Raw genomic sequence first — 115343 nt, 5'->3', positions numbered from 1 at the left:
GGCGGCCGCACGGCAGGCGGCCGAACGCGCGGCGGGCCAGGCCAGGGCGGAGTCGGCCGCGGCCGAGGCGGCCGTGCGCCGCACCGCCGAGGTCAGGGACGAGCACACGGAGCAGTTGGAGATCACCCGGGAGCAACTGGACCGGCTCGCCGCCCGGGCCGCCCGCGACCAGCGGGCCAGGAACGCGCTCGCGCGCTGGACCGAGGCGCGCCGCGGGGGCGCGCCTCGCCGCGCCGCGCCGCCCGGACCGCCGGACCACAACGGGGACGCCGAACGCTCCCGAGACGCCGGGAACGCCGGGGACACCGGTGACGCCGAGCGAGAAGGGCTCGCCGAGCACGAGGGGTTCGCCGCGGCGGAGCCGGCCGGTGACCCGGCCGCGCGGCGGGCGCGCTGGGAGGGTGCCACCAGCGAGTCCGCCATGTCCCGGTGGGGCACCGTGGCCCTGCTGGTCTGCCTGGCCCTGGTCGAACTGCCCATCTACTGGAGCGTCTTCCGCCGTCTGCACGGCGTGGGCGACGCGACCAGCAACCTCCTGACCGCCACCTTCACCTTCGCCGTCGGCACGATCATGATCGTCGTCCCGCACGTGCTGGGCCGCCTCCTCAACCGGATCCCCGCCACCGGCGCGCCCCGGCTGCTGGCCCTGCCGGGTCTGGCGTTGCTCGGCGCCTGGGCCTACGCCTGCTGGGTGCTGGGCGACCTGCGCACCAGCCTCCTCGCCGAGGAGCCCGAACCCTACGTGGCCGACCCCGAGTACCAGGACGCGATCGACCAGGAGCAGCTGGGCCGGGAGAGCGTGTTGGCCGAACTCGACGTCGGCGAACAGACGATGAGCCTGATGTTCGTGGCGCTGCTGCTGCTCTCCGGCGGCGTCGCCTTCCTGCTCGGCATCGGCCGCGCCCACCCGTTCCTCGCCGCCTACCGGGACACGTTCCGGCGGCGGGAGCGCCTGGACGCGGCGGAGCGCGAGGCGGTGCTGGCCGCCCGGCGGACCGGCCAGCTGGCCGACGGCCATCCGGCCGAGTCCGAGGCCCGGCAGGAGGCACACGACGCGGCGCTGCTCGAGGTGATCGACCTGTACGAGGCGGCGGCGCACGCCTACGTGGACGGGGTGGCGTCGGGTTCGGGCGATCCGGCGGTGACCGAGGCCGCGATGCGGCTGTCGGGCAGGTGGCCGCTTCTGCCGCTGCCCGCCCGCCGTCTGAGCGACTGGCGGAACGGGTAGGACCAGCCGAGGGGATGCCGTGACCGACGACAGCGTCAGCAGCGAGGGGACCGACGCGGTCCCGTCCGGGATACGGGACTGGGCCGCCGTGGCCACCAGCCAGGCCGACGTGCTGCTGCGCGGCGGGGGCGAGGGACTGGACCAGGTCGTCGACCAACTCGCCACCATCGAGCGGCTGCTGCCCGCGGACGACCGGGCGCGGGCGGCGGTCGTGCCGCGCCTCGGCGGGCTCCTCGCCCTGCGCGGTCACCGGGGCGACCACGAGGCGGCCCTGCCGCACCTGCGCTGGACCCATCGGAACGGCGCCGACACCGACCCGCTGGCGGTACACGCCCGCCTCCAACTGCTCCAGTTCCTGCGCCCCACCATGCCGGACGGGGCGAGCCTCACCGGCGAGATCGGCGAGGCCGCGCTGTTCGGCGGAGGCACGGGAGGGCTCGAAGACTCCCTGCGCCGCCACACCGCCGAGGTCCTGGAGATCCTGGACCGCCTCGACGCCGCCCCGCTCCCCGAACCGACGCGGCAGCGGCTGGCGTATCTCCGACGCGTCTCCGAAGGACTCGCCCCGGACAACCCGGACTTCGCCGGCACCATGCGCGACCTGGCCGGCGCCGCGCCCGACGGCACCCATCCGGCGTTCCGCATGCTGATGTGGCTGTTCGGCGGCGAGTCCGGGCCCGACGCGGCGGAGGAGCTCGCCAGGTGGGGCGTGACCGGCCCGGACGCCGGCCGGATGGCCGACCTGCTGACGCGGATCCGCGCGGGCGGGGAGGACGACGCCCGGCAGCCCGACGCCCTGCGCGCCGTCGTCGAAGGGCTGGACGAGATGCTGGACGGGCTGCCCCGGAACACCCCGGCACGAGCCGAGTTCGCCAAGATGCGGTCCTACCTGCGGATGATGCTGGGCGTGCTGGACCCCGGTTCCACGGACTGGAACGAGACGGACGCGGCCGCGGCCGAACCGGTGACCGAGGACGCCGAGAGCCCTTCGTGGCCCGGGCGAGCGGCCCAGGAACGGAGCCTCGTCGCCCAGGGCGACATGCTCCGCGCCCTGCGCGAGGGCGATCCCGAGCTGCTCGAACGCGCCGCCGCCCGGATCATCGAGACGATCGACGTGCTCCCCGAGGACAGCCGCGAGGCGCAGTCCGCCCGCGCCGACCTCGCCAGCCTGCTCTCCCACGCGGAGATGCTCTCCGGCAGCCTCCAGGACGCCGACGCCTCGGTGGCGATGACCCGGGCCATCCGCGGCATCCTCGACCGGGACCTGCGCGGCCCGTTGCCGAACGACGCCCTGATGAACCTCCAGTTGACGGTCAGCGGCGCCTTCCGCGAGATGGACCTCGCGAACCGCACCGGCGACCCGTCCGTGCACCCGCGGCTGATCGCCGAACTGACCGGCCTGTACGAGGGCCTGCCGCCGGACGACGAATGGCGGTTCTCGATCGCCCTGGCCCTCGGCAGCGCCCACCGGGAGCACGGCCTGCGACAGCGCGGGCCCGACCGCGCCGACCACCTGCGACGGGCCCGCCGCTACCTGCGGGAGGCGGCCGACCCCGAGCACGCTCCGCCGCTGCTCGCCGCCTACCGCCCCGTCCAGCGCGCCGTCGTGCTGGCCAACGTGGCGACCATGGAGCCCGACCGGGAGGCCTCGGGCGAGGCGATCGCCGCGCTGCGCCAGGCGCTGGAGGGCCCCCGGTTCGTCAGCCACCAGGAGGCGGTGCTGCGGTACTTCCTCGGCCGGACGCTGCTCCAGGCCGCCCTACTGCACGAGGACGTCGGCATGCTCGACGAGGGCGTCACCGAACTGGAGCGGGTCCACGAGCTGGCCGCCGCCGGCCGCGGGGCGGTGCGCGACGCCATGGCGCTGGCCGGGCTGTCCGACGCCTACTTCCTCCGCCACCACATCGGCCGACACATCGGCGCGGACCCCGAACGGGTCGCCGCCGACCACGCCGCCGCGCTGGCCGCCGGGCGCGCCGCGCTGGCCGAACATGCCGCCGACGTGCTGCTGCAGCTCGGCACCGAACACGCCCTGGCCACCGCGCGCAGCGGCGCCAGCCACGCGCTGCGGGTGGCCCACGAGGCCGCGCACGCCGGCCGGGCGGCCACCGCCGTCGAGGCGTTGGAGCTGGGCCGGGCGATGGTGCTGCGGGCCGCGGCCGCGTCCCGGGACGTGCCCGGGCTGCTGGCGGACGCCGGCCACCCGGAGCTGGCCGAGGAGTGGCGCGGCGCCGTGCCCGAGGACCTGCTGCGGCCCGAGGCCGCGCAGGTGTTCCTGCGGCAGGCCGCCGACCAGTCGGGGCCCACGGTGCCGAGCGCGTTGCGGCGCCGGGCGCTCGACGCCTTGGGCGGCCAGGCGCCGCTGGGCACGCCGGGGGTGTCGGAGCTGACCGCGGGCCTGGCGGCGTGCGCCGCGGACGCGCTGGTCTACCTGCTGCCCGCGCTGGGCGAGAACGCCGCCGGCTACGCCCTGCTGCTCCGCCCCGACCGCCCCGAGTCCGGCGAGCCCACGGCGCTGCGGCTGCCGGAGCTCACCCTCGCCAACCCGGTGCTGCGGGCGTACCTCGACGCCGCCGCGGAGCGGTCCCGGCGGAAGGGGGACGCCGAGGCGGAGGCCGCGTGGCGCGCGGCGTTGGACGAGCTGTGCGACTGGGCCGGACCCGCCGTCATGGGCCCGGTGCTCGCCGCGCTCCCGCCGCGCGGGGCCCTCACCGACGACGCGGCGGAGCCTCCCAGGCTGGTGCTGGTGCCGTGCGGCCCGCTCGGCGCCGTCGCCTGGCACGCGGCCCGGGTGCCCGACGGCGCGGAACGGCGTTACGCCTGCGAGCGGGCCGTGATCAGCTACGCCCCCTCCGGCGGCGAGGCGCTGCGGGCCGCGGCCCGGCGGCGACTGCCGGTCGATGACGGGCAGGTGCTGGTCGCCGATCCCTCGCTCACCCTGGTCTGGTCCGAGATCGAGGCCGAGGCGCTGCGCGCCGCGCACTACCCGGACGCGCTGCGGTACGGGGAGTTCCCGTCGGCCGCGGACGGCGACGACCCGCCCGACGCGGCGGGCACCCCCGACGATCTGCTCGCCGTCCTCCCCGGCGGGGCGGGCGGCACGGGCGCCGACGCCGTCACGCCCGCCGTGGTGCACGTCGCCTGCCACGCGGTCGCCGGACTCCGCCCGACCCGTTCCGCGCTCCAGCTGGCCGGCGGCGAGGACGGGTTGACCGTGGCCCGGATGCTGGACCGGGCCGCCGCGCTGCCGCCGGAGGCCGCCGGGCCGCTCGTCGTGCTCAGCGCCTGCGAGACCGACCTCAGCACCCGGGACCACGACGAGGCCCTCACCCTCGCCACCGCCCTGGTGGCCCGGGGCGCCGCGGACGTCGTCGGCTCCCGCTGGGCCGTCCGCGAGGGCGCCACCGCCGTGTTGATGGCCGTCTTCCACCATTTCCTCGCCGACCGCGGCCTCCCCCCGGCGGACGCGCTGCACGCCGCCCAGCGCTGGATGCTCGACCGGGACCGCCGCCCGCCGCCCTCCCTGCGCGACCCGCTGCTCCGCGAGGCCGGGCACCCGGACCTGCACCACGTCCACCACTGGGCGGCCTTCACCCACCAGGGCAACCCGTCGGGCGGCCCCGTCGCACCCGCGGACCCACGGCACCGTTGAGCGGTCGGGCCAACCCCCTAGAGTGACGCCGGCTTGGTTCCGACGCCGGCAGGAGCGGTGATGGGCGGGCGCCCGCCGCGGCGACGCCACCCTGCCGCCGATCACCGAAAGCCACACGGTGACCTTCGACGAGGGCGACGCCGCGGATCTGGAGGTCACCGGGTCCGACCGCGAGGACCGCGACTACTCCGACCACCGCGCCGTCGCCGCCCGCGTCTCCTACTGACCTCCCGCCGGTCGGCTACGGGCCGGTGACCGCCAGGACGAACGGGTAGCCGTCCCGGTTCGGGTTCCGGGCCGGCAGGTCGATCTCGATCCCGGCGTCGGTGCGCCGGAAGTCGAGCGGTCGCTCGTCGCCGCTGCCGAGCAGCCGGATCCGCGCGTCGCTCGCGACCGGCAGGTCGGCCGGCACCGTCACCGTGGGCCCCGCGGGCCAGTTCAGCCCCACGATGTTGAACGCCTCGTCGAACGCCTCCCCGCTGATCGTGTAGCGGAGGTCCGGGTCCTCGGCGCGGGTCCACGTCGTGCTGTCGTGGATGGCGGCGCCGTTCGTGTCGAGCCAGTGGCCGACCTCCAGCAGCCGCTCGGCCTGCCACTCCGGGATCGTGCCGTCGGCGCGCGGGCCGACGTTGAACAGCAGGTTGCCGTTCTTGCTGACGATGTCGACCAGCAGCCGCACGATGTCGGTCCCGGTCTTGGTGGCGCCGGGCACGTCGTTCGTGTCGTAGCCCCACGACCGGCCGAACGTCAGGCACGCCTCCCACGGGTCGGGGCGCAGCGTGTAGCCGGTCTTGTCGCTCTCCAGGACGGCGTGGTCCCGGTGGTCGGCCTCGAACCGGTCGTTGACCAGGACCTCCTTGGGGCGCGGGCGGTTGGCCGCGTTGTTGTAGAAGTAGGCGAGGATCTCGTTGCCGCGCCAGTCCATGTCCTGCGGTTTGAAGATCTCCCCCGCGCCGAGGTCCACGTGCCAGTGCTGGCCGTCACCCCACAGCAGGTCGGGGTCGTAGCGTTCGACCAGGGTCCTGATCATGACGTGCAGGTACTGGGAGACGTAGTCGTCGACGTGCTTGTAGCCGGTGTACGGGATCGGTTCGAGGGTGTAGGCGTCCCACGGCGGGGCGGCGAGCGCCGGATTGTAGAACTCGCCGAGCGAGTGGTAGAGCCCGCGCTTGAGCCGGGAGTGGCGGGCGGCGTCGAAGAGTTCGCCGACCAGGTCGCGGCGCGGGCCCATCATCACGGAGTTGCGGTTGGAGGCCCGGTTGGGGAAGAGCTGGAAGCCGTCGTGGTGCTTCGACGTCAGCACGAAGTAGCGGGCGCCGGCGCGTTCGAAGAGGTCGACCCAGGCGTCCGGGTCGTACCGTTCGGCGGTGAACCGCGGGATGAAGGAGTCGTACTGGTACGCGGTGCCCCACGCGTCCCGGTGGTGCTCGTGCGTGCCGCCCGGGGTCTCGGCGATGCGCATGCCGTACATGTACCATTCGGCGCCCTGGTACGACATCGGGGCGCCCCAGGCCGGGACCGCGTAGGGGCCCCAGTGGATGAAGATGCCGAACTTCGCGGCCTTCCACCACTGCGGGGTGGGGTGGGTCGAGAGGGACTCGTCCGTCGGCAGGTAGGGGCCGGGCGAGCCGCCGGCGGCTCGGGCTCCCGTTGGCAGGGAGGCGGCCCCGACGCCCAGCGCGGTGGCCGTGGTCACGAACGAACGTCGGGTGATGCTGCTGCGGTGCATGTCTCACCTCACGTCGAATCAGATCGACCGGGCGGCCCGATCCGCACCCAAGCCATCCGATCAATTGTCGTCAGATCATGGTGGAAAATCGTTTTAACTCTGTCAACAGCGAGGTAGAGATCTGATCTTTACGCTCGATACACACCAACGAGCCGCCGGCCCTGGTCCGGTGGGGCTTCGCGGGCGCGGCCCACGAGGCCGGCGCCGCCTGCCCCTCCCGGCCGAACGCGACCGTCAGACCGTGACCCTGGTGCGCCCTCCGGACATCGCCGCGCCGATAGCCCATCTCCACCGTGACGAGCCGCTCGCCCGCCTCGGCCCCCACCCGGTGGGCGGCGTCCGGGCGGCGCCTGGTCAGCGCCGGCCCGGGGCTCCCGCCGCGCGCCGAGCCGGGCAGCCGCGGCCGACCGGCCTCCTCTGCCGACGCACGGATCTCCCCGCATCGTCGCCGGTCGGGACGGCCCCGCAACACCCCCCAGGACCCTGGGCCTTCATCCGACGGCCATCTGGGGAGCGGGCTGGCGTCAGCTTCACTCCACAGCATCGGCCGGGGCCACCTGCCCTTTCACCGATGGAGGATGTTCATGGCCAGATCCGCTCGATCGTTGTCCCGCCGTCAGACGCTCTCGCTCGGCGGCGCCAGCGCCGCCGCCGTGCTCGTGGGGACCGGGGCGTGGAACGCCTCGGTCGCCGCCGCCGCACCCCTCAAGGCCGGCAACCCCTTCACCCTCGGCGTCGCCTCGGGCGACCCGCTCCCCGACGGCGTGGTGCTGTGGACCCGCCTGGCGCCCGACCCGTTCGCGGTGGACGGCACCGGCGGCATGCCGGCGCGGCCGGTGCGGGTCGAGTACGAGGTCGCGCGCGACGAACGGTTCCGCTCCGTCGTCAAGCGCGGGAGCGTTCTGGCCACGCCGGAACTCGGCCACTCGGTGCACCCGGAGATCCACGGACTCGAGTCGGACCACGCCTACTTCTACCGGTTCCGCGCGGCCGGCGAGATCTCGCCGGTCGGCCGGACCCGCACCGCGCCCGCGACCCACGCCAACCCCCGCGAGCTGAACTTCGCCTTCGCGTCCTGCCAGGCCTGGCAGGACGGCTACTACACGGCCTACGAGCACATGGCCGCCGAGGACCTCGACCTCGTCGTGCACCTCGGCGACTACCTCTACGAGTCGGGCGTCGGCACCAACCGGCGCGGCGTCACCGTCGACCCCCGCTTCCACGGCGAGACGTTCGACCTGGCCCGCTACCGGCTGCAGTACGCGCTGTACAAGTCCGAGGCGCCGCTCCAGGCCGCCCACGCCAGCTTCCCGTGGGTCATGACCATCGACGACCACGAGGTGGAGAACAACTGGGCGGGTGACCTCTCCCAGGCCGACACCGAACCCGACCAGGACCCCGCGGTGTTCCGCCAGCGCCGGGCCATGGCCTTCCAGGCCATGTACGAGAACATGCCGTTGCGCCGGGCGCAGATGCCCGCGGGACCCGACGTGCGGCTGCACCGGCGGCTGACCTACGGACGCCTCGCCGACCTCACCATGCTCGACACCCGCCAGTACCGGGACGACCAGCCGTGCGGGGACGGCGAGTCGGCCGACTGCGTCGACCGCTTCGACCCGCGGCGCAGCATCCTCGGCGAGGAGCAACGCGGCTGGCTGCTCGACGGGTTCCGTCGTTCGTCGGCCCGCTGGCAGATCCTCGGCAACCAGGCCCCGATGGGCCAGACCGACAAGGACGCCAGCGACGAGACCACCCTGGTCTGGCTCGACCCGTGGGACGGCTACGTCGCCGACCGCGACCGGGTGCTGGCGGCCGCCGCGGACCAGGACGTGCGCAACCTGGTGGTGATCACCGGCGACCGGCACCAGAACTACGCCTGGGACCTCAAGCGGGACTTCTCCGACCCCGACTCCCCCACGGTGGCCAGCGAGTTCGTCGGCACCTCGATCAGCAGCGGCGGCGACGGCTCCGACATGACCACGGACGGGGAGACCTTCCTGGCCGCCAACCCGCACATGAAGTTCTTCAACTCGCAGCGCGGCTACGTCCGGGTCAACGTCACCAGGGAGCGCTGGCGCAGCGACTTCCGCGTGCTGCCCTACGTCACCCGCCCCGGCGCGCCGATCTCCACCCGCGCCAGCTACGTCGTGGAGGACCGCCGCCCCGGCGTCCAGGCCGGCTGACCGCCCGCTGACGAACGACGGATCCCTCCTCAGGAGGCCGATGAAGCGCCCGCCGAAACCCCTCGGCCGAGGCGGGCGCTCCGGCCGTCCCCCCGCGCCGCGCCCACGGCCACAGCCGCGCGGCGCCGAGCAGCGCGACGCCCGCGGCGGCGGGCAGCCACAGGCCCCACGAGGTCGGCGAGCTCGCCGAGGCGCCGGCCAGCACCCAGGCGGCGTTGCCGGGAAGAGTCCCGACGCACGTGGCCAGGGCGAACGGCGGCCACCGCATCCGCGACAGGGCCGCGGCCAGGTTGACCGCCGCGAACGGCAGCACCGGCACCAGACGCAGCATCAGCACGCTGCCGAAGGCCCGGTCGGACAGCCGCCGGTCGAGCGTCCGCAGCCGCCCCCAGCGCAACGCCACAGGACGCAACGCGTCGCTCCCGAGCAGGCGCCCGGCCGCGAAGCCGAGCAACGCGCCCACCGTGGTGCCGACCACGGCCACCAGCAGGCCGAACCCGGCCCCGAAGAGCGCCCCCGCGCCCGCGCTCAACGCCGGCTTGGGCAGCAGGGCGAAGGTGCCCACCGCGTAGACGCCCACGCACAGGAGCCCGACGCCCACGCCGGGAGCCTCGTCGCCGGACCGCCGGTCCAGCACGTCGCCCACCCCCGTGCCGAGCACCACGCCCGCGACCCCCGCCACGACCAGCCCCAGCAACACCAGCCGCCCCCAGGGCGAAACGACGGCCCGCGCGGCGCGGCCCGCCAGCCCCGGCGGGCGCGCCGCGGACGGCGAGACGTGGTCGACCATGATGCGGGCCAGTCTCTCCCGAGACGCCCGAGCCGTCGCGACAGGGGTGACCGCGCGGCTACGCGCGGAAGCGCTCCCGGTACCGGGCCGGGCTGAGGCCGAAGTGCTGGCGGAATCGACGGCTGGCGTAGTTGGGGTCCGGCCAGCCCACCCGGCGCCCGATCGCCGCGACCGGCAGCTCCGTCTCGATCAGCAACGCCGCCGCACGCTCCGCCCGCAGCCGCCCCAGATAGGCCATCGGCGGCACCCCCATCCGGCGCGTGAAAAGCCGCGCCAGCCGCCCCGGGGACAACCCGGCCGCGGCGGCGAGCCGTTCGACCGTCCACGCGCCCGCCAGGTCCGCCTCCAGCAGCCGCGCCGCGGCCGTCACCGCCGGGTCCGGCCGCGCGACCTCCGCGCCGCCCGCTGGCAGGGCCCCGCCGAGCACGGCCAGCAGCAGCCCCACCCGCACCTCCCGGGCCGCCCCGCCCGCGGCCAGCGCGGCCAGACACGACTCCGCCAGGGCCAGCCCGGCGCCGGTCAGCCGCGGCAGCGCGGCCGCGCCGTGCAACGCCGCGGCGAACCGGGGGTCGGCCCGCAGCCAGGCGAGCTCGTGGCCCAGCACCTCCGAGCCGATGTAGACGTTGTGGACGGCGAGGCCCGCGCAGGCGACGTAGCCGTGCCAGTCGCCGGGGCGCAGCAGCACCACCGAGCCGCGCCTCAGCGGCCGTTCGCCCGCCGCCGAGACGTGCACCGCGCTGCCGCCCGTGACCACCGCGAGCTCGAGGAAGTCGTGGCTGTGCGGCGCGGCGGCCCGCGTCAGGAGGAGTCCCTCGGCCACCACGTGCTGCTCGCCCGGCGGGAAGACGTCCGCCCTGCGCACCCGATGCACGACAGGATTGTGCTACAGAACGGGCGGTTTCGTACTGTGCAGACCCACGGGCACCCCGCGACCGTGGGACGCATGACATCCACCTCGGACACCTCAGAACGCCCCCGCACCACCCCTGACACGCTCACCGACGAACAGGTCGCCCGCTACCGCCGCGACGGTTTCGTGCACCTGCCCGGGGTCATCTCCCGGACCGACGCCGCCCGCTACGCCGAGGCCGCGGGCGCCGCCCGCGACCGGCTGAGCGACATCCACTCGGGCGCCGCCTTCACGCAGCTGCTGCAGCTCTGGCAGCACAGCGACGCGCTCCGCGAGCTGACGCTCGACCCGGGCCTGGCCGGCCTCGCCACCCGGCTGGCCGGCACCCCGTTGCGGCTGTGGCACGACCAACTGCTCATCAAGGAGCCGCACAACGGCGCCGCCACGGAGTTCCACCAGGACCAGCCGTACTGGCCGCACGCCGGCTCCCGGCACGCGCTGTCCGCCTGGGTGGCGCTGGTCGACGTGCCGGCGGAACGCGGCTGCATGACGTTCATCCCCGGCAGCCAGCACCTGGCGGGCCTGCGCGCCCAGGACCTCACCGACCACGACGACCTGATGAACCTCGTCCCCGACCTGCGCTACCGGCCGCGGGTCACCGTCCCGCTGCGGGCCGGCGACTGCACCTTCCACCACTCCCGGCTGGCGCACACCGCCACCCCGAACCACACCGACGACCCGCGCATCGCGCACGTCGTCATCTACATCGACGCCGACACCCGCCTCGCGGCCGAACCGGCGCACCCGGTCACCGACCCGCTCGGCCTGGCGCCCGGCGCCCCGCTGCCGGACGAGCACTTCCCGCCCTTCGAGCCGCCGTCCCACGCGGCACAGTCCGACGCGGCACCGGGCGGCGACCGCTAGAAACGCCGCGGTCGTCGCCCGGGCCACGCCGAGTCCGGCCCGCCCGGCGGCGCGTGGCGGCTGCCGAGGGCGGCTACCGCGCGCCGCCGGGCGGGTGACGGACGGTGGTCCGGTTCATTCGGCCACGAAGGTGGTCACGCTCTGCGCGGGCAGCTGGGCGGTGAACGCGCCGCCCGACACGCCGATCGCGCTCTGCGGCGCGAGGTTGCTGCCGGAGTTCGTCATCCAGGACGACGCCCGGGTCGCGCCGCTGCCGGTCAGGACGAACCGCTGACTGACCGACGAGCCGTTCTTGTTGACGGCGACGATGACGATCCGGGAGCCGCTCTTGTACGCCGAGGTGTAGACGTTCGACGCCGGGTTGGCGGTCGCGTCGACCCGCACGTGTCCCGGGCGGACGAACTTCGAGAAGTGCGCCATGTTCGCGCCGCGCTTGCTGATCTGCCCGTCCTCCCGCATGGGGCCGTAGCCGCGCCGGATGTACCACCACACGTACGCCTGGAACTGCCCGTCCACCAGGGCCCGGTGGATGTGCTCGCCCACGTCGAGCGCCTGCGGCCACAGGTCGGCGGAATCGCTGCTGTTGGGGTAGTACAGCTCGGTCATCCACAGTTCCTTGCCCGCGCCCCGCTGCTGGAAGAGGGGGTAGGAGAAGTTCCCGAACGAGGTGCCGTACAGGTGGGCCCCGAGGATGTCCATGTTGGCCAGGGCCGCGGAGTCGTTGAGGATCGGGTCCGAGAAGCTCTTCACGTACTGGAAGGACTCCGGTGCGATGACCCGGGTGCTGATCGATCCGGCGTTCTCCTTGAGGAACCGGATCATCTCGGTCGGGGTCCACGCGGTCCAGTCGTGCGCGTAGTCGGGCTCGTTCTGCACCGAGACGCCGTACAGCTCGACGCCGTTGCTCCGCATGAAGGAGACGAAGTCGTTCAGGTGCTGGGCGTAGGCGCCGTACTGGTCGTAGCGCAGTCGGCGGCCGCCCGAGAAGTTCTCGATCATCGACGCGGGCGGGTTCCACGGCGACGCGATGACGGTGGCCCCCAGTTCGACCGCGCGCCGGGCCGTGGCGACCTCGCGGCTCCAGTTGTTCCGGTCCTCGTGCACCGGGACGCGCAGCACGGTGAAGCCCAGCTGCCCCGTGCCGTTCCCGAAGGCGGTGTCCCGCTGGGCGGAGGTCAGGTCGCTGATCCACACCGTGTGGTTCATGCCGCCGAAGCCCCGGATCGTCTGCCGTTCCGCCGACGGGTTGACGACCACGTCGGCCAGCGCCGCCGCGGCCGGCGTTCTGGCCGAGGCCACGGCCGGCGTCCCGGCCGCGAGGACCGGCAGGGCGCCCATCGCCCCCAGCACCGCCCTCCGACTCGGCGACTCCGGCCCGGACGCCCCGGATCCGTTGGTCTCGCGGACTCCGTCGGCTCCGTGGGCTCCGTGGGCTCCCTGCGATTCGTGCGATTCGTTCCGGCGTAGCGTCATTGCTCCTCCTGATCACGCCTCGATGGACTCTCCGAATGGGAGCGCTCCCATCTGTGGCATGACCAGGGACTCGCCGTGGTGCGGAGGATGGGGGGCGGGGCGCTCACATCATGCAACTGTTCGAGCATGCGAACTCTGTGCAGAATGCTGAATCGTTGGGCACGCTAACGACCCAACCCACCACCGTCAACCCATCGGCGACGAGTTCCCGCCGCCCGCCCGGCGATCGCGGGGCGGGCCACGCATGTGAGAGGTCGGTGACCGCCACCACGTCGCTGGTGCACATGTCATGGACATTGTCGGGGCGATGCGTGCGGACCGCCGCCGGGTGGGACGCTCTCCCAATGCTGCTGCCTGTCCAGTGATGTGATGCCTCCTCCTCGCGGGGTCCCAAGGACCCGAGGGGGCACAGACTCGGGAGAGTTCATGAGAAGCAGGTCACGTTTCCCGTCGTCCCTGGTCGCGTTCGCGGCCCTCGCCTCGCTGCTGTCCTGGGCGGGCCCGCAGCCCGCGGCCGGCGCAACGTCCGACGCCGGAGTGTGGACCGTCGAGGAGCCGCCCGGCGGCCCGGACTCCGGGCTGTCGGCCACGGTCGAACTGACCGCGGACGGCGCGCTCTCGCTGTCCGTCCAGCGCGGCGAGACCTCCGTCCTCGGCTCCTCGCCGCTGGGCCTGACCACCACCGAGGCCGACTTCACCACGGGCCTGACGCTCCTGTCCGAGGAGACCGCCACCGTCCAGGAGACGTACGCGACGCCGGCCGGCAAGCGGCAGCAGCACGACTCCGAACTGCGCGAGCTGACCCTGGCGTTCGCCACCGCGGACGGCGCCCGGATGGACCTCGTCGTCCGGGTCGCCGACGACGGGGTGGCCTACCGGTACGTCGTCCCCGCCGAGGGCGCCGACGACGAGGTGTCGGTGACCGGCGAGGCGTCCGCCTTCCGGGTCGCGCCGGAGTCGCCCGCCTGGCTGCACACCTACCCCGGCACCTCGAACTACGAGACGCCGGGCGTCGAGACCACGGTGGGCGAGGCCGCCGGGACCGAGTACGCCTATCCCGCGCTGCTCCAGGTCGGCGACGACGACTGGTTGATGCTGACCGAGTCCGACCTCCTCGACCAGTACGGCGGCACCCGGCTCGCCCTCGACGGCGCGACGGACACCTTCCGCGTCACGCTGCCGGAGGAGGCGGCGACGTCGGCGGGCACGATGCACACGCCGTGGCGGGTGGCGATCGTCGGCGACCTGGCCCAGGTCGTGGAGTCGGACCTGGTCACCGACCTCGCCACGGACTCCAGGGTCGACGACGCCTCGTGGGTCGAGCCGGGGGCGGTGGCCTGGTCCTGGTGGTCGGACTCGCAGAGCCCGACCAGCCCGGAGGCCCAGCGGAGCTTCGTGGACCACGCCGCCGAGGTCGGCTGGCCGTACGTGCTCGTCGACGAGGGCTGGAACGCCGACTGGGTGCCGGAGCTCGTCGACTACGCGGCCGACCGCGGCGTCCGGATCATCCTCTGGACCCGCTGGGACGCCCTGGAGACCGAGGAACAGCGCCAGACCGCCCTCACCCAGTGGAAGGACTGGGGCGTGGCCGGCGTGAAGATCGACTTCATGGACTCCGACAGCCAGGCGCGGATGGCCTGGTACCAGGAGGTGCTGGCCGACACCGCCGCGTTGGAACTCATGGTGAACTTCCACGGCTCGACGCTGCCGCGCGGCATCCAGCGGACCTGGCCGCACGTGCTGACCATGGAGTCGGTCCGTGGCGCCGAGTACTACAAATGGGACGACGCGGGCGGCCCGGTCCACAACGTGATCCTGCCGTTCACCCGCAACGTCGTCGGGTCGATGGACTACACGCCGGTGACGTTCTCCACGGACGCCCGGAGCACCTCGGACGGCCACGAGCTGGCGCTCTCCGTGGTGTACGAGTCGGGCTGGCAGCACTTCGCCGACAGTCCCGAGTCCTACCGCGAACACCCGCTGGCCCAGGAGTTCCTGGCCGGGATGCCGACCACCTGGGACGAGACCCGGCTCGTGGCCGGGCAGCCAGGGGAGCTGGCCGTGGTCGCGCGCCAGCACGGCAGCGACTGGTTCCTCGGCGGGATCGCGGCCGGCGGGGCCCGGACGGTCCCGGCCCCGCTGGACTTCCTGGGCGAGGGAGAGTACGTCGCCGAGATCGTCCACGACGACGGGAACGGCGGACTGGCCAGCGAGACCCGGACGGTGACCCGGGACGACACCCTCGACATCACGACGGCGGAGAACGGCGGTTTCGCGGTGCGCCTCTCCCCGGAGCCGGCTGAGCCGGAGTCCGGTCAGGCCGGGTAGGCGTGCGTCTGGGCGGCGGCGACCGTCGCCCAGACGTCGAGGCCGGGACGCAGCCGCAGTTCTGCGGCGGCGACGGTGGTGACCTCGGCGGTGAGCCGGAGGTCGCCGGTGAGGTCGGCGCGGATCCGGTCCCCGTGGGTTTCCAGTCCGGCGACCCGGCAGCGCCAGAGATTGGCCGCGACGCCCCCGGCGCCGGTGCCGGTGCCGGGGGCGTCGGGGCGGTCGTGGTGCAGGGTGACGGCGCTGGGCGGGAAGGCCACGAAGGCGGGTCCGGTGAGGTGTTCGGCGGTGGCGATCGCGGCGCCGCCGTCGGTGGGGTCGGTGTGGACGGCGTGGCCGTCGGCCCGGCCCCGGTAGAGGTTGAGGCCGACGAGGCGGGCGATGTAGTCGGTGCGGGGGCGGCGGGCGATGTCGGCGGGCGCGCCCTGCTGGACGGTGTGCCCGTCCTCGATGACGACGAGGCGGTCGGCGAGCACCATGGCGTCCAGCGGATCGTGCGTGACCAGCACGGCGACGGCGTCGAAGTCCGCGAGGTGGTCCCGCAGGTGGCCGCGGACGTCCAGCCGGGTGCGGGCGTCGAGCGCGGCCAGCGGCTCGTCGAGGAGCAGCAGGCGGGGGCGAACGGCCAGGGCCCGGGCGAGCGCGACGCGCTGGGCCTGGCCGCCGGAGAGCCGGCGCGGTTTGGCGGCGGCGTGGTCGGCGAGGCCCATGCGGTCCAGCCAGTCGGCGGCCAGGGCGCGGGCCGCGGCCTTGGGCGTGCCCTGGCAGCGGGGGCCGAAGGCGACGTTGTCGAGGGCCGACAGGTGCGGGAAGAGCAGGTAGTCCTGGAAGACGACGCCGACGGGGCGGGCCTCGGGTGGCGTGCGGTCCAGGTCGGCGCTGTCCAGGCGCAGATGGCCCGCGGTGAGCGGGGTCAGTCCCGCGAGGGCGCGGAGTGCGGTGGTCTTGCCGGCGCCGTTGGGGCCGAGGAGGGCGACGACGTCGCCGGGGGCGGCGGCGAGCCTGAGGTCGAGGTGGAAGGCGCCCCGCCGGACCACGAGGTGGGCGTCCAGCCCACCCGGATCCGGCCGGGGGACGGCCCGCGCCGTGCCGGTGTCGTCGGGGCGGACGGAGTGGCTGGTCATGGCGTGGTCAGCCAGCGGTCGCGCAGGGCGGCCAGGACCGCGACGGAGACGGCGAGGAGGACGAGGCTGAGCACCATGGCGGCGGCCGGATCGCTCTGCAGGGCCAGGTAGACGGCGAGCGGCATTGTCTGGGTCCGGCCGGGGAAGTTGCCGGCGAAGGTGATGGTGGCGCCGAACTCGCCCAGCGCCCGGGCCCAGGCCAGCACGGCGCCCGCGGCGACACCCGGGGCGATCAACGGCAGCGTGACCCGGCGGAAGGCGGTGAGCCGGGAGGCGCCGAGGGTGGTGGCGGCCTCCTCGTAACGGGGGTCGGCGGCGCGCAGCGTGCCCTCGACGCTGATGACCAGGAACGGCATGGCGACGAACGCCTCGGCCACGACGACGCCGGTCGTCGTGAAGGGCAGGGTGATCCCGAACCAGGCGTCCAGCCACTGCCCGACGACCCCGTTGCGGCCGAAGGCCAGCAGCAGCGCCACGCCGCCCACCACCGGGGGCAGCACCAGCGGCAGGGTGACCAGGGCGCGCACCACGCCGCGCCCGGGGAAGTCGGTGCGGGCCAGTAGCCACGCCAGCGGCACGCCGAGGAGCAGGCTGACGGCGGTGGCGGCGGTGGCGGTGAGCAGCGACAGCCGCAGGGCCTCCCAGACGTGGGAGCTGCCGAGCTGCTCCGGCAGGCTGTGCCACGGCGCCCGGACGAGCAGGGCGACCAGCGGCAGCAGCAGGAACGCCAGGCCGACCAGCGCGGGCACCAGCAGCGGCACCGGGACCCGGCCCCGCGCGCCGGCGGCGGGGCGGTCGCGGGGTTCTCCGGTGCGGGTGCGTAGGGCGGCGCCGGGCTGGTCGGTCCGCGTCACGGCGCGAGGAACCCCGCGTCGGTGAGCACCCGCTGGCCCTCGGCGGAGGTGGTGACCAGGTCGATGAACGCCCGGGCGGCGTCGGCGTTCGGCGCGTCCTGGAGCTCGACGATCGGGTAGTCGTTGACGGCCTCGGCGGACTCGGGGAACGCCACGCCGTGCACCGCGTCGCCGGCGGCGTTCACGTCCGTCCGGTAGACCAGCGCGGCGTCGGCCTCCCGCAGTTCCACCTTGGTCAGGGCGCTCTTGACGTCCTGCTCGTAGGAGACGGGGGTGAGCTCGATCCCGGCGGCGTCCAGGACCCGCTGTGCGGCGGCGCCGCAGGGCACCTCGGCGTCACACAGCACGACCTGCAGCTCGTCATCGGCCAGGTCCCGCAGCGAGGCGATGTCGTGGGGGTTGCCCGGCAGGGTCGCGATCTGGAGCTGGTTGCGCACGAAGACGGTCGGTTCGCCGGCGGCGCGGTCCGCCTCGGTGACGATCTCCATCGTGGCGGGGCTGGCCGAGGCGAAGACGTCCGCCGGGGCGCCGCCGGTGATGCCGGCGGCGAGGCTGTCGCTGCCGCCGAAGCTGAACTCGACCTCCGTGCCGGGGTGGGCCTCCTCGAAGTCCTCGCCCAGCGCGGTGAACGTCTCCTCCAACGAGGCCGCGGCGAAGACCGTCACCGTGCCGGACGGCCCACCCGCCGCGTCGGACGACGACGCGTCGGAGCCGGAACCGGAGTCGGAGCAGGCGCTCAGCGCCAGCAGCACGGCGGCGCAGGCGGCGGTCAGCCGCACCATCCGGGGCGCGTGACGGAACTTCTCTCGGCCGTTCACCCGCTCATCATAGAGCCGCATCTGCGAGGCAGAACATCCCCGTCTCCTCGCACAGGCAAGGTGAATCGGGAGTTCGGTTCGCCGGTGCGGTGTCGGCTGGCGCGGCCGTCAGGTCCGGTCGATGTGCACGCTGGTGGCCTTCACCCGGGCCGTCGCCTCCACGCCGACCGCCAGGCCGAGTTCCTCCACCGCCTCGCGGGTCAGCAGCGACACCAGCCGGTGCGGCCCCGCCTGGATCTCCACCTGGGCCGCCACATCGCCCAGTTCGACGGCGGTGACGATGCCGGGGAACGCGTTCCGCGCGGAGGTGTAGGGGACCTCCTCGCCACCCGCGCCGCCGGTCCTGGCGACCTCGACGCAGAAGGCGGCCAGGTCCCGGCCCTCGATGACCCGGCGGCCGCCGTCGTCGCGGTGGGTCGCCACCCGGCCGGCGTCGGCCCACCGGCGCGCGGTGTCGGCGCTCACGCCCAGCAGCCGCGCCGCCTGGCCGATGGTGTAGTACGGCATCTCCCGCATCCCTCCCGGATCAGGCCGCACAATACCGGCGGCCGGCCGCCCGCGAACGGCGCCGGGCGGCGCGTCAGCCCCGCGGCCCCGCCGGCGTCCTGGCGCAGAGGTACCGCCGCGCGAGCAGCAGTCCGGTGCCGGTCAGCGCGATGCCGACGTAGACCGGCGCGAGGTGGACGAGGTCGGTGTAGCGGATCGCGCCGTGCACCGTCACGGCCGGCAGGAAGCCGGCGGCCGCCGCCGCGGCCAGGGTCCAGAACACCCAGGCCTCGCCGCGCCGCCAGCCCCACGCGCTGAGCAGGACGATCGCTACACCGGCGGCCATCAGCGCGCCGCCGAACCCCGCGCGGTCGTGCGCGATGAAGGGCACGAGCCGGGGGTTCACGGCCTCCAGCGACCGCGCGCTGGTGCCCAGGAAGGTCAGGTCGGTCGGCACGAAAACCCCGGTCAGGCCGACCACCGAGATCACCGCTCCGCCGACGAACAGCCCGGCTCCGGTGACGATCAGCAGCAGCTGGCCGGTCAGCGCCCGGCGGCGCTCCGGCTCCGGCCCCTCGGGCGCCAGGCGCCACCGCGGCGCGTGCGGGGTCCGGCGGACCGCGAGCACGAACATCGGGAACAGCACGAGGGCGGTGGCCGTGTGCAGGGGTTCCACGAAGCCGGTGGCCAGGAAGTAGAGGAGGGTGGGGAAGGCGATCGCCCCGGAGAGCAGGTAGACGTCGCGGGCCCAGGGCCAGCCGCGCCTGATCCCGCCCACGGCGAGGCCCGTGTAGAGGGCGCCGAGCGCCACCATCGTGCCGGCCATGGTGATCCGGTCGTGCTGGAGGAAGTGCACGACGTGGTGGTTGGCGGCGCGCAGGTCGTGCGGCGTCATGCCGAGGTAGTCGCGGTCGTACCAGAGCAGCACCGGGCCGAGCGTGATCGCCGCGGCGCCGAGCCCGGCGACCGTCATGCCGAGCCCGACGAGCAGCGCCCACCACCAGGCGGGCCACCGGCGCGGATCGCGGCCGACGTCCCGTAACGCCGGGGCGGACGCGGTGGGCGTCGCGGCCTCGGCGACCCGGGCGAACCAGGCGGGTCCGGCCGCGACGAGCACCGCGGGCCTGGCCAGCACGACGGCGCCCGGCTCCCCGAGCGCGGCGGCCGCGGGGGTGATCGACGGGTCGGTGACGGGGACCAGACGCGGGTCGTCGCCGCTGGTGAACCCGTCGACATGCGGCCGGAGGGCGGCCTCGGCCGCCGCGTCCCGGGCGCGCACCACCACCGGGATCGAACGGCCGGCGGCGGCCTCGCGCACGGTATCGGCGTCGGCCGCCGAGACGGGCGCCACCTCGACGAAGCCCGCCCCGAGCGGCGGCATGGCGCGTACCGCCTGGTGGGCGAGCGACGGCGGGACGGACAGGCCGAGGCGGGCGGCCACGGGCACGCCGGCGACCTCGCCGGCCAGCCGCTCGGGCGGGTGGCGGTGGCCGAACCCCCGGGCGATGAGCCGCGCGCCGGCGGGCCGGGAGCCGATGGCGGCCAGCAGCCGGAGTGCCGTTCGCCGCGACCGGCGCCGGCCGAGGACGGCGGCGGCCGCGCCGCGCAGCGGGTGGTACGTCCAGTCCGGCATCAGCGACCCCCGCTCTCCGTCGTGGTCACCAGGATCCCCGTCGGGTCACCGACTCGGGTCACCGGGTGGCGTCCAGTCAAGCACCGACGCCATGGAACGCAGCGTCGCCCGCCTCGGCGTCAGCCGGGCGGCCGCGTCGCGCAGCAACACCGCGGGCGGCCACGCCAGTTGACCGATCGCGCCGAGCCGGGCGGAGCGGCGCGTGACGGCCCGGGTCCTCGGGCGGCGCAGCCGGTCGTACGAGCGGAGCGCGGCGGCCACGTCCGGGGTGCGGTCGAGGCAGTGGGCGAGGGTGACCGCGTCCTCCAGCGCCTGGCAGGCGCCCTGGCCCAGGTTGGGGGTCATGGCGTGGGCCGCGTCGCCGAGCAGCGCGACCCGGCCGCGGACGAAGGAGGACAGCGGCGGCAGCTCGTACAGGTCGTGGCGGAGCACCGCGTCCGCGGGGACGGCGGCCAGCAGGGCGGGGACGGGATCCGGCCAGGACCCGAACCGGCGCAGCAGTTCGGCGTGCTCGGACGCGCTCGCGCCCGTTCCCCCGCCCGCCGGCAGCGACGCCGTGGCGAAGCAGTACATCCGCCCGCCCGGCAGCGCCGTGTAGCCGAACCGGGCGCCGCGGCCCCAGGTCGCCGCGCCCTCCGCGGGCGGCTCGGCGAGCGGCTCGGTGACCATGCGCCAGCCGGTGTAACCGGCGTACCGGGGGCCGGCCGCGTCGGGCCACAGCGCGCGGCGGACCGTGCTGCGCAGCCCGTCGGCGCCGACCACGAGGTCCGCCCCCGACTCTCCCCCAGCGTGCTCGACGACCGGGCCGTGGCTCCCGTCGCCGGCGTCGCGGACCGCGGACACCCCGCTGCCCGGCCGCAGGCTGTCGGCGGGCAACGCCTGGGCGAGCACCCGCAGCAGCTCCGCGCGGTGCAGGACCACCAGGGGATGGCCGAAACGGCGCACCAGCTCCGCGTTGTCCGTGCGGGACAGCCAGCGGCCACGCCGGTCGCGTAGCCCGCCGGCGACCTCGACGGCACCGAGTGTCCGGACCGCGTCGGCCAGGCCGAGCGCGTCGAGGGCGCGCAGCGCGTTCGGCCACAGCGAGATGCCGGCGCCGATCTCGGTGAACCGCCCGGCTCGTTCCAGCACCTCGACGCGCCAGCCGCGGCGCCGCAGGGCGACGGCCGCCGCGAGGCCGCCGATGCCACCGCCGACGACGGTCGCGGCGCGCTGCGGCATGGGGGCCTCGCTCTGCTTGCTGAGGGCTTCCTGGGGCGCGGCACGGGACATCGGGCCGGGCACCGAGCCGGTCACGTGGCCGGCGATCCGGTCCCCGGGTGGTGAGCCCGGCCGAACGGCCGCGACGCCCGGCTTCCGGGACGTTCAGTCGTCGATGCTCCACGGCATGGCGATGCCGAACTTCCACAGGTAGATCGACAGCAGCACGGCGCAGATCACGAGGCCGACCGAGGTCAGGATGATGTTGCGGCGGCGGACCCTGGGGTCGAGGGCGCGCTGCGCGAAGTCCGAGACCTTGCGCTTGGTCCACCGGAGCACCAGCTGCGCCCAGACGAACTCGGTCCCCCAGATCGCCATGCCGGCGAATATCACCAGCCAGCCGGGTCCGGGCAGCGGCAGCATGATCACGCCGGCGACGACCACCACCAGACCGACCAGGAACACCCCGACCTGCCAGCCCAGGTGGAGGGCGCGGGAACTCTTCACGAACCGCGGAGCGCGGGAGCCGAGCGGCTTCTCCTTCTTCACGGGCTCTCCGACCGTGCTCGGACCTTCCGGGACCGGCACGGCACCGTCATCCGGCGCGGACTCGACGTCGCGTCCCTGACCACGGGCGATCCCGTCGGGACTCTGCAGATCCATGTGGCCCATCCGAAAGGTCAACCCCCTTAGTGGCAGCCGGCACCGCCAACCCCGAGCCTGTCACTAAGTGACAGTGGAGGCAAGTAGCTGGAGCTCACATCGACACGCGTCACATCCGCCCCAGGCGCACTCCCGGAACGTGACGGGCGCGACACTCAGGAGGCGATCGGATCCCCCACGGCCCCTCCGGTGGCCTCGCGGACGGCGTGCGCGACCCGTTCCGGGGCGTCGGCGAACTCCCCGAGGTCGGCTCCGCCCAGGATGGCGGCGCCGATGTCCTCGTTGATGACCCGCAGGGCGGCCGAGGCCGCCGCGGCGTGCAGCCGCACCCGGAGGTCCTCGGCCGGGATCCCCAGCCGGCCCGCGATGATCCCGGCCAGCTCGCGCTCCACCTGGTCGCAGGCCATCAGCCAGGCGGTGCGGAGCGCCGGCTCCCGGTCGGCCAGCAGGATCATCCGCATCGCGAGCCTGATGTCCGCCAACTCGACGTCACTGGCCTCACGGCGGTGCCTGGCGCTCTCCGCGGCGAAATGCTGTTCGAGGGAGAGGGCCGGCGGCCAGCTGCGCAACGTGGCCATCTCCCATTCCACGCCCTGCGTCACGATGGGCTCGGCGCAGCTCTCCTTGCTGCGGAAATGCCGCCAGATGGTGCGCGTCGACAGGCCCACGGCCTCGGCGATCTGGTCGCCGCTGGTCGCGTCCACGCCCTGCTCCCAGAACAGCCGGGACGCCTCCCGCGAGATCTCCAGGCGCAGGCGATGGCGGCGCTGCTCACTCATCCCGCCTCCGCCGCGCTTGGCCGATGCCATGCCGGTCGCTCCGCTCACGCTCGGGTCGAATCACGCTCGGGCTGAATCACGCTGGGATCGAATCACCAAGTGTCATATTGACAGTAAGTGACGCACATGACCAGCTCGGTGCGCCAGCCGACGATCACGCGCGCCGGCGGCTCCGCCCGCACAACCCGGGCGCGCCGCCCGGCCGTCCCGTGGTGGCCGGCGCGCGCGCTCGTGCAACCGCTCCCGGGGTGTGCGCGTCCCTCGTGGTACCGCGTACCGCGCGGTGTGGACGGCGGACCCGAGCTCTCGGAGGCGGTGCGGTGATGTGGGGGCGACGCGAGGAGACGCCGAGGGCGCGGCGGCCCGCCACCTGGCGGCGGGGGCTGGCCTGGCTGCTGGACTTCTCGCTGGTGGTGGCGGCGGCGGTGGGTCTGGGGATCTTCACCTTCCACCGGATCAGCGCGATGGTGACCGACGTGCCGGGGCTGGTCGGCACCGGCGCCTGGGAGTTGCTCACCTCGGGCGGTGACCCGACCGGCGCGGGCGAGGACTTCGGCCGGTCGGTGTGGAACAGCGCCATCGGGGCCGTGCAACAGGCCTTCGGCGCCCTGGTGTTGGCCACCTTTCTCTACCAGTGGCTGGCGCTGGCGTTCACCGGTAGCACACTGGGCAAGGCGCTGCTCGGCCTGCGCGTGGTGACGCGCGGCCAGGAGGGCGGCCGGCTGAGCCCGGGGCGGGCGGCGCGCCGGGCGGCGGTGACGACGGTCGCCGACGTGGGGGTGTTCTCGCTGGCCTGCTGCCTGCTGCTGAGCGGCGGGTTCGCGGCCTCGGCGGTGGTGTGGTTCGCGGCGATCGTGCTGTTCTGGGCCAACGCGCTGCCGAGCGCGGTCGGTTCCGGCCGGTCGCTGGCCGACGGCGTGGCGGGCAGCGCGGTCACCGGCGGCATGCTCCGCGCCGCCGCGACGGCCACCGTCAACGGCACCCGCGCCGTCATCGCCTCCGGCCGCGCCGTCCGCTTCCGGCGCGGCGACGTCCCCGAGGAGACCGCCGGTTCCCCCGGGCCCTGACGGCCCCGACCGCGCCGGCCGGCGCGGTGGTCACCGCCCCAGAACGCGGTCCAGCGCGGCGCCCAGTTCGGCCGCGCCGGTGCACCGGATCGCGGTGATCCCCACCTCCTCGGCGCCCGCCACGTTCGCGGCCCTGTCGTCGACGAACACGGCCTCGTTCGCGGCGCAGCCCATCGCGTCGAGGGCCTGCCGGAACACGTCCGCGGCGGGCTTGGTGGCGCCGAACCGGCAGGAGAAGAGCAGGGCGTCGAACCGGGACGCGACCTCGGGCAGCTCCGTCGGCAGCGCGTCCAGGAGCAGTTGGTCGTTGTTGGTGAGCAGGGCCGTGCGCAGCGGGCGCACGCCGTCCACCAGCGCCAGCACCCGCGGATCGGGTTCGAACGCGCGGCACCACAGCTCCCGGAGGGCCGCGAGATCCCCCGGATAGCCCAGCCGTTCCCGCACCGTGCGGTGGATCTCCGCGGCCGAGCCGAGGCCGCGGTCCCAGCGTTCGACGAGCCCGGACGCGTACAGGGCGCGCTCCACCCGTTCGGCGCTCACCCCGCACGCCTCACCCAGCGCCTCGGTCCGCCGCCGCGGACGGAACCGGCAGACCACGTCCCCGAGATCGAAGAAGACCACCTTCGGCTGCATGCGTGGACGATACGCCGACCCACCGGGCGGGAACCGAGGAGGGCCGGACCCGCCCGGGGATGCGGCGCCGGTCGACGCGCCGGCGAAAACCCCTACCGCGGTGGGCCGAAACGGCGGAGACTCGACCCATGACCGACATGGGGGCGTTCCGGGAGGCGGTCACCGCGTGGGCGGCCGGCGGCCCCGGCGAGCTTGGTGAGACGGCACGCGCGTGGGCGGCGCGGCTGCCCGTCCGGACGGCCGTCCTGCTGGAGGGCCCGAGCGACGTCGCGGCGGTCAACGCGCTCGCCGCGAGCCGCGGTCGGGACCTGGCGGCCGAGGGCGTCTGCGTCCTGTCCATGGGCGGCGCGATGAGCGTCGGACGCTTCGCCCACCTCCTCGGACCGCCCGGCCTGGGCCTGCGCCTCACCGGACTCTGCGACGAGGCGGAGCTCGGCTACTACGCCCGCGGCTGGGAGCGGGCCAGGGTCGCGCAGCAGGGCATCTTCGTCTGCGCGGCCGATCTGGAGGACGAGCTCATCCGGGCGCTCGGCGTGACCCGGGTGGCGGAGCTCGTCCGCGCGGAGGGCGACCTGCGCGCCCTGCGGACCTTCCTGCGCCAGCCCGCACAGCGGGAGCGCACCTCACAGCAGCAGCTGCGGCGCTTCCTCGGCACGAAGAAGGGCCGCAAGATCCACTACGGCCGCGTCCTCGTCGAGGCCCTCGACCCCGCCGACGCACCCGCTCCCCTCGACGATCTGCTCGCCACCCTCTGACCACCGGGGCGAGCAGGAGACCCTCCCGACCAGCCGCGGCGGCCGGGTCGCGGCGTGCCCGTCAGTCCTGGGCCTCGCCCGTGGGGGCGCCGCCCACCCCGTCGTTGACCTCCCACCGGTCGTTGTAGCCCAGCGGATAGTCGTACGCCGGCCGCCCCTCGTTGGCGCTCAGCCGGAACGGCTCCCCCTCGTCGTCGATCCGCACCGTCCCGCGCTGGCCGCCGCTGGACCACTCCAGCTCCAGGTACCAGCTCACGTCGTACGCCTGCGTGCCCGCGGCCACGTAGTAGACCTCGGGGTCGTTCTCGCTCACCGAGTACGGGAAGTCCCGTTCGCCGCCCTCGGGGGTCACCTCCGGCCGCCCGGCGTCGAGGTCGACGCCGAAGTGCCTCGTCTCCACCGGGCCGCCACACCCGTCGGTGCCCATGACGTAGTCGTTCCAGGTCAGCGGCGTGTCCTTGCCCACCACCCACACGTTCAGCCCTTCCAGGACGACGGTGTCCTCCCCCGTGCCCTGCACGGTCAGCCGCACCCACTGTTCCCCGGCGGCGACCCCGCCCAGCGCGGTGACCCACCCCCGCGCGTTGTCCTCGGACGGCGGCGGGGGCACCTGGGCCGGTTCCTGGTCCACCAGATAGTGCGCCTCGCACTGGCTGGGCCAGTCGTACGGCTCGACGACGACGGTGGGCGCGGTGGCATCGCCGGCCTCCGCACCACCCGATCCGCCCGCGGCGGCCGAATCCGACGCGTCGGGGTCGGGGGAGGCCGAGGAGGGGGACTCCGAGGAGCCGCCGCCCGACGAGGCGCCGGAACCCGTCTCGGTGTCGGACTCCGGGTCGGCGCCGCCCGCGGAGGCGTCGCCCGCGGGTCGCCGCTCGGCCCCGCCGTCGCCGACAGCCGCCTCGTCGCCGTTGCCGCCGGCGTCGGCGTCGCCGGGGAGGAGGCTCGCGATCAGCGCGGCCGACAGGGCGACCGCGGCCACGCTTCCCCCCGCCAGCACGGCGACGCGCCGACGCCGCCCGGTCACGGACGCGCCCTTCGACTCCGCGTCCGGCACCGAAACGGGCTCCGACTCCGACTGCGGCTCCGGCCGCGGCTGCGGCTCCGGCTCCGGCTGCGGGTCCTCGTCCGTGGCCTCGGCCCGCTCCTCACGCGCCACGGTCGCCTTCTGCCGTCGTCGGGCATCGGCCAGCACCCATCTCCGGTGCAGCTCGACCAGTTCCTCGGGAGTCGCCCGGCACACCCGCGCGAACCGCTCCACGGGCGCGTAGTCGACCGGAACGGCCTCCCCGCTGACGTACCGGTGCAACGCCGACGCGCTCACGTGCAGCCGCTTCCCGAGCACGCCGTAGCTGAGCCCGGACCGCTCCTTCAACTGCCCGAGGAGCTCCGAAAAGCTGTCCCCCGCCATCGCTTCCCCTGCCCTCCACATCCCGGATCCGCGTCCCAGGGGCACCGCGTTCCCCCAGGTCAGGGCCACCACGGGCGTCCCAGCCGTCCCGAAGGCCCCGGCAACCGTGGAGGCCGGGACGGAACACCCCACAGGCTGGGGTCAATCCAAACACGCCGCTCCCGGCACCCGGTTGAGCGGCCCACGACAACACCCGTACCGACACCAGGGGGACCACCATGCCCGCACGCACCGGCCTGCTCGCCACCACCGCGATCGCCCTCGCCACGCTGTTGCTGACGGCCTGCAACGGGGCCGACGCCCAGGACGAGGGAGCGTCCACAACCACGACCGGCGGCACGAACGAGAGCGAGGAGTCGACCACGGGCGGCGACCCGGAAGACGGCGGCGACGAGTCCGCCGAGTCCACCGGGTCGACCGGCACCACGGGCTCCACCGGCTCGCAGGACTCCGACTCCGACTCCGGCTCGGACGACGGCGCCGACGCCGACACCGACGCCGACACCAGCCGGAACGATCCGTGCGACGGCTCGAACACCGAGACCACCGTCACCGAGGTCTCCAGGCCCATCAACCACATGCTCGTCACCGTCACCAACACGGGCTCGGAGAGCTGCGACCTGCTCGACTACCCGGTCCTGCGCTTCGAGGGCGCCCAGTCGGTCCCGCCGGTCTTCGAGGACTCCCAGCCGCAGGCGGTGGTCACCCTGGCCCCGGGCGAGTCGGGCTACGCGGGCGTGCTCCTAGCCGCCGCCGACGGCAGCGGCCAGGAGCACTACACGGCCACCACCCTCGAGGTCATCTTCGAGACCGGCGGCGCCGACGGCGAGAGCGCCAACCCGGCCCTGCCCGAGGACGGCATCTCCTACGACGACACGCTGACGGTCACGTACTGGCAGCGCGACATGGCCGACGCCCTCACCTGGTGACCCCCGCGCGGCAGAAACCTCACACGGCGACGAACCAAAGCCCTCTTCCGACTGTCAAACCCTCTCGTTGGAGCAGAACCGTGATCCGTAACCATCTCGTGGGAGGACAACCGTGATCCGCAGGAGCATCGTGAGGACATCCGGGGCGATCGCGCTGGTCTGCGCCGTGGCCGGAGTGGGGCTCGTCGGCTGTGAGGATCCGGAGCTGGACGGGGACGCGGGATCGTCCACCGGTTCTCCCTCGCCGGAAGGCGACGGGGACCTGCTCACGGGGACCGAGCAGATCACGGTCGGAGACCACTCGGTCAACGTCTCCTGCTCCGGCAGCCCGGCCGACGACCGGCCGGTCATCGTCCTGCTGCACGGCGGGGGCGACGATCTGACCACCATGGCCGACCTCCAGGAGACGCTGAGCGGGAACGGCCGGGTCTGCTCCTACGACCGACTCGGCGCGGGCGCCAGCGACCAGCCGGACGGCTCCCAGGACATGGACGACATCGGGGAGACCCTGACCGGGGTGCTCGACCGGGTCGCCGGGGACGACCCGGTCGTCCTGGCAGGGCATTCCATGGGCGGGCTGATGGCCGCCCGGTACGCCCCCGACCACCAGGACAGGGTCGCCGGACTGGTCCTCCTGGACGCCACCTCGCCGACCGCGGTCGGCGACCTCGAGAACCGGATCCCCGAGTCCACCACCGGCCCGGCGGGCGATCTGCGCGCCCAGGCCCTCACGGTGTTCGAGGGGGAGAACCCGGAGCTCTTCGTCTTCACCGACGGGGAGGTCCGCTCCGCCGGCGACATCCCGGTGCAGGTGGTCAAGCACGGCCAGTCGCAGTTCGCGGAGGTTCCCGAATACGGTCCCGGCCTCGAGGAGGACTGGGTCGCGGGCCAGGAGGCCTGGCTGGCGGTCTCCACCAACAGCGAACTGAGCACCGCCGAGAACAGCGGGCACTACATCCACGTCGACGAGCCCGAGATCGCCGTCGAGGCCATCGAGACCGTCACCTCCCAGGCCGCCGACGCCGGCTGACGACGGGACACCCGGGGCCGCGCCCGGCCGGCGGTCCTCGCGACCGCCGGCCGCGTCTGCGAGAGGGAACCGGGAGAGTGAACGGGGCCGCCGTGCCCGGCCGGCGGACGACCGCCGCGAGGCGCGTCATCCGCGGTCGGCGGCCACCCGCGTCTCCCGGCTGTGCCAGGCGGCGTACTCCTGCCGCACATAAGCCCGGGACCCGCCCGGCTGGTCCCACACGATCGATCCCGGCACCAACGGGCCCGCCACGTACCGCCCACCGAGGTCGTGGTCGAGCCCGCGCAGCACCGCCGCCGCGACCCCGGCGCGCAAGGCGACGTCCTCCACGGCGGCCAGGTCGAGGACGCCGCGGAACCAGTCCAGTTCGAGGTCCCGGGCCTGCCGGTCCAGCACGGCCGCCTGGCGCAGCAGCCCCAGCCGGCGCCCGCCACCGTCCACCGGCCGCCCCGCCCGGTCCCGGGCGGCGGCGCCCCCGGCCGTCAGCGCCACCAGACCGGCCCGCTCCTCGGCCAGCGGCGGCGCGGCGCCGTAGGCCTGGCGGTAGTCGGGCGCCGCCCGAAGATGCGGCACCTCCCACACGGGCCAGGTGATCCGGCACAGCACGCACCGCAGGCGGGCCGCCTCGATCGGGTCGCCTCCGCCGACCAGATCGACCTCGGTACTGGGGCACTCCGGACAACAGATCGCACTCGGCACAGGCCAAGCCCTCCCCCGTTCCGGCCGGGCCGAGCGGCCCGGCTGTTCGCGGGCGATGTCTTCCCGCCGCGCCTCGCCCTCATCCCGGGCGGGCGGCAGGACCACCCTCGGACCCGTCCGCGCGCCGCGGCGGCGGACTTCCGGCGAGCCGTCGGCCGACTGGGCATCGTCGCAGGTCAGCGACGTGTTATCGGGGTTGACAACGGTCACCAGTACCGCCTTTGACGCGGCGCGCGTGCCGGCCTCACCATGCACGTGTGAACAGTCATTCAGACGACCTCGTCGCCGCGGACGGATGCGCCGTTCGCGTCGTCGACGCCGACCGGGTCCACGCCGTCCGCGCCCGGATGCCGGCCGAGGACGAACTGACCGACACGGCCGACGTCTTCGACCTGATGTCCGACCCCGGGCGGCTGCGCCTGCTGATCGCGCTGCTGGAGGGCGAGTTGTGCGTGTGCGATCTGGCCGCGGTCACCGGGCTGAGCGAGTCGGCCACCTCCCACGCGCTGCGGTTGCTGCGCGCCCACCGCGTCGTCACCGCCCGCCGTTCCGGCCGGATGGCCTACTACCGGCTGGCCGACGCCCACGTGCGCATGCTGCTCGACCTGGCCGTCGCGCACACCGAGCACACCGAGGCCATCCACCCCGAACGCACCGGAGACCGCTGATGGGCCACGGGCACGGACATGGGCACGGACACGGGCACAGCCACGGCCCCGGAGCCGCCTCCGCCACCGGCCGCCACCGAGGGCGACTCGCCGCGTCCTTCGCCCTGATCGCCAGCTACTTCGTCGTCGAACTCGCCTACGGGCTCATCTCCGGCTCCCTGGCCCTGCTCTCCGACGCCGGACACATGGCCGCCGACGTCGTCACCCTCGCCGCCGCCCTGACGGCCACCCGCATCGCCGCCCGCCGCGACACCACCGGACGGCGCACCTACGGCTCCTACCGCGCCGAGGTCTTCGCCTCGGGACTGGCCGTGCTGCTCATGCTCGGAGTGGCCGCCTACATCGTCGTCGAGGCCATCGGCCGTATCGGGACCACCGCCGAGGTCGAGACCGGGCCGATGCTCGTCGTCGGCGCCCTCGGCCTGGCCGTCAACGTCGCGGCCCTGCTCCTGCTGCGCGCCGGCGCCTCCGAGAGCCTCAACGTCAAGGGCGCCTACCTCGAGGTCGTCGCCGACACCGCCGGGTCGGTCGGCGTCATCGCCGCCGGCTGGCTGGTCGCCGCCACCGGCCAACCGGTCTGGGACACCCTGATCGCCCTGGCCATCGGCGCCTTCGTCGTCGTCCGCGCCCTGATACTCGGCCGCCAGGTCCTCGCCGTCCTGGGCCAGCACTCCCCCGAGGGCATGAACGTCGACACGATCGCCAACGACCTCGCCACCATCGACGGCGTCGCCGACGTCCACGACCTGCACCTGTGGACCCTGACCTCCGGCATGCCCGTGGCCACCGCGCACCTGGTCACCCACGACGACACCGAGAGCCACGCCGTCCTGGACCGGGCCCGCGACGTCCTGCGCCAACGCCACGGCGTCGCCCACGCGACCCTCCAGGTCGAGCCCGCCGACCACCGCGGCTGCGACGAACTCGGCTGGTGAGCCTCGACGCCCGTGCGGCGGAGCGGAGGGAACGCGGAAGCGGGGGGAACGCGGAAGAAAGTGGAAGAAAGTGGAGAATGTTACCCTGCCGCCCGGCTATCAGCCTCTGATAACTTCGGCTGAGTATTCGTCTTCGCCCACCGGTAGTTGAGGTTCTGGAGCGTCCCAGTGCCCAAGACCGCCCCGCCGCAGCCCGTCCCCGTCGCCGCGACCAGCGTCCGGGGCGTGCTGGTGTGCCTGGTCGCCGTCGTGGCGGCGTTGGCCGCGGGCGTGTTCGCCTCCGAGTGTGCGGCGGCCCTGGTCGCCACCCACCCGGGCACGCCGCCGGGGTTCTCGACATCCTCGACGTCCTCGACCATGACGACCACGGACGCGGGCACGCACGCCGGGACGCACGCCGCCGAGGGGCAGCTGCCCCGGGCGGTCTGCTCGGACACCCACGACCCGGCCCACTGCGACCGGCTGGACGTCGAGACCGTGGCCGTCTCGCCCGACACCGCGGCCTGGCGGCTGCCGGCCGACGACCGGTCGGCCCGCACCTCGTTCCACATCGCGGCGACGCCCGGCCCCCGCGCCGGCCCCGACCTCGGCTCTCCCGACCTGCACCAGCTGCAGTTGCTGCGCGTGTAGTGCGGCCGGCGAGGCCGCGCCCATGCCGCCTCGCCCTCTCGCCCACGACCGCTCACTCAGCCCGCGCGTGCCACCACGACGGGTGACGAACCCCGGAGAGGGACAGATCCCATGGCTTCCAAGACGTCCAAGTCCGCCGAACGCCGCGCCCGCGTCGAGGAGATGCGCCAGGCCGAACGCGCCCGCGACCGGCGCAACCGAATACTCACGATCACCGCCGTCGCCGCGGTGGTCGCGGCCACCATCGGCGGCGGCTACCTGGTCGTGTCCACCACCCAGGACGACGAGCAGACCCAGGTCGACGAACAGGCACAGAACGACGACCAGTCCGAGGACGGCGAACAGTCGGAGGAGGAGCTGGCCCAGAAGGACGCGGCCGCGCCGGAGGGGGTGGTGAGGGGCGAGCAGACCTGGGGGGACCTGGGCCGGGACCACACGGAGGAGGACGTGGACTACCCGATGAGCCCGGCCGCGGGCGGCGACCACAGCTCGGTGTGGGTCGACTGCCAGGGCAGCGTCTACGACGAGGAGATCCCCGAGGAGAACGCCGTACACGCCCTGGAACACGGCGCGGTCTGGATCACCTACAGCGACGAGGCCGCCGAGGCGGACGTCACGTCGCTCGGCGACCGCGTCTCCCAGACCCCCTACACGTTGCTCAGCCCCTACTCCGACCAGTCCTCGCCGATCACGCTGACCGCCTGGGGCCACCAACTCGGCGTCGACCGGGCCTCGGACCCGCGGGTCAACGAGTTCCTGGAGGAGTACGTCCAGGGTGAGCAGACCCCCGAGCCGGGCGCCACATGCGCCAGTGAGCTGGCTCCGTGAGCCGGCGCCGGTGGCTGGCCTTCGGCGGCGCCGTCGCCGGCGTGTGGCTGGTGCTGCTCTCCGTGCTGGCGCTGCGCGGCCTGCCGGAGGACGAGGCCTGGCCGACCCCGGTGCCAGCCCCGGCGCCGGCCCCCGCCGAGGACTCGGTGGACGCGGGCTTCGCCCGGGACATGGCCGTGCACCACCAACAGGCGGTCGAGCTGTCGTTCATCGTGCGCGACCGCACCGACGACGCCGACGTCCGCCGCCTCGCCTACGACATCATCAACACCCAGGCCAACCAGCGCGGAATGCTGCTGGGCCGGCTGGACGCCTGGGACCTGCCCACCATCTCCGAGGAACCGCCCATGGCGTGGATGGACCACGCGATGAGCCACGAACCGCACGACGGTTCCCTCATGCCAGGGATGGCCACCAACACCGAGCTGGACCGGCTGCGCCGGGCGGAGGGCGAGGCGGCGGAGGTGCGCTACCTCCAGCTGATGACCGCGCACCACCAGGGCGGCGTCCACATGGCGGAGGCCGCCGCCAACCAGGCCGAGGACCCCACCATCGCCAGACTGGCCGAGGGCATGGTCAGCGGCCAGCAGTCCGAGATCGACCTCATGGCCGACATGCTCACCGAACGCGGCGCCGAGCCTCTGCCGTAGCGCGCACGGCGCCCACGACCCGCCCGGGCCGTGGGCGCCCGCACGGCCGGTACGGTGAGCGGCGTCCCGTCCCGTCCCGACCGAGGATTCTCCCAACGGTGAGCACTTCCCAGACCCGTGTGGACGCCGGACCGGGCGCCGCGGTCATCCTGATCACCGGCGTGATGGCGGCGGGCAAGTCCACCGTGGCCGAGCTGCTGGCCCGGCGGCTGCCCCGGGCCGCCCATGTGCGCGGTGACGTCTTCCGGCGGATGGTGACGTCCGGCCGGGCGGAACCGCTGCCCGAGGAGACCGCCGAGGCCAGGGCCCAACTGGAGTTGCGCCACCACCTGTCGGCGCTGGTGGCCGACGAGTACGCGCACCACGGCTGGACCGCGGTGGTCCAGGACATCGTCCTGGGAGCGGACCTGAGCCGGTACGTCACCAGGGTGCGCACCCGCCCCCTGTACGTCGTCGTGCTGGCTCCCTCCGCCGCGGCGGTGCGGAGCAGGGAGGCCCGGCGCCCGAAGACCGGATACGGCGCCGGCTGGACGGTCGACGCTCTCGACCACACCCTGCGCGAGGAGACCCCGCGCCTCGGGCTCTGGCTGGACACCTCGGCCCAGACCCCGGACCAGACGGCCTCGACGATCCTCGCCGACCTCCCCGCCGCCCGGGTCCAGCCCGGCTGACCCGGGTCCGTCACCGCCCTCCGGTCGCGTCGCCGTCGGTGGCCTCGGCGAAGGCCAGCCCCAGCAGGGCGAGGCCGGCCGTCTCGTAGCGGCCCTCGGTCGTGGCCTCAACGTCGAACCCGTGCGCGACCACGGGCGGGTAGCCGATGAGTTCGAGCGCCCGGCTGGGCAGCGCCTGGCGGGATGCCTCCTCCGACTCCCACAGCAGCACGGCTCCCCATCGGTTGGTGCCGGGGTCGGAGAGCCACATCTTGAAGCGGAGCCCGGGCACCTCGGAGAACGCGGCGACGGATTCCGCGCGCAGGTACTCGCGCAGGGACGCGATGGTCTGGCCGGAGGCGGACAGGTCCCACCAGACGATGTCGGCACGCATGCTGGTCCTTCCCTTCAGGAGCCGGGGCTGTCGCGCGGGCCGGGGTCAGGCCGCGGTGGCGGATGGGGTGGCCAGGGCCCGAGGGCGGGCAGCCCGTCCGCCGCCACCGGCGGCACCGCGGGCGGGCGTCCGGCCAGCCAGGCGGCCAGGTCACGGACCCGCCCGGTGACCACCCGGCCCGGAGCGTGACCGACGGTCCACTGGCGGCGTACGTCCTCGGCGCGCACGCGCGTCCCCGCGGGCAGGCGGCAGCGGAGGAAGTCGACGGCGTGGCAGGCCAGCGCCTCGGGCCAGTCGTCCGGCCGCACGCCGAGATCCAGGTCGACCAGGTGGATCCACACCTCGCGCCAGCGCGCCCATACGGTCGCCGCGAGCTCCGCGTCGCGAAAGGTGACCGGACGGCGCCAGTCCGCGTCGCCCGCGCGTGCCCACGCCGCCTGGAGCCGGGCCGTGTGGCGGGCGAGTTCGCGGCGGTGCTCGTCGGCGCCGCGACCGGCGGTCGACTCGATGATCGCGTCGCGCTCGTCCGTGCCGCCGTCGTAGGTCGCCACGAGTTCCCCGCGCAGGGCGTGCTCGGCCAGCCGGGCGAACATCCTGGCGTTGTCGGTGAGGTGGGCGAGCACGTGGCCGCGCGACCAGCCGGGGAGGGCGGACGCCTCGGCGACCTGCCGGTCGTCCAGCCTGGCGACGAACTCGGCGAGCGTGCCGTGCGCCTCGACCACCGCGGCGACGGGTGGTTCCATGAACGGTCCCTCCACGAACTGGTCAGCGTCGCAGGGCGGCGATGGTCTCGGCGGCGCGGTCGAGTTCGGGTTCGGTGTTGTAGTAGTGCGGTGAGAGCCGGACCATCGGGTGGGCGCCGCGGGCCTCGGCGTCGAACTGGGTGTGCTCGGGGTTGGTCGTGCTCACGTTGATCCCGTGCCGGGCGAGTGCGGCGGCCACCCGGTCGGCGGGCACGCCGTCGACCGTGGCCGTGACGATGGCGCAGCGGTGCTCTCCCCGGTCGTGGACGGTGACCCCGGGCAGCTCCGCCAGCCGCGTCCGCAGCGCGGCGCCGAGCGACAGCGCGCGTTCGCCGATGGCGGTCAGGCCCAGGTCGAGGGCCTGGCGCACGGCGGAGCCCAGGCCGAGGACGGCCGCGTAGTTCCGCTCCCAGGTCTCGAACCGGCGGGCGCCGTCCTGCCAGGTGAAGCCGCGGTGGCCGTCCCAGGTGGCGGACGCGATCTCGGTGACGAACGGGTCGAGCCGCTCCAGCAGCTCCGGGCGCACCCACAGGAAGCCGGTGCCGCGCGGCCCGCGCAGGAACTTGCGGCCGGTGGCGGTGAGCAGATCGCAGCCGATCCGTCGCACGTCGACCGGGAACTGGCCGACCGACTGGGTGGCGTCCAGCAGGAACGGCACCCCCGCGGCCCTGGCGATGCGGCCGACCTCGGCGGCCGGGTTGATCAGGCCGCCGCCGGTGGGGACGTGGGTGACGCCGATCAGCCGGGTCCGGTCGTCGATCAGCCCGGCCAGCGCGGTGGTGTCCAGCTGCCCGCTGGCGTCGTCGGGGACCACCACGATCTCGGCGCCGGTGCGCCGCGCGGCCTGCAGGAAGGTCAGCACGTTGCTGCCGTACTCGGCGCGGCCGGTCAGGATGCGGTCGCCCGGCCGGAAGGTGAGGGAGTGGAACGCGGCCTGCCAGGCGTGCGTGGAGTTGTCGAACAGGGCGATCTCGGCGGGGCGGCCGCCGACCAGCTCGGCGAGGTCGACGTAGACCCGGTCGACGCGGTCGCCCTCGCGTTCGGCCGCCTCGTAGCCGCCGATCTCCGACTCCAGTTCCAGGTAGCCGGTCATCGTGCGCAGCGTCTCCCGGGAGAGCAGTCCCGCACCCGCGTTGTTCAGATGCACCCGATGCGCCACTCCGGGGGTGCCGCGGCGCAGGGCCTCGATATCCATGCGGGCCACGCTGCCCCATTCCTCCACGTCAGTAAAGTGAATCTTTCCGAGCCTTACTGATCACACGAGCTGATGAATCTGGCTGACGAATCCGAAGAGGGGGCGACCACATGTACCAGCTACGCCGGCTGCAGATCCTGCGGGAGTTGAAGCACCGCGGCACGCTGGCGGCCGTCGCGACGGCCCTGTCCCTCAGCCCGTCCGCCGTCTCGCAACAGCTGTCCGCGCTGGAGGACGAGGTCGGCGCGCCGCTGCTCCAGCCGCACGGCCGCCGGGTGCGGCTGACCCCGCAGGCCGAGATCCTCGTCGCCCACACCGAGGCGGTGCTGCGCCGGCTGGACCAGGCCGCGGCCGACATCGCCGCGTCGTTGGCCGAGGTGACCGGAACGCTGCGGGTGGCCGGGTTCCAGACGGCGGCGCTCGCGCTGCTGCCCCGCGCGCTGACCTGGTTGCGGGACACCCACCCGGGCGTGCGGGTGACGTTCGCCCAGGCCGAGCCGGACAGCGCGTTGCCCGCCCTGCTCGCCCGCGACTGCGACCTCGTCGTCGACGAGGTCTTCCCCGGCCGGCCGCAGGCCCGCGCCGCGGAGGTCGAGCACCGGCTGCTGTGGCGCGATCCGATGCGGCTGGCCGCGGCCGATCCGGCCGATCCGGCCGAACTGGCGGAGCTGGCGGAGCTGGCCGGGCGGTCGTGGGTGATGGAGCCGGTGGGCACCCCGGCTCGGCAGTGGACGACGGCGGTGTGCCGGGAGGCCGGGTTCGAACCGCGCGTGGCCTTCGAGACCGCCGACATGCTGGTGCACGCCGAACTGGTGGCGGCCGGGCACGCGGCGGCGTTCCTGCCCGACCTGCTGTGGTACGACCGCCGGCCGCCCGTCGCGCTGCGCCAGCTGTCCGCCGACCATCACCGGGAGGTCCTGGTCACCGTCCGCAGCGGGTCGGCCGACCACCCGCTCACCCGCGCCCTGCTGGCCGCGCTGTCCGCCGCGGCGGACGACGCCCGCGCCGCCGCCCGCCGCCACCTCGCCGACCGCGGTGAGCGACCGTGACCCCGCTCAGCTGACGGTCACCGGGCGGTCCTCCCGCAGTTCCTCGAAGAGCCGTTCCGCGCGCTCCGCGTCCCACCGCACGGCGCTGCCCTTCCGCGTCCGCAGGCCCGTGTCCGCGACCGGAACGTTGATCCGCGTGCCGTCCCCGCCCGACACGCCCCGCAGCGCCTGGAACATCGACGCGAGATCCGGCAGGCTCATGCCCTCGTCGACGATGAGCATCTCCAGGCCCGCGCGGACGGCCGGGACGAGCCGCAGCGGGTTGAGCAGGGTGCCGGGCGCGGCGGCGCGTTCCGCCAGCGCGGCCAGGAACCGCTGTTGGTTCCTGGTGCGCCCGAGGTCGCCCTGCGCCTCCTGGTGCCGCTGCCGGACGAACGCCAGCGCGTCGGCGCCGTCCAGCGTCTGGCAGCCGCGCTCCAGGTCGGCGCCGGAACTCTCGTCCCTGACGGCCTGGTCCAGGCACATCTCGACGCCGCCGACCGAGTCGACGATGTCCACGAAGCCCCCGAAGCCGCTCTCGGCGTAGTGGTCGATCCGCACGCCGGTGTTGAACTCGATGGTGCGTACCAGCAGTTCGGGGCCGCCCAGGGAGAACGCCGCGTTCAGCTTGTTGCGTGCCGGACTGTGGCGTTTGCCGGTGTCGGGGTCGAGGTACCCCGGGATGGTCACCCACGAGTCGCGCGGCAGGCTCACCATCGTGGTGCCGTGCGCGCCGGTGTGCAGCAGGATCATCGAGTCGGTGCGGCGGCCCTCGACCGCGCCGGTGTGCAGTTCCTCGGTGTCCTCCTCGGACAGGCCCTCGCGGCTGTCCGAGCCGACGACGAGGTAGGTGGTGCCCCGGCCGTCCGGGGGGCGGTCCCCGATCTCGCCGAGGTCGACGTCGCGGTTGAGCGTGGTGTCGGCCCACAGGTAGGTGCCGGCGGACGCGACGAGCAGCGCCACGACCAGCACGGCCGTCGCCCGCACAAGCCTCCGGGGCCGGGAGCCGACGCCGTTCCCGCCGTCCCGGCCGTGGCCGCCGCGGTAGCCGTGGCCGCGGTCGTCGCGGGCGGGTCGCCGGTCGTCGTCGTCGGTCCAGGAGTCCATGCGCCTACTCCGTCACTCGGTTGCTCAGCTGCTCAGCTGCTCGGTCGCTCCGCTATCTCGCCAGCACCCGCCGCCGCGGCGTCCGGGCCCGGCCGTCCAACTGCGCCCCGGCCGACCCGGAACGCTGCATCCGGTGCCACGTCAGCCGGGTCCCGAGCAGGGCGCTGACCAGGGACTGGATGATCGCCAGATACATCAGCTGCCGGTACACCAGGATCTGCACCGGCATCGCCCACAACGTCCGCAGCCGCTCCCTGTCCAGCCTCAGCGCGTATCCGGCCCCGATCAGCTGGACGACGAGGAAGGCGAGCCACACGGCGAGCGCCTCCACCGGATCGCGGAAGAGCACCCCGTACAGGGCGACCACGTCGACGATCGGCGCCAGCAGCGGCAGGGCGACCTGGAAGAGGGTGAGATACGACAGCGCGCGGCGCCCGAAACGCCCGGCCGGGCCGACCTCCAGGACGCACCGGCGGTGCTTCCAGATCGCCTGCAGCGTGCCGTAGCACCAGCGGTACCGCTGCCGCCACAGCTGGCGCAGCCTGGTGGGCACCTCGGTCCAGGCGATCGCGGACTCCTCGTAGACCACGCGCCAGCCCGCCCGCCACAGGGCCATCGTCAGGTCGGTGTCCTCGGCCAGCGTGTCGTCGCTGACGCCGCCGACGCCCATCAGCGCGTCCCGGCGGAACGCGCCGATGGCGCCGGGGACGGTCGGCATGCACTCCAGGACCTCGAACATCCGGCGGTCGAGATTGAAGCCGGTGACGTACTCCAGATGCTGCCATCGGCCCAGCAGCCGCCGCCGGTTGCCGACCTTCGTGTTGCCGCTGACCGCACCGACGGCCGGGTGCGCCAGCCGCTGGATGAGCCGGTGGATGGCCTCCGGTTCGACGACGGTGTCGGCGTCGACCATCACCACGACGTCGCAGGTCGCGTAGCCCAGGCCGGTGTTGAGGGCCTCGGCCTTGCCGGCGTTGGGTCGGCGCACCACCGACACGCGCGGGTCGTCGATCCGGGAGGCGATGTCCGCCGTCCGGTCGATCGATCCGTCGTCGATCACGATGATCTGCAGGAACGGATGGGTGGAGGCGAGGAGGGAACGGATGGTGGCCTCGATCCCCGCCTCCTCGTTGTACGCGGGGATCAGGACGGTCACCGGCTCGTTGACCTCGCGCAACCAGGGCGCGCCCGGCCGGAAGCGGTTCTGGCGCCGCACGTGGGCGCGGGCGAAGAGCATGAGCAGCAGCAGCCGCAGCGTGGTGAGCACGCCCGCTATGCCGAGCGTCCACGCCATGGTCTGGACGAGGACGTGCCCGACGCGCTGGGACCAGATCAGGGCCTGGCCCTGTGCGTGCTGGACCGGGGACGCCCGCGTGGTGGCCGGGGGCAGGTCGAGCGCCTCCGTCACCCTGGTGAACTCCTCGACGCCCGGGTTGTCGAGGAGCTTCGCCGACTCCTCGTAGCCGGCCTGCGAGTCGCTGTACTGGCGCACCAGGCCGCCGGCCGGCTTCCGGTACGGGCCGTCCGCGCCGACCAGCAGATAGCCGTCGGCCGCGGCCCGCCGGGCCGCGGTCCACTCCCCGCCGCACATCGTGTCGACCTGGGTGGTGTTCGGCAGCCGCAGCAGGCTCGTGTTGACGCCCGCGGTCCCGGCCAGCGCCGCCTGCGTCAGCGACAGCTCGAACCGTGCCCGGGTGGCCGAGACCGAGCCGAGGTCGGCGCCGGTATAGGTGTACGAGCCGATCTCGTGACCCTCGTCACGGATGCGCCGCACCAGCTCCGGGTGCCGGACCGCCTGGGCGCCGGAGAGGAAGAAGGTGGCGTGCGCGTCGTGCTCGCGCAGCAGGTCGAGCAGGCGCGGCGTCCACTCCGTGTCGGGCCCTCCGTCGAAGGTGAGCGCGACCGTACGGGCGGGCATGTCGAGGGTCTCCACCCGGTCCCCCGCGATGCGCAGCACCGGATCGCCGGTGTCCGCCGCCTTCGGTATGGGCCGCGTACAGTCCTGCTTCGTCTGGGCGGCGGCGACCTCGTGGGTGGTCCAGCCCTCGAAGAGCAGCGCCGCGGCGACCGCGGCGAGTACGAGGAAGAGCAGCAGCCAGTGCCCTCGGGGATCGCGGCGCTTGGCGTGCCGACTCACCAGACGGTGCCTCCACGCACGGCCGTGCCGGAGACCGTGTCGGACAGCTTCCCCTCGCTGCGCTCCTCCAGGGTCCCGGAGAACGCGGCGGCCAGCATCAGCAGGTACCCGACGCTCGCCAGGCCCACCACCATCGCCGCGTACCGAATGACCCGTCTCCGCCGACGCGACGCGTCGACGAATATCCGACGCCCCTGCCCCTCCCGCCTACGACTGCTCCGACCTGTCTTCACCATACGGCGGGAGTGTAGTCATACGGGTAGGGCCCCGTGGCGGCACCTGGAACCCGCTCCTCCGGTTCACCGGGGCGCGGGGCCATGCTCCTGTGGCCCATGTCACATGCGGCTCCTGTCAGCGATCGGCGCGCTGTTCCGCTCAAACGACCGGGAGCACACCACCGACAGGAGCGACACATGAAGCACCGCATCCTCGTCCTCGGCGCCGGCTATGCCGGGGCGTACACGGCCGGGAACCTGGCCCGCCGGCTGTCCCCGGCGGACGTCGAGATCACCGTGATCAACGCCATGCCGGACTTCGTCCAGCGGCAGCGGCTGAACCAACTGGCGGCCGGCCGGGAGATCAAGGCCCCGCAGCTCAGCGACGTCTTCGCGGGCACGGGCATACACCTCCGCGTGGCCCGGGTCACCGCCGTCGACCCCGAGCGCCGGATCGTCGCCGTGGCCGACGCCGACGGTGGCGGCGAGGTCGGCTACGACACGCTCGTGTACGCACTCGGCAGCCACGTCGACGACCACGACGTCCCCGGCGTGGCCGAGCACGCCTTCGACGTCGCCGGCCGGCCCTCGGCACTGCGCCTGCGCGAGCGCCTGGACCGGCTGGACGAGCGGGGCGCGGGAGGGAGTGTGCTGGTCGTCGGCGACGGGTTCACGGGCATCGAGACGGCCACCGAGATCGCCGAGTTCCGGCACGGCCTGTCGGTGACGCTGGTCGCCCGCGGCGAGGTGGGCGCGCGGCTCTCCGCCCGAGCCCGCGACCACCTGCGCCGGGCCTGTGACCGGCTGGGCATCACCGTCCTGGAGCACACCAGCGTCGAGGCCGTCGAAGCGAGGCGGGTGCTGTGCGCCGACGGCACCGCCCTGGCGTCCGACGCGACCGTGTGGACGGCCGGGTTCGCGGTCAGCCCCATCGCCGCCGCCGGCGGGCTGGAGGTCACCGAACACGGTCAGATCGTCGTCGATCGCACCATGCGGTCGATCTCGCACCCGAACGTCTACGCCATCGGCGACAGCGTCCACACCCTCGGCGACAACGGCCGGCCGCTACCGATGAACTGCGGCTCGGCCGGTTTCACCGGCCGGCAGGCCATCGAGGCGATCGTGGGGCGCCTGACCGGCCGCAGGATCGCGAACGTCAAACTGGTTCACCAGTACAACGCCATCAGCCTCGGGCGACGGGACGGGATTGTGCATCTGATCGACGGCGAGGCGCAGCCCAAGCCGACGCACCTGGGCGGCCGGAAGGCCGTGCGGATCAAGGCGGGCATTCAACGGGGGGCGCTGTGGGGCACCTCGCACCCGACCTTCGGCCTGCCCAAGCGCAAGCGCCGCCTGACCGCCGCGCCGGATGCGACCGCCGAGAAGTCGGCCACCTAGCCGCCTGGGGGGTGGTCCGCGTGGACAGCACCGCCGCTGACCCTTTCGGCACCAGTCGGTTCGAGGCCAGCCGGAACCGGCTGGCCTCGCTGGCGTACCGGCTGCTGGGCTCCGCCGCCGACGCCGAGGACGCCGTGCAGGACGCGTTCCTGCAGTGGCAGGCCGCCGACCGGCAGCGGATCAGGGTGCCGGAGGCATGGCTGACCAGGGTCGTCACCAACCTGTGCCTCGACCGGCTCCGCTCGGCACAGGCCCGCCGGGAACGCACGGTCGGCGCCTGGCTGCCCGAACCGCTCCTCGACGGCGACCCGATGCTCGGCCCGGCCGACACCTTCGAACAGCGCGAATCCGTCTCCCTCGCCGTGCTGACGCTGCTGGAGCGCCTGGCGCCCGTCGAACGGGCCGTCTACCTGCTGCGCGAGGCGTTCTCCCACAGCCACACCGAGATCGCCGAGATCCTCGACATCACCGAGTCCGCGAGCCAGCAGCACCTCCACCGGGCCCGGCGCCGCGTCACCGCCACGCGCCGCCGCGGCGGCGAGGTCGACCCCGCGTCCGCCCGCGGGATCGTCGAGGAGTTCCTCGCCGCCGCCGCCTCGGGCCGCACGGAACGGCTGGTGGCGCTGCTCACCGACGACGCGACCGCGATCTCCGACGGTGCCGGCCTGACCGAGAAGCTGCTGCGGTACGACACCGCGCGGCGCGTCGCCGCCGTCGCCCGGGCCGGTTTCACGCCCGCAGCCGCGAAACGGCGATTCGCCGGCGGCTCGCCCGCCATCCACTACGCGCTCGTCAACGGCGCCCCCGCCATCCTCTTCGTGCTCGGCGGCCAGGTCATCGGCGCCGTGACGTTCGACCTCACGGGCGGCAGGATCGCGACCGTCCGCGGCATCGCCGCCCCCGTCCGCCTCGCCCGCCTCACGGAGGCCTGGCGGCGGCGGGAACCGGACACGCCGCTCGTCGCCCGCTGGTGAACCGCCGTCAACGGCGATCCGCCCCGGTCCCGTTCCCGTTCCCGTTCCCGTTCCCGCGAGTATTCAAATTTGACTAGACTCGGGGGCATGCCCGAGAAGACCATCCCGATCCTGCCGTGCCGGACCCTCCAGCCCGTTCTCGACTTCTACGCCGCCCTGGGGTTCGAGGTGACCTTCCAGCAGCGGAGCCCCAACCCGTACGCCGTCGTGCGGCGCGGCGGCATCGAGCTGCAGTTCTTCGGGATGAAGCGGTACGAGCCCACGGAGTCGGTCAGCACGTGCTACGTCCAGACCGACGACGTGGACGGGCTGTACGCCGCCTTCCGGGCCGGGCTCAGGGCGGCGTACGGGAGGCTCCCGACCCGGGGTCTGCCCCGCATCGGGCCGCTCAAGGACATGTCCTACGGCGTGCGGCAGTTCCTGATGACCGATCCGGGCGGCAACTGCGTCCGGATCGGGCAGCCGACGAGCGAGGACCAGCACCACCGGACCGCCCCCACGGAGACGTTCGCCCGGGCGCTGCACCGCGCCTCCCTGTTCGCCGACTCGAAGGAGGACCCGACGGGCGCGGCGCGGATCATCGACCGGGTGCTGCGGCTGGAGGACGAGCGGCCCACGCCCGTGCAGCTGTTCCGCCTCCTCGTGCTGCGCGCGGACGTCGCCGGACGCCTCGACGACGAGGAGACCGCGACGTCCGCGCTCGCCCGGGCCGCCGCGATCCGGCTCACCGCGGCGGAGCGCGAGCGGATACCCGAGGACCTCGAACGACTCGAGGAGCTCCGGACCCACCGCACCGACGCGCCGCCGACCGACTGATCGGGGCCACCTGCCACCCCGACCGCGCGGCCGCTACGCGCGGGCGCGGCGCAGCAGCCAGAGGAAGTACGGCGTGCCGATGACGGCCGTGAGCAGTCCCGCGGGGAGTTGGTCGGGGGCGATGACGGTCCGTCCGAGCAGGTCCGCCAGGACGACGAGCGCGCCGCCGAGCAGCGCCGCGACGGGGAGCACCCACCGGTGGCGCCGGCCGAGCAGGGTGCGCGCGGCGTGCGGGGCGACGAGTCCGACGAAGCCGATGGCGCCGACCGCGGCCACGGCCGTTCCGGTCAGCACGACGCCGCAGCTCAGCAGGGCGAACCGGACCAGGGGCACGTTCAGGCCCAGCACCCGGGGGGTGTCCTCGTCGAGCGAGACGAGGTCCAGGTACCGATGGCCGGCCCAGGCGAGGGGCAGGACGACGAGGCAGACGACGGCCAGCGGCACCAGATGCTCGTAGGAACGCCCGTACGTCGACCCCGACAACCACGTCAGCGCCTTGGCCGCGCTGAACGGGTCGGTGGCCACGATCACCATGGTGACCAGGGCCGTCGTCATGTAGGACACCCCAACGCCGACGAGGACGAGCCGGTCGGAGGCGAAACCGCCGCGCGCCGACAGCGCGAAGATGACGGCGGCGGCCACCGCGGCCCCCACCCCGGCGCTTCCGGTGATCGCCCAGAAGCCGGCGAGCGGGGTGATCGTCACCACCAGAACGGCGCCGAGGGACGCGCCTCCGGTGACGCCGATGATGCTCGGATCGGCGAGCGGGTTGCGGGTGACCGCCTGGATCGTGGTGCCCGCCACGGCGAGCGCCACGCCCGCGAGAAGCGCCGCGGCGAGCCGGGGCACCCGGGTGCTCAGCACGGTGCTGACGAGCGGGCCCGCCTCACCGCGCGCCCACAGCACGAGGTCGCCGAGCAGGAAGGTCCGGTCACCGACGAGCGCGGCCACCACGACGACGCCGACCAGACCCGCGGCCAACGCCCCGACCAGCGCCGCCCGGTGGCGGACGCCGGTGCCCGAGACCTCCAGCGTCGACGCCGAGCCGCCGATCGGGCTGGCACGCAGCCGCAGCGCGAGCGCGACCATGACCAGCCCGCCGAGCAGGGACGTGACGACGCCGGTCGGCACGCGGACCGCGCTCTGCGCCCCCATGACGGCGCGCAGCAGGACGTCCGCGCCGAGGATCACCCCCACGCCGGTCAGCGCCGAGATCGGAACGAGCGCCCGGTGCCGGTGCAGCCCCGGCACGTGGGGGACGAGGAGGCGGACGAGCGCCGGGGCGGCCAGGCCGACGAAGCCGATCGGGCCGGTGGCGGCGACCGCCGCGGCGGACAGCAACACGGCGACCAGGAGAACGCCGAGTTGGGTGCGGCGCACGGGGATGCCGAGCGACCGGGCCTCGTCGTCGCCGAGCATCATGACGTCGAGCCGCCGGCCGAGGAGCAGCAGGACGGTGACGCCGGCGAGAACGACCGGGGCCATCACCCGCACGGTGCCCAGGCCGTTCTGGCTCAGGGAGCCCGCCGCCCACGCGTACAGGCCGACGCCCTCCTCCGGGAAGAGGATGAGCAGGGACGTGGTCAGGGAGGCCAGGGCGAGGGAGACCGCGGTGCCGCCGAGGACCAGCCGCACCGTGCCGTACTCGCCGCCGGTCAGCGCGAGCACCACGGCCGAGGCCAGGAGCCCGCCCGCGAACGCGAGTCCGATGTCGCCGGCGAGGGGCAGGGACAGGCCCGTGGCGGCGCCGACGACGAGTACGAGGTGCGCGCCGCCGTTGACCGCGAGGACGTCGGGTGAGGCCACCGGGTTGCGGGAGATCGACTGGAGGGCGCAGCCCGCGGCGCCGAGCGCGACACCGACCGCGAGCCCCGCCGCCAGCCGCGGCACGCGTGACTCCACGACGACGGCGGTCTCCAGGCTCGCCGCGCCGGATTCGCGGCCCAGCGCCCAGGACACCAGGTCGGCGAGGCCCACCGTGGCCGTTCCCTGCACCAGGTGCACCGCCGACAGCAGCACCAGGACGAGCAGCAGGGCCGCGGTCAGCGCGACCAGCCGGCCGCGCGGGGGCCGGGTGCCGGCCGGAGTCGACGCCTCGGGCAGGGAGGTCCGGGCGGCGAGCGTGCCGGTCGTCGTCACCCGGGTCAGCCGGCGGCGTCGACCGTCGCGTCGATGAACTGGATCATCGACGCCGGGCCACCGAACATCCAGATGGCGTCCGGGAACCGGACGGCCTCCGCGGCGAACGGCAGCGAGTTCCACAGGGAGTTGTCAGCCAGCGTCTCCTGGAAGACGTCGGTCTCGCTCGCGCTGGCGATGTACCAGAACGCGGTGTCCTCGGGTAGCGCGGTGAGCCCTTCGACATCCGTCTGGCCGAGCCCGTAGACCGGGTCGAACTCCAGCCCGTCGACCTCGTTCCAGGCGTTGGCGAAGCCGAGTTCGCCGAGGACCGCCCCGAGCAGGGAGCCCTCGCCGTACGGCCGGATCGAGACGGCCCCGCCGGCCTGGTAGCCGTCGCTGAACGCCACGGTCGCGCCCTCGTCGCCGGCCTCCGCGATCGCGGACCGGCCGTCGGCCAGGGCGGTGTCGAACTCCTCGCGCAGCCGCGGGACCTGGTCCTCGGTGCCGGTGGCCGCGGCGACCAGCTCGATGTTCTCGAACATCGAGCCGATCGGGTCCTCCGCGTCGCCGCCGGGCATGACGATGACCGGGATGCTCTCCTCGATCTGCTCGACGGCACCCTCGACGAGCTGGTCGGTGACGAGGACCGCGTCGAGGTCCAGCGTCGCGAGGGTGTCCAGGCTGGGTTCGCCACGGGTGCCTATGTCCGTCGCCTCGCTGTCGAGTTCGACGGAGCTGTTCCACGTCTCGAAGCCCTCGATGTCGGAGACGCCGACGGGCTGGACCCCGAGCGAGATCAGGTACTCGACGGCGTTCCACTCCGTGACGGCGACGCGAGCGGCCGGGCCGTCCAGGGTGATCTCCTCGCCGCGGGCGTCCGTGAGGGTGACGGGCTCGGCGGACCCCTCGGGGGCACCGCCCTCAGAAGGGTCCTCGGCCGGGTCCTCGGTGGTGCCGCACGCGGTCAGGGTGCCCGCGAGGGCGAGGACGGCGAGGGCGGATGCGGCTGACTGTCTCATCAGGTGTTCCTTTGGGATGGCGCGGAGTCTCGCGAAGGGTCCAGGCGGTCGTGGTGGCGTGCCCGGGCCCGGGTGTGGATGAGGCCGGAGACGGGGTCGTGGCTGACATCGACGTCGATGCCGTAGGCGGGGGTGAGGAGGCCGCGGGTCATCACCTCGGCCGGCGGCCCGGCGGCGACCACCCGGCCCTCGACCAGCAGCACGACGTGGTCCGCCACCGCGGCGGCCTGGTCGAGGTCGTGCAGCACGAGGCCCACCGCGATGCCGTCGCGGTCGGCCAGGTCGCGGACGATGTCCAGGAGTTCGACCTGGTAGCGCAGGTCGAGGAAGGTCGTCGGCTCGTCGAGCAACAGCACGGGCGTGTCCTGGGCGAGGCAGCTCGCCAGCCAGACCCGTTGGAGCTGGCCGCCGGACAGGCTGTCCACGGGCCGGAGCGCGAGCTCGGCGACGCCGGTCATCGCCATCACCCGACGGACGACCTCCGGGCCCTCGGCGTCCCCCGAGCCCCTCCGCAGCCGGTGCGGATGGCGGCCGTACTCGACGACCTCCCGCACGGTCACCCCGCCGGGCGTGGGTCGCGCCTGCGACAGCAGGGTGACCCGGCGGGCGAGTTCCCGGGGCGAGAGGTCGCGGATGGACGTGCCACCGTCGCCGCTGCCGAGATCGATCCTGCCCGCCATCGCGGGGTGCAGCGCGGCCATGGTGCGCAGCAGCGTTGACTTCCCGCTGCCGTTGGGCCCGATGAGCGCGGTCACCCGCCCGGCGGTCAGCCGGACCGAGGCGTCGTCCACCACGGCCGTGCCCCGGTAGCCCGCCCGGACCCCCTGGGCCCGCATGGCCGCCGGGCCGGCCTCCGCTGCGTTCACTGTCACGCCCACTAAGGTAAGGCATACCTAAGCTCGGCTCGCCTCGGGCCTCCGGCGGACGCCCTCGACCAGGCGATCACTCGTTCGGGTGAATTTTTGTTCTCCGCGGCAGCCCGGGCGGCTCCCTGTCACAGCGTGGGCGGCAGGCTGACGGCGCCGACCACCTTCTTCCCCCGAGGGAGCCTCGATGGCGAACATCCCGCAAGATCTCCGGTACACCCGGGACCACGAATGGGTGCGCACCGAAGGCGCCACCGCCCGGGTCGGCATCACCGACTACGCCCAGCGGCAGCTCGGCGACATCGTGTTCGTCGAGCTGCCGGGGGCGGGTGACAGGTTCGAGGCGTCGGAGCCGTTCGGCAGCGTGGAATCGGTGAAGTCGGTGACCGAGATCTACGCCCCGGTGGCCGGCAGCGTCCGCACCGTGAACGAGACGCTGAGCGAGTCGCCGGAGGACGTCAACTCGGACCCGTACGGCGACGGATGGCTGATCGAGATCGAGATGGCCGACCCGAAGCGCCTCGACGACCTGCTCGACGCCAAGGCGTACCACGACTTCTGCGCCCAGGAGGAAGCCGACTGAACGCCCGAACCCGCTGCCGCGCCGGACTTGTTGCAGGCATGCCAATCGGCTGGCTACAGTCCCACCGGGGCTGGGGCCGTCCTCAGCAAGGAGATCACCCGTGCGTCTCTTACGGACCCGTGTCCTGGGCCGGTCATGTGTCGCGGCAGCGGCCGGGGCGGTGCTCGTCGTGCCGCTCGCGTCGGCGGCCGGCGCCGCCGACGGCGGCGCTCCGTCCACACCGGCCGTCCTGCCCCTCCCCGCCCTGGAGCCCGGCGAGTACGTCACCCTCGACGGCACCTTCCAGGCCCCCGCGCTCACCACCACGGTCTCGGGCCGGGAGGACCCCGGACTGCTGCTGACCACCCCGGCCGGTCCGGACGGCGTCGCGGCCGCCGCGCTCTACGACAACGCCGGCCAGGTCGTCTGGCAACAGGACGGCGTCTACCTCAACCTGGAGCAGGTCACGTACCGGGACCGGCCCGCGCTCGTCCTCTACGACTCGATGCGGGCCGCGCACCTGGTGCTGGACGAGTCGTACACCGAGGTCGCCGCCATCCGGTTGCAGGGCGGCCCGCCGACGGACGGCCACGACATCGCGTTCAGCCCGGACGGCTCCCGCGTCCTGGTGCAGGGCTGGGTCGAGGTGGAGATGGACCTCAGCCCGTGGGGCGGCTCCGCCCAGGGCACGGTCATGAACACGATCATTCAGGAACAGGACGTCGAGACCGGCGAGGTCACCCTCGAGTGGCGCGCGCTGGACCATCTGTCGCCCGGCGAGACGCAGGAGCCGCTGGTCGGCCCCGACCTCTTCCATCTGAACTCCCTGGCCTACGACGACGACGGCGACATCCTCGCCGGCTTCCGGCACACCAGCACGGTCTACAAGATCGACAGCGACAGCGGCGAGATCATCTGGCGGTTCGGCGGCGAGAACAGCGACTTCGCCTTCCCGGGCGGCGCGGCCGACATGCCCAGCTACCAGCACGACGCGCGGCGGCTGCCGGACGGCTCGCTCTCGGTCTTCGACAACGGCAACAGGCACAGCACGCGGGAGTCGCGCGGCGCCGTCTACACCCTCGACGAATCGTCGATGACGGCCACGCTCACCCAGGACCTGCGGGCCGACCCACCGGTCTTCAGCGGGATCATGGGCAGCAACCGGCAGGCGCCCAACGGCAACCAGCTCGTCAGCTACGGCGGCACCGGCCTGATGGTCGAGTTCGCCGACGGCCAGGCGGTCTTCAGCGCCCAGTTCGACAACTACGCCTCGACCTACCGGGCCGAACGCACCACCGCCGACTGGACGGGCACCCCGGCCACCGCGCCCGAGGTCGTCGTCGGCGAGGCGGCCGAGGACGGCAGCCGCACGGTGAACGTCAGCTGGAACGGCTCAAGCGAGGTCGAGAGCTGGCGGATCCAGGCCGGACCGACCGAGGACCGGCTGACCACCCTGGGCACCACGCCGAAGACCGGCCTGGAGACGGCCGCCGAGGTCACCGCCCCCGAGCACGCCGACGTCCTCCGCGTCACCGCCCTCGACCGGAACGGCACCCCGCTCGACAGCCGCACCCTCACCGTCACCCCCACCTGACGCCAACCGCCGCACCGTCGGGGGCCCGCGGCTACCGCTGGGGCACCAGGTCGCGTCGGTACCAGGTGCCCGTCCTGCCGCCGAGGTCGGCCGGGGCGGCCGGGCCCACCGGGACGAACCCGGCCTTCGTCAGCACCCTCCGGGACGCCACGTTCTCGCTGGCCGTGGCCGCCCGCAGGACGCGCAGCCCGTGCCGCGACGCCGCCAGGGCGCACAGCTCCCGGACGGTCGCGGTGGCCACGCCGCGGCCCGCGACGCGCTGCGCGACCCGGTAGCCGAGTTCGGCGCCGCCGTCCTCGAGGTCGTACAGGTTGAACCGGCCCAGCACGGAGCCGTCCTCGGCGACCAGCACGTGGAAGGCACAGACGCCGGCTTCCTGCTCGGCCAGCAGGGCGCTGTACCGGTCGGCGAACCGGTCGAAGTACTCGTCGCCGCGGTCGGGGACCGCGGCGGCGAAGTAGGCGCGGTTCGCCAACTCGAAGGCCAGGACCGCCGAGGCATGGTCGGGCCGCAGCCGCTTCAGCTCGGGCACCGCACGACACTATCCGGACGGCGCGCCGAGGCCACCCGAATTTCGGCTGGTCAGTCGTCATCCGACGCGGACACTGCCTGGGTGACGTGTCCGTACCGTGGACGGCCCGGCCGAGCCCTCCAGGTGCGCTGACGGGCGGGACGCGGACACCGGACCCGCCCGGACCCGGACCCGGACCCGGACGGGGCTCCAACGGAGGCGATCGCTCAGGAGCGCGGCGCCGTGGCCCGGATGCCGGCGAGCACCACGCCGACGATGCGATCCGCGTCCGCGCGGGCGAACCGGCGCATGCCGCGGTTGACGATGAGGTGCACCGGGCCGGAGATCATCTCGCCGAGGAAGGCGCTGTCGACCGGGGGGAGCTCGCCCCGGTCGACGGCGGCGTCCACCCGTCGCCGCATGGCGGCCACCCGCTGGTCGAGGATCCTGGTCAGCGCCTGGACGGCGGGGCGTTGGCGGGCGGGCTGGAGTGCCTGTTCGAGCGTCTGGCCGAACGGCGTTTCCAGGCCACCGGCGAGGGCCACCAGGAAGTCCACGAGGTCCCGGTGGATGTCACCGGTGTCGGCGACCGAGGCGAGGTCCTCGGCGTAGCGCAGCAGGGCCTCGACCACCAGTTCCTCGCGGTCGGGCCAGTTGCGGTAGACGCTGGTCTTGTGCACGCCGGCGAACTCGGCGACCTCCTCGTAGCGGAAGCCCGCGATGCCGTCGCGCGCCACGAGTTCGACGGTCGCGGCGAGGATCTGCGCTCGCACCCGCGCGTTGCGGCCACCGGGGCGCCGGGCGGGCGGCCCGTCGGCGGTCCCGTCTGCCATCGCCGCGCTCACCTCCCGTTCTCCGCTCGGGTGCCGATTGTTGCCAGGCGCGCGTTGCGGTGCAAGCCGGTGGTAGGTAACCTCGCTAAAAGCGACAGTTTGTTTCTTTAACAGTCGCCCTCCCACGCGGCGAACACCTCAGCGAAACCTGGAGCGCACACGTGAACATCCTTGTCTCCGGAGCCGGCATCGCCGGGCTCGCCTGCGCACGCGAGCTCGGCACCCGCGGCCACGACGTCACCGTGGTCGAGTACGCCCCCCACCTCAGGATCACCGGCACACCCATCGACATCCGCGGCGACGCGATCGAGGCCGTGGACCGGATGGGGCTCCTCGCGAGGATCAGGAAACAACGGATCCGGATGTCCGAACACACCCAGTTCGTCGACAGCGAGGGCGAGCCCGTGGCCCGGATCCCGATGGCGGAGATCAGCGACTCCGACGACGACATCGAGCTCCTCCGCGAGGACCTCGTGCGGATCCTCGCCGACGCGCTCCCGGACACCGCGACGATCCGCTTCGGCGACTCCGTCGAGACCCTCGCCGACGCCGACGCCGACGGCGCGGACCGCGGCGGCGTCGACGTGCGTTTCGCCTCGGGCCGCACCGGGCGGTACGACCTGGTGCTCGGCGCCGACGGCCAGCACTCCGCGGTACGCGGGCTGGTGTTCGGACCCGAGGCGGACTACCTCCGGCACCTCGGTGTCTACCTCGCCCTCGCCGACCTCCCCGGCGAGGCGGGATCCGAGGGCGCCAACTCGATCTACAACGTCCCCAGCCGGATGGCCGGCGTCTTCCGGTACCGGGGCAAGGCCGTCGCGGTGTTCCAGTTCCGCTCGGAACCGATCGACCACGACCACCGCGACCTGGACGCGCAGCGGAGGATCCTCGTCGACGCCTTCGCCGGCCACCGGTCGTGGCGGATCCCGGAGCTGCTCGACGCGGCCCTCGCCGATCCGGGTCTCTTCCTCACCTCCGCGAGCCAGATCCACCTGCCGTCCTGGTACCGCGGCCGCGTCGCCCTCGTCGGGGACGCCGGATACAGCCCGGCCTTCCTGTCCGGCCGGGGCACCTCACTCGCGCTCACCGGCGCCCGCTTCCTCGCCGAAGCACTCGAACGGTGCGGCGACGACCACACCGCCGCGTTCGCACGGTACGAGGCCCGGCAGCGCCCCTACGTCGCCTTCGCCCAGGACCGCGTCTACAGCGGTCGCGACCGCATGCTGCCCACCACCTGGGACGCCATCGCCGCCCGCAACGAGGCGCTGCGGGCCCTCGACGCCGGCGCGCCCTGAACCCGGCGGGCCGCTCGCCGGGACCTCACCACCAACGCGCTGGAGAGCACGCACCGTGACAGACACGCTGGAAGAGCCCACACTGGAAAAGCCCGCCCCCGGCGTCCAGGAGCACCGCTGGAGCAAGCGGCTCGTTCTCTGGGCGGCCGTTCTCACCCTCGCCAACGTCCTGGCCGACGTGGCCATCGGCTCGCCGATGATGGTCCTGCCCCAGTTACTGGAACACCTCGACACCGACCAGGTCGCGTGGCTGAACGCGAGCGCGATGCTGGCCGGGGCCATCTGGTCGCCGCTGCTCGCGAAGAGTTCCGACCTCTTCGGCACGCGCCGGATACTCGTCGGCACGCTGCTCGTCGCCTGTGCGGGAGCGCTGGTCTGCCTCGTCGCCCCCAACGTCTGGATCTTCCTGGTGGGGCGCTTCCTCCAGGGCGCCGCCTTCGCCGCGGTCTTCATCACGGTGGCCCTCGCCCGCCAGATCTGCACCCCGCGGGTGGCGATGGCCCTGGTCGGGCTCGTGACGTCCGGCTCGTCGATCGTCGGGGTCATCGAGCCGTACCTGATGCAGCCGGTCATCGAGGAGCTCGGCTACCGGAGCGTCTTCCTCACGGCGGCGGTACTCGCCGCGGCCGCCGCGCTCTGCGTGCGGGCCTTCATCCCGGAGTCGCCGATCCGCGGCGCCGGCCGGATCGACCTGGGCGGGGCGTTCCTGCTCGGCGGCGGCCTCGGCGCGGTGCTCGCCTACATCAGCCTCGGCAGGGATCTCGGATGGCTGTCCGGGGGCATGATCGCGCTGCTCGCGGCCGGTGCCGCCGCGTTGACCGGTTGGGCGTTCCGCGCGCTGCGACTCGACGAGCCCATCATCGACATCCGGGCCCTCAGCCGCCCGATCCTGCTGACGCTGCTGGCCCTGGTGCTGGCGGCGGGCTCCTTCCGGAGCATGCTGCAACTGACGGGCCTCGTCGCGCAGGTGCCCCCCGACCTGGGGCTCGGTTACGGGCTGGGCGACGGAGAGTCGGTCGCGGTGCTGCTCGCCACGCCCAACGCCGGCATCGTGGTCGGCGGCATATGCGCCGGCTGGCTGGCGGGACGGTTCGGTCCCACACCGCCCCTCCTCGGCGGCATCGCCGTCGGGACCGTGGGAACCTTCGCGATGCTGGCGGGCGTGTCGGCACTCCCGCTGGCGATCGCCTGCGGCGCCGTGGTCGGCATGGCCGCCGGCGCGATCGGCGCCTCCGGCTACAACCTGGCCACCAGCCTCGAAGCACCCGAGCGGCAGGGCACGATCGCCGGCCTGGTGTCGGTCGTGCTCGCCCTCGGCTCGGTCGTCTTCACCTTCGCCGGGGGCGAGGTGCTCAGAGCGACCCTGGTTCCCGAGACGCACGCCGACGGCGCCGCGGTGAGCTCGGCGACCGGCGTGTACCTCTACGTCGCGATGGCGGGGGTCCTCTTCCTCCTCGCCGCGATCCCCGCGATCCTGCTGATCCGCACCCGGCCTCCCACGCCGCCCCTGCCCGGGGCACCGCGGCGACCGGCCTCGCCCGCGGCCGGCCGGCGGCCCGGCGGCGCCGTGGCCGACCCGGCCGGGTCGACCCGCTGGGAGAGCCCGGGGGCGCCTCAGGCCCGCAGATAGGTGAGGGCGGCGAGGACGCGCCGGTGTCCAGGGCCGTCCAGACGGAGGTCGAGCTTCTGGAGGATGCTGCTGACGTGTTTGTTGACCGCGGCCTCGGTGACGTACAGGTCGCCGGCGATCTCGGCGTTGGAGCGTCCCTGGGCCACGAGGGCGAGCACCTCGAGCTCCCGTGGAGTGAGCCGCCGCAGGGGATCGTGCCGTCGGCCCAGGAGTTGGCGTACGACCTCGGAGTCCATGACGGTCGCGCCCGCGGCCACGCGTGCCACGGCGTCGGCGAACTCGGCGACCGCGCTCACCCGGTCCTTGAGCAGGTAACCGATGCCGCTCTCGCTGCCGAGGTCGAGGAGGTGGGTGGCGTAGGACCGCTCGATGTACTGGCTGAGCACCAGAACGGGCAGGGCAGGCCGGTGGGTACGCAGGGCGATGGCGGCGCGGAGCCCGTCGTCGCCGTGGCCCGGCGGCATCCGCACGTCGGTGATGACGATGTCGGGGGCGTGCTCGTGGGTCGCGGCGATCAGCGCGTCGGCGTCGCCGACGGCCGCCGAAACGTGGTGGCCGAAGCGGGTCAGCACGCCGATCAGGCCGTCCCGCAGCAGGGCCGAGTCCTCGGCGAGCACGACGTTCAACGGCACGGGAGCTCCACGTGCAGCAGGGTAGCGCCGCCCACCGGGCTGGATATCCGCAGCCTGCCGTCGGCGGCGGCGACGCGGTCGGCCAGGCCGACCAGCCCGGTGCCCGCGGCCGCGTCGGCCCCGCCCACGCCGTTGTCGCGGATCGTCAACGTCAGTACGTCCGCGCGCACCCGGGCGTACACCTCCGCCGCCGTGGCCCGGCTGTGCTTGGTGACGTTGGCCAGGGCCTCGGCGACGACGAAGTACCCGGTGCTCTCCACGGCCACGGGCAGCCGGTGCGGCAGCTCGACGTCGACCGTCACCGGCACCGCGGAGCGCGCGGTGAGGTTGTCGACGGCCGCGGCCAACCCGTGGTCGGCGAGGGCCTTGGGGTGGACACCGCGGCTGAGCTCGCGGAGCTCGTGCACCGCCGAGGACAGCTCGCCCTGGGCGAGGGCGAGCCGCTCGGCCACCGGCGAGCCGGGCTCCGCGTCCAGGAGCGCCATGCCGAGCATGACGTTGATCGACACCAGCCGCTGCTGGGCGCCGTCGTGCAGGTCCCGTTCGATCCTGCGGCGCTCCGCGTCGAAGGCGTCCACCAGCCGGGCCCGGGAGGCTCGGATCTCGTTCAGCTGCCGGCCCGGTTCGCCGTCCCTCGGTTCGAGGAGCAGCCGGGTCAGCGCCGCTCGGGCGCCCGCCCAGGCGGTCACCGTGTAGGGCGCCGCGGGCAGCAGGCACAGCCCGACCACCACCCACGGCCAGGCGCCCGGATCGTCCACCGGCGACGTCATGAGCAGCACCGGCAGCCCCAGGGCGAAGCCGAGGACGAGCAGATCCATCCACCACAGGGCCGTCGACGACACCGCGGTGAAGCCCAGCTCCCGCCAGGTCGCGGGCTCCCGCAGCCGGGTCTCCAGCCAGGACCGCACCCCGGGACGCTCGGGCCGGCGGTGCGGGTCAGGTGCCGGATCCAGGTCCACCAGCCGCAGCCGCCAGCGTTCGATCCGGGAGACGAGGATGCCGGACAGCGCCACCGCCAGCAGGATCACGGCTCCCACGACCACGATCAGGGACACCAGCCCGGCCACGGCGAGGACCAGCAGCACGGTCAGCGCGGTCGCGCCGAAGGCGACCCCGGACACCAGGTACGCGAGCGCGCGCCACGGCCACGCCGAGGTCAGGAACCTCAGGGGACGCTGGGCGAGAGCCTGCCAGGCCGTTCGGGAACGCACCCGGCGAACATACCCGGACGTCCCGCCCGGGTCGGTAGTGCCGGCACTACCTCCGGACTCCCGTGCACGCCAGTGCCGTGCCGGCCCGTCTCGGCTGCGATGGGAACATGCGAACCAGCACAGACGACAGCGCCGGCAGCAGCGCCGACCGCAGCACCGACCACAGCACCGACAGCACATCCCGCGGGACGGGCGGGCCGGGCCGGTGGCGCCCGCCGCGGCTCGGGCGTGCCCGCCGCGACGGCAGGCGACGCGGGACGGGCAGGCTGGTGGCGGCGGCACTGGCGCTGGCCACGGCGGCGTGGTGGTGCCCCTCGGCCACCTCGGCGGCCGCCTCCTCGCCCACCCCCACGTTGGACGGCGCCTCGATCGACCGCTACGTGCACGCCTACCTGGAACGGACCGACCTGCCCGGCGCGGCGGTGGCGGTCACCAGGGGCGACCAGGTCATCAGGGCGGCCGGCTACGGGCACACCGCGGCCGGAGACGCCATGACCGCGCGGACCCCCGTGCCCGTGTCCTCGCTCTCCAAGTCCATGACCGCGCTGGCCGTCATGCAACTGGTCGAACGAGGCGCCGTCGACCTGGACCAGCCGGTCCGGCGCTACCTGCCCGAGTTCACGATGGACGACGCCCGGGCCGCCGAGATCACCGTCCGGCAGCTCCTCACCCAGACGTCGGGCATGGCCGACTCGGCCCACCCCGACCTGACCCGCCCCCAACCGGACACCCTGGCCGAAGCGGTCGCCGCCCTGCGGGACGCGGGTCTCGCCGCGGACCCGGGGACCGCGTGGAACTACCACAACACGAACTACGCCGTCGCGGCACGGCTGGTCGAGGTCGTCGGCGGACGGCCCTTCGCGGACTATCTGGCGGCCAACGTGTTCCGGCCGCTGGGCATGTCCCACACCGCATCGGTCGACACCACCGACGACATGCCGGAGCACGCCCGTGGCTACGTCCGCGCCTACGGGATGCTCTTCTCCCGCGCCCACCCGCGCTGGTTCGCCGCCGGAGCCTTCGGCGTCGTCAGCACCGCCGCCGACCTCGCCGACTGGCTGATCGCGCAGCACAACCACGGCACCTCCGCGGCCGGCCACCGGGTCGTCTCCGCGGCGAGCATCGACGCCATGCACACCCCGCCCGAGGGCCGGGAGTACGCGATGGGGTGGTCCGTGAGCCCGTCGGGCGAGGAGCCCCGGCGGATCCAGCACACGGGCCAGCTCCTGACCCAGAACTCGATCCAGACCCTGCTGCCCGACAGCGGCATCGGCATCGCGATCACGACCAACACCGCGATGGTCTCCGGGGACGACGCCGCCGTCATGCTGGAGGGGCTGATCGACCTGGCGGAGGGCAGGTCCCCCAGCGTGGGGACGCCGTTCAGCATGCGGGCCGACTACGTCCTCGCCGCGCTCACCCTGCTGGCGCTCGCCCTCGGCACGCTCGGGGTCGTCCGGGCGTCCCGCTGGGCGCGGCGCACCGCGGACCGCCCGCTGTGGCGGGCGGCCCTGCGCACCCTGCCCCATCTCCTTCCCCTCCTCCTCTTCGTCGAGCTCACCAGCCTGGTCGGCCTGTTGACGAACCGGCAGGGGACGCTGGCCCAGCTCATGTACATATGGCCCGCCCTCGTGATCCTCACGGGCACGGCCGCCCTCGCCTCCACCGCACTGGTCACCGCGCGCACCCTCGCCGTACTCCACGTCCGGCGACGCGGCCGGCTCGGTAGGGACCGCGCGGGTCTCGGCGGCTGGGGCAGGCCCCGGTTGTCGGTGACGGGCGGTAACTTGTCTGGTGGCACGGCAGGTCGGTCGACATCGGGGGATTCCTGTGCGGTACCGCTTCACGTCCTACCATCCGGCGAGTGACGCCGAGGCAGCCGTCACGGACGGCACCAGGCTGGGCGGCCTACCGCACTGGCTGGAGGAGCCGCGGTGGCCGGTCGACCCGTACGAGAACGAACTCGCCTCGTTCATGGGACAGTTCCGGGTCCCGGCGGCGGACGGCGGCGGGTACGGGGACCGGATGGTGTACCTGTTCGCCATCGGGTTCTCGGGCGAACACGCCACCGTCGTCCAGCCGGGCGGGCAGGTCACCGAGTCCTTCGAGACGCGGCCGGCGGCCACCGGCCCAACCGAGCTGGAACGGGCCCACCTGCTGCGGGTGGAGGAGGAGATCGACTTCTCCCAGGTCGAGCGGGACATGGAGTCGGTCGAGGACGAGGATGAGGACGACCGGGAGGAGCGGCTGGAGGAGCTGCTCACGGAGCGCCGGAAGGACGCCGAAGGCAGCATCCGGATGAACCAGCTGGGCGGCCCCGACGTGGTGCCGGTCTGGTTGCAGGGCGACGACCCGCCGGGCGAGGACTGGCAGTTGGTCGCCCAGCTCGACTCCTACCAGCTGCCCTTCGAGGTCAACTTCGGTGACAACGGAGTCGGCTACCTGTTCCTCTCACCGGACGGCAAGAACGCCGAGTTCCTCTTCCAGAGCTGCTGACGACCGCTCGTCAGATCAGGGCCCGGTGGCCGCCGCCGCGAGGAGGCGGGCGAGTTCGTCGGGTCGGGTCAGCATGGGCCAGTGGCCCGAGCTGATGTCGGCGTACTCGACCTGCGTGGCCCTGGCGAGCTCGGGCACGTCACCCGCGTCGACGCACTCCTTCGCCTGGGCGGGTGTGTACTCGGGGCACACGAGGACGACCGGCACGTCGAACCGGCGCGCGTCCGTCAGCCGCACCACGCCCTTGGCCACGCCCGCGGGCACGGGGACCGCGGCGGCCTCGAACGCCCGCCTGGCCTCCGCGTCGAGATCGGCGGCGTCCGGCCCCTCGAACGGGCCCCAGCCCGGGAACGGCATGGCGCCGTCCACCAGCTCGAAGAAGTCGGCGTACGACTCCCCCTCGGCGGACGGGAAACCGCCGACCAGGGCGACCCGGGCAACGCGCTCCGGTCGGCGGTCAGCCGCCAGCCAGGCCAGGGTGCAGGCCGCGGAATGCCCCACCACCAGGGGCTTCTCCGGCGCCGCGTCCACCGCCGCGAGGACGGTCGCCACCTGGTCGTCGAGTGTCGCGGAGACGGAGCCGTCCCCCTGGCCCGGGAGCGTGAGCGGCACGGGGCGGTGGCCGAGCGCCGTGAGCGCCGACGCGACGTCGTCCCAGACGGATCCGGCGAGCCACAGCCCGCCGATGAGCAGGATGTCCATGGCGTCACCCTAGGACCGGTTCCGGACGATCGGCTGCCGGAATTCCCGGTGGCCGACTACCCTGCCCGAGTGCCGAACGACCTCAGCCCCACCGCCCGTGCGCTGCGCACCCTCGACATCCTCCAGAGCCGCCCGGGTACCACGGCCGGCGAACTCGCCCGCGGGCTGGGCGTCACGGAGCGGGCCGCGCGCCGGTACGTCGGGATCCTCCGGGAGGCCGGCATCCCCGTCGAGTCGGCCCGGGGACCCCATGGCGGCTACCGGCTCGGGCGCGGGACGAGACTGCCGCCGGTCCACTTCACTCAGTCCGAGGCACTGGCGCTGGTCATGGCGGTGCTCGACGGCCAGCCGGCGGCGGCCGACCCCGACGCCGACCCCGACGACCGTGTCGGTGCCGCCCTGAGCAAGGTCATCAGGGCGCTGCCCGAGAGCATCGGCCGCGAGGCGGCCGCTCTGCGCGCGTACGCGGCGGCCGCGCCCGACCGTCATTCGGCGGCCCGTCCGGATCCGGCCACCACCAGCACACTCGTCGCCGCCGTCGCCGCCCGGCGGCGCGTGGTGGTCGCGTATCGCGGCGAGTCCGGCGCCGAGTGGGAGGCCGAGGTGGATCCCTGGGCGGTCGTCGTCCGCCACGCGCGCTGGTACCTGCTGTGCCACTCCCACCGCGCGGACGCGATCCGCACCTACCGCGTCGACCGGATCCGCTCGGTCCAGCAGACCCCGCACGGCTTCCAACCGCCCGAGGGCCTCGACCCGGTGGCGGTGCTGGAGGAGAACCTGGGACTCGGATGGCAGTTCCCCACCCGGGTGGCGTTCGACGCTCCCCTGGCCGAGGTCGCTCCCTGGATCCGCCCTCCCATGGGACGACTGGAACCGTCCGCGGACGGAGCCGGGTGCGTGCTCGTCGGCAGCACACGCAATCCGACCATGTACGCGCAGGAGTGGCTGGCGACCGTACCGTTCGCCTTCCGCGTGGACGGCGGCCAGGAACTCCGCGCCGCGGTCACGACACTCGCGGCACGGCTCACCGCCGCGACCGAGTAGCCAAGCCGTGGTTCGTTCAGCGCTGGGCGGTGATGCGTGCGGTGATGCGGTCGGTGTCGGTGCGTTCGGCGGGTGGTAGGGGCCGGATCGCGTGGGCCTGGGCGAGGAGGCGCGCCGCCTCCTGGGGGTCTCCCGCCAGCGATGCCGCGCCCGCCAGTCCCTCGGTGGCCAGCGCCACCGCCCGCGGGTCGCCGGTCTCGCGGGCCAGCGCCAGGCTTTCCTCGTGTCGGGTCCGTGCCACGTCGGCGTCGCCGCGTAGCTCCGCGGTGTAGCCCAGCTCGGCCAGGACGTACGCCAGGCCCGAGCGGTAGCCGTCCTGGCGGTGGGCGGTCTCGGCGGCGCGCAGGTGTTCCTCGGCGGCGTCCAGTCGGCCCTGTCTGCGGGCCGAGGCGCCCAGGCCCACGCGTGCGTGGACGACGCCGTGGTGGAAGCCGTGTTCGCGGGCCACCCGCAGGGCGTGCCGGTAGTGGGTGTCGGCCTGTCCGTAGTCCGCCGCGAGCGCGGCGATCCTGCCGAGCTGCGACGTCTCCTCGACCACGACGGGCCAGAGCTGGAGTTCCTCGGCCGACGCCAGGCCGGCGCGGTGGAGTTGGCCGGCGTGCTCGTAGTCGCCGTCCACCTCGGCGAGCACGCCGAGGAGTTGGAGGGCGCGGGCCTGGCCCCAGCGGTCGCCCGTCTCGCGGAACAGCGCCAGCGCTTCCTCGCCCTCGCGGCGCGCGGCGTCCAGCGTGCCCTGGCGTAGCGACTCCCAGCCCAGGACGCTCAGGGCCGCCGCCGTGCCCCAGGGGTCGTCGAGGCGGCGGAAGTCCGCCAGCGCGGCGCTCACCAGGGCGATGGCGGCGGGGAGTTCGCCGCCGTCGGACCGCGCGAAGCCCAGTAGCCAGCGCTCACGCGGTGACAGCTGGTCGCCGGGTGGCTCCACGGGACGGTCCGGCATCCGCTCCCACGCCTGCAGCGCGGCGCGCCACACCAGGGCACCGGCCCGATCCCGGCCTGCCGTCCCGGCCGCGTCGAGGGCGGCGCCGAACGAGCGGTGCGCCTCGCGATACCGTCCGCGCAGGAACCAGTACCAGCCCAACGCGCCGCACAGCCGCAGCGCCGTCGGCCCGTCGCCTCGTTCGAGGGTTCGGTCCAGGGCGGCGCGCAGGTTGGCGGTCTCGGCGTCGAGTCGGGCCAGCCACTCCCGTTGCCCGGGGCCGCGCAGCTGGCCGTCGGCCTCTTCCGCGAGCCGCACGAAGTGCCGGGCGTGGCGTTCGGCGCACTCGGCGGCCTCGCCCGCCTCGGTCAGGCGCTCGCGCGCGTACGCCGCGACGCTCTCCAGCATCCCGAACCGCCGCGGCCCGCCGGCCCGCGGCGGCAGCGTGACGAGGGAGCGGTCCGCCAGGTCGGCCACCGTGCCCGCCACCTCGCCCGGGGTCACCCCGGCCCCCGCCGCGACGGCCTCGGCCGTGGCGAGGTCGAACCCGCCCGCGCAGGTCGCCAGGCGGCGCAGGACGGCACGCTCGCGGCCGTCCAGCAGGTCCCAGCTCCAGTCGAAGGCGGCGCGCAGGGTGCGGGTGCCCGAGCCCAGCAGGTGGAAGCGGTCGTCGAGGCGGGCCGCCACCTCGGGCAGGCCGAGGGTACGGGCCCGGGCGGCGGCCAGCTCGATCGCCAGCGGCAGCCCGTCCAGCGCGCGGCACACCGCCGCGATCGCGTCGGCCTCCTCCTCGCCGCCCACCCCGGCGTCGGCGTCGGCGTCCGACATCCGCTGCCGGAAGAGCCGGACCGACGCCTGCGGCGGTAGCGGCGGCACCGGCCACAGCCGTTCGCCCGGCACCGCCAGCGGCTCCCGACCGGTCGCCAGGATCCTCAGCCCGGGCACGCTGCCCAGCAGCGCCACCACCAGCCTGGCCGCCGGCGTGGCGAGGTGCTCGACGGTGTCCAGCACCAGCAGCAGCCGGCCCCGGGTGCGCAGCGCCCGCCCCAGATCGCCCCGGACGCCGAGGGTCACGGCGATGCGCTCGGTCAGCACAGCGGCGTCCCAGCGAGCCCCGGCGGCGTCGACGCCGGCCAACTCGACCAGCCACGCACTCTCCTGCCCGGCGGCGGCCTCCAGCGCCAGCCGGGTCTTGCCCACCCCGACCGGGCCCGTCAGCGTCACCAGCCGGTGGGACCGCAGCAACGCCCGGACCTCGCCGACCGCCTCGTCCCGCCCGACCAGCGCGTTCAGCGGCGCGGGCAGGTGGGAGGCGAGCGGTTCGACGGGCTCCGGCTCCGGCGCCCGGGGCGGAGCCGCCGGCCCGGCCAGCGCCGGGTCCTGACGCAGGACGGCCTGGTGCAGCGCGGCCAGCTCCGGCCCGGGGTCCACGCCCAGTTCCTCGGCGAGCCGGTCCCTGATCAGGCGGTACGCGGCCAGCGCCTCGGCCTGGCGCCCGTCCCGGTAGAGCGCGTGGATACGGACGGCGTGGAGGCGCTCGCGCAGCGGGTGGGCCTGGAGCATCGCCGAGAGTTCGCCGGCCAGCGCCTGGTGCTCGCCGCGCGCGACGCGCTGCTCCGCGAGCCCCTCGAACGCCGTGACGCGCTGTTCCTCCAGGCGTTCGGCCGCGGCCCGGGCGAACGGCGCGTCGGCGTAGCCGGCGAAGGCGGGGCCGCGCCACAGGGCCAGGGCCTCCTCGTAGCGGCCCTCGGCGGCCAGCGCGCCGAACGCCGCCGCGTCCACCCGCTCCGGCCCGGCCCGCAGCCGGTACCCGTGCGGCGCGGTCTCCACCAGCGCGCGGGCGCCCGGCTCCGCGTTCTCCAGCGCGCGCCGCAGCAGCGCCACCTTCGACTGCAGCGCCCCGGCGGCGTTCGCCGGCGGCAGACCCTCCCACAGATCGTCGACGAGGGCCTCGGCCGGGACCGCGCGCCCGTGATGGGCCAGCAGGTCGGCCAGCAGCGCACGCACCTTGGCGCCCGGCACGGCGACCTGGCTGCCGGCGTCGGTCCAGACGGCCAGCGGGCCCAGCACCCCGAAACGCACGGGGTGATCGTAAGCAGACGGTAAGTCGGTCACAAGCGGTCCCACCTAGCGTCATGGATGTCCCCAACGGCACACCATCCAGGGAGAACGCCATGCCGGCCACGTCCACACCCGCACAGTCCGTCGTGATCTACCCGCGCCCGGGCGCCGACCCGCACAAGGACCGCATCGTGTTCGCGGGCGGGGGGCGCCGCGTGACGCTGGTCGCCGTGCCCGACGAGGAGGAGGCCGCCCCGGTGGTCGCCGGTCTGGTCGCCGAGGGAGCCGGGCTGGTGGAGCTGTGCGGCGGGTTCGGACCGGTCGGCGCGGCGCGGGTGATCGCCGAGGTCGGTGACCGGGTTCCGGTCGGGGCCATCGGCTACGGCAGCGAGTCGCTGGCGGAGATCTCCCGCTTCCACCTGACGTTCCTGACCGGCCAGGTGCAGTCGGAGCTGTTCCTGGTGCTGGTGCCGGGCGCCGACCCGGACCGCGACCGGGCCGTCCTCGACAACGGCGGCGGCGCCACGTTCACCGTGGTGGCGGTGCCGGACATCGAGGCCGCCGAGCGGGTCGCGGCGAGTACGCGGGCCGGACTCATCGAGATGTACGGGGGCCTCGGCGCCGACGCCACGGCCCGCGTCCACGCCGCCGCCGGGGGAACACCGGTCGGCTCGATCACCTACGGCATCGAGTCGATGGACGCGGCCGCCGCCTTCCGCGCCACCACCGACGTCGAACGCCACCCCTGAGACCAACGGCCTTGCACCGGGGATCAGTCACGCCCGGGGCGCGTCACCAGCGGCGAGAGCGCGGCGGCCGCGCACATCGGCCAACCGCGGACGATCCCCGCCTCCCGCCCCCTCCCGCGGCCACCGGGCACCCGGCATTCCCGGCGCCCGTCTTCCGCCTGCATCGTCGTGCCCGTCGTGCCCGTCGTGCGTCCGCGGTACGCGGCTACGGCGCCGCCGCCTCCCCGTAGCGGCGGGCCAGGTGCGCGAAGGCCTCCCTGAGTTCGGCGGGCCGTACTCCGTGGATGTCCGCGTCGAACCGGCCGATGGCCGCCGCCAGGCCGATCCACGACCAGGAGCCGAGGACCAGCCGGCAGCGGCCAGGGCCCAGCTCCTCCACCACCCCCTCGTGGGCGTACGGCGCGACGTCGGCGGCGGCCAGGTCGAGGATCACCTCGCCGCGGCAGGGCCAGTCGGCCACTCGCTCGGCGCCCTGGAACCTGCTGGTGATGAACGCCGCGACGTCGCCGCCAGGCACCTCGCGCGGGGTGAAGCGGGGGCCGGTGGGGCGCGCGGGCGCGATGCGGTCGACGCGGAAGGTGCGCCAGTCCTCGCGGTCGAGGTCCCAGGCGAGGAGGAACCAGCGGCCCGACCAGGTGACCAGGTGGTGGGGCTCGGCGCGGCGCCGCCCGGTCGGGGTGGGACCGACGGGGGTGTAGTCGAAGCGCAGTACCTCGCCGGCGTGGATGGCGGCACCGAGCGCGGCGAGCACCTGGCCGTCGGCCTGGGCGGGGCGGGCCCCGGGCGGCAGGACCGCCGTGACCTGAACGGTGGCGATGCGGTGCCGCAGCCGGGCGGGCAGCACCTGCCGGAGGGTGGCGAGGGCGCGCGCCGCCGCGTCACCGATGCCGGCGGTCTGCAGCGCGACGGCGAGGGCGACGGCCTGGTCGTCGTCGAACAGCAGCGGAGGCAGCCGGGATCCGGCGTCCAGCCGGTAGCCGCCGCCCGGCCCCTTCGCGACGGTGATCGGGTAGCCCAGCTCCCGGAGACGGTCCACGTCGCGTCGGACCGTGCGCGGACTGACGCCCAGCCGCGCGGCCAGGTCCGCGCCCGGCCAGTCGCGGCGGGTCTGCAGCAGCGAGAGCAGCACGAGCAGTCGTGCGGACGTCTTCGGCACGCGCTTCATCCTGCCGCAGGTAGCGGACACATCCTGACCGCTACCGCTGCGATGGTGGGGTCACCGATCCCCGTACGCGCCGAAGGAGCCGACCGCCATGCCCGTCACGACCACCACCCACCTGAACTACCCCGGCGAGGCCCGCGCGGCGCTCGACCGCGCCGAGGAGATCACCGCGCTGTGGGAGAAGCCGTCGGCCGGCGCCACCGTCGTGCGGCCGCTGCGGCCCGCCGGGTGGGCGCCGCTCCACGGCATGCTCACCGACCGCTTCGGCGTCACCTGGGTCCTGGACGTCACGGCGTGACCGCCGTCCTCACCACCCGCGCCCTGGGCCGCGCCACGCTCGCCCGGCAGTTCCTGCTCGCCCGCACCGACGCCCCGCCCCTCGCCGTCGTCCGGCAGCTGTGCGGCCTCCAGGCCCAGGAGCCGCAGGAACCGTTCACCGGGCTGTGGTCGCGGGTGCGGGACTTCGCACCATCGACGCTGAACACCCTGCTGACCAGCCGGGACGTCGTCCGCACCCACCTGATGCGGCGCACCGTCCACCTCGTCGCCGCCGACGACGCGCTGGCCTGGCGCGCCCGCCACGACGCGATGCTGCGCCAGCGGGTGGTGTCGACCTACCGCCAGGAGCTCGCCGGGATCGACCTCGCCGAGCTGGCGGCGGCCGGGCGCGCGGTGATGGCCGACGGCCGACCCCGCACCATGGCGGAGCTGGTCGGCGCGCTCGCCGACCGCTGGCCGGGGCCGCCGCGCCGGGCGCTGGGCGAACTGCTGGTCTCGGCGCTCGTCCCGATGGTCCAACTGCCGCCACGCGGGCTGTGGCGGGCGAAGGGCGGCGTACGCAACGTCCCGCTCGCGACGTGGCTGGGGCGCGAGGTCGACCCGCTCCGCCCCGACGACCCCGCCGACGCGACCGGCCAGGCGCTGGTACGCCGCTACCTCGCGGCGTACGGGCCCGCCGCCACCGCCGACCTGCGCGCCTGGTGCGGGCTGGCGGGGCTGCCGGCGGCGGTCAAGGCGATGCGCGAGGAGCTCGTCGCCTTCCGCGACGAGCGGGGCCGCGAGCTGCTCGACCTGCCCGACGCCCCGCGCCCGGACCCGGACACACCCGCCCCCGTGACGTTCCTGCCGGCATTCGACAACGCGATACTCGGCTACGCCGACCGCACCCGCATCATCGACGACGCCCACCGCGGCCTGTCGGTCGCCGGCGAACGCGCCGTCCTGGTCGACGGCCGCGTCGCCGCCACCTGGACGCTCCACGCGGCCGCCCTCACCGTCACGCCGCTGCGCCCCCTGTCCGCGGCGGACCGCACGGCCGTCATCGAGGAGGGCCGGGCGCTGGCCGCCTTCCTGACCGACGACGCCCACGACCGCGTGCGCCTGCTCTCCGTTCGTGGCGGCAACGGGGCCGAACCCGGTGGCGGCGTCATGGGTCCCCCGGCATCCACGCCACGCGGGGACTGACAGCTTCGCACGAGCCGACCCGCGCCCGACGCGGAAGCGGAAGCGGAAAACGAGGAGACTGCCGGCGGCCGGTGTGCCAGGGTTCGAGAATGGAGACGTCCGACGTTACGCGTGCGATGGCGGCTGCGACGTCGGTCGTCGCATCGCTCGGCCTGCCGGTCAGCGACGCGATCGTGCTCCACAACTCGAACAAGCTGGCACTGCGACTGACGCCATGCGACGTCTTCGCCCGGGTCGCGCCCGTGGGACAGGAGGTCGCCCGGTTCGAAGTCGAGCTCGCCCAGCGGCTCGTCGAGGTCGGATGCCCGATGTGTCCGTTGGAGCCTCGGGCGGAACCGCGCGTGTACACGCGCGATGGCTTCGCCGTGACGCTGTGGACCTACTACGAGCCCGTGACACCTCGCGTCTCACCGGCCGACTGCGCCAAGGCGCTGGAACTGCTGCACGTCGGCATGCGCAAGGTCGATATGCCGAGCCCACGGTTCACGGACCGGATCACGGACGCGGAAGAAATCGTCGCCGACCCGGATCGCTCGCCGGAGCTCGCCGACGTGGAGCGCGTCTTCCTCAGCGGCAGACTGGCAAGCCTGCGACGAGCGATCGAGGCGCGCGGCGCGGCGGAGCAACTGCTCCACGGCGAGCCGCATCCGGGCAACGTGCTCGGCACGAAGGACGGCCCGTTGTTCATCGACCTTGAGACGTGCTGCCGTGGACCCGTCGAGTTCGACCTCGCCCATGTTCCCGAGGCGGTCTGCGAGCACTACCCGAACATCGACCAAGGGCTGCTGGACGAGTGCCGACAGCTCGTCCTCGCGATGGTCGCGGCGTGGCGTTGGGACCGTGGCGACGAGTTTCCGAACGGGAGGCTGTTCGGAGAAGAACTCCTGCGCGCGCTGCACGACGGTCCTCCCTGGCCGACACTGGACACGATGAACAAGCGACTGGGCGGCCCGTAGAAGTCGACGAAGGTCACGTGAAAGTGGCAGGGACCAAACGGCGAGGCGGCAACCGACGGGAACCGCCCGCCCGAGTGGATCAGCGACGCCATGCGCGCGGGCCCCCGGCATCAGTACCTTCGCCGCCAAGCCTCGCATGACGCTGCTACACCACCACGCGGGAATCGCGCAGGAGCCTATTCGGAATCATCGAAGGAGAGCGGCTCGTAGGCGTGGGCGTACTCGGCGAGGAATTCCACCGCCGAGGCCGGGAGCGGGAGATCGATGTCGACCGAATACTCCAGGACCCGCTTCCTGGGGTAGTAGCTCCAGAACTGATAGTCGGGGGATCCGTTCTCCAGCATGCCGGGATACCGCCCGCGGCTGCCGAGGAGGTCGAGCAGCTCCGGCAGCGTCGCCGATTCGATGTCCGGGCCGGGGTCCTCGGGGAGGGCGACCCGCTCACCGCCTTCCGCGACGCGGGCCGGATCTCCCTGGCCGAGAGCGCGGAGTTGCTCCGGGCCGAAGGTGACCCAGGAAGCCTGTGCGGTGAGCACGAGCCAGCTGTCCGTGGTGGTGTTCCGGTGGATGGCGCAGTCGGCGTCCCGGTGAAGCTCCTCACCGTAGTAGAGGCCGGGCTGCTCCAGCGTGTGCTCGGCCCCCTCGCCTCCCTCGGCTGCCACGGTGATGGGGCGGCCCCGGCCGGTGAGGATGCCGGCCAGCTCCTGCCGGAAGGCCTCGCGATGTTCCCACCGCTCAAGGCAGGAGAAGTGCAGCGGGCCGTGGAAGAACTGGTGGCTGGGGTTCCAGGTGGTCCGCAGCAGCCAGTAGCTGTGGACGATGCCGGTCCATCCCGGGATCTGCAGGACGAACTCTCCACAGAGCCGACACGATGTCGTGTCATCGTCCATGGCGGGGAACACCTCCTTCATTCGATCTCAGGCTATCAGTCAGCCAATTCTGGGGACGGGAACGATGAATCCGCGGTCGTTCACCGGACCGCCCGACGGGAATGATCCGGGTGGCAGGTCGAGAATTCCGCCGCCGTCGAAGAAGCGGAGGTTCCCGTCCCTGCTGACCACCACCTCGACATGGTCGGAAACCTTGTTCGCAAGGTCCCGACTCATACTGTTCGCGATACCACACGCCCGCTCGATATCGGTGGGTGGCCCGGGCATGCGGTCCTCCGGGTGAGTGTGGGCGATGAAGTCGTAACCCTGGCCGCGCAGTTCCCGGGGAATCGCCGAAGTGCGTTCGGCGCCGCGGAACAGGCGCAACTCACCGTCCCGGTTCTGGATGATCGCGTGCTCGACCCCGCTGAACTTCTGGAGCTCCGTCAGGTGCGAGACGTTGATCTCTCCGGTGCGAATGCCGACATGGCCGTGCGACTCCAGCCCTCGGACCAGGTTCTTGGCCTTCGGGGACAGGTCCCGGTACGGGATCTGTCCGCCCGGCATGCGGGCCGAGCCGCGGATCGCGTCGCTCATGCCGCGGGCGTCGACCGGCGGGACCCCCGGGCCGGGCCGGCCGCCGGGTTCCGGCGGTGGCTCGGCCGCGGCGGGCGGCGCCGGCGGGGGTGCCGGGGGCGGCATCGGTGGCGAGGCGCCGGCGCCCGCCGGCTGCAGGGCCGGCGGAATGACCATGGCCGAAGGACGGCCACCGGCCCAGTAGTTGTACAGGGTCCAGCCGGCCCAGCCGAGGCCGGCGGCGCCGCCCAGACCGGCGGCGCCGACCCAGGGGGCCGAGGAGTGACACCCCGGGTCGGACAGGTCTTCCAGGTCCTCGATGATCCCGGTGAGGCCGTCCCCGTCGTCGGCGCGCGGGGCCTGTTGTCGCTCCGCGTAGGTGAGCCCGCCGCAGGCCGCCTGGGCGGGCCCGGCGCTCAGCAGCAGCGGCACCGCGGTCCAGCAGGCCAGGGCCGCGAGCTTCGCCAGCGCGGCGACGGCGCGGCGCCTCACGGGGCCACCCCGACGTTCGGCCTGGGGAACGGCACCGCGCCCTCCGCCTTCAGCCGCAGCACGCGCTCACGCAGCTGCGCCTCGTTACGCGTGTCGTAGGGGTCGACCTCGTCGCGCGAGGTGTGCCACTGGAGCATGCCGAGGTCGAACTGGGCGGCGTGCAGCCGGGCCAGGCGGCGGTAGGCGCGCAACCCGCCGCCGCGCCGCAGCGCGTCGACCTTGATCCGGAACCGGCGTGCCGGGTTGAGCAGCGCCGGCAACTCGTCCCAGGTGACCGCGCCGTGGCCACGCGCCGCCTCGACGGACAACTCGACCGCGAGCCCGGCGGCCTGACCGCGCAGCCCGCGCCGCAGCAGCAACAGGTAGAGCAGCAGCAGCGGCCCCTGGAGGAGGAGGATCGCGACGGGGAACACCACCAGCACCCAGACCGCGTCGCTCGCGTCGGGGAACCAGTCGCCCACCTCGTGCTGGAAGTAGCGGAGCAGCAGGTTGTTGGTCGCGTGGGTGCCGATGGCGGCCAGGAAGCCGCAGGCGATGACCGCCCGGCGCGCGCCGGGCGTCCGCAGCTGGCGGGCTATGCCGAAGCCGGCACCGATGGCCGCGGTGAACGCCGTGTGCGCGGCCATCAGGCCCAGGGACTGCCGCAACCAGTACTGGAGGTTGGCGTAGACGCCGTCACCGGAGGTGATGTAGAGGACGCTCTCCATGTAGTTGAAGCCGAGCCCGGCTGCGGCCCCGATCACGACCCCGGAGACCACGCCGTCGAAGTGGCGACGGAACAGCAGGAACAGCACCGCGATGGCCGCGCCCTTGCCCAACTCCTCGAACACTCCGGCGCCGACGTACATCGCGGTGGTCACGGTGTGGTCCAGCTGCGCGGCGCCCATCTCCTGCGTCACCAGGTAGTTGGGAAGATAGGCGCCCAGCCAGATGCCCATCGTGGCGCCGAAGCCGCCGCCCATGAACAGCCCTCCGCCAAAGGCCGCCAGCGGCAGCCACAGCGGCATCCTGCGGTACCGCTGCGCTCCATGGATGGCCAGGACGCCGAGCACGGTGCTCGGCAGGCACCCCAGGAGGGCCAGCGTGGTGAGACCGGGCGAGACGAAGATGTTGGTCAACGCCACCGCGACGGCCGCGAACGGCAGCAGCAGCAACGCGCCGACGGCTGCCTGGCAGCCCCGGGTGAAACGCCGCGAGCGGCCGGCGCCCGCCAGGGCGACCAGGCCCACCACGGCGGCGGCCGACCAGCAGGCCGGGAAGCCGTGCACCATCAGTCTGCCGAACGGCCACGCGACGACGTTCTCGTTGAGCACGCTGAACGCCCCGTCGCCCAGGAGCGGGAGGGCGGGGCGGTTCAGGTCGATCAGCATCTCGATGCCCACCCCCACATGCATCAGCACGAGGATGAGCAGCACGGCGCGGGCCCGGGTGTCCCGGGGCCCGGCCGTGGCGGGCACGGTGGGCCATGCGGGCGGTGGCCACGGTGGTGGGTGGGACGGGACTGGCGGCGGGCGGAAGGGGGGCGGCGCCGGCGCGTTCGCGGGCACGGTCACGGCGCCTCCGGTGACTCGCCGAGGAGCTCGGTCGGCAGCGTCCACTCGTCCGTCGGGAAGTCGGAGAAGAACGACGGGTCGATGGTCGGGAAATCCGTGGGGAAGTCCGTGGGGAAGCCGGACGGATAGTCCGTCGGGTAGGTCGGAAACCCGGTCGGCAGCTCGGTCGGCAGGGCGGTCATCCAGTCCGTCGAGAAGTCCGTCGAGAAGTCCGTCGGCAGCTCCGTGAGGAAGTCGGTCGGAACTCCCGAGGGCCAGGCCGTCGGCATGGGCGTGTCGGGCTGGCCGTTCAGGTCGGGCTCGGAGTCGATCACCAGCGCGAACAGCAACGCGACGCACGTCGTCACGGTCCCGACGAGCAGGCCGTAGATGGCGAAGAAGCGTACGTGCGGCCGTCGTTCGTACCCGGGCCGCTCGGCTCCGTCCGCCCCAGCCTCCGGCTGCGTCGGCGGCTGCGCTGGCGACGGGAAGGCGGGCGGCGCGGGCGGCCCCGGGCGCTCTCCGGGCGCGTGCGCCCCGCCCTTCCCGCCCTTGATGTTGACCACCAGTCTTACCTCCCGCAAGCAAACGCACAGCATAACGAGGAGAGTTGGCGGCCTGAAGACCCCGGTCGTCTCCCCAGCATCCGCGTGGTCGGCCGGCTTCACGTGATTCCCGACCTCGGATGGACCCGTAACCAGCGAACTGCTTCGGGATGGGTCTCGGGAGGAGGCTGACCGCGGTGTCGAGTCAGTGCCGTTCCGGGTCGAATTCCATCACCTGCGTGAGCCGGATGTTGTTGCCCGAGGGGTCCCGGAACGACGTGTCGATTCCGTACGGCTGCGCCGTCGGTGGGTCGTTGAACTCGACGCCACGGGCGGACAGCTCGTCGTACGCGGCCTTGCAGTCGTCGGTTTCCAGAAACAGTGTGCCGCCCGCGCCCTTGGCCACAAGATCCGACAGCTGGGCCCTGCTCGCCTCGTCCAGCATCGGCTGGCCCGGTACCGGCATCAGCACCAGCGCCGGACCGTCCGCGCCGGGCGGGGCGACGCAGAGCCACCGGAAGCTCCATGCCTCCATCGTCACGTCCGCCCGGACCTCCCAGCCGAGTCTCCCGGTGTAGAAGTCGAGCGCCTTGTCCTGGTCGTGCACCCAGAACTGCGCGTTGGCGATCCTGATCCTCGTCATGGCCGCTCCCTGGTCGGTCGTTCGTTCAAGAACGACGCTAACCAGCCGGTACGCCCGCGTCTTCTCGAAACGTGCGGTTTCGCGGCCGCCCGTAAGCCATCGCGACACACCGCGGGATACGGACATGCCGTGCGGCGGGCGGGTGTGCCACCCGGTAGGCCTGCGGCGTCATCCCGTACACCCTGCCGAAGGTCGTCGTGAACGAACCGATGCTCCGTACGCCGACAGCGACGCCGACCTCGGCCACCGTCCAGTCGGTCGCGAGAAGCAGAGCCGCGGCCCGCTCCAGCCGGCGGGTCAGCAGGTACTGGTGCGGCGACTCCCCGAACGCGGCCTTGAAGCAGCGGCTGAAGTGGGCCGGGGACAACGCAGCGGCCGCGGCCAGGTCGGCCACCGTGAGCCCATCGGAGTAACGGGCGTCCGCGAGATCCCTGGCGCGGAGCAGATGACGAGCGATCGGAACGTGGCCCACGGGCCCCATTCTGCGGTCCCCCGTCTCATGCGGTGAGCCGTCAGACTCGGGCTTTCACGCGGCGCGCCATCCGCGGCTTGGTAGGACGGCGGCGGAGTCGTCTCGCAGACACGCGACGCTTCCACCGGCGAACGAGGCGCTGTTATGGTGCGGTGCCGCGGGGGGGGCGGAGTACGGCGGGGAGCCAGGTTGAACATTCGGTCCAGGATCGGACAGGTCGCGGACCTGCCGCCCGTGCTGGCGGCGGTCCTCGGGATCTTCGTGCTCGCCCTGATCGTCGGACTGGTGTGGGCGCTGCTGTGGCTGCCGGACCACACGAAGCTCAGGAGCCCGGCAGCCCGCGAGCGCGCGCGGCGTCGCAAGGAGAGCCAGAAGCGGCAGAAGAAGCTGCGTTCGCGTCGGGAGTCCCTGCAACGCAAGGCAGACCGAGGCTGATCGGTGCCCGCCACGCCGCGACGAGCCCGCCCTCTTCCACAACGCCGCACAGAACCAGATCTGGCTGGCGCCGGCTCACCGGCGACTGAACGCCGCGTCGTCAACGACCCTCCCCGGGCGGCCGTGCGGCACATCAGCCCCCAGCGTCATCTCCCGGTGCGGTACGCTCTCGCGGCCCACGGCCGGCGACGGCGTCCGCGAGGGGCGCAGCCAGGTCTCCGTGGTCTGTAGTGTGCGGAAATGACAAGAAGCGAGCGGCTCGCGGAGCAGCTGGACCGGCACTGGCGCAGGAACCTGCGGCCGCGGCTGGACGGTCTTACCGATGAGGAGTACTTCTGGGAGCCGGTGCGCGGCTGCTGGAGCATCCGCCCACGTGACACGTCGGCCGCACCGGTGTCGGCAGGTTCGGGGGAATGGACGATGGACTTCGCGTCCCCTGACCCGGTGCCGGCGCCGGTGACCACGATTGCCTGGCGGCTGGCGCACGTCATCGTCTCGTGCCTGGGCTATCGGGTCGGATGGCACTTCGGCGGCCAGGACGTCGACTCCCAGACGTTCGCCTACGCGGGGACCGCTGACGAGGCGCTGAAACAGCTCGACGAGATCTACGGGAGATGGAACGCGGGGGTCCGCGAGCTCTCGGACGCTGACCTGGAGAATCCGCCCACGGTGGGTCCCGAGCGGTCTCCCATGGAGGGCATCGTCCTGCACGTCAACAGGGAGTTGATCCATCACGGCGCCGAGGTTTCCCTGCTGCGCGACCTCTACCACTGGCAGGACGGAGCCGTACCGCGCCGAACATGACTTCTCGGTTGGCGGGCCCTGGCATGAGCATCCCGCACAGGCGTCCATGCTCATGCTGTTCGTGGGCGGCTGTCCGCGGCCCGAGGAGTTGTTCGTTGACGCCTCTCTGGTGCACGAATCTCTGGTGCACGAAGTCCGCCGAGGCTGGATCTGCCCGAACAGCGCAAACCTTGCCGCCGGAATGTGTCGTTCGAGGCCTGGCGGCAAGGTATGCGTTGGGGAATGGCTCCGGCGTTCGTCTCCATGCGCGGACGGAGTGCACCGTCCCGTCGCGCGCATTGCCGCTAGATGCTTGACCCGCCGCCCGAGGTGTTGCTCCACCAGGCGCTGTAGGAGTTCAGCGAGTACCGCTTCTGCACGCCGCTGGTCGAGGTGATCTCGATGCCGAACTGCATCGTGTCGAAGGTGGTGTTGCGCAGGAGGTTCTGCGACGCGGCCCATCGCCAGACCGCCGAGGCGTCGATGCTGCCGGTGTTGCTCTGCTGGGCGGGGATGAGCTGCAGGACGTTCCAACCGGGATCGGCCTGCCAGACCGACGCGTACAGGACGCCGCCGATGGTCACGTTGGACGCGATCTGCCTTCCCCAGCCGCCTGCCGACCCCCCGGACCAGCTGGTGAAGACCATGATCTCGTCCTGGTTGCCGGCCGACCAGATGTCGCTCGTCCAGTTCCACCAGTCTTCGCCGGAGACGGGAGCCGACGACGTGTTGTACCAGAAGCCCGCCGAGTTCAACTCCGACAGCGGCGTCTGGGGCCGGACCGAGGTGTTCGGGTAGGACTTGATCCCGCCGCCGGAGTGGTTCGCATCGACGTACCAGGACTTGATGCTGTTGACGGTCAGGCACTGCGTGCCGTGGTTTTCGCCCCAGATGTTGTTGTAGATCGTCCAGGTGCCCTCGGTGTGCTGACCCCACCGGTCGCAGGTGGAGGATGCCTGGGCCTGCGCCGGAGACGTGAAGCTCAGGAACCCGGCGATCACGGCGACGATCAGGGCCAGCCGACCGAACCCGGCCGACATGCTACTGACGGATTTCATCTGGATCCTTCCGCGACATGTTGACTATTGACATGGGCATGTTGGATTTCGATGACAACGTTGTCAATACGACGCCCATGTTTTGATCGATTCAATCGACACAGCAGGACCTGGTGTAAAGAGTCCGAGCCGATCAGAACGCGGCGATCCCTGCGGGCGACTTCACGGCTGGGTGCGTCGCTCGGCGGCGTCGAACGCGGGCGCGAGCGGGGACAGCGCCGCGCGGAGTTGGTCGGGCAGTGAGCCGGAGGGCACGACCAGTCCCCCGGCGCCGAAACTCCCGGCGGCCCCCGCGTTCCCGGCCGGCTGGAGCCAGCCTTCCAACGCGATGCGAACCGCCGCGGCCACGCTCGCCGCGAGAACGCGGGCCGTACGCGCTCCGGCGTCACCCAGGCGTTCGGCGATCACCGCCGCGAGAGAGGGCTCGATGCCGGCGGTGGTAGCGAGGAACGCGTCGCGCAGCGCGGTCCGGGTGGTGATCAGCAGCAGCGCCTCGCGTTCGCGCTCACCGGTGTTCGTGTACTGCTCGACCACTGCTTCGGTGACAGCGTCGGCCAGGCGCACCGCCGCGGGCCGGGCCGCGACGGCCGCCGCGATCCGGGCCTCCCGGTCCGCGGTGACAGCGGAGACGATCGCCTGCTCGCGGCTGGCGAAGTAGTTGTTGTAGGTGCGCGGCGAGACCCCGGCCGCCTCGGCGATGTCCTCCACCCGCACCTGGTCGGGTCCGCGCTCCACGGCCAGCCGCAGGGCCGCCTCGCGTAGTGCCTCGCGCGTGGCCTGCTTCTTCCGCTCCCGAAGCCCTGGTGGTGGTGTCGTCACGGCGTCAGCGTCCCACACGAAGATGCGCGCACGCAAACTTGCGTGCACGCATTTTTCCTGTCAGCCTCGACCCGCCCGAGACCGACAGAAGGGACGCCACCATGCGAGCAAGAGGAATGACCTACGACACCGGATTCGTCGTGCACGGCCGGACATCCCGCGAGCACTTCGACCCCGCGGTGGTCCGGCGCGAGCTCGCCATCATCCGCGACGACCTGCACTGCAACGCGGTCCAGATCATCGGCGGCGACCCGGACCGACTGGAGTTGGCCGCCGGTGCCGCCGCCGAGCTCGGCCTGGAGGTCTGGTTCTCGCCCTATCCGCTGGAGCTGGATCCGGAGCAGATCCTCACGCTCTTCCGCGACTGCGCCGAGCGAGCGGAACGGCTCCGTCGGCGGGGGGCCACGGTCGTGTTCGTCGCAGGGGTCGAGCTGAGCGTGATGAACCGCGCGTTCCTGCCCGGAGAGAGCCCCGAGGAGCGGGTCGAGCAGCTGATGAGCCAACCCGAGCGGCGGGCCGAAGCGATACGCGAGCTCGGCGTGCGCATCAACGCGTTCCTCCGCGACGCCGCGGCCACGGTCCGCGAGCGCTTCCAGGGCAGGCTCACCTACGCGTCCATCCAGTTCGAGCAGGTCGACTGGGCTCCCTTCGACATCGTGACGTTCGAGCTGATCCGCTCCGCCGAGGTCGCCGACCGGTTCCGGGACGCGGTGCGCACCCTGGCCCAGGGCCCGAAGCCGCTCGCGATCACCGGGTTCGGCACCGCGGCCTACCGCGGCGCGGGAGACCGCGGTGGGCGGGTGCTGGAAGTGGTCGAGCACGACCCGGAGACCAGGGCCCCGGTACGGCTGAACGGCACGTACGAGCGTGACGAGGCCGGCCAGGCCGCGTATCTGAGCGAACTGCTGGAGATCTTCGAGACCGAGGGCGTGGACAGCGCGTTCGTGTTCCTGTTCGCCTTGTCCGGCTATCCGCACCGCCCGGACGGCGACCCCAGAGACGATCTGGACCGGGCCGGCCTGGGCATCGTCAAACTCCTCGAAGGGCGCCGGGGGCGGACCTACCCCGACATGGAATGGGAACCCAAGACCGCCTTCGCAGCAGTGGCCCAGCGGTATCGGAGGTGACAGGCCGCGAGGTGGGTGGTGGGTTCCTTGTCCGAACAGTTCTCCCAGGTCGCTGCCACGGAACGGGGACGGATCGACCAACACCGTGCGGAACCTTTCGCGGCTGCCCCGCCCGACCCCGAGTCTGACGCCCTGCCGCGGCTGAGGGTCCGCCGCGGAGAAAGCGGAGGGAAAGCCATGCGTACGAGTCTCAGCCCCTGACTCAACAAGGCCTGTGGCGCGGAGCGGGTCGCCGCGCTGCGCTGCGGGGAACGAAAGGGACAGCGGTGAAGCTACGACGTCGCGCGGCACGGGGCACGATCGCGGGGGGCCTCGCGGCAGTGCTGCTCGCGGGGATCAACGGATGCGGTGGCGAGGATGGGTCGGGGCCGCCCGAGAACTCCTTCGGTGAGGGCGGCTCGGCGGCCGGGCCCTCCGAGAGCTCGATCATCGCCGGATGGGACGACGCCTGCGCGGTGCACGATGTCGAGGCGATCAAGGAGTTCATGGGCATCCGCGCGTTCGGCGTCACGCCGGGCGAGGGCGAGGCGGGCGGCGGCTTCACCACCGACGTCGCGGACTGCGACGTCCCCGCCTTCGACATGCCGCTGTGGGAGCAACGCCTGGCGACGGGCGAAACGGAGACCGAGGATTTCCTCGCCGGGTTCATGTACCTGCGCGTCAACTACTACGAGACGGCCGACACGTGGGATGAGGCGTACCGCGCCGCCCACGACGCCTGGGCGGAGGACACCACCACCGTCGACGGCCGCCTGGTGATGGACGAGCGGACCCTGACCGGCGACTGGGACGAGGGAATGCTCTTCCTCGGCGGCACCGTTCCCGACTCCTTCGGCACGCAGCGCATCGTGCGCGCCGTGATCTTCGACGGCGTGTGGTCGATCACCGCCGAGATCAACTACGACGCCGACCCCGTCATCTGGTGGGACGAACAGGCGGAGCAGGTCTATCCGTTCACGGACGAGGAACTGGCGTCCTGGGTCGGCGAGACCTACCTCCCGCAGGTCCACGCGGCCGTGGTGGCGGCGATCGAGGAGGGCACGGGCGCCTGACGCGTCGCTGCCCCGCGCGGCCACCCTCCGGGCAGGTGGGGCGGGGTGGGGTGCCGGTGGACACCCACTCCAGCCACTCCGTCCACTCCCGCGCCAGGTCCGGGTCGGTCGTCGACGGCACAACGTCCTCGACGGCCCCAACCCGTGCCTCCTGGCGTACGCACACTCGCCTGCCCGGAGCACGTCAGCGCCGCGTGGTTGAGCCCGGACGGCCGCCGCGCGGTGACCGGCGTGCTCGGACCACACGGTGCGAGTCTGGGACTTGGACACCTGGTACCGCGCCCCCGGCCTCCTCGGAGCCGAGGACGAAGCCCGCCGGGGACCGTTCCCTCTCCTTCGCCCTCGTCCCACAAGGACGTAGGTGACGCTTTCGTCTCACTTTGCCGGCGGACGAAGCCGCCGCCACCGGCCGCGTGACCCGTTACGTCAGACTGGGTCGAACGGTGGTGGGTGGAGGAGACGAGGCCATGGACTTCCTGGTGTTGGGGCCTCTGGAGATCCGGCGGGACGCGCGGCGTGACACGGTCCCCGGGCGGCTGCGGCGGAGCCTGCTGGGTGTGTTGTTGGCGCGGGCGAACCAGGCGGTGCCGGCGGACGTGCTGGTCGACGCGTTGTGGGGGGAGCGTCCCGAGGAGCGGGCCCGGCAGCGGCTGCACCTTCATGTGCACCGGTTGCGGACGGTGATCGGCGACGGGGATCGGCTGCGCTTCGACGAGAACGGCTACCGGCTGCGGGTGTTGCCCGGGGAGCTGGACGCGGAGCGTTTCGAGACGCTGGTCGCGGAAGGGTTGGAGGTCGCGGGTGGGGATCCGCGGCGGGCGGCCGGCGTGTTGCGGGAGGCGTTGGGGCTGTGGCGGGACACGCCCTTCGCGGATCTGGACGTGCCGCTCCTCGCGGACTGGGCACGCGCGTTGGCCGAGCGTCGGCTGGTCGCCTGTGAGGCGTTGTTCGAGGCGGAGGTGGCGTGCGGGCGGAGCGCCGCGGTGGCCGGGGAGTTGGCCACCTTGGTGCGGGAGCATCCGTTGCGGGAGCGGTTGCACGGGTTGCTGATGATCGCGTTGTACCGGTCGGGCCGGCAGGGCGCGGCACTGGAGGCGTATCGCTCTGCGCGGGACACGCTGGTGGCCGAGCTGGGTCTGGAGCCGGGTCCCGAACTGCGTGACCTGGAGGCCCGGATACTGGTCGGGGAGCCGGTGGAGGTCGGCGCCGAACAGGAAGAGGAACCGCGCACCGCCGTGCCCGCCCAGCTTCCCGGCGACGTGACGGGGTTCGTGGGCCGGGAGGTCGAGCTGGCGGAGCTGGACGGGTTGTTGTCCCCCGACGCCGCGGGCGCGCGGGGTGTGGTGATCTCGGCGGTCGCCGGCACCGCCGGGGTGGGGAAGACCGCTTTGGCGTTGCGCTGGGCGCACCAAGTGCGCGAACGGTTCCCCGACGGGCAGTTGTACGTCGACCTGCGCGGCTACGGCCCCGACCAGCCCGTCACGCCGCAGGACGCGCTGGCCGGGTTCCTGCGCGCGTTGGGCCTGGAGGGCGCGGCGATCCCGCAGGACGAGGCGGAACGAGCGGCGCGGTTCCGCACCCTGCTGGACGGGCGGCGGATGCTCGTCGTCCTGGACAACGCGCACAGCGTCACGCAGGTACGGCCCCTGCTGCCGGGCAGCCCGACCTGCTTCGCGCTGGTCACCAGCCGCGACGCGCTGGCCGGACTGGTCGCCCGCGACGGCGCCCACCGACTCAACCTCGACCGCCTGCCGTTGCCCGACGCCCGCGCCCTCCTCCACGCAACACTCGGCGACCGGGCGGCGACCGACCCCGCCGCGACGGACGCGCTGATCGAACGCTGCGCTCGCCTACCCCTCGCCCTGCGCATCACCGCCGAACTGGCCAGATCCCAACCCACCCGGCCGTTGGCCGACCTGGTCGAGGAACTCGCCGACCAACAGGGCGCGCTGGACCTGCTGGACATCGACGGCGACCCCCACACCGCCGTACGCGCGGTGTTCTCCTGGTCCTACCAACGCCTCGACCCGCCCGTGGCCCGAGCGTTCCGACTGCTGGGCGTGCATCCGGGGCACGATGTCGACGCGCACGCCATCGCCGCCATGGTCGGCGCCGGGCCGCGGGAGACCCGCCGCGCCCTGGACGCCCTCCTCCGCGCTCATCTCGTCGACCAGATCGGCGGCAGCCGCTACCAACCCCACGACCTGCTGCGCGCCTACGCCGCCGAACTCGCCGCCGACACCGACGGACCCGTGGAGCGGGAGGCGGCCCTGGGCCGGCTGCTGGAGTACTACCTGGCCACCGCCTCCGCCGCCATGGACGTCCTCGTGCCGCACGAGACCTACCGCCGGCCCAAGGTGCCCGCCTGGAACGGTGAGGCGCCCCCGCTCACCTCCCACGACCACGCCCGGCGCTGGCTGGACGCCGAACGGGCCAACCTACTGGAGACCACCCGACACGGCGACGACGCCTACACCATCGCCGCCGCGCAGACCATCTGGCGCTATCTCGTGATCAGTGGCCACTCCCACGAGATGCTTGCCCTGTGGAACCGGGAGCTTCGGGCGGCCGAGACCCTCGGCGACCCGCTCGCCGAGGCCCACGCCCGCACCCACCTCGCCCTCTCCCTGAGCGCGACGGGCCGGGGCCGGGGCGACGAGCGCGTGACCGCCCATCTCCAGGCGGCCATCGACGCCTATGAACGGGCCGGGGAGCCGGAGCTGCAGGCCGTGTCGACGAACAACCTGGGGACCGTCGTACTCCGGAAAGGAGAGCTGACCGAGGCCACACGGCAGTTCGAGCGGGCGCTGGAGCTGATCGGCCCGACCGGACGGTGGACGGTTCGCCGCGCCGCCCGGGTCAACCTCGCCCTCTGTCTCCAGGGCCTCGGACGCTATGAGGAGGCGCTGAGCACCCAGGAGGCCGCCCTCGTGCTCTGCCAGGAGCACGGCGACGAGACCAACGAGGCCAACGTGCTCGTCGGCCTCGCCGAGACGCACTACCTGCTGGGGCAGCAGGACCAGGCACGCGAGCGGGCCCTCCGCAGCTTGGCGCTGGCCCGGAAGACGGGGTATCGGGGCGTGGAACCGGAGGCCCTGCGGCTCCTCGGCGTGCTGTGCCGCGACCAGGGGGACCATGAGCAGGCGATCCGCCATCAGACCGAGGCGCTGGAGATGGCCCGGTCCGTGGGCATCGTGAACTCCCTCGTGGAATGCCTGATCGAACTCGCGGCCACCCACGTGGCGGTCGGGGACTCCGCGCGCGCCCTAGCTGTGTACGACGAGGCGGTGGCCACCGCGACCGAGGCCGGCCACCGGAAATGGATCGCCCAGGCGCACGCCGGCGCCGCCGCCGTCCACGCCGGACTCGGCGACCACGAACGGGCACGCGAACACTGGCACCAGGCACTCGACCACTACGAGGCGCTCGACCTGCCCCAGGCGGACGAAGTACGGCGCCGGCTCACCGGCGACCCTGCCCGGGCGGGCGCCGACACCAGTAGGTAGTGAGCCTGGAGGCCCGCGCCAGAACGGTTGGGCTGACCGGGAAGACACGAGCACCGCACCGAGCGCCGCCGCCCGCGCGGAGCGGGGCGGCGGCCAGGTGCCCCGCGATCGGTAGACGGCGCCACCAGAGGGACGGGCGATCGGCCGGCTACACCAGGCGCGCCTGTATGCGGGTCTGAGCGGTATCGGTATGTGTGTCTGCCTGGGGGTGGGGGTTTCCCCCGTCTCGGTTCTCCTGCCAGCCGGATCGTGGTGCTGAGCTGGAATTTCTAGCGTGTGGGCATGACTTCGGCTAATAACAGGGCTCGACGGCGTCCCAAGCTCTTGCTCGTGGCGGCGGTGGCCACCGCGTTCACGCTGTCCGCGGTGACGGCGTCCGCGATCAATGCTCGTTCGGCGGACGGTCAGCGGCAGGATGAGCAGCGGCTGCAGGACGGTCTGGACGCTTTGACGGCTCTCGGCATCACCGGGGCGCAGGCCCGGCTCATCGATGAGGATGGTGGCCATGCCGTTGCCACCAGCGGTGTCGCCGACCTCGACACCGGTGGGCCGGTCTCTCCCGAGGGACACTTCCGGATGGGCAGCACGACGAAGACCTTCACCGCCACCGTCGTTCTACAACTGGTGGGGGAAGGCAGGCTTTCACTCGATGACACCGTGGACCGCTGGCTGCCTGGCGTGGTTCAGGGCAACGGTAACGACGGTAGCCGGATCACCCTGCGGCATCTGCTGCAGCACACCAGCGGCATCGACGACTCTTCCTACCCGTATCCCAGGGCCGCTCAGGAGTACTACGACACCCGCTTCAACCCGACTCCGCCGGAGCAGATCGTGGCCGACGCAATGACCCACCAACCGCTGTTCGAGCCCGGCGAGGGGTGGAGCTACGCCAACACCGGCTATGTCATCCTCGGCATGGTCATCGAGGCGGCCACGGGCGATCCCTGGTATGAGGAGGTCGAGGCACGCGTCATCGAACCGCTCGGTCTCACCGGCACCGGCTGGCCCGGCCGCTCGCCCGACCTGCCCGACCCGCATGCGACCGCATACATGCGCTTCGCCGCTGACGAGCCGCTGATCGACGTCACCCGGCTGATCAACGTCGACGCGTCCGGAGGACTGATCACCACCACGGACGATCTCAACCGGTTCTTCCGCGCCCTGCTCGGCGGAGACCTGCTCCCGCCGCAGCAACTGCGGCAGATGAAGGACACCGTCGACACCGACGAATCGGTCCAGAGCATCTGGCCCGGGGCCACCTACGGCCTGGGCATCATGAACATCCCCCTGGAATGCGGCGGAAGCTACTGGGGGAACAGCGGATCCGACCCGGGGTGGGGCAACGACAACGGCGTCACCGAGAACGGCCGGCGCAGCGTCGTGGCCTCCTGGTCCACCGAGGACGTCACCGACCCCGATCAGGCCCGGCAACAGGCCGAGGCCTTCGTCGCCCTGACCAACGATGCCCTGTGCTCCACCACGTGATCTCAGGACGCCGAGCCCGGGAGCCTCGGCGGAGGTTGGCGCCGGGCCGGGAGGAGCGTGAACGTGGGCGGGTGTTAGCTTCCTTCCCGTGGTGGATCACCAGGACGAGACCAGGTCGGCCTACGACGGGGTCGTCGAGCTGTACGTGTCGAAGTTCGCCAATCGCCTGGAGACGCAACCGTTCTCGCGGGCCATGATCGGCACCTTCGCCGAGTTGGTGCGCGAGACGGGGAACCCGCGAGCAGCCGACGTCGGATGCGGTCCCGGGCATCTGACGGCCATGCTGCACGACATGGGGCTGGACGCCTTCGGGCTCGACCTCTCCCCCGCCATGATCGACCACGCGCGGCGGGCCCATCCGGCACTGCGGTTCGACGAGGCGCGGATGGAGGCCCTGCCGGTCGAGGACCGCGCGCTCGGCGGCGTGCTGGCCCACTACTCGCTGATCCACACCCCACCCGGCGAGTTGCCCGCGCTGCTCACCGAGCTGGTGCGCACTCTGTCACCAGGCGGCCTGCTCCTGGCCTCGTTCTTCGCGACCGACGGGGGACCGGAGCCGGTCCGTTTCGATCACAAGGTGACGCCCGCCTACAGCTGGCCCGTCGACGCGTTCGCCGAGCTGCTCATCGGGGCTGGACTCGTCCCGTTCGCCCGGCTGCTCCACGACCCGGCCTCCGAACGCGGCTTCCTCGACGCCCACGTGCTCGCCCGCCTCCCCGAGGGCGTCTGACCCGCTCGAAGTGACCCAGCCGTCTCACGCGGGAGCCGTCCCCGGCGTCACGCGCGAGGCGGACCGGGGGCGAGGAGCAGCGCGTCCTCCGGCGGAGTGACGTCGACGCGCAGCACGTGAGTCCCGTACGGGTGGAAGAGGGCGATCTCGCCGGGCGAGAGCGAGGCGGTGGTCCGGGCCTCCTCGGCGCCGAGGAGGCGGTCGGCCGCCTCGGCGAGCCGGCGATCGAGCACGATCACGGCATCGGGCGCGACCCAGAAGCCGGAACGCGGCGGTGCGGCGTTGGCGACATGTACGACGGTGCGCCAGGGCCCGTTCGCGGTCGCGCGGCTCGGGGGGCGGCGCAGGTCGCTGACGAGGGCCTGCGGGCCGTCGTCCACGGTGGGCGGCGCGGGGGTGCGGCCAGGCCAGGCGGGGACGGATGCGGCGACGTCGAGGCGGCCGCCCGCGGCCTGGACGAGGCCGGCCCAGGGCTCGGGCGTCCGGGTGGCGGCGGTGACGCGAGCGCCGACGGCCAGCAGCCGCAGCGCCAGGAGCCGGGCGAACAGGGCATCGCCCAGCACCCCGATGCGGGTGCCGGCGGGGCCGGGGGCGGGCAGCGCGACGGCGCGGCCGGTGGCGTCGGTGCCCAGGTGCAGCCCGGGGGCCGGGGCGAGCCGGAAGGACCGGAAGGACCGGAAGGAGGAGCCGAGGGGGTCGCTCCAGGGGGTGCCAGGGATGGCCGCCAGGTCCGGGGCGGTGCTCGGGGCGGTGTTCGGGGCGGTCATCGTCTCGCTCCTGTCGTGCCGGTCATGGCGAAGCCGGTCACGTCGGCCAGCGGATGTGACGGGTAGGCCAGGGGCAGGGTGGCCAGCAGCCCGGCGGCCTGGTCGGCGACGGGCGGGCCGACGGCCCCCGAGCGCAGCAGCCGGTCGCACTCGTCGGCGGCGTGCCGCGTGGCGGTGCTGACGATCCGTACGGCGGTCCGCACGCGGATCCCGCTGGGGGTGGGGGCGGCACCTCCAGGACCCCCAGAGGGAGGGCCGTCCCGGTCGATCGTGGCCGCGATCACCACGCGGTCGGCGGCGCAGCTGGCGAGGGTGCCCAACAGCCTGGACCACGCCGCCTGTCCGCCGATCTCCGCGGTGACCGTGCGGTGTGTGGCGGCACCCGCCCAGCTTCCCGCGAGGGCCCTGCCCTCGCCCGAGGCGTCGCCGAGCTGCCGTAGCAGGTCCCGTACGCCCGCCGCGCCGAGCGGAACGCCGGGAACGCCCGCGGCGGCGAGCCGGGCTCGCAGCCTCGCCAGGGCCGACGCCACGGCCGCGTGTGCCCCGGCCGCGCCGCCGCCGCGCCGTTCGGCGGCCTCGGGCGCCGCGAACGACTCGTAGCGCAACGCCAGCCAGGAACGCACCACGATCGGACGGCCCCCGGTGGGCAACTGGCGGTAGGCGGCGGTTGGCCGGTACCCGACGTGCAGGTCCCAGGGCGGCAGGCCGATCTGCTCGATGAGGAGCTGTGCGGCGGCGGGGCGGGCCGGATCCTCCTCCAGCCACGTGGCGACGATGCCGGCCGGCAGCTCGGGCAGGGCGCCGCCGGGAAGCTCGATGACGGCGACGTAGCCGCGGCCGTCCGCCATGACACCGAGATCCGGGCCGTTGCGGTCGGCCACCTCGGTGATGTCGAGGGCGGGCAGCAGCGTGTGCGCGAGTCCCAGGCTGCCGTCCGCCCCGGTGCCGGCCGGGGTCAGGGCCTGCCGGCGGAGGCGGTCGAGCAGGCGCCGGTCCGCCCAGCCGTCGCCGTGCCGCAGCAGCGCGCCGGCCAGGATCGCGAACGCGGCGCAGGCGAGGACGTATCGCCAGGGCCCGGTGACGGCGACGGCGCATGCGGCAACGCCCAGGCCGGTCTCCAGGGCCACGAGCCGGCCGCGTCCGAAGCCGGCGCGGCGCCCGGCGTTCATCGCTCCTCCTCGGCGACCGTGCCGCCGGTCTGTTCCCGGGCCGCCGCCTCCGGGTCCAGCAGTGGGCCCGTGGGCAGCAGGCGGGCGAAGCCGCTGGGCAGCGACGGCGCGTCCGTGGGCCGGTATCCGAGGCGTTCGACCGCGTCGGGGGAGGCGATGGGATAGGCGATGCCGCTGTCGGTGATCAGGGTGTAGGTGCCGCCCGTGCCCGACGAGGTGGTGGCTCGGACCAGGGCGCCCGAGCCGACGGGCAGGTAGATCTCGTCGACCGTGCCGAGTCGGTCGCCGCTCGTGGCGCGCACGGGGGTCAGGCCGTCCGGCTGCGGCATCGTCTCCGGCAGGTGGACCGTGGCCTGCCACGGGGTGTCGCCGGGCGGGCTGCCGGGCGGGGTGCTGACGCAGACGGGCTGGTTGCGGCCCGGTTCGTCGGCGACCGGGGACGTCTCGGGCCAGGCCGGGTCGCCGGGTGGACGTCCGTCCGAGCGGGGGGCCCGGGCGGCGTCCGAGGCGCTGACCTCGTGATCGTCGACGTCGGTCGCGCCCAGCAGCGTGTGGACCAGCTCGGAGACCGGGACCAGGCCCGCCGGGCGCACCACGTAGTACTGGGGAGACCGCGGGTTCTGATCCCCGACGCCGGTCGAGACCAGGTCGCCGACGCCGGCCTCGAACGGCAGGGCGGTGTCCGGGGTGCTGCCCACGCCGCCGCCCTGGTCCGGGATGACGATCTCCGGTCCTTCGGGCACGGTGGCGAGGATGCTCCGGGGCAGGCGCACCGGCTCCACGCCCTGGAGACCGAGGATGTCGCCGATGGCGGGCTCGACGGCGTAGCGGCGGCCGGCGGTGAGCAGCCACAGCTGGCCGTCCTCCGCCTGGGTCAGCACGGTGGCCCCGCCCGCCGGGGCATCGGCGCGGGGAGCAGGTGCGATGTCGGGGACTGAGACGTACAGCACGGTCTGGGTCGGGTCGCCGCCGGTCTCGGAGGGGGCTGCGCACACGGTCCAGTCGGCGACGGCCAGGTCGTCCTCGCCGGGCAGCGCGTCGGGGGCGCCGGGGATGCCGACGGGGAGTCCGCGGGGCGCGTCGTCGATGGTGCCCTGCTTGACGGTGGTGGCCTCGCCGCCGCCCACCAGGAGGGCGGAGGCGAGGTTGAGCGCGGGATGTACCACCCCGTCGCTGACGACGTAGCGGTCGCCGCTGCCGCTGGCCAGCACCGCGCCGGAGCCCGGCAGGTCGGGACCGCTGCCGCCGCCGAGCCAGCCGGCGATGCCGAACCCGGCCATGATCAGGATGCCGATCGCGATGCCGCCGCCGAGGGCCCGGTTGAGCCGGCGGCGGGGGTCGAGGGTCGCCTCGTCGGCGCCCCGGACCAGGCTGGTGATCCTGCGGCGGTTCTCGTAGGCGTACGCCTCTGCCTGTTCGCGTGTGGTCGCCATCAGCGGGGTGTCCCTGTCCGGGAGGGGGAGAAGGGGGATGTGGGCCGGGGCAGGGGCCCGGGCCGGTCGGTGGTGCCGTCGAGCACGCCGGGGCGGGGCTGCGGCGGCCCGGCGGGTGGCGACTCGCACGGGTCGGGGCCCGTCCGCCAGCCGCGCCGGGCGGCGCGGCGGATGGCCGGGCTGGCGGCCAGGCCGAGCACGACGGCCAGGACCAGACCACCGCTCCAGGCCAGTGCCGCGGCGGCGGTTCCGGAGAGCAGCGGCTGGCCGGCCGGCATGGCCTGGACGGGGACGTCGCTGACCGTCGCCCCGTCGCCGTTTCCTCCGCCGCCCAGGTCGGTGAGGGCGCCGAAGGGGTCCACGATGCCCGCGCCCGTGTGGTCGTTGCGGCCGCCGCCGACGGCCGTGGCCGAGTCGATCATGCGCCGTACGACCTCGGTGGCGGGCATGTCGGGGAACCGGGCGCGTACCAGCGCCGCCACACCGGACACCTGGGCGGCGGCGAAGCTGGTGCCGGACTCGACGCGGTAGCCGGAGCCGCCGGGGGCGGCCACGACGAGGTCCTCGCCGTAGCCGGCGAGATCGACCCAGGGGCCGGCGTTGGAGGAGTCGAGCGGCTGGCCGTCGTTGCCGACCGCGCCCACGGCCACCACGCCGTCGTAGGCGGCGGGGTACATCCTGCCCTGTGAGACGCCCGCGTTGCCCTCGTTGCCGGCCGCGGCGACCACGACCACGTCGTTGGCGACGGCGTTGGCGACGGCCTCGCGGATGGGCTCGTGATCGACGGGGATGGCGAGGGAGAGGTTGATGACGCGGGCCCCGTAGTACACCGCGTCGTCGATCATCGCCGCGAGCATGCCAGGGGTGGCCCGCTCGACGCCGTCCGCGCTGCGCACCGAGTAGATGTAGGCGTCGGGGGCGACCCCCGCCATCCGGTCGCCCTCGGTGCGCTCGGACACGATCAGCCCGGCCACCGCCGTGCCGTGGCCGAGGCAGTCCTGGGTCGGCATCGGCGTGGTGCGGACGAACTCGCGCTCGTCCGCCACGACCGTGTAGGTGCTGGCGTCGGGCAGGACATGCATGACCAGGTCGGGGTGGTCGCCGTCGACACCCGAGTCGATGACGGCGACCCTGACGTCGTAGCCCGTCGACAGGTCCCACGCCTGCCGCAGCCCGAGCTGGTCGATCAGCGGGTAGGGACCGGCGTTCTCCGGCAGCGGCTCGCCGGTCACCTCGGTGCGGCACTCCTCGGCGGCGGCGCGGGGCGCGACGCCCGGGACCGCCAGCGGAGCGAGCACGCCGAGGGCGACAGCGAGGACGGCTGCGGCGGCGAGTGCGGGACGGCCAAGCGGCCGTGGTGAAGGTCGCTGCGCTACGACGTACCCCCGCACGGGCCCGGGGCTGTGTCGATATGCGGCTCCGCCGCGTGGGCGCGACCAGCCACGACGCCGACGCAGCCGCAACCGGCCCGTGGCGGCACTTCCCGCGGAGCGCTGGGCGGCGGTGAGGGGCCTCATGTCACACCTTCAGGTCGAGAAGGGCCGCGTAGACCCCCCACACGGCGAGGACGAGCGGCACGACGGCCAGCAGGAGCCCGGTCTCGACGAGGTCGAGCGCCCGGGAGAGCCGCGGGTTGATCCGCTGCCGGCCGGCGAGGAGGCCGGAGCCGCCGCACACCAGGGCGATCAGCAGCCCGGCCGGCAGCATGACGCCCAGCAGCGGCACGGTCGTGTCCACCCGGTCCACGACCGTGACCGCCCCGGCCCCCGCCGCCGTCACCAGGGCGGTGATCAGCGGCACCGCGGTCTGTGACGCCTCCCTGAACAGCCGGCAGCGCAGCAGCGTCAGCAGCACGAGCACGCCTCCCACGACGGAGGGCCAGAGCTCGGTGGAGGCGAAGAGCACCAGCGTGCCGGCCGCGACCACCAGATGGCTGCCGACCAACATGCCGGTCAGCAACCGGCGGGCCGCTGCCACCCGGCCCCGCAGCCGGTCGTGTTCGAGCTGGCTCGGCAGCTCCTCCAGGTCCTCGGCGGAGGCGGCGATCCTGGGGGCGGGCATGCGGGCGACGCGCAGCGCCAGGGTGGGCCACACCGTGGTCAGCACCAGGGCCAGCGGGGCGGCGATCGTGGCTCCCTCCGCGGGCGTCGCGCCGTCCCAGATCGCGCACGCCAACGCCCCGACGGCGCCCAGGAGTCCGCCGGTGACCAGCGCGGTGAAGGTGCCGTCGCCGCCTCCCACGAGGGCGGGGCCCAGCGCGCCGACGCAGGCGAGCACCGCGCAGGCCAGCACCAGGTGGGCGGCGGTGAAGCCGTCGACGAGGCCAGGCTCGGTGCCCAGGAGCCGGCAGGCGCCCACCATCGCGGCCGGGGCGGCGAGCACGGCGGCGAAGGTGCCTGCCCCGGTGTCGCCGAACGCGCGGGACATCAGCACCGCGGTGCCGAGCGCGAAGAGCGCGACTGCCAGACCCAGCCAGCCGGGCAGCCGGCCGGGGGCGGAGGCCAGCGCGCCGCAGACGGCGAGCACGGCGATGGCGGCGAGCGCGCCGGACGCCCGGCGGGTGGCCTGGGCGGGCCAGCCGCCGCGTACCCCGTGCTCGCCGATGACCTCGACGACGTCGTCGTACACCGGTGGCGTGGCGTCGTCCACGCCGTGGCCGAGGAAGAGCAGATCGCCCTCGTGGACGCGCTGCGCGGCCAGCGAGGCGGCGGGGTCGAGGAGCGTGCCGTCGGTGCGGCGCAGCACCCAGCCGCCGTGCCCCGCCCCGCCATCCGGGTCCGGATCCTCGCCCGCGTGCCGCAGCAGGGTGAGCATCAGCCGGGCCAGCGGGACGGCGGCGGGCACGGCGAGGTCGACGCGTCCGGCCGGTCCCGCGACGCCGATGCGGACAAACTCGGTCGGGGAGGCAGGCGGGGCGGGCAGGGCCGGAGCGGCCGTGGGCGGTGCGGTGGGTGCCGGCGTTGGCTGCCCGGTGAGGGTGCCGCTCATGTGGGGTCCTGTGTGGTGGTGCGGGTGGTCAGGGGCGATTCGGCGCGGACGAGCTGGACGGGAACGGTGCCGAGCCTGCGGTGGAGCAGCAGGCCGCGGCCCTTCCTGCGCTGGGCGGACTTGATGCCCCAGATCGGCATCTCGTCGCTGGGGATGCTCATCAGCACCGCGGGGTAGTTGAGCTCCTTCATCCGGCCGAGGGTCGGGTCCAGGGCGGCGCGGGCGGCGCCGCCGGCCTGCCGGGCGACGAAGACGTGCAGGCCGATGCCGCGGGCCTGGGGCAGGAAGTCGAGGAGCGGCTTGAGCGGGTTGCCGCGCGAGGTGGTGACCATGTCGTAGTCGTCGACGAGGACGTAGATCTCAGGGCCGGTCCACCAGGAGCGGTCGCGGAGCTGTTCGGGGGTGACGTCGGTGCCGGGCAGGCGTTTCCTCAGCCCTTCGGTCACGCCGCCGATGACCTCCACGGTCCGCTCGTGGCTGGTGGAGTAGCCCAGCAGGTGCGGTCCTTCGAACTCGCGCAGCATCGTCATGCGGTGGTCGATGACGACGAGCCTGGCGCGGTCGGCCGGGTAGGTGTCCACGACCTGCCGACCCACGGCGCGGAGCAGCGAGGTCTTGCCGGACTCGCTGTCCCCGATGACGATCATTCCGGGGTCCTCGCCCGGGGTGAGGACGACCGGTTCGAGCCGGTTGCCCTCGACGGCGACGGCGACGCCGGGCCCTTCGGTGACCCGTGCCGGGACGTCGGCGACGGGGAAGACGGTGGGCAGCAGCCGCACACCGCGGGCGCGCGGGCCCTGCCACGCCTCGTCGACGCGGCGCACCAGGTCGGCGACGCCGTCGGCGAGTCCGTCGTCGGAGTGGACGCCGTCGACGCGCGGGACGGCGATGAGGAAGTGCAGCGCGTCGTGGTCGATGCCGCGTCCCGGGCGTCCGGCGGGGACCGTGCGCTGGGCCTTGCGGTCCACCTCGGAGTCCAGGGCGTCGCCGAGCTTGAGCTCGACCTTGGTGCCGACCAGGTCGCGCATGCCCATCCGCATGTCGAGCCAGCGGTTCCCGGTGATGACGAGGTGGATGCCGTACGTCAGCATCCGCCCGGCCAGCGCCATCAGCAGCTGCTCCAGCTCGGGGTAGCTCTGCCGCAGCACGGCCCAGCCGTCCACGACGAGGAAGACGTCTCCGAAACGGTCCAGCCGGTCGTCGGTGACGCGTCCTTCGGCGCGGGCGGCGCGGTAGCCGGCCATGGACTCGATCCCGAGCTCGCGGAAGCGGGTCTCGCGGCTCTCCAGCACCTCCATCACCTCGGCGACGGTCCGGTTGACGGACTCGGCGTCGAGCCGTCCCGCGACGCCTCCGACGTGCGGCAGCCCGGCGAGGGGGAAGAGGGCGCCGGAGAAGTCGAGGCAGTAGAACTGGACTTCCTCGGGGGTGTGGCGCAGCGCCAGGGAGGCGATCAGGCTGCGGACGGCCGTCGACTTGCCGCTGTGCGGGCCGCCGACGATCGCGACGTGGCCCCCGGCGCCGGAGAGGTCGATCGTCAGCGGGTCGCGGCGCTGGTGGAACGGACGGTCCAGGATGCCGATCAACGCCGTGAGCGGCGGGCTCGCGGGGGAGGCGCCGTAGCCGCGGCCCGGCCGTACGGCGAGCTCGTGGTGGAGTGCGTCCAGGGGCGCGGGAGCGTCCAGCGGCGGCAGCCAGACCTGGTGGGCCTGCGGGCCCTGCCCCGTCATCCGCTCCACCATGACGCTGAGCACGGTGGTGCCCATGTCCTCGTCGTCGGTGAACTCGTCTGGTTCTGGCTGTGGTCCTGGCTGTGGTCCTGGCTGCGGTTCCGGCTCGGGTGCGAGCTCCTCGACGGGCACCGGGACGTGCGAGGCGGGGAAGGGCCGCACGCTCATCGCGCCGCCGAGGGCGGCGCCCGTGCTCTCCCCCGTGCGGTAGGGGCCGGACACATAGGCGGCGCGGAACCGCTTGAGGGTGACGGTGTCGGTCCTGAGGTAGCCGTGTCCGGGGGCGCTGGGCAGGCGGTTGGCGTCCGGCACGCCGATGGCGGTGCGGCTCTCGGCCTCGGAGAACGTCCGCAGCCCGATGCGGTACGACAGGTGCGCCTCAAGTCCGCGCAGCCGGCCCTCGTCCAGCCGCTGGGAGGCCAGCAGCAGGTGGAGGCCGAGTGACCGGCCCAGGCGGCCGATCTGGACGAAGAGGTCGGCGAAGTCGGGCTTCTGGGCAAGGAGTTCGGAGAACTCGTCGACCACGACGAACAGGCTGGGCAGCGGCGGCAGCTCCGCGCCGCGCTGCCGGGCCCGCTCGTAGTCGCGCACCGAGACCAGGTTCCCGGCGTCGCGCAGCACCTCCTGGCGGCGGTTCATCTCGCCGGCCAGCGCCTCCTTCATCCGGTCCACCAGGCTGAGGTCGTCCTCCAGGTTGGTGATGACGGCGGCGACGTGCGGCAGGTCGGCCATGCCCGCGAAGGTGGCGCCCCCCTTGAAGTCCACGAGCACGAGGTTGAGCTGGTCGGAGGGGTGGGTGGCGGCCATGCCGAGGACCAGGGTGCGCAGCAGCTCGGACTTGCCTGAGCCGGTGGCGCCGACGAGGAGGCCGTGGGGGCCCATGCCGTTCTGCGCGGACTCCTTGATGTCCAGCTCCAGCAGGCCGCCGTCGGCCGAGACGCCGAGGGGGGTCCGCAGCCGGTCGCGCATCGGCCGGGGGCGCCACAGGGCGTCCAGTTCCAGGTGTCCGGGGTCGGCGATGCCCAGCAGGCCGGGCAGCGTGTTCACGACGGCGTTCAGGTCCTCGGCGTCGGCGGTCGCGGTGGCGTCGGGCCGGAAGCGGGCGAGCTGCTCGGCGAGGGCGGCGGCCTCGGCGACGGAGAGCGCGTCGGCCTGGCCGAACTCGTCCCGGATGTCGCCGGCCCGCACGGTCAGCGTGCCCCCGGTCGCGTCGAGCCGTACGCCGTGGGCGTCGGTGAGAGCGGTGGCGCGGCCGGCCACGTCCAGCACGGTGACGCCCTGCATCCCCCCCGCGTCGAGCAGCGCCTCGGTGCCCGTCACCAGACCGTCGTCGACGACGACCAGCAGGTGCGGCACGTCGGGGTCGGGCTCGGCGTCGCGGTTGAACCGGGTGCGGCGGGTCAGCTCGGCACCGAGCCAGTCCTCCAGCACGGCGAGGGCGGGGTGCATCATCCGCACCGGTCCCGCGTGGTCGGTCTCGTCGGGGTGGTGCGTGTGCGGCAGCCACTTCAGCCAGGACCACGCGGGGGCCTCGACGTCACGCGCGCACAGCACCACCCGCAGGTCCCGGGGCGAGTGGAAGGTCACGGCGTGCGCGACCACCGCGCGCAGCAGCGCCCGCGCCCGGTCCGGGTCGTCGCCCGCGGTGACGGCGAGCGCGCCGAACCGGCGCAGCGAGAGCTGCACCGGCAGGCCGGGCACCACCGAGTGCGCGTCGATGAACTGCTTCAGCCGCACCGCGCAGAGCGGATCCAGGTCCTCGACGGGCGCGGTCTCCCCCGGCACCAGCGGGGTGGCCAGGAAGCGGGGCCCGGTGCCGACGCGCACCATGCCGAAGTCGGCGTCGCCGCTGCGCCGTTCCCACAGCCGGCGGCTGGCGGCGACCGACCACAGCGTGCCGGGGGCGGCGGCGGCCCACTCCAGGGCCTCGCGCTGCGCCCGCGCGGTGCCGCGCACCACGGCGCGGGTGCGGTCGAGGTACCGCAGGTACTCGCGGCGTGCGTGGCGGGCGGCGCTCTTGGCCGATCCCCGCTGCCGGAGGAGCGAGCCGACCACCATGGCCAGGCAGGACACCAGGAACATGGTGCCGACGATGTAGCCGATGGGGCCGCGACCCATGGTGAGCATGTACAGCACCGAGCCGAGGCCGCTCAGCGCGGGCAACGCCGTCATCCAGACGTTGTTGTCCTCGGGCCCGGGCAGCTCCGGCGGCGGCCTGAGCACCAGTTCGCTCGTGGGCACGGCGGGGCGCGTGGCCCGCGCGGGACGCCGGACCGTGACGGTGGTGGGCCCGGTCGTTCCGCTCGGGACCAGCTGGACCGGCTGGACCGGGTGGTGTGCCGTCCGGTCAGCCATCATTCGTACTCCAACTCGGCCTGCCGCGCGTTGTCGACGTCCCCGGTCACGCCGTGGCCGATGCCGCCGATGAGGTTGTCCAGGGGCTCGTTCGGCCCGGCGCCGACCCGCTCGATGTAGTCCGTGTCCATCTCCGGAAGTTCATCGTCGGTGCCGTACGCGTCGATCGCCGCCTGGGCGACGGCGCGGTCCATGTTCTCCCTGTTGATGGCGCCCTCCTTCTGCTCGAAATCGTCCAGCGGCGCCTGGGCGTCGTAGGTCGGCAGCGAGGGCTGGAGGAGGAAGTAGCCGGCACCGGCCAGGCCCACCGGGATCTGCTGCGGCCCCGGGGCGAGGCTCGCGGCCCACAGGGCGGAGCCGACCGAGGCCTTGGCGAGGTTGTTGGAGAGCGTCTTGTCGTCGCTCGTCTCGCCGATGGCCGAGGTCTCCCCCTCGTTGACGAGCGCCGTCAGGTAGCCGACGTTGTTGAAGGTGCTCTCCCGGTTCCCCTCGGGGGTGGCGCCGGTGTAGTAGTCGTGGGCCATGGCGTACTGGATCTGGCCGACCCCGGCCTTGAATCCCTCGTTCACGTCCTGTTCGGTCTCGGCCATGAGGTTGAAGATCCCCTGGCGCTCTTCCCGCGAGTAGTGGATGCCGCTGTCGTCGCCGTAGTTGGCGACGTCGTCCATGTGCATCAACGTGGCGTCGGCCAGCGCGCCCTGAAGTGCGGTGTGGTCCTCGGGGAGCGCGCTGTTCCTCCCGAGGATGTCGTCCTGGTGGTCGCCCCCGGCCGAGGCCAGCACCTCGTGGGCCGCCTCGCGGTAGAGCATGCCGGCCTCGCTGTCGCGGTCGACTCCCTCGGGAACGGTGGTGCCGCTGCGGATCAGGTCGGCGGCTCCGGTGCTGTCCTCCCAGTGCTGGCTCAGCAGGTCCTCCCGGAACGTGTCGTCGGTCAGCAGTTCGGCCGAGGCGACATCGTTGAGCGCGGCGGCCTGCAGCATGCCGCTGCTTCCGGTGTTCTCGGTCCAGGAGCCCTCGCTGGACAGCCCGCTGTACTGGAGCGAGGACCTCTGCTGCACGTCGACGGCCGCGGTCGCCAGGTCCTTGCTGAACTGTTCGCCGGAGGCCACGGTCGCGGTCGACATCAGGTCACCGAAGCCGTTGAACGCCTTCAGGTCGTCGGCGAACGCGTCGGAGCCCGGCGACTCGCTGAACATGTCGCCGTCCTCGTAGTCGTACACGAAGGGGCGTATGGCGTCCGGGATGCGCTCGCGGCCCTCCTCGGTCGACGGGTCCAGGCCGCCGGCGTCCGGGTTCATCAGCAGGTTGAGGCCGTTGGCGACCCGTTCGATGCTGGAGAGCTGCCAGCCGGCCTCCCCCGGCTCCAGGCCAGCGGTGTCGTCCTTCAGCTTCCCCAGGGCCGACAGGTCGTCGGCGTCGAGCTGCCCGTAGAACGTCTCGAGATAGGCCAGCTCGCTCGCCGACAGCTGCCTCGTGGGGTCGCCCGGGTTGTTCGGGTCCTCGTAGATGCCGGCGACGATCGCGTCGAGCGCCTCGGTGTAGCGCAGCAGCTTCTCGCTGTCCGGATGGTCCTTCGCCAGTTCCTCGGAGAGGCCGTCCGCCGCCCAGTCCGCCATCTCCTTCGTCGTCCACAGCCCCAGGGGGCCGTCGGAGAGGTCGTATCCCAGCTCGCCGAGCTCGACGCCGTAGCCGGCGAGATCCATCCGGTACTTCTCGATCTCGTCCTCGATGTCGCCGTACGCCGTCGTCGCGTCGTCGGCCGCGCGGCCCAGGTGCTTCTCCCTGATGTCCAGAGCCAGGCTCTCGGGCAGGGCGTACATGCTGTTCTCCGAGGGGGAGACGCTGATGGACTCGCCGTTGTGCGAGACCGTCAGGTCGCCCGCGGAGCGCCCGTTCCCGGCGTTGCCGGCGCGGAACGCGCTGCTCAGCGCGGACTGCCAGGCGTTCCACTCCGTCACCGCGGCCTCGACGTGGTCGTCGTACTTGCTCTGGAGGCCGTCTCCGCTGGTCCCCTCGCCGATGATCACGGCCTCCACGTTGTCCCTGGCCTCGACGGCCCGCCGCATCGCCCTGACGAGGTAGTCGGTGACCTCCCCCATGCCCTCGCCGTTGTTCTGGAGCTCCCGGAAGGTGTGCTCCGTGCGGTCCTCGCCGTCCACGATGGCGCCGCCGTCGTGCGAGCCCGCCTCCTGGGACTCGGCCGTGGCCCGCTGCGCCAGGTTCCCCGCGGTCGCGCCCTCCCCGGAGGCCTGGGAGTAGGCGTTGGCGGTGTTCGCCATGTCATCGACGTCGATCTCCTCGCCGAACTCCCGGTTACGCGTCCACGGCTTCTTCCCCGCCTTCTCCTCAACCTCCTCGGTGGAGAAGTAGAGGAGCATGCTGGGGTCAAAGTCGGCCATCAAACCTCCAAGAGCGTTCCTCGGCACCGCGCGTGCGGCCGGGCGGGGGACGGCCCGGCCGCACGCGGGCGCGCCGCACCGCGCTACATGCCGTCGGCGATGCTGCGATCCACCGCCGCCGCCTCGCCGACGGCGGCGTGCGCGGCGTTGAGCGACGCGTCGGCGTCGACCTCCAACTCGTCGCCCAGACCCGCGACCTGGTGGTCCGAGGCGGCCATGTTCTCCCGGCCCTCGGCGGCCCGGGCCACCCCCTGGGACTGCTTGTCACGGGTGGCGGTCACGGCGTTGACGAACTCGTCGGCCCCGGCCCAGCTGGCGGCGTTGGGAGCCGCGCGCCCCAGGTAACGCCGCGTGGACTCCGCCGCGTCGGCGGAGCTGACGCTGCCCTGGGCGGCCTCCCGGAATCCGTCCGAGAAGTAGTGCAGGCCGTCTCCCGACACGGGCGTCTCCTTCCTTTGTCTTCCTTTGCCTTCCTTTGTCTTCCTTTGCCTTCCTTTACTGCCCGACCACGCCGCCCGTGGCGCCGCGCCGGGTGGCCCAGATCTCCGGGTCCTCGGTGAGCTCGGTGGGCGGTGCGGTGCGGCTCTCTTCCTCGTCCGGGGCATGGCCTCCCCTGGCGGCGCCGGGAGCGGGCGGCGGCACCGCCGCGCCCGGTCGGCCCCCCGCCAGCGGGAAGCGGGCCGGGGCCTGCCGGGAGTGGGCGCGCCAGGTGCTGGACGGTTCGCCGATGGCGCGGCCACGGGCCGTCGCGCCCCGTCCCCCGCCCCGTCCCCCGCTCCTGCCGCCGCCCTGGGCGGCCGCTCCCGGCGGCGGCATGAGGGAGCGCGCCGCCGCGCCCTGCGCCGCCGCGCCACGGCCCGCGAGGGCGGTCGCCCCGCCGCGTGGCGTGGCGCCGGTGACCGTGGTCCGCGCAGCGCCGCGGCCGTACGGGCCCACGCCGCGCTGTGCCGCCGCGCCCGGCGGGGGAACGAACGGCCGGCCGCCCTGGGCCGCCTCCTGTAGCGCGAAGCGGGTGGCCACCCGGGCGTTGCGGTCGAGGTTGTTCACCGCCTGCCGCATCACCTGGCCGCGCGCCGGCCCCGTGTGGCCCACGCTGGGCGGCATGATGCCGCCGTACAGACCCGCCAGGCTGGCGCCGCCGGCGCCGCCCACGGCGGCGGCGCCGGCCGTGAGTGTTCCGGCCCCGGGAGTGGCGAGCGCCCCGGGGCCGCCGGCGAGGCCGGCGAGCTGGGTGGCGTACTCGGTCACCTCGCCGAACGGCTGCCCGGTCACCGGGTCGATCCACCGGTTCGCGTCGGGGTCGAACTCCCGCCCGGTCGCCGGATCGACCAGGTAGCCCGTGGTCGGGCTCTGCACCCAGCCGGCGAAGTCGCCCTGCTCCGGGCCGAGGACGCTGGCGTGGGGGTACTCCCCCGCGCCGATCCGGCTGCCGTTGGGGGCGGCGTAGTCGGCGGCGGCTCCCTCGGCGGAGGCCGGGGACGCCTGCCCGGCGGCGCCACCGGCAGCGATCCCGCCGGCCACGCCGCCACCGGCCGCCGCGGCCGTGGCGGCCGCGCCCGCGGCGGAAGCGTCGGCGTAGCCGCCGGCGGCGGTGGTCGTGCCCGCGCCGCCGCCCGGCGCCCTCGGCGCCTCGCCTCCGATGACCCTGGCGAACTCCTCACCGAGCGCGTCCAGTTCCTCGTTGGCCCGGCGGATCAGCTCCTCCTTCTGCTGCTCCGCCGCCGCGGTCTTGACGTTGATGGCCATGCCGGCGTCGATCGCCTCGATGTCGCGCCCGAGTTGCGCGTCGACCTCGCCGTACTCCTCGTCGAGCTGGACCGCCCGCTCGGTGGCCTGTGCCGACCGCTCGGCGGCCCCCATGAGCTGATCCGCGATCTGCCGGGCCACGGTCCCCGCGCCGTCGGCCCAGCCACCGGCCTCGCCGAGCCGGTCGGAGAGGATCAGCAGTCCCTCGCCCGGCTCGGTCTCCGCCTCGGCCGCCGAGACGGACAACTCGCCGCCTTCGGTGCCGGCCGCGCGCGCCAGCGCGTCCCATGCGGCCCCGGCGGCCCGCATGGAGACGTACTGTGCGCTGGTGACCTTCCGGATCGCCTCGTAGAACCGGCCTTCCGTGTCTGCCATGCGCGCCTCAGCGCCCTTCTGTCGCCATGCGGTCCACGAAGGTGGAGTACGCGGCGTCGTGGGCGTTGGTCAGCGTCCGCCGCGCGGCGGCCTCGTGACTCTCGCCCGTGTCGGCCGCCGCGGCCGCGCTGCGGCTGATGTCGTCCACCGAGACTCCCGCTCGCTCCAGTTCGGTCAGCATGGTGAGCGCGGCCGTCTCCAGGGCCGCGGCGGCCCGGTCCGCGTTCGGCACTTCGCCGAACATGCCCGGGTCCGAGGCGATCTCGGCGAACCTCGCCCGCATCTCGGGGAGTCCGGCCTTCCTCCCGGCCCCGCTCTCGGCGGCCCGCAGGCCGTCGAAGTTCATGATGGTCATGGATCAGCGACCGCCCGCCGCCGCCCGCACCATCGCGGCGCCGCCCTCGCCGCCGATCGACTGGACGTTGCGCATCGCGAGGTTCTGCGACGAGACGCTGTCGTCGAAGCCGGTCGCCTCGCGGCGGAAGATCTCGTCACGCTCCGCGAGCACGGTGCCGACCTGGGCGTCGACCAGGCCGTTCTCGATGAGCTGCGTGATCTGGGTGCGCACGTTGTCCCAGATCGCGATGTACTGCTCCTGCTGACCGGAGGTCTGCGACTGGATGCTGGTGAGACCTTCGTTCCTGAAGTGGATCATCCCGTTGGAGCCCATGGTTCCTCGGTCCTGTCCGTGTGTCGGGGCGGCTGGTGTCAGATCTGAGCGGCGATGCTCAGGTCGGAGGGGGTGGTCGGGGCAACGACCTGGCCCAGGGCGTTGTGCGCCTCGTCGTCGGTCTCCCGGCCGGTGTTGGCCGTGACGCCGAGGTCCTGGGACAGGCCGTCGAGCGCGTTGGCAAGCGCCTGGCCGGCCCGGCCGAGGTTCTCGTAGGTCTCCATCGCGGTCGCGGTACCGGCACCGTTGTAGGCGGTGGCCATGTTGGCGCTGTGTCCGCCGATGCCGGTGGACACCTCGGCCATGTCGGTGAACGCCTGGCCGATGATCCCCTTGACGCGATCGACCTCGTCCGGAGAGAGCTTGACTTCCTCGTACTCCATTGCCGCCTCGCTTCGGCTCGATGCAACCTCGATACGACTCCGTTGGCTTGCCGGTCGTGCCGGCCCGCCGACGCCGATCATCAGGTGAATCGTGCTTGCGCGGCCAGACGTGTGTGCCCTGACACAACGTCTAGGAACGTTCCATGGACGTGACCTGGTGAAACGGCGCGGCGAAGGAACGATCCGAGGTGTTGCGGACGCGTTCGTCCAGGGCCCGGATCGGGCCCTCTGCGGAACCGAATCACCGCGACTGTCGCTCGGAGGACACCGTCTACGGGGTCTACGGGGCCGCCGCGCGCGCGGCGTCCGTCGCGTCGCGCAGGGCCCGCCAGCGGGAGTGGAGTCGCGCGTAGCGCTCCGCGCGGGCGGCGTCGGGCTCGACCCTGCGCGGGGTGCCGACGAGGCGTGAGCGGATGGCGTCCAGGTCGGTGCACAGCCCGGAACCGAGCAACGCCAGCGCCGCGGCGCCGAGCAGGGTCACGTCGGGCTCCGGGGAGACCAGGAGCGGTCGGCCGAGGATGTCGGCGCGCAGTTGCGCCACATGGGCGCTGCGGGACGAGCCGCCGGCCAAGGCGACCGGCAGGCTGCCCGAGGGATCGAGGTGGTCCGTTCCCTCGCGGACGGTGAAGGCCGCCGCCTCCTGGGCGGCTCGGAGCAGGCACGCGGCGTCGTGGTCGGGATGCTGTCCGAGCACCGCTCCCCGGGTGCCGGACCGCCAGGTCGGGAAGCGCGCACCTGTCATGCTGGGCAGGATGGTGAGCCCGTTCGCACCCGGGGGCACCGCGGCGAGGTGCTCGTCCGCGACCGTGCCGACCAGGGAACGCCACTGGGCGACAGCGCCTCCGGTGAGTCCGGTCGCCCCACCGGCGACGAATCGGCCGGGCAGGACGGCGGGGTTGAGTACGGCACTGTCCGGTACGTCGTCAGGGCCCGGGAGCAGCCGGCCGATGACATCGGTGGTGCCCGCGACGTCGGCGATGACGTCGTCGGCTCCGCCCAGGAGCAGGCCGATGCCGACGGAGCCGTCCGGGCCGCCGGCGATCACGGGAAGTCCGGGCGGCAGGCCGGTGACCGCCCCGATCTCCCCGGTGAGGGTGCCGACCACCGACGTCGGCTCCGACTGCGGCGGCAGCAGTTCGGGGTCCAGGTCGATCTCACCGAGCAGGTCGATGTTCCACGCGCGACGACGCACGTCGGAAGCCAGTGTGTAGGCAGCGCTGATCGTGTCGGCGGCGAGCCGGCCGGTGAGCCGGGCGACGAGGAAGTCCTTGGGCGACAGCACGGCGTGCACCTTCGAGGCGAGTTCGGGCTCCATCCCCATCAGGTAGGCCAGGGCACCGCCGGTCAATGCCGGACGGCCCGCGGCGTGCAGCAGCCGCCGCACCGTCGCGTCGCCGAGCGCCGCGAGCCGCGGCACGCCCTGGGTGTCGGCCCAGCCGCCGCTACGGCCGACGGGCCGGAGGTCGGAATCGACGGCGACGGTGCCGATATGGGCGGCGATGGCCAGCGCCGCGGGAGCCGGTCTGCCGGACACCCCCGCCAGCGCGGCCCGTACGTCCCGGTCCAGCGCGGCGGCGTCGAAGGCGTCGCCGCCGAGTCCTGACGTGCGGGCGATGTGCTGGTGGGCGAAGACCTGCCCCCGGGCGTCCATGGCGACGGCCCGCACGGCCGACGTGCCGACATCGACCGCGATGACGTGTGCGCTCATTCGGCGTCGATCCGCAGGAGGAAGGGGAACCCGGGCAGTGTCCAGCTCGTGGTGAACTCGACGATCTCGCCGCGCGATCCGTAGGTGGTACGGCGTACCTCCAGTGCCGGCGTGCCTGGTTCGGTGCCGAGCGGGTCCGCCCGCTCGGCGGTCAACAGCGTGGCTGTCATGGACTGGTCGGCGTAGCGCAGCTCGACACCGAAGCGTTCGGTCAGGGTGCGGTACAGGGAGTCGTCGAGCAGCGGCTCGCGGCACAGCGACGGCGCCACGGAGTAGGGGATCCAGGCGTCCTGGAGCGCGGCGGGCGAGCCGTCGATGAGGCGCACGCGGGTGAGCCGGTTGGCCGTGTCGTCGTCCATGCCGCCGAGGGCCTCGGCCACGTCACTGGGCATGGGCGTGGCCGCGCAGTGGATCAGCCGGGAGGACGGCGCACCACCCGTGCCCGCGATCTCGTCGGCGAAGGAGCGCAGCCGGTTGAGCCGCCGCCCGCGCTCGCCGTGGCCGCTGACGAACGTGCCGCTGCCCTGCCGCCGTACGACGAACCGGTCCGAGTCGAGCAGGTCCAGAGCCTGCCGCACGGTCATCCGGCTCACGCCGTACTGCCTGGCCAGGTCCGTCTCGCTGGGCAGCCGCGCCGCGGGGGCCAGGGTGCCGGACCGGATCTGCGAGACGAGGTCGTCATAGATCACCTGATACCTGGGTGCGCGCGACATGATCAGATGGCTCCCGACCCACGCAGGTGGGCCATGTCCTGAGCGGACAGCTTGAGGATGTCCTGGTAGACGTACGTGTTGTCCTCGCCGACCCGAGGTGGAGCCTTGCGGACCATCGGCGGGGTCTTCTCCATCTTGATCGGATTACCGGGCATCCGGATGTTACCGAGTTCGGGGTGTTCCGCTTCGACGATCATGTCCCGAGCGGCGATCTGCGGTGACTCGGCCACCTCCGCGACCGAGGCGACCTTGGCGTAGGGCACGCCCACCTCGTCGAGGATCCGCGCGAGGACCTCCGTCGTATGGCCGGCCGCCCATGCGCCGATCTCGCCCTCCAGGAACTCCTGGTGTGTCATCCGGCCCTCGACACTGGCGAAGCGCGGGTCCTCGGCCAGGTCCCGCCGTCCCATCACGGCGCAGAGCTTCGGGAACAGCGAGGCCGTGCCGGCCTGGATGTAGATGGGTCCGTCGGCGGCGTCGTAGACGTTGACCGGTGCCGTCAGCAGGTCGCGAGACCCGCTGCGCGGCATGTCCTGGCCGAGCATGAGCTGGGACATGAGGCGGATGCCGAGCGCGGAGAACATCGTGTCGAAGGACGCGACGTCCACGAGTTGGCCCTCGCCGGTGCGCTCACGGTGCAGGATGGCCAGCAGGGCCCCGATCGCGCCCTGGTAGCCGGTGGTGTAGTCGGCTATGTAGGTGCCGCTGAGGGTCGGTTTGCCGTCGGGCTCGCCGGTCATGCTCATCAGCCCCGAGGACGCCTGTGAGATCGCGTCGAACAGGGCGCGGCGCGAGTCCGGACCGGTCTGGCCGAAGCCGGAGATCGACACCAGGATGATGTCCGGGTTGAGCTCCTTCATCCGCTCGTAGCCGATGCCCATCTTCTCGATCGTGCCCGGACGGTAGTTCTCCACGACGATGTCCGCCCACGCGATCAGCCGCTCGAGGATTCCGAGTGCCTCGGGGTGGCGGGTGTCCAGCGAGGCGTCGTACTTGTTCCGGTGGTAGAGGAACATGTAGATGCTCTCGTCCCTGTGGTACGGCCCGTGGTGCCGGGAGTCCTCCCCGCCCGGCCGCTCGATCTTGACCACCTCGGCTCCGAAGTCGGCCAGGACCTGCGTGCAGAGTGGGCCCGCGATGAACCGCGAGAGGTCGAGCACCTTCACGCCGTCGAGGGGTGCCGGGGTCGCGTTCGGCATTGCCGCTGTCACCTGCCTTCCACTGCCTTCCACTGCCTTCTACTGCTTCTTCCGCGCCACGAACGACGGGTACGTCCAGGCGTTGACATCGCGGTCGATCGGTACGTCGAGTATCACCGGCGTACCGGCCGCGAAGGCGTCGGCGACGCGCTGCCGCAGCGTGGACAGGCTGGTGACGACCTGGCCGTTCACGCCCATCGCGCGGGCCACCATGCCGAAGTCGACCGAGCCGAAGTCGACGCCGGTGGTGCGCCCGTTGAAGTGCAGCTCCTGTTCCTGCCGGATGTTGCCGTAGCTGGAGTCGTTGAGGACGACGACGCAGACGTTGCCGCCGACCCGTGCGAGCGTTTCGATCTCGCCCAGGCTCATGCCGAGGGAGCCGTCGCCGATCAGGGCGAGTACGGGGCGCTCCGGGTCGATCAACGCTGCCGCGATCGCCGACGGCAGCGCGAAGCCCATGTTCCCGAAGCCGACGGGCTTGATGTAGGTGTTGGGCCGCTGGATCTCCCAGAGGAACGACCAGACGCCCGGGTTGCCGGCGTCCGGGATCAGCAGGGTCTCCTCGGGCGCCACTTCGCGCAGCGTGCGGACGATGTCGGCGGGCGAGAGCGGGCCCTCCGCGCTGGTGTCCGTCACCTCGGAGCCCTGCCACCAGTCGGTGCGCGCCTTGTCGAGTGAGCTGATCCACTCCGCGCGCCCGGCCTTCGCGGCGTCCGCGTGTCCGGCGGTCGCGGTGACCAGGGCGCGGGCGAAGGAGCCGAGGTCACTCACCACGCCCTGGGTGATCTCGGAGTAGTAGCGCCCGATCATCGCCGGCTCGACATCGACCTGGATCACTTCGGGGAGGGCGCGCCGCCAGCGTGTGGTGGACACGGCGTTGAGGCTGTTGCCGAGCGCGAGTACGAGATCGGCGTCGCCGAGGACCTCGCCGGAGAGCGTGGTACCCATGCGGCTGACGGCCCCGAACACCAGCGGATGCGTGGTCGGCACGGACCCGATGCCGTTGAAGGTCGTGACGACCGGGATGCCGAGCGCGTCGGCGAGCGCCAGCACGTCCTCACTCGCCCGGGCGCGGTTGCCGCCGTTGCCGAGCCAGATGACCGGCCGTTCGGCGCGCAGCACCCGTTCGGCGACCCTGGCCAGCGCGACGGGGTTGGCGGACGGACGCTCGCCGACCCACGCGCGGCTCGGGTGGACGGCGGGCACCACCGGCGGGTTGGGCACCTGACCCTCGATGGTGTCGCGGGCGAAGTCGAGGTGGACAGGGCCGGGGTTGCCGGTGAGGGCGTTGACGTAGGCCTCCTCCATCGCCTGCTTGATGGACGAGCCGTGCGCCACCAGCCGGGAGTACTTCACCAGCGGCTTGAGCAGCGCCACGTGGTCGGCGTTCTGGGCGTCGTCCTTGTGGATGTTCTCGCCGTTGTTGTTGCAGGTGAGGACGATGCCTGGGCTGGAGTCGCGGTAGGCGCCGCCGACGCCGGTGAGCAGGTTGGTGGCGCCGGGGCCGGTCGTGGCGATGCACGCGGCCGGCGTGCCGGTGAGCCTTCCGTAGGCGTCCATCATCACGGCCGCGGCGTTCTCGTGCCGGGTGTGGACGAGCTGGATGCCGGGGGTGTCGATGATCGCGTCGGTGATGGCCAGGGTCTGGCCGCCCACGACGCCGAAGACGTACTCGACGCCCAGGGAGGTCAGAAGGTCGACGACCAGCTGGCCGCCGGACTTGGAAGTGCTCATCTGCGAAGATCCGCTTTCTGTGTCGGTGCGGTGCGGTGCGGTCAGGGTGCGGGAACGGTCACGGCGGCCCAGCCGGCGGTGAGAAGGCGGTGGTCGGCATCGCGGCGTACCCAGATCTCCAGATCGACGCGGAGACCGCCGTCGACCGGGGTGACGGCGGTGACGACACCGGTCGAGGTGAACGGCTCGAACACCTCCAGCGGCGCCAGGAACTTGACCCGCAGCCATCCGGTGGTGAGGAAGGACGGCCCGGCGCGGAGGGTGAGCAGCTGGGCCAGCACGCCGAACTGCTGCTGGCCCTGCACGATGGGCACCCGCAGGCCGCCCGCTCGGGCGATGTCGATGTCGTTGTGGATGTTGCGCACGTACTCGCCGATGCGGCTGAAGACCGCGGCCTGCTCGGCGGTCACCGTCTTGTGCAGGGGCGCGAGTACGTCACCGGTGCGTACGTCAGGGCCCAGCGTGTCGACGGTCCGCGCGCCCTTTGGTACCTCGCCGGTGACGCGGCGTTCGGGTGACGCCGAGCCGCGTCCGCCGATGGCGCCGGGGTCGGTCCTGAGGATCTCGACACCGCGATGGCGCACGATGCTGCGCCCGTCCTCGCCCGTGGCCGCGGCCTCCATGACGACGTAGCCCTGGCCGCGGCGCCGGTAGGCCTCGGTGTACCTGCCGCTGAGGGCGACGACCTCGTCCAGGACCGCCGGGCTGTCGAACCACATCTGTTCCTCGGTGTGGTATCCGACGACCTGGCTGGCCGCGTAGACGAGGGTGAAGAGCTGTACGAGGTCGTTGCCCAGCAGCGCCGCGTGCCCGACGCGCCGCCCGCCGAACGGGCTCCCTGTCAGGTGCCAGGGGGAATGGTCGTCGTGGGTGAAGGCGTACCGTTTGATCTTGTGGTCGTCGACGACGACCCGCACGGTGCCGAGGTCCTCGGGGATGTCGAGGTTCTCGAACTCGGGCTCCTTGAGTCCCTCCTCGAGCCTGTCGGTCGCGCCGGCGCGGCGTGGGTCGGTCAGGTCCCGCCAGGGACGGGGCGTCGGGTCCGTCATCGTGCCCTCTCGGTCTCTTCACCGACACGGGTCATGTCGGCCCTGTTGGTCTCGGGGGCCATCACCGCGCACGCCAGTCCGATGAGCAGGGCCACGACGGTGATGAGGGCGATCGGCCAGGGGTCACCGTCGGTCGCCGCCAGCAGACCGGTCGAGGCGAGCGGCCACAGTCCGATGAGAACGCTGGGGATCTGGGCCGACAGCGAGAGTCCCGTGTAGCGCACCTTCGTGCTGAACAGCTCGGCGAAGAAGGCCGGTTCGACGCCGTAGACGGCGCCCACGCCGATCGCGTACGCCACGGCGTAGACCACGTACATCAGCAGCAGGGCGTCGGCGTCGAGGATCCAGAAGAAGGGAAAGGTGACGACGACGCCCACGAGGGAGCCGGCGATGAAGACCTTGCGCCGGCCGACCCGGTCGGACAGCTTCCCGAAGAAGTAGTACGTGTAGATGGCGAGCGCGGCGGCGATACTGCTCGCGACGAGGACGTGGGTGCGCGAGATGTCGGTGTAGTTCTCGGCGAACGTCAGGCCGATGGTGAGGATGATGTAGCCGAAGACCGCCTCGCCGAGGCGCATGCCCATGGCCAGGAGCAGTGGCCTCCGGAACCGTTTGAACAGCTCGGCGACCGGCATTCGCTCTCTCGCCCGTTCCTCGGCGGGCTGCCTCTCCAGCTCTTCCTGTGCGGCCTGGAAGGCCGGTGTCTCGGTGAGCTTGAACCGGATGAACAGGCCCACGACGATGAGAACAGCGCTGAGCAGGAACGGGACGCGCCAGCCCCAGCTCATCAGTGCGTCGTCAGGCAGCAGGGACACGGCCGCGAAGATGCCCGTGGACAGCACGAGGCCCACCGCGTTGCCGATCTGCGGGAAGCTGCCGTAGGCACCCCGTTTGTGTGCCGGGGCGTATTCGACGGCGACCAGTGAGGCGCCTCCCCACTCGCCTCCCACGCCGAATCCCTGGATGAGCCGCAGCAGGACGAGCAGGATCGGAGCCCATATCCCGATCTGAGCGGTGGTGGGCAGGAGGCCGATGAGGAACGTGGAGGCGCCCATCAGTATGAGCGTCGTGACCAGGGCGGCCTTGCGGCCGAACTTGTCACCGAAGTGTCCGAAGACCACTCCTCCGACGGGGCGGGCGAAGAAGCCGACACCGAAGACGGCGAATGCCGACAGGGTGCCGATGATCGGGTCGTCCTCGTTGGGGAAGAAGAGGTCCCCGAACACGAGGGCGGACGCGGTGCCGAAGATGAAGTAGTCGTACCACTCGATGGCGGTGCCGACGAGGCTGGCGATGGCGGCACGTTTGGCGAGTCTGGTCCGCTCCTGCTCGACGGCAGGCGGGGAGGTGGCTGTTTGCGCCATGGATGACTCCGTTGTCGATCACACTGACGTGTGGAGGCGGAAAGGACGGGGGGTCAGACCAGGGGCGCGGGGCGCCTCGGGTCGGTGTCCACGCGGGCGGAGGCCCATCCGAGCGCGGTGCGGGTTCCGTCGGCCTTGTCGACCCAGACCTCCAGATCGAGCCGGTCGCCCGTGACACCGGCGACAGCGCCGCTGGTGGTGAGTTCGTCGCCGACGAAGGCCGGTGAGACGAAGCGGAGGTCGAGTTCACCCGAGGTGAAGAACGCCTTGCCGAACACGTCGACGAGGTTGGTGATGATGAAGCCGGTCTGCTGCTGGGCCTGGACGATCGTGCGGTCCAGTCCGGACTCCGCGGCCTTTTCCGGGGCCGTGTGCACGTTGGCGTAACCGCGCCCCGCCCAGGAGAAGACCGACATCTGGTCCTGGGTGAAGACCGTCGTCCGCCGCGGCAGGCCGGCGCGTGCGGGAGCGTCGAGGCGGGCCAGGGCGAGGGCGGGGACGGCGGTGTCCACCGTGCCGAGCACCGTGCGTGACCGCGCCTCGCCCGCTGTTCGGTTCTGCCCGGTGACCTCGCCGGCGACCGTCCGCATGATCTCCCTGCCGACGTGCCGCACCAGCAGCCGGCCGTCGGCACCGTGGGCCTCCGCCTCCAGGACGACATAGCCCTGACCGCGGCGCTCGTACTTCTCCGTGTAGCCGCCCTCGATCGTGACCGTCTCACCGACCCTGACCGGGGAGTGAAACGTCAGGTGCTCGTGCGTGTGCAGGCCCTGGGCGGTGTTGCCGTCGTAGTTCTCGTAGAAGAGGAACAGCAGGTCGTTGGCCAGTACAAGGGGGTGACCCACCGGGCCGCCGAACGGGGAGTCCTCGAAGTACCAGGATCCGAAGTCGTCCTCGCTGTAGGCGTGGTCGAGCACCTTGCGCCGGTCCACGGTCACGGTGACCGGGCCCATCGGCTCGGGAATCTCGACCAGTTCGTAGCGGGCTTCCTTCAGGTGCGATGTCTGCGACTTCATAGTCACCTCCGCGTCGTAGTCCGGCGAGGCTTAACTTGTCTAGACGACTAGTCTTTACGCTACGTTCGCAGAATCAGCTGTGTCAATGGGTCTCCACCGACCCGTGGCGCCCCTCTTCGAGCCGGTCCGACCGGTCGGCGTGGACCGCACCGCAGCACGAATCATCACGACGCCGCCGACATGCGGGTCAGCGAGGAGACGCAGGCCGCACCCGAGGAGACGACTTCGGGAGAAGGGGACCGTCCGAGGCGGACAGCGACTGGGGCCTGGTCGCCCTCCCGGGAGAGCGGCTACGGCGAGATGTGGGCCCGGGCGCGGGAGAAGGTGCTGCCGCCGGAGGCGCCGCACACCTCGCTGGCGAAGCGGCCCTACGACCTGAGCCACACCGCCGTGTCGGCGTGGCTCGCGCCCGGGGTCGATCCGCAGACGGTCGCCGAGCGGGCCGGGCACGGCGTGGCGGCGCCGTTCCCGGCGTACGCGAAGTTTATCGACAAAAGCGGCGAAGTGGCCAAAAGGCTTACTCCCGTCGCGACAACCGCGCCTACCTGCGGCGACGTGGTATCAGGGCAACCATCGCGCAGCCCGATGACCAGCCGGGCCCACCGCAAGCGGCGGGGCCGGGCAGGCGGCCGGCCACCCGCCTTCGACAACGCCCAGTACCGCCGCCGCAGTGCGGTGGAGCGGTGCGTGAACAAGTGGAAACAGCTCCGCGCGGTGGCCAGCCGACACGACAGGCGCGACTACATCTTCGACGGCACCCTGACCGTCACCGCGATCGTCATCCGGCTCCGCGACACCGTCCAGAAGCCATCAGAAACGCCCTAGTGCAGCGCCGCATTGATCTTGCGAGGATCATGCGGTGTGCACAAGCCGTAACGACCCCACGCTGAGCACCGAGCCCCGCCGTGCGTCGCTGCGGCGGGGCTTCGCGGGCCCGTCGCTCAGGTAGCCCGTTCCGCCGGGGCTCAACCGTTCAGAGCTCCGGCCGCGTCTCGCAGCGCAGTGAGAGACAGCCGTAATCGCCACGGGGGGATGGAGACACCGCATGCTACGAGGCACCACACGGCGCGTTCTGGTCGTCGTGGTCTCGGTGGGCGCGCTGGCCGCCACGCTCGCCCCGGCCGGCGCCAACGAGTCGCACGTCGGCACGCAGGCAGCGCTGGACGCGATCACGGAGGGGGGAACGCCCGGCGCGCTCGCCCGGGTCGACGGCCCCAGCGGCCCCCGCGACGTCTGGTACGGCGCCTCGGGCGTCGCCGACCTCGACACCCGGCGACCGCGCCTGCCGCATGACCGCTTCCGTGCCGCCAGCATCACCAAGCCGTTCACCGCCACCGTGCTCCTGCAACTCGACGCGGAGGGGGAGCTCTCCCTCGACGACAGCGTCGAGGAGTGGCTTCCCGGGGTGGTGCGGGGCAACGGGTACGAGGGCAGCGAGATCACTCTCCGCCAACTGCTCAATCACACCTCCGGCATCTACAACTACAACTACGACCCCGACTTCCTCGGCCGGTTCACCGAGGAGGAGTTCTTCGAGAACCGCTTCGAGGGTGCGACCCCTGAGGAACTGGTGGGAATCGGCCTCTCCCATCCGCCGGTGTTCGAGCCGGGTGCGGGCTGGGAGTACTCCGACACGAACTACATCCTGGCGGGCATGGTCATCGAGGAGGCGACCGGCCGAAGCTACGCCACCGAGGTCCGGGAACGGATCATCAAGCCGCTCGGCCTGCGCGGGACCTCGCTGCCCGGGACGTCCCCGGCCCTGCCCCCGCCGCATGGGCGGCACTACTCCACGCTCCAGTTGGCTGTGGACGAGCCCGATCCCGACGCGGCCGTCCATGACGTCACCGAGTTCAACCCCTCCGTGGCCTGGTCCGCGGGTGAGATCGTTTCCACCACCCGTGATCTGAACCACTTCCTCGCCGCGCTGCTGCGGGGCGAACTTCTCCCTGACAGCCAGCAGGAGGAGATGTTCACCGGGGTACCCAGCGGGGAGGGGGAGACGTACGGCCTCGGCGTGAGGTCGTGGAAGCTCGCGTGCGGCGTCACGGTCTGGGGCCACGGGGGCATGGTCCCCGGCTCGCTGTCACGGCTGGCGGGCACGCGCGACGGCGAACACGTGCTCTCACTCAACCGGAACGGGGACTGGGGGGACGAGGCCCTGGAGGACGCCGTACTGGAGGCCGAGTTCTGCGGCGAGTGACGCACCGCGCACCGCGCACCGCTGCGCGGCGCCGCTCACACCGGCCGCCTCGCTGTCACCCTCTGGCCCACAACTGCCCCACAGCGGAGACGTTGCGAACCTTCACCGAGCCGGTGGGTCAGGTGCTGGGCCGCCCCGTCCTCGAGATGGTCAGCCCGTCGGGATCTCGATCCTCACCCACCGGTGCGGGTCGGTGCCGCACGGACCTGAACCGAGGCACCGCGCCCACCGTATCCGTTGCGATCCTCGGGCCCGAGCCAGCTCTGCGTCGTGCCCCGGTTCCGGCGTCAACGCCGGAGACGGGGCACGACCTACCGCCCTATGCGGTGCTCATCGGATGTCGACGTCGATGCAGGCGTAGAAGGCGTTCGGCGTGTCGGCGATGTTCCACACCGCGAGCACCGTCTGCCGGCCGGACGCCTGGAGGTCAACGGTGTGCGACAGCTCGTTCGGCGGCATGACACCGCCGTCGTCGAACTCCGCGACCTTCTGTCCGTTGACGTAGTACTGCCAGGTGCTGGTGGCGTGGTTGGCCTGCAGAGTCCAGTGGAACTCAGTGGTGCGGCTGACCGGGGTCGCGACCCACGGCTTGCTGTTGTCGTTGAGGTCGGGGAACCGCGAGTTTCCGCCGTTGCATTGCATGCTGCCCTTGGGCGCCTCAACGCTCCACGGCTCGTACTTGATCTGCCCGCAGTCGACGGTTCCCTGGTAGCACTGGGCCTGCCGACTCGGCGGAGAGTTGATGTAGCCGTGCGCACTTGCCGTGTTCGCCGGCAGGGTGACCGCGATCAGCGGGGCCACCGCGGCACCGATTACCAGGGCCAGCCTTCTCTTGGCGTGCATGGAGCACTCCTTCACGGAAAGGAAGCCGCCTGAACGGGGAGGAGAGGCCGGTGCGCTCCCTTGCCGGCCACCTTCTGAGCGACTTCGCTGGGTGGGGGGACCTGCAACAGGACGTCGTCATACGGTGAATGGCGCAGCCGCCCCGTGAAGTTGCTACGGCTGTCACCGATTCCGTCCTGTTCCACATACGCGGCTCGGACACTAGCCGTCTTGACTGTACGCGGTCAAGAGGTGGGGTGGTCGACGAACCGAGGCCGCCTTCGCCTGACTTCAGGAGAGAAGCCGGCCCGATACCGGCGTTCCACGACACCCGGCCGCGGTCCGGATCCTCGTGGACGGGCACGGCCGAGGCGCACGACCGGCGCGGGTTGAAGAAGCGTTCACGCAAGGCTGTCCGGCTGGTGCAAGGCCGGAAACTCGTCTCGTACCGGCTGCGGCCGACGGACCGGACCTTCACCAACCACCTGGTGGAGGAGCACGACGGCCGGGTCGAGGCGAGCGGCACGACCGGCCGCGGCTCGGTGTTCACCATCAACCTGCCGCGCGTCGCGCCGCCCACGATCGACGTGTCCGGCGGGCGGTGCCATCCCCGAGCCCAGGTGGCCCCGGGCGCCGGCCCGGTCGGGACCGGGGGCATCGGCGACTCCCCGCCCGCCGGACTCCGCGCGGCGGAACCACTTTCCTGGAACGCGTCAGCGGATGTTGACGTCCACGCAGGCGTAGAAGGCGTTGGCGGTGTCCGCGATGTTCCAGATGGCGAGGACCTTCTGGTCGCCGCGGATGTTGCCGAAGTTGACGTTGTGGGTCACGGTCGTGCCGGGGACGGCGCCTCCGTCGTCGAAACTGGCGACGAGGGTGTTCCCGACGTAGTACTCCCAGGTGCTGGTTCGGTGCTGGACCGTCAGCGTCCACTGGAAGGTGGTGCTGACGCCCACGTTGTGGCGCTGCCAGCCCTTGCTGTCGTCGTTCAGTTCGGCGAAGCGGGCCACGCCGCCGTGGCAGTTGCGCTGGCCCTTGGGGCCTTCCACGCTCTGCGGTTCCCACCGGATGTCGCCACAGGAGACGACGCCGGCGGCACACTGCGCCTGCCGGCTCGCCGGTGAGTTGATGTAGCCGTGGGCGCTCGCCGTGGAGGCGGGGAGGCTCACGGCGATGAGCGGCGCGATGGCGACGCCGAGCACGACGGCAAGTCGCCTTTTCTTGTGCATGACAACTCCTCTGCTTCGTGCCGCCGGTGTGGACCGAGTCGGGCTGGAGGTCCGTCGCGATCCGCGGCGGCGAGGTGGGGGGTGCGAGAGGCGGAGAAGGCGGTGAACCGCGCAGATGATCCTCGTTGCCTGCTGTCAACGACCTTCACTCTCCGTTTGGTCTAGACCATGACATCCCGACCCGCGAAGGGCAATAAGTCGGTACAAGATTCTTGCGGAGCTGGGCGCGTTGGGCTGGAAACGGTCCGCGCGGCCGAACCGGCCGCCGCTCACTACCCGACCGACGCCCTCAGCCAGGAGCAGCAGACCCAACTGACCGCCTGGCTCGCCCAGCGCAACGCCCGCGTCGCAGCCCACAACCACTGCCCACCCCTCCAGGACAACCTCGCCGACCGCCTCCGCACCCTGGACGCCGCCTTCGCCCGTCGTCCCGACCGAGACCACGAACTCCGGCGCACAGTCGAGATCTACGAGGGGGCGCTGCGGCAGTAGATCAACGGGCAGCTCCCGCTGGCTGGCCCCACCACTCCGTGACTTCCCTTCTGCTCTGATCAGTGTGTCAGCGGCCAGTTGGCTTGGCCGTGACACCGCGTCCGGCGGGCGGCCGTGGGTGACCCTGTGGTGAGCCACCCGGCGAACGCGGCATGCCTTCTGGTTCCCCATGGGCTTTGCCGCAGCCGGACAGTTGACCAGCAGGGACCACCTCCCCACGAACCGGACAACATTCATCCGGAACGGTGGCAGGAGGACACCCGGACCTGGAACCGCTGCTGGACTGGGCCGGCCGCGACACCTGGGGCTACTACTACGTGGTCTCGTTGGCCACCGACCCGGTCGAGTCGAACCGGGTCTACGCCGCGGTCGGCGCTTACACCATCGACTGGGACCCGAACAACGGCGCGGTCCTGTACTCCGACGACTACGGCGAGACGGCAAGCAGCGTCCCGGCGAGGACGACATACGCGCCTGGCGCGGAACGACCGGCCAGGGCCGACCTGTTCGAGTGTCGGCGGATCACGAGCAGCGTCCGAGCAGATCCGGTGGACATTCCCTGTGCTCGGCGTTCCACACGCCCTGTGCCCGTGGACGAAGCCCATGCCTTCGTCCACCTCCACCCGTCAGACGAAGGATGGCTCGCTGCTCTCTCGCGGCTTGGTGGTCATCCAGCTGTCGAACAGGACGACCAGCGCGGCCGTCACGCGCGGGTCCCACCCATCGGCCAGGATCTCCAGGCTCCGCTTCGCGCCACGGTAGTCCAGCGCCACCGGGCCCCCGTCCACGCCGCGCCATCGCGTGCGACGGGGGCGCGCCACTCCCTCGAAGCTGCCGCCGAACAACGCGAACGGGTAGGTGATGACCACCAGCACCGCCTGCACCGGCGAGAACGCCCACCAGGCGCACCATGACGCGATCCCGCCCTTCGAGCCGACCACGGCGGGCCGGTCGGTCGGCCCGAGTCGCGTGACGGTCCAGCGGGCCCGCCGGAATCGCAGGAGCGATCCCGCTTGGCGGCGGATTGTGGCCAGCGGTGTGCCGTCCGCCGCACGCACCTCGTAGTCCGAGGCTCCGCCCTTCGCCGTGGACACGGTCTCGACGTGCGTGAACGGTTCACCACGCTCCGGCGTCCGCCAGAGGGTGAAGTCGCGGGCGCCTTCGCGCCGGGCCGCGAGGTAGTCCCTGACGGTGCCGCCCGGCGGCAACCGCCGCTCGGGGTAGCCGAGCACCTCGTGGGGGCCGTTGAGCCGCGCCCAGTTCGCCCCGCCGTCGCTCGCCCCGACCAGGGTGCCCAGCTCGGCCTGGGATTCGGGGTCGATCGCGAGCCACAGCGATGTCGTCATGCGCCCGAGGCTACCGTCCAACGCCTGGCATGAGTCGGCTGCTGGGAAGCCCCGGCGGCGGGACCGGTCCCCGCTAAGACGCGATAGGACGCTGTTCAGCCGATGCGTCGCACCGAGAGGACCGCCATGTCCCGCCGCCTGTTACCGCTGCTGTTCACCACCCTGCTGCTGTCCGCCTGCGGCGGAGGAGGCGACAACGGCCCCACCGCGCCCGCATCGACGCCTGGGGGAGCCACCGAGGACGGGGAGGCCGCGGCAGATCCCGAGCTGGATGCCTGGATGGGGGACTTCTGCGCGGCCTACGACACGTTCCTCGACGCCTGGCTGGAAGTCTCCGTCCTGGTGCGGCCCGCCCCCGACCCGACCACTGAGGCAGACCGTGCTCCGCTGCTGGACTTCCTGACCGCCATCCAGACCGCGCTGGCCACGGGCGATGGCGCCGCGGCCGATCTGCCCGAACCACCCGTCCCGGCCGGGAACGACGTCGTGGACCACTACCGGGCCGACCTGGAAGACCTCCGCGTCCAGATCGCGGAGTACGAGAACAACGCTCTGCTGCTTCCGGCAGACGCCCTGGACAACGTCTACATCCTGAGCGGCATGGAGGTCGTGACGTTCCTTCCCGGTGGGGAGGACATGTCCGAGTACCTCGCCGACCACTCCGACCTGGCCGCCGCCCACGAGCGCGCTCCCGCCTGCGGCAACTGAGCGGAGCCCACGCCGGGCACCGTCATGGTCGTCGGTGACGAAGGATGGCCACGTGTGGCTCCGCCTGCCGGAGGACGAGACCGACGCCGCCCTGGCCGAGCACCCGAGCGGCGAACGCGTGGTCCGGCGCGGCACGCCGATCGGCTTCCGCGTTCCGCTGCAAGCCGCCCACGGTCACTCCGCCCCACCTC

At 73.1% G+C, this 115343-nt stretch carries 101 protein-coding genes and 1 pseudogene (1 of these 102 cut by a window edge); 41 read left to right on the top strand and 61 right to left on the bottom strand.

The features are described from left to right. Both ABGB06_RS24385 and ABGB06_RS24380 read left to right on the top strand, forming a co-directional pair. A protein-coding gene (locus ABGB06_RS24385; RefSeq protein ID WP_347592903.1) for a hypothetical protein crosses the window boundary here: on the top strand, positions 1–1228 show its 3' portion. The gene continues 302 nt to the left of window position 1, outside the view; 1228 of the gene's 1530 nt are visible here — the last part of the coding sequence; its start codon lies beyond the left edge, outside the window; it ends in the stop codon at positions 1226–1228. 19 nt (positions 1229–1247) lie between these two features. Continuing rightward, the gene (locus ABGB06_RS24380; protein WP_347592901.1) at positions 1248–4880 is read left to right on the top strand and encodes a CHAT domain-containing protein; all 3633 of its coding nucleotides are present in this window, start codon (positions 1248–1250) and stop codon (positions 4878–4880) included. A gap of 241 nt (positions 4881–5121) precedes the next feature. On the opposite strand, the gene ABGB06_RS24375 is transcribed toward ABGB06_RS24380, so the two are convergent. Next, a complete protein-coding gene (locus tag ABGB06_RS24375; protein ID WP_347592899.1) occupies positions 5122–6609 on the bottom strand; it encodes an alpha-L-fucosidase in 1488 nt (495 codons plus the stop codon). Positions 6610–7193: 584 nt separating this feature from the next. Between ABGB06_RS24375 and ABGB06_RS24370 the strand changes: the two genes are divergently transcribed. Next, positions 7194–8792, top strand: coding sequence for an alkaline phosphatase D family protein (locus ABGB06_RS24370; RefSeq protein ID WP_347592897.1), 1599 nt, complete (start codon positions 7194–7196; stop codon positions 8790–8792). Here ABGB06_RS24370 and ABGB06_RS24365 read toward each other — a convergent pair. Both ABGB06_RS24365 and ABGB06_RS24360 read right to left on the bottom strand, forming a co-directional pair. Further along, entirely contained in the window at positions 8713–9582 is an 870-nt protein-coding gene (locus tag ABGB06_RS24365) for a VTT domain-containing protein (RefSeq protein ID WP_347592895.1), read from the bottom strand. The genes ABGB06_RS24370 and ABGB06_RS24365 overlap by 80 nt on opposite strands. A gap of 58 nt (positions 9583–9640) precedes the next feature. Continuing rightward, a complete protein-coding gene (locus ABGB06_RS24360) occupies positions 9641–10453 on the bottom strand; it encodes an AraC family transcriptional regulator (protein WP_347592893.1) in 813 nt (270 codons plus the stop codon). Between the two features lie 72 nt (positions 10454–10525). Between ABGB06_RS24360 and ABGB06_RS24355 the strand changes: the two genes are divergently transcribed. Beyond that, the gene (locus tag ABGB06_RS24355) at positions 10526–11356 is read left to right on the top strand and encodes a phytanoyl-CoA dioxygenase family protein (RefSeq protein ID WP_347592891.1); all 831 of its coding nucleotides are present in this window, start codon (positions 10526–10528) and stop codon (positions 11354–11356) included. Between the two features lie 114 nt (positions 11357–11470). Here the strand turns inward: ABGB06_RS24355 and ABGB06_RS24350 are convergent, their stop codons facing one another. Continuing rightward, positions 11471–12694, bottom strand: a complete 1224-nt coding sequence (locus ABGB06_RS24350; RefSeq protein WP_347592889.1) for a glucuronoxylanase — start codon at positions 12692–12694, stop codon at positions 11471–11473. 561 nt (positions 12695–13255) lie between these two features. Between ABGB06_RS24350 and ABGB06_RS24345 the strand changes: the two genes are divergently transcribed. Further along, entirely contained in the window at positions 13256–15157 is a 1902-nt protein-coding gene (locus tag ABGB06_RS24345; RefSeq protein WP_347592887.1) for a glycoside hydrolase family 97 catalytic domain-containing protein, read from the top strand. Here ABGB06_RS24345 and ABGB06_RS24340 read toward each other — a convergent pair. The 8 genes from ABGB06_RS24340 to ABGB06_RS24305 form a co-directional block, all read right to left on the bottom strand. Further along, positions 15145–16281 (bottom strand): ABC transporter ATP-binding protein, encoded by a 1137-nt coding sequence (locus tag ABGB06_RS24340; protein WP_347592885.1) that lies wholly within the window; start codon positions 16279–16281, stop codon positions 15145–15147. The two genes, ABGB06_RS24345 and ABGB06_RS24340, sit on opposite strands and share 13 nt — an antisense overlap. Then, positions 16278–17135, bottom strand: a complete 858-nt coding sequence (modB, locus tag ABGB06_RS24335) for a molybdate ABC transporter permease subunit (RefSeq protein ID WP_347592884.1) — start codon at positions 17133–17135, stop codon at positions 16278–16280. Before modB ends, ABGB06_RS24340 begins: the two co-directional genes overlap by 4 nt. Then, on the bottom strand, positions 17132–17917 hold the full coding sequence (modA, locus tag ABGB06_RS24330) for a molybdate ABC transporter substrate-binding protein (RefSeq protein ID WP_347592965.1): 786 nt from the start codon (positions 17915–17917) through the stop codon (positions 17132–17134). Before modA ends, modB begins: the two co-directional genes overlap by 4 nt. Positions 17918–18061: 144 nt before the next feature. Beyond that, positions 18062–18460, bottom strand: coding sequence for a helix-turn-helix transcriptional regulator (locus tag ABGB06_RS24325; RefSeq protein ID WP_347592883.1), 399 nt, complete (start codon positions 18458–18460; stop codon positions 18062–18064). Positions 18461–18533: 73 nt separating this feature from the next. Further along, positions 18534–20072 (bottom strand): hypothetical protein, encoded by a 1539-nt coding sequence (locus ABGB06_RS24320; protein WP_347592881.1) that lies wholly within the window; start codon positions 20070–20072, stop codon positions 18534–18536. A gap of 45 nt (positions 20073–20117) precedes the next feature. Beyond that, positions 20118–21344, bottom strand: a complete 1227-nt coding sequence (locus tag ABGB06_RS24315) for an FAD-dependent monooxygenase (protein ID WP_347592879.1) — start codon at positions 21342–21344, stop codon at positions 20118–20120. A 93-nt stretch (positions 21345–21437) separates the two neighbouring features. Then, positions 21438–21935 carry a TIGR02611 family protein gene (locus ABGB06_RS24310; protein WP_347592877.1) on the bottom strand — a complete coding sequence of 166 codons (498 nt, stop codon included), beginning with the start codon at positions 21933–21935 and terminating at the stop codon, positions 21438–21440. Positions 21936–22090: 155 nt separating this feature from the next. Beyond that, positions 22091–22714 (bottom strand): helix-turn-helix domain-containing protein, encoded by a 624-nt coding sequence (locus ABGB06_RS24305; RefSeq protein WP_347592875.1) that lies wholly within the window; start codon positions 22712–22714, stop codon positions 22091–22093. A gap of 323 nt (positions 22715–23037) precedes the next feature. Here ABGB06_RS24305 and ABGB06_RS24300 point away from each other — a divergent pair, with 323 nt between their 5' ends. Further along, positions 23038–23781, top strand: coding sequence for an RDD family protein (locus tag ABGB06_RS24300; RefSeq protein WP_347592873.1), 744 nt, complete (start codon positions 23038–23040; stop codon positions 23779–23781). A 30-nt stretch (positions 23782–23811) separates the two neighbouring features. On the opposite strand, the gene ABGB06_RS24295 is transcribed toward ABGB06_RS24300, so the two are convergent. Continuing rightward, the gene (locus ABGB06_RS24295) at positions 23812–24414 is read right to left on the bottom strand and encodes an HAD family phosphatase (protein ID WP_347592871.1); all 603 of its coding nucleotides are present in this window, start codon (positions 24412–24414) and stop codon (positions 23812–23814) included. A 128-nt stretch (positions 24415–24542) separates the two neighbouring features. Between ABGB06_RS24295 and ABGB06_RS24290 the strand changes: the two genes are divergently transcribed. Beyond that, the gene (locus ABGB06_RS24290) at positions 24543–25169 is read left to right on the top strand and encodes a TOPRIM nucleotidyl transferase/hydrolase domain-containing protein (protein ID WP_347592869.1); all 627 of its coding nucleotides are present in this window, start codon (positions 24543–24545) and stop codon (positions 25167–25169) included. A 61-nt stretch (positions 25170–25230) separates the two neighbouring features. Here ABGB06_RS24290 and ABGB06_RS24285 read toward each other — a convergent pair whose 3' ends face one another. Further along, positions 25231–26580, bottom strand: a complete 1350-nt coding sequence (locus ABGB06_RS24285; protein WP_347592867.1) for a helix-turn-helix transcriptional regulator — start codon at positions 26578–26580, stop codon at positions 25231–25233. Between the two features lie 218 nt (positions 26581–26798). Here ABGB06_RS24285 and ABGB06_RS24280 point away from each other — a divergent pair, with 218 nt between their 5' ends. Both ABGB06_RS24280 and ABGB06_RS24275 read left to right on the top strand, forming a co-directional pair. Beyond that, complete coding sequence (locus ABGB06_RS24280) at positions 26799–27509, top strand: DUF4232 domain-containing protein (protein ID WP_347592865.1); 711 nt, start codon at positions 26799–26801, stop codon at positions 27507–27509. A gap of 130 nt (positions 27510–27639) precedes the next feature. Then, positions 27640–28539: an alpha/beta hydrolase gene (locus ABGB06_RS24275; protein WP_347592863.1), complete on the top strand. Its 900-nt coding sequence runs from the start codon at positions 27640–27642 to the stop codon at positions 28537–28539. A 126-nt stretch (positions 28540–28665) separates the two neighbouring features. Here the strand turns inward: ABGB06_RS24275 and ABGB06_RS24270 are convergent, their stop codons facing one another. Beyond that, positions 28666–29238, bottom strand: a complete 573-nt coding sequence (locus ABGB06_RS24270; RefSeq protein ID WP_347592861.1) for a hypothetical protein — start codon at positions 29236–29238, stop codon at positions 28666–28668. Between the two features lie 257 nt (positions 29239–29495). Here ABGB06_RS24270 and ABGB06_RS24265 point away from each other — a divergent pair, with 257 nt between their 5' ends. The 6 genes from ABGB06_RS24265 to ABGB06_RS24240 all read left to right on the top strand — a co-directional run bounded on the left by ABGB06_RS24265 (position 29496) and on the right by ABGB06_RS24240 (position 33620). Beyond that, the gene (locus ABGB06_RS24265; RefSeq protein ID WP_347592859.1) at positions 29496–29906 is read left to right on the top strand and encodes a metalloregulator ArsR/SmtB family transcription factor; all 411 of its coding nucleotides are present in this window, start codon (positions 29496–29498) and stop codon (positions 29904–29906) included. Further along, positions 29906–30841, top strand: a complete 936-nt coding sequence (locus ABGB06_RS24260; RefSeq protein ID WP_347592857.1) for a cation diffusion facilitator family transporter — start codon at positions 29906–29908, stop codon at positions 30839–30841. Before ABGB06_RS24265 ends, ABGB06_RS24260 begins: the two co-directional genes overlap by 1 nt. A gap of 168 nt (positions 30842–31009) precedes the next feature. Continuing rightward, a complete protein-coding gene (locus ABGB06_RS24255; RefSeq protein ID WP_347592855.1) occupies positions 31010–31471 on the top strand; it encodes a hypothetical protein in 462 nt (153 codons plus the stop codon). Positions 31472–31582: 111 nt separating this feature from the next. After that, the gene (locus tag ABGB06_RS24250) at positions 31583–32299 is read left to right on the top strand and encodes a DUF3105 domain-containing protein (protein WP_347592853.1); all 717 of its coding nucleotides are present in this window, start codon (positions 31583–31585) and stop codon (positions 32297–32299) included. Positions 32300–32379: 80 nt separating this feature from the next. After that, a complete protein-coding gene (locus tag ABGB06_RS24245) occupies positions 32380–32949 on the top strand; it encodes a DUF305 domain-containing protein (protein WP_347592963.1) in 570 nt (189 codons plus the stop codon). Between the two features lie 98 nt (positions 32950–33047). Then, complete coding sequence (locus tag ABGB06_RS24240; protein ID WP_347592851.1) at positions 33048–33620, top strand: AAA family ATPase; 573 nt, start codon at positions 33048–33050, stop codon at positions 33618–33620. Positions 33621–33630: 10 nt separating this feature from the next. Here the strand turns inward: ABGB06_RS24240 and ABGB06_RS24235 are convergent, their stop codons facing one another. The 3 genes from ABGB06_RS24235 to ABGB06_RS24225 are packed head-to-tail and all read right to left on the bottom strand — an operon-like array spanning position 33631 to position 35931. Next, positions 33631–33993 carry a hypothetical protein gene (locus ABGB06_RS24235; RefSeq protein ID WP_347592849.1) on the bottom strand — a complete coding sequence of 121 codons (363 nt, stop codon included), beginning with the start codon at positions 33991–33993 and terminating at the stop codon, positions 33631–33633. 14 nt (positions 33994–34007) lie between these two features. Then, positions 34008–34736 (bottom strand): maleylpyruvate isomerase family mycothiol-dependent enzyme, encoded by a 729-nt coding sequence (locus ABGB06_RS24230; RefSeq protein WP_347592847.1) that lies wholly within the window; start codon positions 34734–34736, stop codon positions 34008–34010. A 22-nt stretch (positions 34737–34758) separates the two neighbouring features. After that, positions 34759–35931, bottom strand: a complete 1173-nt coding sequence (locus ABGB06_RS24225) for an aminotransferase class V-fold PLP-dependent enzyme (protein ID WP_347592845.1) — start codon at positions 35929–35931, stop codon at positions 34759–34761. A 110-nt stretch (positions 35932–36041) separates the two neighbouring features. Here ABGB06_RS24225 and ABGB06_RS24220 point away from each other — a divergent pair, with 110 nt between their 5' ends. Then, positions 36042–36980 carry a LysR family transcriptional regulator gene (locus ABGB06_RS24220; protein WP_347592843.1) on the top strand — a complete coding sequence of 313 codons (939 nt, stop codon included), beginning with the start codon at positions 36042–36044 and terminating at the stop codon, positions 36978–36980. Between the two features lie 6 nt (positions 36981–36986). Here ABGB06_RS24220 and ABGB06_RS24215 read toward each other — a convergent pair whose 3' ends face one another. From ABGB06_RS24215 to ABGB06_RS24205, 3 genes are read right to left on the bottom strand one after another with little or no spacing between them, the layout of a single operon-like run. Then, positions 36987–38066, bottom strand: a complete 1080-nt coding sequence (locus ABGB06_RS24215) for an LCP family protein (protein ID WP_347592841.1) — start codon at positions 38064–38066, stop codon at positions 36987–36989. A gap of 52 nt (positions 38067–38118) precedes the next feature. After that, a complete protein-coding gene (locus ABGB06_RS24210; RefSeq protein ID WP_347592961.1) occupies positions 38119–40206 on the bottom strand; it encodes a bifunctional polysaccharide deacetylase/glycosyltransferase family 2 protein in 2088 nt (695 codons plus the stop codon). Continuing rightward, positions 40200–40337, bottom strand: coding sequence for a hypothetical protein (locus ABGB06_RS24205; protein WP_347592839.1), 138 nt, complete (start codon positions 40335–40337; stop codon positions 40200–40202). The genes ABGB06_RS24210 and ABGB06_RS24205 overlap by 7 nt, the downstream gene beginning before the upstream one ends. A gap of 279 nt (positions 40338–40616) precedes the next feature. On the opposite strand from ABGB06_RS24205, the gene ABGB06_RS24200 reads away from it, so the two are divergent. From ABGB06_RS24200 to ABGB06_RS24190, 3 genes are all read left to right on the top strand, one after another. Next, a complete protein-coding gene (locus tag ABGB06_RS24200; protein ID WP_347592837.1) occupies positions 40617–41816 on the top strand; it encodes an FAD-dependent oxidoreductase in 1200 nt (399 codons plus the stop codon). Between the two features lie 20 nt (positions 41817–41836). Then, positions 41837–42790 carry a sigma-70 family RNA polymerase sigma factor gene (locus ABGB06_RS24195; protein ID WP_347592835.1) on the top strand — a complete coding sequence of 318 codons (954 nt, stop codon included), beginning with the start codon at positions 41837–41839 and terminating at the stop codon, positions 42788–42790. Positions 42791–42877: 87 nt separating this feature from the next. Beyond that, positions 42878–43606, top strand: a complete 729-nt coding sequence (locus tag ABGB06_RS24190) for a VOC family protein (RefSeq protein ID WP_347592833.1) — start codon at positions 42878–42880, stop codon at positions 43604–43606. Positions 43607–43639: 33 nt separating this feature from the next. On the opposite strand, the gene ABGB06_RS24185 is transcribed toward ABGB06_RS24190, so the two are convergent. From ABGB06_RS24185 to ABGB06_RS24175, 3 genes are read right to left on the bottom strand one after another with little or no spacing between them, the layout of a single operon-like run. After that, positions 43640–45745 carry an iron ABC transporter permease gene (locus ABGB06_RS24185; protein ID WP_347592831.1) on the bottom strand — a complete coding sequence of 702 codons (2106 nt, stop codon included), beginning with the start codon at positions 45743–45745 and terminating at the stop codon, positions 43640–43642. Between the two features lie 5 nt (positions 45746–45750). After that, positions 45751–46746 carry an ABC transporter substrate-binding protein gene (locus ABGB06_RS24180; protein ID WP_347592829.1) on the bottom strand — a complete coding sequence of 332 codons (996 nt, stop codon included), beginning with the start codon at positions 46744–46746 and terminating at the stop codon, positions 45751–45753. Next, a complete protein-coding gene (locus ABGB06_RS24175; protein WP_347592959.1) occupies positions 46746–47582 on the bottom strand; it encodes an ABC transporter ATP-binding protein in 837 nt (278 codons plus the stop codon). The genes ABGB06_RS24180 and ABGB06_RS24175 overlap by 1 nt, the downstream gene beginning before the upstream one ends. Before the next feature lie 217 nt (positions 47583–47799). Between ABGB06_RS24175 and gcvH the strand changes: the two genes are divergently transcribed. Together gcvH and ABGB06_RS24165 are read left to right on the top strand one after the other, a co-directional pair. Then, positions 47800–48195, top strand: coding sequence for a glycine cleavage system protein GcvH (gcvH, locus tag ABGB06_RS24170; protein WP_347592827.1), 396 nt, complete (start codon positions 47800–47802; stop codon positions 48193–48195). Between the two features lie 100 nt (positions 48196–48295). After that, positions 48296–49768, top strand: a complete 1473-nt coding sequence (locus tag ABGB06_RS24165) for an arylsulfotransferase family protein (RefSeq protein WP_347592825.1) — start codon at positions 48296–48298, stop codon at positions 49766–49768. 31 nt (positions 49769–49799) lie between these two features. Here ABGB06_RS24165 and ABGB06_RS24160 read toward each other — a convergent pair whose 3' ends face one another. Next, positions 49800–50300, bottom strand: a complete 501-nt coding sequence (locus ABGB06_RS24160; protein ID WP_347592823.1) for a GNAT family N-acetyltransferase — start codon at positions 50298–50300, stop codon at positions 49800–49802. Between the two features lie 206 nt (positions 50301–50506). Further along, positions 50507–51112, bottom strand: coding sequence for a TetR/AcrR family transcriptional regulator (locus ABGB06_RS24155; RefSeq protein ID WP_347592821.1), 606 nt, complete (start codon positions 51110–51112; stop codon positions 50507–50509). 161 nt (positions 51113–51273) lie between these two features. Between ABGB06_RS24155 and ABGB06_RS24150 the strand changes: the two genes are divergently transcribed. Beyond that, the gene (locus tag ABGB06_RS24150; RefSeq protein WP_347592819.1) at positions 51274–52407 is read left to right on the top strand and encodes an FAD-dependent monooxygenase; all 1134 of its coding nucleotides are present in this window, start codon (positions 51274–51276) and stop codon (positions 52405–52407) included. Positions 52408–52462: 55 nt separating this feature from the next. Next, complete coding sequence (locus tag ABGB06_RS24145; RefSeq protein ID WP_347592817.1) at positions 52463–54037, top strand: MFS transporter; 1575 nt, start codon at positions 52463–52465, stop codon at positions 54035–54037. Here the strand turns inward: ABGB06_RS24145 and ABGB06_RS24140 are convergent. Both ABGB06_RS24140 and ABGB06_RS24135 read right to left on the bottom strand, forming a co-directional pair. Further along, on the bottom strand, positions 54022–54669 hold the full coding sequence (locus ABGB06_RS24140) for a response regulator transcription factor (RefSeq protein ID WP_347592814.1): 648 nt from the start codon (positions 54667–54669) through the stop codon (positions 54022–54024). The two genes, ABGB06_RS24145 and ABGB06_RS24140, sit on opposite strands and share 16 nt — an antisense overlap. Beyond that, positions 54660–55880 (bottom strand): sensor domain-containing protein, encoded by a 1221-nt coding sequence (locus ABGB06_RS24135; RefSeq protein WP_347592812.1) that lies wholly within the window; start codon positions 55878–55880, stop codon positions 54660–54662. The genes ABGB06_RS24140 and ABGB06_RS24135 overlap by 10 nt, the downstream gene beginning before the upstream one ends. 107 nt (positions 55881–55987) lie before the next feature. Between ABGB06_RS24135 and ABGB06_RS24130 the strand changes: the two genes are divergently transcribed. Together ABGB06_RS24130 and ABGB06_RS24125 are read left to right on the top strand one after the other, a co-directional pair. Then, positions 55988–57748, top strand: a complete 1761-nt coding sequence (locus ABGB06_RS24130) for a serine hydrolase domain-containing protein (protein ID WP_347592810.1) — start codon at positions 55988–55990, stop codon at positions 57746–57748. Then, positions 57711–58376: a hypothetical protein gene (locus ABGB06_RS24125; RefSeq protein ID WP_347592808.1), complete on the top strand. Its 666-nt coding sequence runs from the start codon at positions 57711–57713 to the stop codon at positions 58374–58376. Before ABGB06_RS24130 ends, ABGB06_RS24125 begins: the two co-directional genes overlap by 38 nt. Positions 58377–58391: 15 nt before the next feature. Here ABGB06_RS24125 and ABGB06_RS24120 read toward each other — a convergent pair whose 3' ends face one another. Beyond that, positions 58392–59078 (bottom strand): alpha/beta fold hydrolase, encoded by a 687-nt coding sequence (locus tag ABGB06_RS24120; RefSeq protein ID WP_347592806.1) that lies wholly within the window; start codon positions 59076–59078, stop codon positions 58392–58394. A 69-nt stretch (positions 59079–59147) separates the two neighbouring features. Between ABGB06_RS24120 and ABGB06_RS24115 the strand changes: the two genes are divergently transcribed. Beyond that, entirely contained in the window at positions 59148–60122 is a 975-nt protein-coding gene (locus ABGB06_RS24115) for a WYL domain-containing protein (RefSeq protein ID WP_347592804.1), read from the top strand. Positions 60123–60138: 16 nt separating this feature from the next. On the opposite strand, the gene ABGB06_RS24110 is transcribed toward ABGB06_RS24115, so the two are convergent. Further along, entirely contained in the window at positions 60139–63120 is a 2982-nt protein-coding gene (locus ABGB06_RS24110) for a BTAD domain-containing putative transcriptional regulator (RefSeq protein ID WP_347592802.1), read from the bottom strand. Between the two features lie 92 nt (positions 63121–63212). On the opposite strand from ABGB06_RS24110, the gene ABGB06_RS24105 reads away from it, so the two are divergent. Next, the gene (locus ABGB06_RS24105; protein ID WP_347592800.1) at positions 63213–63848 is read left to right on the top strand and encodes a DUF6506 family protein; all 636 of its coding nucleotides are present in this window, start codon (positions 63213–63215) and stop codon (positions 63846–63848) included. 205 nt (positions 63849–64053) lie between these two features. On the opposite strand, the gene ABGB06_RS24100 is transcribed toward ABGB06_RS24105, so the two are convergent. Continuing rightward, positions 64054–65004 (bottom strand): WYL domain-containing protein, encoded by a 951-nt coding sequence (locus ABGB06_RS24100; RefSeq protein WP_347592798.1) that lies wholly within the window; start codon positions 65002–65004, stop codon positions 64054–64056. Between the two features lie 97 nt (positions 65005–65101). Here ABGB06_RS24100 and ABGB06_RS24095 point away from each other — a divergent pair, with 97 nt between their 5' ends. The 3 genes from ABGB06_RS24095 to ABGB06_RS24085 all read left to right on the top strand — a co-directional run bounded on the left by ABGB06_RS24095 (position 65102) and on the right by ABGB06_RS24085 (position 67430). Beyond that, positions 65102–65308 carry a hypothetical protein gene (locus tag ABGB06_RS24095; protein ID WP_347592796.1) on the top strand — a complete coding sequence of 69 codons (207 nt, stop codon included), beginning with the start codon at positions 65102–65104 and terminating at the stop codon, positions 65306–65308. Further along, positions 65305–66474: a winged helix DNA-binding domain-containing protein gene (locus ABGB06_RS24090; RefSeq protein ID WP_347592794.1), complete on the top strand. Its 1170-nt coding sequence runs from the start codon at positions 65305–65307 to the stop codon at positions 66472–66474. Before ABGB06_RS24095 ends, ABGB06_RS24090 begins: the two co-directional genes overlap by 4 nt. A gap of 89 nt (positions 66475–66563) precedes the next feature. Next, positions 66564–67430 (top strand): aminoglycoside phosphotransferase family protein, encoded by an 867-nt coding sequence (locus ABGB06_RS24085; RefSeq protein ID WP_347592792.1) that lies wholly within the window; start codon positions 66564–66566, stop codon positions 67428–67430. Positions 67431–67606: 176 nt separating this feature from the next. On the opposite strand, the gene ABGB06_RS24080 is transcribed toward ABGB06_RS24085, so the two are convergent. The 6 genes from ABGB06_RS24080 to ABGB06_RS24055 form a co-directional block, all read right to left on the bottom strand. Then, positions 67607–68320, bottom strand: a complete 714-nt coding sequence (locus ABGB06_RS24080; RefSeq protein ID WP_347592790.1) for a hypothetical protein — start codon at positions 68318–68320, stop codon at positions 67607–67609. A 39-nt stretch (positions 68321–68359) separates the two neighbouring features. Beyond that, positions 68360–69367, bottom strand: a complete 1008-nt coding sequence (locus ABGB06_RS24075; protein WP_347592788.1) for a hypothetical protein — start codon at positions 69365–69367, stop codon at positions 68360–68362. Beyond that, positions 69364–70824: a PrsW family intramembrane metalloprotease gene (locus ABGB06_RS24070; RefSeq protein ID WP_347592786.1), complete on the bottom strand. Its 1461-nt coding sequence runs from the start codon at positions 70822–70824 to the stop codon at positions 69364–69366. The genes ABGB06_RS24075 and ABGB06_RS24070 overlap by 4 nt, the downstream gene beginning before the upstream one ends. 92 nt (positions 70825–70916) lie before the next feature. Continuing rightward, the gene (locus ABGB06_RS24065) at positions 70917–71483 is read right to left on the bottom strand and encodes a hypothetical protein (protein ID WP_347592784.1); all 567 of its coding nucleotides are present in this window, start codon (positions 71481–71483) and stop codon (positions 70917–70919) included. A gap of 166 nt (positions 71484–71649) precedes the next feature. Next, positions 71650–72087 (bottom strand): VOC family protein, encoded by a 438-nt coding sequence (locus ABGB06_RS24060; RefSeq protein ID WP_347592782.1) that lies wholly within the window; start codon positions 72085–72087, stop codon positions 71650–71652. Between the two features lie 37 nt (positions 72088–72124). Beyond that, positions 72125–72559 carry an AraC family transcriptional regulator gene (locus ABGB06_RS24055; RefSeq protein ID WP_347592780.1) on the bottom strand — a complete coding sequence of 145 codons (435 nt, stop codon included), beginning with the start codon at positions 72557–72559 and terminating at the stop codon, positions 72125–72127. 189 nt (positions 72560–72748) lie between these two features. Here ABGB06_RS24055 and ABGB06_RS24050 point away from each other — a divergent pair, with 189 nt between their 5' ends. Continuing rightward, positions 72749–72994 carry a hypothetical protein gene (locus tag ABGB06_RS24050; RefSeq protein ID WP_347592778.1) on the top strand — a complete coding sequence of 82 codons (246 nt, stop codon included), beginning with the start codon at positions 72749–72751 and terminating at the stop codon, positions 72992–72994. A gap of 240 nt (positions 72995–73234) precedes the next feature. Next, a complete protein-coding gene (locus tag ABGB06_RS24045; protein WP_347592776.1) occupies positions 73235–73798 on the top strand; it encodes a DinB family protein in 564 nt (187 codons plus the stop codon). Between the two features lie 284 nt (positions 73799–74082). On the opposite strand, the gene ABGB06_RS24040 is transcribed toward ABGB06_RS24045, so the two are convergent. Next, positions 74083–74835 carry a hypothetical protein gene (locus ABGB06_RS24040; RefSeq protein WP_347592774.1) on the bottom strand — a complete coding sequence of 251 codons (753 nt, stop codon included), beginning with the start codon at positions 74833–74835 and terminating at the stop codon, positions 74083–74085. Positions 74836–74997: 162 nt separating this feature from the next. Further along, positions 74998–75654: a helix-turn-helix domain-containing protein gene (locus tag ABGB06_RS24035; protein ID WP_347592772.1), complete on the bottom strand. Its 657-nt coding sequence runs from the start codon at positions 75652–75654 to the stop codon at positions 74998–75000. A gap of 116 nt (positions 75655–75770) precedes the next feature. Here ABGB06_RS24035 and ABGB06_RS24030 point away from each other — a divergent pair, with 116 nt between their 5' ends. From ABGB06_RS24030 to ABGB06_RS24010, 5 genes are all read left to right on the top strand, one after another. Continuing rightward, a complete protein-coding gene (locus tag ABGB06_RS24030) occupies positions 75771–76781 on the top strand; it encodes a hypothetical protein (protein ID WP_347592957.1) in 1011 nt (336 codons plus the stop codon). A 266-nt stretch (positions 76782–77047) separates the two neighbouring features. Beyond that, a complete protein-coding gene (locus ABGB06_RS24025; protein ID WP_347592770.1) occupies positions 77048–77833 on the top strand; it encodes a hypothetical protein in 786 nt (261 codons plus the stop codon). 467 nt (positions 77834–78300) lie between these two features. Continuing rightward, positions 78301–81339 (top strand): BTAD domain-containing putative transcriptional regulator, encoded by a 3039-nt coding sequence (locus ABGB06_RS24020; protein ID WP_347592768.1) that lies wholly within the window; start codon positions 78301–78303, stop codon positions 81337–81339. Positions 81340–81669: 330 nt separating this feature from the next. Next, positions 81670–82824 carry a serine hydrolase domain-containing protein gene (locus tag ABGB06_RS24015; RefSeq protein ID WP_347592766.1) on the top strand — a complete coding sequence of 385 codons (1155 nt, stop codon included), beginning with the start codon at positions 81670–81672 and terminating at the stop codon, positions 82822–82824. Between the two features lie 88 nt (positions 82825–82912). Beyond that, a complete protein-coding gene (locus ABGB06_RS24010; protein WP_347592764.1) occupies positions 82913–83554 on the top strand; it encodes a class I SAM-dependent methyltransferase in 642 nt (213 codons plus the stop codon). A 47-nt stretch (positions 83555–83601) separates the two neighbouring features. Here ABGB06_RS24010 and ABGB06_RS24005 read toward each other — a convergent pair whose 3' ends face one another. From ABGB06_RS24005 to ABGB06_RS23915, 19 genes are all read right to left on the bottom strand, one after another. Beyond that, complete coding sequence (locus ABGB06_RS24005; RefSeq protein ID WP_347592762.1) at positions 83602–84321, bottom strand: hypothetical protein; 720 nt, start codon at positions 84319–84321, stop codon at positions 83602–83604. Next, positions 84318–85490 (bottom strand): type VII secretion protein EccE, encoded by a 1173-nt coding sequence (locus tag ABGB06_RS24000; RefSeq protein ID WP_347592760.1) that lies wholly within the window; start codon positions 85488–85490, stop codon positions 84318–84320. Before ABGB06_RS24000 ends, ABGB06_RS24005 begins: the two co-directional genes overlap by 4 nt. Continuing rightward, positions 85487–86923, bottom strand: coding sequence for a type VII secretion protein EccB (gene eccB, locus ABGB06_RS23995; RefSeq protein WP_347592758.1), 1437 nt, complete (start codon positions 86921–86923; stop codon positions 85487–85489). Before eccB ends, ABGB06_RS24000 begins: the two co-directional genes overlap by 4 nt. Beyond that, positions 86923–88221: a S8 family serine peptidase gene (locus ABGB06_RS23990; RefSeq protein WP_347592756.1), complete on the bottom strand. Its 1299-nt coding sequence runs from the start codon at positions 88219–88221 to the stop codon at positions 86923–86925. The genes eccB and ABGB06_RS23990 overlap by 1 nt, the downstream gene beginning before the upstream one ends. 220 nt (positions 88222–88441) lie before the next feature. Next, entirely contained in the window at positions 88442–89911 is a 1470-nt protein-coding gene (gene eccD / locus ABGB06_RS23985) for a type VII secretion integral membrane protein EccD (RefSeq protein WP_347592754.1), read from the bottom strand. Beyond that, positions 89908–93882 carry a type VII secretion protein EccCa gene (gene eccCa / locus ABGB06_RS23980; RefSeq protein WP_347592752.1) on the bottom strand — a complete coding sequence of 1325 codons (3975 nt, stop codon included), beginning with the start codon at positions 93880–93882 and terminating at the stop codon, positions 89908–89910. The genes eccD and eccCa overlap by 4 nt, the downstream gene beginning before the upstream one ends. A gap of 113 nt (positions 93883–93995) precedes the next feature. Then, a complete protein-coding gene (locus ABGB06_RS23975) occupies positions 93996–96395 on the bottom strand; it encodes a hypothetical protein (RefSeq protein WP_347592750.1) in 2400 nt (799 codons plus the stop codon). 83 nt (positions 96396–96478) lie between these two features. Then, on the bottom strand, positions 96479–96835 hold the full coding sequence (locus ABGB06_RS23970; protein WP_347592748.1) for a hypothetical protein: 357 nt from the start codon (positions 96833–96835) through the stop codon (positions 96479–96481). 55 nt (positions 96836–96890) lie between these two features. Then, positions 96891–98516 carry a hypothetical protein gene (locus ABGB06_RS23965; RefSeq protein ID WP_347592746.1) on the bottom strand — a complete coding sequence of 542 codons (1626 nt, stop codon included), beginning with the start codon at positions 98514–98516 and terminating at the stop codon, positions 96891–96893. 7 nt (positions 98517–98523) lie between these two features. Then, positions 98524–98871: a hypothetical protein gene (locus tag ABGB06_RS23960; RefSeq protein ID WP_347592745.1), complete on the bottom strand. Its 348-nt coding sequence runs from the start codon at positions 98869–98871 to the stop codon at positions 98524–98526. A gap of 3 nt (positions 98872–98874) precedes the next feature. Further along, the gene (locus ABGB06_RS23955) at positions 98875–99186 is read right to left on the bottom strand and encodes a hypothetical protein (protein WP_347592743.1); all 312 of its coding nucleotides are present in this window, start codon (positions 99184–99186) and stop codon (positions 98875–98877) included. A gap of 38 nt (positions 99187–99224) precedes the next feature. Beyond that, positions 99225–99650: a hypothetical protein gene (locus tag ABGB06_RS23950; RefSeq protein ID WP_347592741.1), complete on the bottom strand. Its 426-nt coding sequence runs from the start codon at positions 99648–99650 to the stop codon at positions 99225–99227. A 199-nt stretch (positions 99651–99849) separates the two neighbouring features. Further along, positions 99850–101277 (bottom strand): FGGY-family carbohydrate kinase, encoded by a 1428-nt coding sequence (locus tag ABGB06_RS23945; RefSeq protein WP_347592739.1) that lies wholly within the window; start codon positions 101275–101277, stop codon positions 99850–99852. Next, positions 101274–101990, bottom strand: a complete 717-nt coding sequence (locus ABGB06_RS23940) for a GntR family transcriptional regulator (protein ID WP_347592737.1) — start codon at positions 101988–101990, stop codon at positions 101274–101276. The genes ABGB06_RS23945 and ABGB06_RS23940 overlap by 4 nt, the downstream gene beginning before the upstream one ends. Positions 101991–101992: 2 nt before the next feature. Further along, the gene (locus ABGB06_RS23935) at positions 101993–103189 is read right to left on the bottom strand and encodes a CoA transferase (protein WP_347592735.1); all 1197 of its coding nucleotides are present in this window, start codon (positions 103187–103189) and stop codon (positions 101993–101995) included. 39 nt (positions 103190–103228) lie between these two features. After that, complete coding sequence (locus ABGB06_RS23930; protein WP_347592733.1) at positions 103229–104923, bottom strand: thiamine pyrophosphate-binding protein; 1695 nt, start codon at positions 104921–104923, stop codon at positions 103229–103231. Between the two features lie 41 nt (positions 104924–104964). Beyond that, a complete protein-coding gene (locus ABGB06_RS23925) occupies positions 104965–105972 on the bottom strand; it encodes a hypothetical protein (RefSeq protein WP_347592731.1) in 1008 nt (335 codons plus the stop codon). Then, positions 105969–107336: an MFS transporter gene (locus ABGB06_RS23920; RefSeq protein ID WP_347592729.1), complete on the bottom strand. Its 1368-nt coding sequence runs from the start codon at positions 107334–107336 to the stop codon at positions 105969–105971. The genes ABGB06_RS23925 and ABGB06_RS23920 overlap by 4 nt, the downstream gene beginning before the upstream one ends. Before the next feature lie 53 nt (positions 107337–107389). Then, complete coding sequence (locus ABGB06_RS23915) at positions 107390–108352, bottom strand: MaoC/PaaZ C-terminal domain-containing protein (protein WP_347592727.1); 963 nt, start codon at positions 108350–108352, stop codon at positions 107390–107392. Positions 108353–108855: 503 nt separating this feature from the next. Here ABGB06_RS23915 and ABGB06_RS23910 point away from each other — a divergent pair. Together ABGB06_RS23910 and ABGB06_RS23905 are read left to right on the top strand one after the other, a co-directional pair. Continuing rightward, a pseudogene (locus ABGB06_RS23910) lies at positions 108856–109177 on the top strand (IS5/IS1182 family transposase); the annotation flags it as partial. Between the two features lie 220 nt (positions 109178–109397). Further along, a complete protein-coding gene (locus tag ABGB06_RS23905; RefSeq protein WP_347592725.1) occupies positions 109398–110555 on the top strand; it encodes a serine hydrolase domain-containing protein in 1158 nt (385 codons plus the stop codon). A gap of 330 nt (positions 110556–110885) precedes the next feature. On the opposite strand, the gene ABGB06_RS23900 is transcribed toward ABGB06_RS23905, so the two are convergent. Beyond that, complete coding sequence (locus tag ABGB06_RS23900) at positions 110886–111398, bottom strand: lytic polysaccharide monooxygenase auxiliary activity family 9 protein (RefSeq protein ID WP_347592723.1); 513 nt, start codon at positions 111396–111398, stop codon at positions 110886–110888. A gap of 692 nt (positions 111399–112090) precedes the next feature. Further along, entirely contained in the window at positions 112091–112606 is a 516-nt protein-coding gene (locus tag ABGB06_RS23895) for a lytic polysaccharide monooxygenase auxiliary activity family 9 protein (protein WP_347592721.1), read from the bottom strand. Between the two features lie 168 nt (positions 112607–112774). Here ABGB06_RS23895 and ABGB06_RS23890 point away from each other — a divergent pair, with 168 nt between their 5' ends. Then, a complete protein-coding gene (locus tag ABGB06_RS23890) occupies positions 112775–113098 on the top strand; it encodes a hypothetical protein (protein WP_347592719.1) in 324 nt (107 codons plus the stop codon). 626 nt (positions 113099–113724) lie between these two features. Here ABGB06_RS23890 and ABGB06_RS23885 read toward each other — a convergent pair. Then, positions 113725–114444, bottom strand: coding sequence for a hypothetical protein (locus ABGB06_RS23885; protein WP_347592717.1), 720 nt, complete (start codon positions 114442–114444; stop codon positions 113725–113727). A gap of 102 nt (positions 114445–114546) precedes the next feature. Between ABGB06_RS23885 and ABGB06_RS23880 the strand changes: the two genes are divergently transcribed. Then, on the top strand, positions 114547–115152 hold the full coding sequence (locus tag ABGB06_RS23880) for a hypothetical protein (protein WP_347592715.1): 606 nt from the start codon (positions 114547–114549) through the stop codon (positions 115150–115152). Positions 115153–115343: the final 191 nt, after the last annotated feature.

Origin of the sequence: Streptomyces sp. B6B3 (genome assembly GCF_039871525.1) — a bacterium.
Classification (GTDB): domain Bacteria; phylum Actinomycetota; class Actinomycetes; order Streptomycetales; family Streptomycetaceae; genus Streptomyces.
The sequence above is the reverse complement of the archived record's forward strand: the minus strand, read 5'-3'. Positions and strand labels throughout refer to the sequence as shown.

Coding starts and splice junctions, on each gene's coding strand:
- ABGB06_RS24375 (WP_347592899.1), bottom strand. CDS start 6,609: ATGCACCGCAGCAGCATCACCCGACGTTCGTTCGTGACCACGGCCACC.
- ABGB06_RS24370 (WP_347592897.1), top strand. CDS start 7,194: ATGGCCAGATCCGCTCGATCGTTGTCCCGCCGTCAGACGCTCTCGCTC.
- ABGB06_RS24365 (WP_347592895.1), bottom strand. CDS start 9,582: ATGGTCGACCACGTCTCGCCGTCCGCGGCGCGCCCGCCGGGGCTGGCG.
- ABGB06_RS24355 (WP_347592891.1), top strand. CDS start 10,526: ATGACATCCACCTCGGACACCTCAGAACGCCCCCGCACCACCCCTGAC.
- ABGB06_RS24350 (WP_347592889.1), bottom strand. CDS start 12,694: ATGGGCGCCCTGCCGGTCCTCGCGGCCGGGACGCCGGCCGTGGCCTCG.
- ABGB06_RS24345 (WP_347592887.1), top strand. CDS start 13,256: ATGAGAAGCAGGTCACGTTTCCCGTCGTCCCTGGTCGCGTTCGCGGCC.
- ABGB06_RS24340 (WP_347592885.1), bottom strand. CDS start 16,281: ATGACCAGCCACTCCGTCCGCCCCGACGACACCGGCACGGCGCGGGCC.
- modA (WP_347592965.1), bottom strand. CDS start 17,917: ATGGTGCGGCTGACCGCCGCCTGCGCCGCCGTGCTGCTGGCGCTGAGC.
- ABGB06_RS24325 (WP_347592883.1), bottom strand. CDS start 18,460: ATGCCGTACTACACCATCGGCCAGGCGGCGCGGCTGCTGGGCGTGAGC.
- ABGB06_RS24320 (WP_347592881.1), bottom strand. CDS start 20,072: ATGCCGGACTGGACGTACCACCCGCTGCGCGGCGCGGCCGCCGCCGTC.
- ABGB06_RS24315 (WP_347592879.1), bottom strand. CDS start 21,344: ATGTCCCGTGCCGCGCCCCAGGAAGCCCTCAGCAAGCAGAGCGAGGCC.
- ABGB06_RS24310 (WP_347592877.1), bottom strand. CDS start 21,935: ATGGATCTGCAGAGTCCCGACGGGATCGCCCGTGGTCAGGGACGCGAC.
- ABGB06_RS24305 (WP_347592875.1), bottom strand. CDS start 22,714: ATGAGTGAGCAGCGCCGCCATCGCCTGCGCCTGGAGATCTCGCGGGAG.
- ABGB06_RS24300 (WP_347592873.1), top strand. CDS start 23,038: ATGTGGGGGCGACGCGAGGAGACGCCGAGGGCGCGGCGGCCCGCCACC.
- ABGB06_RS24295 (WP_347592871.1), bottom strand. CDS start 24,414: ATGCAGCCGAAGGTGGTCTTCTTCGATCTCGGGGACGTGGTCTGCCGG.
- ABGB06_RS24290 (WP_347592869.1), top strand. CDS start 24,543: ATGACCGACATGGGGGCGTTCCGGGAGGCGGTCACCGCGTGGGCGGCC.
- ABGB06_RS24285 (WP_347592867.1), bottom strand. CDS start 26,580: ATGGCGGGGGACAGCTTTTCGGAGCTCCTCGGGCAGTTGAAGGAGCGG.
- ABGB06_RS24280 (WP_347592865.1), top strand. CDS start 26,799: ATGCCCGCACGCACCGGCCTGCTCGCCACCACCGCGATCGCCCTCGCC.
- ABGB06_RS24260 (WP_347592857.1), top strand. CDS start 29,906: ATGGGCCACGGGCACGGACATGGGCACGGACACGGGCACAGCCACGGC.
- ABGB06_RS24250 (WP_347592853.1), top strand. CDS start 31,583: ATGGCTTCCAAGACGTCCAAGTCCGCCGAACGCCGCGCCCGCGTCGAG.
- ABGB06_RS24235 (WP_347592849.1), bottom strand. CDS start 33,993: ATGCGTGCCGACATCGTCTGGTGGGACCTGTCCGCCTCCGGCCAGACC.
- ABGB06_RS24230 (WP_347592847.1), bottom strand. CDS start 34,736: ATGGAACCACCCGTCGCCGCGGTGGTCGAGGCGCACGGCACGCTCGCC.
- ABGB06_RS24225 (WP_347592845.1), bottom strand. CDS start 35,931: ATGGATATCGAGGCCCTGCGCCGCGGCACCCCCGGAGTGGCGCATCGG.
- ABGB06_RS24220 (WP_347592843.1), top strand. CDS start 36,042: ATGTACCAGCTACGCCGGCTGCAGATCCTGCGGGAGTTGAAGCACCGC.
- ABGB06_RS24215 (WP_347592841.1), bottom strand. CDS start 38,066: ATGGACTCCTGGACCGACGACGACGACCGGCGACCCGCCCGCGACGAC.
- ABGB06_RS24205 (WP_347592839.1), bottom strand. CDS start 40,337: ATGGTGGTGGGCCTGGCGAGCGTCGGGTACCTGCTGATGCTGGCCGCC.
- ABGB06_RS24200 (WP_347592837.1), top strand. CDS start 40,617: ATGAAGCACCGCATCCTCGTCCTCGGCGCCGGCTATGCCGGGGCGTAC.
- ABGB06_RS24190 (WP_347592833.1), top strand. CDS start 42,878: ATGCCCGAGAAGACCATCCCGATCCTGCCGTGCCGGACCCTCCAGCCC.
- ABGB06_RS24180 (WP_347592829.1), bottom strand. CDS start 46,746: ATGAGACAGTCAGCCGCATCCGCCCTCGCCGTCCTCGCCCTCGCGGGC.
- ABGB06_RS24175 (WP_347592959.1), bottom strand. CDS start 47,582: ATGCGGGCCCAGGGGGTCCGGGCGGGCTACCGGGGCACGGCCGTGGTG.
- gcvH (WP_347592827.1), top strand. CDS start 47,800: ATGGCGAACATCCCGCAAGATCTCCGGTACACCCGGGACCACGAATGG.
- ABGB06_RS24155 (WP_347592821.1), bottom strand. CDS start 51,112: ATGGCAGACGGGACCGCCGACGGGCCGCCCGCCCGGCGCCCCGGTGGC.
- ABGB06_RS24130 (WP_347592810.1), top strand. CDS start 55,988: ATGCGAACCAGCACAGACGACAGCGCCGGCAGCAGCGCCGACCGCAGC.
- ABGB06_RS24120 (WP_347592806.1), bottom strand. CDS start 59,078: ATGGACATCCTGCTCATCGGCGGGCTGTGGCTCGCCGGATCCGTCTGG.
- ABGB06_RS24105 (WP_347592800.1), top strand. CDS start 63,213: ATGCCGGCCACGTCCACACCCGCACAGTCCGTCGTGATCTACCCGCGC.
- ABGB06_RS24095 (WP_347592796.1), top strand. CDS start 65,102: ATGCCCGTCACGACCACCACCCACCTGAACTACCCCGGCGAGGCCCGC.
- ABGB06_RS24085 (WP_347592792.1), top strand. CDS start 66,564: ATGGAGACGTCCGACGTTACGCGTGCGATGGCGGCTGCGACGTCGGTC.
- ABGB06_RS24080 (WP_347592790.1), bottom strand. CDS start 68,320: ATGGACGATGACACGACATCGTGTCGGCTCTGTGGAGAGTTCGTCCTG.
- ABGB06_RS24060 (WP_347592782.1), bottom strand. CDS start 72,087: ATGACGAGGATCAGGATCGCCAACGCGCAGTTCTGGGTGCACGACCAG.
- ABGB06_RS24045 (WP_347592776.1), top strand. CDS start 73,235: ATGACAAGAAGCGAGCGGCTCGCGGAGCAGCTGGACCGGCACTGGCGC.
- ABGB06_RS24040 (WP_347592774.1), bottom strand. CDS start 74,835: ATGAAATCCGTCAGTAGCATGTCGGCCGGGTTCGGTCGGCTGGCCCTG.
- ABGB06_RS24030 (WP_347592957.1), top strand. CDS start 75,771: ATGACCTACGACACCGGATTCGTCGTGCACGGCCGGACATCCCGCGAG.
- ABGB06_RS24020 (WP_347592768.1), top strand. CDS start 78,301: ATGGACTTCCTGGTGTTGGGGCCTCTGGAGATCCGGCGGGACGCGCGG.
- ABGB06_RS24005 (WP_347592762.1), bottom strand. CDS start 84,321: ATGACCGCCCCGAACACCGCCCCGAGCACCGCCCCGGACCTGGCGGCC.
- ABGB06_RS24000 (WP_347592760.1), bottom strand. CDS start 85,490: ATGAACGCCGGGCGCCGCGCCGGCTTCGGACGCGGCCGGCTCGTGGCC.
- eccB (WP_347592758.1), bottom strand. CDS start 86,923: ATGGCGACCACACGCGAACAGGCAGAGGCGTACGCCTACGAGAACCGC.
- eccD (WP_347592754.1), bottom strand. CDS start 89,911: ATGAGCGGCACCCTCACCGGGCAGCCAACGCCGGCACCCACCGCACCG.
- ABGB06_RS23975 (WP_347592750.1), bottom strand. CDS start 96,395: ATGGCCGACTTTGACCCCAGCATGCTCCTCTACTTCTCCACCGAGGAG.
- ABGB06_RS23965 (WP_347592746.1), bottom strand. CDS start 98,516: ATGGCAGACACGGAAGGCCGGTTCTACGAGGCGATCCGGAAGGTCACC.
- ABGB06_RS23960 (WP_347592745.1), bottom strand. CDS start 98,871: ATGACCATCATGAACTTCGACGGCCTGCGGGCCGCCGAGAGCGGGGCC.
- ABGB06_RS23955 (WP_347592743.1), bottom strand. CDS start 99,186: ATGGGCTCCAACGGGATGATCCACTTCAGGAACGAAGGTCTCACCAGC.
- ABGB06_RS23950 (WP_347592741.1), bottom strand. CDS start 99,650: ATGATCGGCGTCGGCGGGCCGGCACGACCGGCAAGCCAACGGAGTCGT.
- ABGB06_RS23945 (WP_347592739.1), bottom strand. CDS start 101,277: ATGAGCGCACACGTCATCGCGGTCGATGTCGGCACGTCGGCCGTGCGG.
- ABGB06_RS23940 (WP_347592737.1), bottom strand. CDS start 101,990: ATGTCGCGCGCACCCAGGTATCAGGTGATCTATGACGACCTCGTCTCG.
- ABGB06_RS23935 (WP_347592735.1), bottom strand. CDS start 103,189: ATGCCGAACGCGACCCCGGCACCCCTCGACGGCGTGAAGGTGCTCGAC.
- ABGB06_RS23930 (WP_347592733.1), bottom strand. CDS start 104,923: ATGAGCACTTCCAAGTCCGGCGGCCAGCTGGTCGTCGACCTTCTGACC.
- ABGB06_RS23925 (WP_347592731.1), bottom strand. CDS start 105,972: ATGACGGACCCGACGCCCCGTCCCTGGCGGGACCTGACCGACCCACGC.
- ABGB06_RS23920 (WP_347592729.1), bottom strand. CDS start 107,336: ATGGCGCAAACAGCCACCTCCCCGCCTGCCGTCGAGCAGGAGCGGACC.
- ABGB06_RS23915 (WP_347592727.1), bottom strand. CDS start 108,352: ATGAAGTCGCAGACATCGCACCTGAAGGAAGCCCGCTACGAACTGGTC.
- ABGB06_RS23905 (WP_347592725.1), top strand. CDS start 109,398: ATGCTACGAGGCACCACACGGCGCGTTCTGGTCGTCGTGGTCTCGGTG.
- ABGB06_RS23900 (WP_347592723.1), bottom strand. CDS start 111,398: ATGCACGCCAAGAGAAGGCTGGCCCTGGTAATCGGTGCCGCGGTGGCC.
- ABGB06_RS23895 (WP_347592721.1), bottom strand. CDS start 112,606: ATGCACAAGAAAAGGCGACTTGCCGTCGTGCTCGGCGTCGCCATCGCG.
- ABGB06_RS23890 (WP_347592719.1), top strand. CDS start 112,775: ATGACATCCCGACCCGCGAAGGGCAATAAGTCGGTACAAGATTCTTGC.
- ABGB06_RS23885 (WP_347592717.1), bottom strand. CDS start 114,444: ATGACGACATCGCTGTGGCTCGCGATCGACCCCGAATCCCAGGCCGAG.
- ABGB06_RS23880 (WP_347592715.1), top strand. CDS start 114,547: ATGCGTCGCACCGAGAGGACCGCCATGTCCCGCCGCCTGTTACCGCTG.